The 115343-nt window shown below is 35.9% G+C and carries 106 protein-coding genes, 2 tRNA genes and 1 pseudogene (2 of these 109 cut by a window edge); 48 read left to right on the top strand and 61 right to left on the bottom strand.

The genetic code is table 11. The annotated features are described in order from the left end of the window. A protein-coding gene (locus IW15_RS09515; protein WP_034710814.1) for a DUF1800 domain-containing protein crosses the window boundary here: on the top strand, positions 1 to 720 show its 3' portion. 657 nt of this gene lie to the left of the window's left edge; 720 of the gene's 1377 nt are visible here — the last part of the coding sequence; the start codon falls outside the window, past its left edge; it ends in the stop codon at positions 718 to 720. Positions 721 to 745: 25 nt separating this feature from the next. Next, positions 746 to 1930, top strand: coding sequence for a DUF1501 domain-containing protein (locus IW15_RS09510; protein ID WP_034710813.1), 1185 nt, complete (start codon positions 746 to 748; stop codon positions 1928 to 1930). Between the two features lie 89 nt (positions 1931 to 2019). On the opposite strand, the gene IW15_RS23095 is transcribed toward IW15_RS09510, so the two are convergent. The 4 genes from IW15_RS23095 to IW15_RS09495 all read right to left on the bottom strand — a co-directional run bounded on the left by IW15_RS23095 (position 2020) and on the right by IW15_RS09495 (position 4090). Beyond that, positions 2020 to 2154: a hypothetical protein gene (locus tag IW15_RS23095; protein ID WP_262483661.1), complete on the bottom strand. Its 135-nt coding sequence runs from the start codon at positions 2152 to 2154 to the stop codon at positions 2020 to 2022. 93 nt (positions 2155 to 2247) lie between these two features. Then, positions 2248 to 3267, bottom strand: a complete 1020-nt coding sequence (locus tag IW15_RS09505) for a helix-turn-helix transcriptional regulator (RefSeq protein WP_034711084.1) — start codon at positions 3265 to 3267, stop codon at positions 2248 to 2250. Between the two features lie 112 nt (positions 3268 to 3379). After that, the gene (locus IW15_RS09500; protein WP_034710812.1) at positions 3380 to 3715 is read right to left on the bottom strand and encodes a hypothetical protein; all 336 of its coding nucleotides are present in this window, start codon (positions 3713 to 3715) and stop codon (positions 3380 to 3382) included. Positions 3716 to 3757: 42 nt separating this feature from the next. Further along, complete coding sequence (locus IW15_RS09495; protein ID WP_034710811.1) at positions 3758 to 4090, bottom strand: HopJ type III effector protein; 333 nt, start codon at positions 4088 to 4090, stop codon at positions 3758 to 3760. 86 nt (positions 4091 to 4176) lie between these two features. Here IW15_RS09495 and IW15_RS09490 point away from each other — a divergent pair, with 86 nt between their 5' ends. From IW15_RS09490 to IW15_RS09485, 3 genes are all read left to right on the top strand, one after another. Next, entirely contained in the window at positions 4177 to 5571 is a 1395-nt protein-coding gene (locus IW15_RS09490; protein ID WP_394331241.1) for an RtcB family protein, read from the top strand. 265 nt (positions 5572 to 5836) lie between these two features. Next, positions 5837 to 5944 (top strand) — tRNA-OTHER (locus IW15_RS22755). A gap of 243 nt (positions 5945 to 6187) precedes the next feature. Further along, positions 6188 to 7939, top strand: a complete 1752-nt coding sequence (locus tag IW15_RS09485) for a hypothetical protein (protein WP_034710807.1) — start codon at positions 6188 to 6190, stop codon at positions 7937 to 7939. A 235-nt stretch (positions 7940 to 8174) separates the two neighbouring features. Here IW15_RS09485 and cobC read toward each other — a convergent pair whose 3' ends face one another. From cobC to cobT, 3 genes are read right to left on the bottom strand one after another with little or no spacing between them, the layout of a single operon-like run. Next, positions 8175 to 8729, bottom strand: coding sequence for an alpha-ribazole phosphatase family protein (gene cobC, locus IW15_RS09480; RefSeq protein ID WP_034710805.1), 555 nt, complete (start codon positions 8727 to 8729; stop codon positions 8175 to 8177). Continuing rightward, positions 8714 to 9496: an adenosylcobinamide-GDP ribazoletransferase gene (locus IW15_RS09475; protein WP_034710804.1), complete on the bottom strand. Its 783-nt coding sequence runs from the start codon at positions 9494 to 9496 to the stop codon at positions 8714 to 8716. The genes cobC and IW15_RS09475 overlap by 16 nt, the downstream gene beginning before the upstream one ends. Beyond that, positions 9497 to 10501, bottom strand: coding sequence for a nicotinate-nucleotide--dimethylbenzimidazole phosphoribosyltransferase (gene cobT, locus IW15_RS09470; protein ID WP_034710803.1), 1005 nt, complete (start codon positions 10499 to 10501; stop codon positions 9497 to 9499). A 799-nt stretch (positions 10502 to 11300) separates the two neighbouring features. Here cobT and IW15_RS09465 point away from each other — a divergent pair. The 4 genes from IW15_RS09465 (at position 11301) to IW15_RS09450 (ending at position 15489) form a co-directional block, all read left to right on the top strand. Next, complete coding sequence (locus IW15_RS09465; protein WP_034710802.1) at positions 11301 to 12047, top strand: nucleotidyltransferase domain-containing protein; 747 nt, start codon at positions 11301 to 11303, stop codon at positions 12045 to 12047. A 64-nt stretch (positions 12048 to 12111) separates the two neighbouring features. After that, positions 12112 to 13206 (top strand): nucleotidyltransferase domain-containing protein, encoded by a 1095-nt coding sequence (locus IW15_RS09460; protein WP_034710801.1) that lies wholly within the window; start codon positions 12112 to 12114, stop codon positions 13204 to 13206. A gap of 220 nt (positions 13207 to 13426) precedes the next feature. Further along, a complete protein-coding gene (locus tag IW15_RS09455; RefSeq protein WP_034710800.1) occupies positions 13427 to 14230 on the top strand; it encodes a helix-turn-helix domain-containing protein in 804 nt (267 codons plus the stop codon). A 59-nt stretch (positions 14231 to 14289) separates the two neighbouring features. Further along, complete coding sequence (locus tag IW15_RS09450; RefSeq protein WP_131368534.1) at positions 14290 to 15489, top strand: hypothetical protein; 1200 nt, start codon at positions 14290 to 14292, stop codon at positions 15487 to 15489. A gap of 14 nt (positions 15490 to 15503) precedes the next feature. Here IW15_RS09450 and IW15_RS09445 read toward each other — a convergent pair whose 3' ends face one another. From IW15_RS09445 to IW15_RS09435, 3 genes are all read right to left on the bottom strand, one after another. Continuing rightward, entirely contained in the window at positions 15504 to 16769 is a 1266-nt protein-coding gene (locus tag IW15_RS09445) for a PQQ-binding-like beta-propeller repeat protein (protein WP_131368533.1), read from the bottom strand. A 7-nt stretch (positions 16770 to 16776) separates the two neighbouring features. Beyond that, positions 16777 to 17508 (bottom strand): WG repeat-containing protein, encoded by a 732-nt coding sequence (locus tag IW15_RS09440; RefSeq protein ID WP_034710796.1) that lies wholly within the window; start codon positions 17506 to 17508, stop codon positions 16777 to 16779. 122 nt (positions 17509 to 17630) lie between these two features. Next, positions 17631 to 19928, bottom strand: a complete 2298-nt coding sequence (locus IW15_RS09435) for a polyribonucleotide nucleotidyltransferase (protein WP_034710795.1) — start codon at positions 19926 to 19928, stop codon at positions 17631 to 17633. Between the two features lie 217 nt (positions 19929 to 20145). Here IW15_RS09435 and IW15_RS09430 point away from each other — a divergent pair, with 217 nt between their 5' ends. Further along, complete coding sequence (locus IW15_RS09430; protein WP_034710794.1) at positions 20146 to 21366, top strand: hypothetical protein; 1221 nt, start codon at positions 20146 to 20148, stop codon at positions 21364 to 21366. 285 nt (positions 21367 to 21651) lie between these two features. Beyond that, entirely contained in the window at positions 21652 to 23076 is a 1425-nt protein-coding gene (locus IW15_RS09420) for a sugar MFS transporter (RefSeq protein ID WP_034710792.1), read from the top strand. Between the two features lie 547 nt (positions 23077 to 23623). On the opposite strand, the gene rpsO is transcribed toward IW15_RS09420, so the two are convergent. Beyond that, positions 23624 to 23893, bottom strand: a complete 270-nt coding sequence (gene rpsO, locus IW15_RS09415) for a 30S ribosomal protein S15 (RefSeq protein WP_034710791.1) — start codon at positions 23891 to 23893, stop codon at positions 23624 to 23626. A gap of 174 nt (positions 23894 to 24067) precedes the next feature. On the opposite strand from rpsO, the gene IW15_RS09410 reads away from it, so the two are divergent. From IW15_RS09410 to IW15_RS09400, 6 genes are all read left to right on the top strand, one after another. Next, positions 24068 to 24616 carry a hypothetical protein gene (locus IW15_RS09410; protein WP_034710789.1) on the top strand — a complete coding sequence of 183 codons (549 nt, stop codon included), beginning with the start codon at positions 24068 to 24070 and terminating at the stop codon, positions 24614 to 24616. Between the two features lie 169 nt (positions 24617 to 24785). Beyond that, entirely contained in the window at positions 24786 to 24935 is a 150-nt protein-coding gene (locus IW15_RS22750) for a bacteriocin-like protein (protein ID WP_165585175.1), read from the top strand. Between the two features lie 171 nt (positions 24936 to 25106). Then, positions 25107 to 25262, top strand: coding sequence for a hypothetical protein (locus IW15_RS22745; protein WP_165585174.1), 156 nt, complete (start codon positions 25107 to 25109; stop codon positions 25260 to 25262). A gap of 24 nt (positions 25263 to 25286) precedes the next feature. Continuing rightward, complete coding sequence (locus IW15_RS22740) at positions 25287 to 25457, top strand: bacteriocin-like protein (protein ID WP_165585173.1); 171 nt, start codon at positions 25287 to 25289, stop codon at positions 25455 to 25457. 153 nt (positions 25458 to 25610) lie between these two features. Beyond that, entirely contained in the window at positions 25611 to 26957 is a 1347-nt protein-coding gene (gene mgtE / locus IW15_RS09405) for a magnesium transporter (RefSeq protein ID WP_084681394.1), read from the top strand. A 22-nt stretch (positions 26958 to 26979) separates the two neighbouring features. Next, positions 26980 to 27717 (top strand): ABC transporter substrate-binding protein, encoded by a 738-nt coding sequence (locus tag IW15_RS09400; RefSeq protein WP_034710787.1) that lies wholly within the window; start codon positions 26980 to 26982, stop codon positions 27715 to 27717. Positions 27718 to 27849: 132 nt separating this feature from the next. On the opposite strand, the gene IW15_RS09395 is transcribed toward IW15_RS09400, so the two are convergent. After that, entirely contained in the window at positions 27850 to 28299 is a 450-nt protein-coding gene (locus tag IW15_RS09395) for a GAF domain-containing protein (RefSeq protein WP_034710786.1), read from the bottom strand. A gap of 15 nt (positions 28300 to 28314) precedes the next feature. After that, the gene (locus IW15_RS09390; RefSeq protein WP_034710785.1) at positions 28315 to 29742 is read right to left on the bottom strand and encodes a nicotinate-nucleotide adenylyltransferase; all 1428 of its coding nucleotides are present in this window, start codon (positions 29740 to 29742) and stop codon (positions 28315 to 28317) included. Between the two features lie 54 nt (positions 29743 to 29796). On the opposite strand from IW15_RS09390, the gene IW15_RS09385 reads away from it, so the two are divergent. Both IW15_RS09385 and IW15_RS09380 read left to right on the top strand, forming a co-directional pair. Next, on the top strand, positions 29797 to 30564 hold the full coding sequence (locus IW15_RS09385) for an MBL fold metallo-hydrolase (RefSeq protein WP_034710784.1): 768 nt from the start codon (positions 29797 to 29799) through the stop codon (positions 30562 to 30564). A gap of 67 nt (positions 30565 to 30631) precedes the next feature. Next, a tRNA-Leu gene (locus tag IW15_RS09380) sits at positions 30632 to 30713 on the top strand. A gap of 207 nt (positions 30714 to 30920) precedes the next feature. On the opposite strand, the gene IW15_RS23090 is transcribed toward IW15_RS09380, so the two are convergent. The 4 genes from IW15_RS23090 to IW15_RS09365 all read right to left on the bottom strand — a co-directional run bounded on the left by IW15_RS23090 (position 30921) and on the right by IW15_RS09365 (position 33265). After that, a complete protein-coding gene (locus IW15_RS23090; protein ID WP_262483660.1) occupies positions 30921 to 31046 on the bottom strand; it encodes a hypothetical protein in 126 nt (41 codons plus the stop codon). Between the two features lie 68 nt (positions 31047 to 31114). Continuing rightward, positions 31115 to 31582 (bottom strand): hypothetical protein, encoded by a 468-nt coding sequence (locus tag IW15_RS09375; protein ID WP_034710782.1) that lies wholly within the window; start codon positions 31580 to 31582, stop codon positions 31115 to 31117. A gap of 2 nt (positions 31583 to 31584) precedes the next feature. Further along, positions 31585 to 32922 (bottom strand): C1 family peptidase, encoded by a 1338-nt coding sequence (locus tag IW15_RS09370; RefSeq protein ID WP_034710780.1) that lies wholly within the window; start codon positions 32920 to 32922, stop codon positions 31585 to 31587. Next, a complete protein-coding gene (locus tag IW15_RS09365) occupies positions 32867 to 33265 on the bottom strand; it encodes a hypothetical protein (protein ID WP_131368532.1) in 399 nt (132 codons plus the stop codon). Before IW15_RS09365 ends, IW15_RS09370 begins: the two co-directional genes overlap by 56 nt. 568 nt (positions 33266 to 33833) lie before the next feature. Here IW15_RS09365 and IW15_RS09360 point away from each other — a divergent pair. Both IW15_RS09360 and IW15_RS09355 read left to right on the top strand, forming a co-directional pair. Beyond that, positions 33834 to 34271 carry a hypothetical protein gene (locus IW15_RS09360; protein ID WP_034710778.1) on the top strand — a complete coding sequence of 146 codons (438 nt, stop codon included), beginning with the start codon at positions 33834 to 33836 and terminating at the stop codon, positions 34269 to 34271. Next, positions 34247 to 34582 carry a hypothetical protein gene (locus IW15_RS09355; protein WP_034710776.1) on the top strand — a complete coding sequence of 112 codons (336 nt, stop codon included), beginning with the start codon at positions 34247 to 34249 and terminating at the stop codon, positions 34580 to 34582. Before IW15_RS09360 ends, IW15_RS09355 begins: the two co-directional genes overlap by 25 nt. Positions 34583 to 35008: 426 nt before the next feature. Here the strand turns inward: IW15_RS09355 and IW15_RS09350 are convergent, their stop codons facing one another. Continuing rightward, positions 35009 to 36511 carry a tetratricopeptide repeat protein gene (locus IW15_RS09350; RefSeq protein ID WP_034710775.1) on the bottom strand — a complete coding sequence of 501 codons (1503 nt, stop codon included), beginning with the start codon at positions 36509 to 36511 and terminating at the stop codon, positions 35009 to 35011. A 518-nt stretch (positions 36512 to 37029) separates the two neighbouring features. Further along, positions 37030 to 39147, bottom strand: a complete 2118-nt coding sequence (locus tag IW15_RS09345) for a fibrinogen-like YCDxxxxGGGW domain-containing protein (RefSeq protein WP_034710774.1) — start codon at positions 39145 to 39147, stop codon at positions 37030 to 37032. A gap of 771 nt (positions 39148 to 39918) precedes the next feature. Here IW15_RS09345 and IW15_RS23250 point away from each other — a divergent pair. Beyond that, positions 39919 to 40083 carry a bacteriocin-like protein gene (locus IW15_RS23250; protein ID WP_117584559.1) on the top strand — a complete coding sequence of 55 codons (165 nt, stop codon included), beginning with the start codon at positions 39919 to 39921 and terminating at the stop codon, positions 40081 to 40083. A gap of 201 nt (positions 40084 to 40284) precedes the next feature. On the opposite strand, the gene tssD is transcribed toward IW15_RS23250, so the two are convergent. From tssD to msrB, 6 genes are all read right to left on the bottom strand, one after another. Next, entirely contained in the window at positions 40285 to 40692 is a 408-nt protein-coding gene (gene tssD, locus IW15_RS09340; protein WP_034710773.1) for a type VI secretion system tube protein TssD, read from the bottom strand. A 155-nt stretch (positions 40693 to 40847) separates the two neighbouring features. After that, positions 40848 to 41603: an SDR family oxidoreductase gene (locus IW15_RS09335; protein WP_034710771.1), complete on the bottom strand. Its 756-nt coding sequence runs from the start codon at positions 41601 to 41603 to the stop codon at positions 40848 to 40850. A 424-nt stretch (positions 41604 to 42027) separates the two neighbouring features. Then, complete coding sequence (locus IW15_RS09330) at positions 42028 to 42840, bottom strand: ferritin-like domain-containing protein (RefSeq protein WP_034710770.1); 813 nt, start codon at positions 42838 to 42840, stop codon at positions 42028 to 42030. Between the two features lie 29 nt (positions 42841 to 42869). Then, positions 42870 to 43577, bottom strand: coding sequence for a ferritin-like domain-containing protein (locus IW15_RS09325; protein ID WP_034710769.1), 708 nt, complete (start codon positions 43575 to 43577; stop codon positions 42870 to 42872). Between the two features lie 136 nt (positions 43578 to 43713). After that, positions 43714 to 44283, bottom strand: coding sequence for a fasciclin domain-containing protein (locus IW15_RS09320; protein ID WP_034710767.1), 570 nt, complete (start codon positions 44281 to 44283; stop codon positions 43714 to 43716). 118 nt (positions 44284 to 44401) lie between these two features. Then, positions 44402 to 44923, bottom strand: a complete 522-nt coding sequence (gene msrB / locus IW15_RS09315; protein ID WP_034710766.1) for a peptide-methionine (R)-S-oxide reductase MsrB — start codon at positions 44921 to 44923, stop codon at positions 44402 to 44404. A gap of 183 nt (positions 44924 to 45106) precedes the next feature. Here msrB and IW15_RS09310 point away from each other — a divergent pair, with 183 nt between their 5' ends. The 6 genes from IW15_RS09310 to IW15_RS09285 all read left to right on the top strand — a co-directional run bounded on the left by IW15_RS09310 (position 45107) and on the right by IW15_RS09285 (position 50560). After that, on the top strand, positions 45107 to 45583 hold the full coding sequence (locus IW15_RS09310; protein ID WP_084681393.1) for an RNA polymerase sigma factor: 477 nt from the start codon (positions 45107 to 45109) through the stop codon (positions 45581 to 45583). Between the two features lies 1 nt (position 45584). Continuing rightward, complete coding sequence (locus IW15_RS09305; RefSeq protein WP_034710764.1) at positions 45585 to 46409, top strand: anti-sigma factor; 825 nt, start codon at positions 45585 to 45587, stop codon at positions 46407 to 46409. 588 nt (positions 46410 to 46997) lie between these two features. Further along, positions 46998 to 48509, top strand: coding sequence for an acyl-CoA dehydrogenase family protein (locus IW15_RS09300; RefSeq protein WP_034710763.1), 1512 nt, complete (start codon positions 46998 to 47000; stop codon positions 48507 to 48509). Positions 48510 to 49114: 605 nt separating this feature from the next. Next, positions 49115 to 49819: a DEAD/DEAH box helicase gene (locus IW15_RS09295; protein ID WP_084681392.1), complete on the top strand. Its 705-nt coding sequence runs from the start codon at positions 49115 to 49117 to the stop codon at positions 49817 to 49819. A 90-nt stretch (positions 49820 to 49909) separates the two neighbouring features. Continuing rightward, the gene (locus IW15_RS09290; RefSeq protein ID WP_034710761.1) at positions 49910 to 50338 is read left to right on the top strand and encodes a cold shock domain-containing protein; all 429 of its coding nucleotides are present in this window, start codon (positions 49910 to 49912) and stop codon (positions 50336 to 50338) included. Between the two features lie 24 nt (positions 50339 to 50362). Further along, positions 50363 to 50560 (top strand): cold-shock protein, encoded by a 198-nt coding sequence (locus tag IW15_RS09285; RefSeq protein ID WP_034710760.1) that lies wholly within the window; start codon positions 50363 to 50365, stop codon positions 50558 to 50560. A gap of 158 nt (positions 50561 to 50718) precedes the next feature. Here the strand turns inward: IW15_RS09285 and IW15_RS09280 are convergent. From IW15_RS09280 to queG, 3 genes and pseudogenes are all read right to left on the bottom strand, one after another. Continuing rightward, positions 50719 to 51365, bottom strand: a pseudogene (locus IW15_RS09280) (murein L,D-transpeptidase catalytic domain-containing protein). A gap of 6 nt (positions 51366 to 51371) precedes the next feature. Continuing rightward, positions 51372 to 52049: a TIGR02117 family protein gene (locus IW15_RS09275; protein ID WP_394331240.1), complete on the bottom strand. Its 678-nt coding sequence runs from the start codon at positions 52047 to 52049 to the stop codon at positions 51372 to 51374. A gap of 358 nt (positions 52050 to 52407) precedes the next feature. Then, positions 52408 to 53352: a tRNA epoxyqueuosine(34) reductase QueG gene (gene queG, locus IW15_RS09270; RefSeq protein WP_034710757.1), complete on the bottom strand. Its 945-nt coding sequence runs from the start codon at positions 53350 to 53352 to the stop codon at positions 52408 to 52410. Between the two features lie 102 nt (positions 53353 to 53454). Here queG and IW15_RS09265 point away from each other — a divergent pair, with 102 nt between their 5' ends. The 3 genes from IW15_RS09265 to IW15_RS09255 all read left to right on the top strand — a co-directional run bounded on the left by IW15_RS09265 (position 53455) and on the right by IW15_RS09255 (position 55686). After that, positions 53455 to 54666, top strand: coding sequence for a porin family protein (locus tag IW15_RS09265; RefSeq protein ID WP_051881877.1), 1212 nt, complete (start codon positions 53455 to 53457; stop codon positions 54664 to 54666). Between the two features lie 79 nt (positions 54667 to 54745). After that, positions 54746 to 55045, top strand: a complete 300-nt coding sequence (locus IW15_RS09260; RefSeq protein ID WP_034710756.1) for a rhodanese-like domain-containing protein — start codon at positions 54746 to 54748, stop codon at positions 55043 to 55045. Positions 55046 to 55068: 23 nt separating this feature from the next. Next, positions 55069 to 55686: an HD domain-containing protein gene (locus IW15_RS09255; protein WP_034710754.1), complete on the top strand. Its 618-nt coding sequence runs from the start codon at positions 55069 to 55071 to the stop codon at positions 55684 to 55686. Positions 55687 to 55861: 175 nt separating this feature from the next. Here the strand turns inward: IW15_RS09255 and IW15_RS09250 are convergent, their stop codons facing one another. The 17 genes from IW15_RS09250 to IW15_RS09170 form a co-directional block, all read right to left on the bottom strand. Further along, complete coding sequence (locus IW15_RS09250; RefSeq protein ID WP_034710753.1) at positions 55862 to 56950, bottom strand: peroxiredoxin family protein; 1089 nt, start codon at positions 56948 to 56950, stop codon at positions 55862 to 55864. Between the two features lie 110 nt (positions 56951 to 57060). After that, a complete protein-coding gene (locus tag IW15_RS09245; RefSeq protein ID WP_034710751.1) occupies positions 57061 to 57870 on the bottom strand; it encodes a GLPGLI family protein in 810 nt (269 codons plus the stop codon). Positions 57871 to 57926: 56 nt separating this feature from the next. Then, complete coding sequence (locus IW15_RS09240) at positions 57927 to 58136, bottom strand: bacteriocin-like protein (protein ID WP_034710750.1); 210 nt, start codon at positions 58134 to 58136, stop codon at positions 57927 to 57929. Positions 58137 to 58590: 454 nt separating this feature from the next. Beyond that, entirely contained in the window at positions 58591 to 59367 is a 777-nt protein-coding gene (locus IW15_RS09235; RefSeq protein WP_034710749.1) for an alpha/beta fold hydrolase, read from the bottom strand. 14 nt (positions 59368 to 59381) lie between these two features. Continuing rightward, positions 59382 to 60371 carry an NAD(P)H-dependent flavin oxidoreductase gene (locus IW15_RS09230; protein WP_228384335.1) on the bottom strand — a complete coding sequence of 330 codons (990 nt, stop codon included), beginning with the start codon at positions 60369 to 60371 and terminating at the stop codon, positions 59382 to 59384. 61 nt (positions 60372 to 60432) lie between these two features. Next, on the bottom strand, positions 60433 to 60933 hold the full coding sequence (locus tag IW15_RS09225) for a hypothetical protein (protein ID WP_034710748.1): 501 nt from the start codon (positions 60931 to 60933) through the stop codon (positions 60433 to 60435). Positions 60934 to 61121: 188 nt separating this feature from the next. Then, positions 61122 to 62489, bottom strand: coding sequence for a peptidylprolyl isomerase (locus IW15_RS09220; protein ID WP_034710747.1), 1368 nt, complete (start codon positions 62487 to 62489; stop codon positions 61122 to 61124). Between the two features lie 87 nt (positions 62490 to 62576). Then, positions 62577 to 63500, bottom strand: coding sequence for a PfkB family carbohydrate kinase (locus IW15_RS09215; RefSeq protein ID WP_034710746.1), 924 nt, complete (start codon positions 63498 to 63500; stop codon positions 62577 to 62579). Positions 63501 to 63528: 28 nt separating this feature from the next. After that, entirely contained in the window at positions 63529 to 64086 is a 558-nt protein-coding gene (gldD, locus tag IW15_RS09210; RefSeq protein WP_034710745.1) for a gliding motility lipoprotein GldD, read from the bottom strand. 44 nt (positions 64087 to 64130) lie between these two features. Beyond that, a complete protein-coding gene (gene mutY, locus IW15_RS09205) occupies positions 64131 to 65165 on the bottom strand; it encodes an A/G-specific adenine glycosylase (RefSeq protein ID WP_034710744.1) in 1035 nt (344 codons plus the stop codon). A gap of 91 nt (positions 65166 to 65256) precedes the next feature. Beyond that, a complete protein-coding gene (locus IW15_RS09200; RefSeq protein WP_084681390.1) occupies positions 65257 to 65730 on the bottom strand; it encodes a hypothetical protein in 474 nt (157 codons plus the stop codon). A gap of 63 nt (positions 65731 to 65793) precedes the next feature. Continuing rightward, entirely contained in the window at positions 65794 to 67155 is a 1362-nt protein-coding gene (locus IW15_RS09195; RefSeq protein ID WP_034710742.1) for a DUF5458 family protein, read from the bottom strand. Positions 67156 to 67177: 22 nt separating this feature from the next. After that, the gene (locus tag IW15_RS09190; protein ID WP_034711079.1) at positions 67178 to 67624 is read right to left on the bottom strand and encodes a type VI secretion system contractile sheath small subunit; all 447 of its coding nucleotides are present in this window, start codon (positions 67622 to 67624) and stop codon (positions 67178 to 67180) included. 269 nt (positions 67625 to 67893) lie between these two features. Beyond that, complete coding sequence (locus IW15_RS09185; RefSeq protein ID WP_034710741.1) at positions 67894 to 69987, bottom strand: M13 family metallopeptidase; 2094 nt, start codon at positions 69985 to 69987, stop codon at positions 67894 to 67896. Between the two features lie 200 nt (positions 69988 to 70187). Further along, positions 70188 to 72245 (bottom strand): M13 family metallopeptidase, encoded by a 2058-nt coding sequence (locus IW15_RS09180; protein ID WP_034710740.1) that lies wholly within the window; start codon positions 72243 to 72245, stop codon positions 70188 to 70190. A 76-nt stretch (positions 72246 to 72321) separates the two neighbouring features. Continuing rightward, positions 72322 to 75720, bottom strand: a complete 3399-nt coding sequence (locus IW15_RS09175) for a glycosyltransferase (RefSeq protein WP_034710739.1) — start codon at positions 75718 to 75720, stop codon at positions 72322 to 72324. Positions 75721 to 75801: 81 nt separating this feature from the next. After that, positions 75802 to 77052 carry a CinA family nicotinamide mononucleotide deamidase-related protein gene (locus IW15_RS09170; RefSeq protein ID WP_034710738.1) on the bottom strand — a complete coding sequence of 417 codons (1251 nt, stop codon included), beginning with the start codon at positions 77050 to 77052 and terminating at the stop codon, positions 75802 to 75804. 121 nt (positions 77053 to 77173) lie between these two features. On the opposite strand from IW15_RS09170, the gene IW15_RS09165 reads away from it, so the two are divergent. Further along, positions 77174 to 77647 carry a DUF7832 domain-containing protein gene (locus tag IW15_RS09165; RefSeq protein ID WP_034710737.1) on the top strand — a complete coding sequence of 158 codons (474 nt, stop codon included), beginning with the start codon at positions 77174 to 77176 and terminating at the stop codon, positions 77645 to 77647. A gap of 57 nt (positions 77648 to 77704) precedes the next feature. On the opposite strand, the gene IW15_RS09160 is transcribed toward IW15_RS09165, so the two are convergent. The 4 genes from IW15_RS09160 to IW15_RS09145 form a co-directional block, all read right to left on the bottom strand. Then, positions 77705 to 78250, bottom strand: coding sequence for a lipocalin family protein (locus IW15_RS09160; RefSeq protein ID WP_034710736.1), 546 nt, complete (start codon positions 78248 to 78250; stop codon positions 77705 to 77707). A gap of 73 nt (positions 78251 to 78323) precedes the next feature. Continuing rightward, positions 78324 to 79058, bottom strand: coding sequence for a LytR/AlgR family response regulator transcription factor (locus tag IW15_RS09155; RefSeq protein ID WP_034710735.1), 735 nt, complete (start codon positions 79056 to 79058; stop codon positions 78324 to 78326). A gap of 36 nt (positions 79059 to 79094) precedes the next feature. Next, entirely contained in the window at positions 79095 to 79817 is a 723-nt protein-coding gene (locus IW15_RS21965; protein ID WP_051881875.1) for a PA3715 family protein, read from the bottom strand. 1 nt (position 79818) lies between these two features. After that, on the bottom strand, positions 79819 to 81612 hold the full coding sequence (locus tag IW15_RS09145) for a tetratricopeptide repeat-containing sensor histidine kinase (protein ID WP_034710734.1): 1794 nt from the start codon (positions 81610 to 81612) through the stop codon (positions 79819 to 79821). 190 nt (positions 81613 to 81802) lie between these two features. Here IW15_RS09145 and IW15_RS09140 point away from each other — a divergent pair, with 190 nt between their 5' ends. From IW15_RS09140 to IW15_RS09125, 4 genes are all read left to right on the top strand, one after another. Further along, complete coding sequence (locus tag IW15_RS09140) at positions 81803 to 83557, top strand: amidohydrolase family protein (RefSeq protein ID WP_034710733.1); 1755 nt, start codon at positions 81803 to 81805, stop codon at positions 83555 to 83557. Positions 83558 to 83745: 188 nt separating this feature from the next. After that, a complete protein-coding gene (locus IW15_RS09135) occupies positions 83746 to 84423 on the top strand; it encodes an SIMPL domain-containing protein (RefSeq protein WP_034710732.1) in 678 nt (225 codons plus the stop codon). A gap of 150 nt (positions 84424 to 84573) precedes the next feature. Next, positions 84574 to 86178, top strand: coding sequence for a DUF4139 domain-containing protein (locus IW15_RS09130; RefSeq protein ID WP_034710731.1), 1605 nt, complete (start codon positions 84574 to 84576; stop codon positions 86176 to 86178). A gap of 17 nt (positions 86179 to 86195) precedes the next feature. Then, the gene (locus IW15_RS09125; RefSeq protein WP_034710730.1) at positions 86196 to 87392 is read left to right on the top strand and encodes a vWA domain-containing protein; all 1197 of its coding nucleotides are present in this window, start codon (positions 86196 to 86198) and stop codon (positions 87390 to 87392) included. Positions 87393 to 87489: 97 nt separating this feature from the next. Here IW15_RS09125 and IW15_RS09120 read toward each other — a convergent pair whose 3' ends face one another. Beyond that, positions 87490 to 88701: an NAD(P)/FAD-dependent oxidoreductase gene (locus IW15_RS09120; RefSeq protein ID WP_228384334.1), complete on the bottom strand. Its 1212-nt coding sequence runs from the start codon at positions 88699 to 88701 to the stop codon at positions 87490 to 87492. A gap of 109 nt (positions 88702 to 88810) precedes the next feature. On the opposite strand from IW15_RS09120, the gene IW15_RS09115 reads away from it, so the two are divergent. After that, on the top strand, positions 88811 to 89191 hold the full coding sequence (locus IW15_RS09115) for a SpoIIAA family protein (RefSeq protein WP_034710729.1): 381 nt from the start codon (positions 88811 to 88813) through the stop codon (positions 89189 to 89191). 31 nt (positions 89192 to 89222) lie between these two features. After that, complete coding sequence (locus tag IW15_RS09110; protein ID WP_034710728.1) at positions 89223 to 89699, top strand: Dps family protein; 477 nt, start codon at positions 89223 to 89225, stop codon at positions 89697 to 89699. A gap of 33 nt (positions 89700 to 89732) precedes the next feature. On the opposite strand, the gene IW15_RS09105 is transcribed toward IW15_RS09110, so the two are convergent. Beyond that, positions 89733 to 90929 carry an MFS transporter gene (locus IW15_RS09105; RefSeq protein ID WP_185097419.1) on the bottom strand — a complete coding sequence of 399 codons (1197 nt, stop codon included), beginning with the start codon at positions 90927 to 90929 and terminating at the stop codon, positions 89733 to 89735. Positions 90930 to 91066: 137 nt separating this feature from the next. Between IW15_RS09105 and IW15_RS09100 the strand changes: the two genes are divergently transcribed. After that, on the top strand, positions 91067 to 91927 hold the full coding sequence (locus tag IW15_RS09100; protein ID WP_034710727.1) for an AraC family transcriptional regulator: 861 nt from the start codon (positions 91067 to 91069) through the stop codon (positions 91925 to 91927). A gap of 284 nt (positions 91928 to 92211) precedes the next feature. Here the strand turns inward: IW15_RS09100 and lipA are convergent, their stop codons facing one another. Beyond that, complete coding sequence (gene lipA, locus IW15_RS09095; RefSeq protein ID WP_034710726.1) at positions 92212 to 93078, bottom strand: lipoyl synthase; 867 nt, start codon at positions 93076 to 93078, stop codon at positions 92212 to 92214. A gap of 114 nt (positions 93079 to 93192) precedes the next feature. Between lipA and IW15_RS09090 the strand changes: the two genes are divergently transcribed. Then, a complete protein-coding gene (locus IW15_RS09090; RefSeq protein WP_034710725.1) occupies positions 93193 to 93831 on the top strand; it encodes a hypothetical protein in 639 nt (212 codons plus the stop codon). Between the two features lie 36 nt (positions 93832 to 93867). Here IW15_RS09090 and IW15_RS09085 read toward each other — a convergent pair whose 3' ends face one another. Then, positions 93868 to 94428: an RNA polymerase sigma factor gene (locus tag IW15_RS09085; protein ID WP_034710724.1), complete on the bottom strand. Its 561-nt coding sequence runs from the start codon at positions 94426 to 94428 to the stop codon at positions 93868 to 93870. 176 nt (positions 94429 to 94604) lie between these two features. On the opposite strand from IW15_RS09085, the gene tyrS reads away from it, so the two are divergent. Then, on the top strand, positions 94605 to 95903 hold the full coding sequence (tyrS, locus tag IW15_RS09080; protein ID WP_034710723.1) for a tyrosine--tRNA ligase: 1299 nt from the start codon (positions 94605 to 94607) through the stop codon (positions 95901 to 95903). A gap of 152 nt (positions 95904 to 96055) precedes the next feature. Here the strand turns inward: tyrS and IW15_RS09075 are convergent, their stop codons facing one another. Further along, positions 96056 to 96478: a hypothetical protein gene (locus tag IW15_RS09075; RefSeq protein WP_034710722.1), complete on the bottom strand. Its 423-nt coding sequence runs from the start codon at positions 96476 to 96478 to the stop codon at positions 96056 to 96058. A gap of 210 nt (positions 96479 to 96688) precedes the next feature. On the opposite strand from IW15_RS09075, the gene IW15_RS09070 reads away from it, so the two are divergent. Then, entirely contained in the window at positions 96689 to 98683 is a 1995-nt protein-coding gene (locus IW15_RS09070; RefSeq protein ID WP_034710721.1) for an ATP-binding protein, read from the top strand. Then, positions 98673 to 99311 carry a response regulator gene (locus IW15_RS09065; protein ID WP_034710720.1) on the top strand — a complete coding sequence of 213 codons (639 nt, stop codon included), beginning with the start codon at positions 98673 to 98675 and terminating at the stop codon, positions 99309 to 99311. Before IW15_RS09070 ends, IW15_RS09065 begins: the two co-directional genes overlap by 11 nt. Positions 99312 to 99362: 51 nt before the next feature. On the opposite strand, the gene IW15_RS09060 is transcribed toward IW15_RS09065, so the two are convergent. Next, positions 99363 to 99782 carry a hypothetical protein gene (locus IW15_RS09060; protein ID WP_228384333.1) on the bottom strand — a complete coding sequence of 140 codons (420 nt, stop codon included), beginning with the start codon at positions 99780 to 99782 and terminating at the stop codon, positions 99363 to 99365. 270 nt (positions 99783 to 100052) lie between these two features. Here IW15_RS09060 and IW15_RS09055 point away from each other — a divergent pair, with 270 nt between their 5' ends. The 3 genes from IW15_RS09055 to IW15_RS09045 all read left to right on the top strand — a co-directional run bounded on the left by IW15_RS09055 (position 100053) and on the right by IW15_RS09045 (position 102675). After that, the gene (locus IW15_RS09055; protein ID WP_034710718.1) at positions 100053 to 100691 is read left to right on the top strand and encodes an alpha/beta hydrolase; all 639 of its coding nucleotides are present in this window, start codon (positions 100053 to 100055) and stop codon (positions 100689 to 100691) included. A gap of 121 nt (positions 100692 to 100812) precedes the next feature. After that, entirely contained in the window at positions 100813 to 102144 is a 1332-nt protein-coding gene (locus IW15_RS09050; RefSeq protein WP_034710717.1) for a PDZ domain-containing protein, read from the top strand. A 3-nt stretch (positions 102145 to 102147) separates the two neighbouring features. Continuing rightward, the gene (locus IW15_RS09045; RefSeq protein ID WP_034710715.1) at positions 102148 to 102675 is read left to right on the top strand and encodes a hypothetical protein; all 528 of its coding nucleotides are present in this window, start codon (positions 102148 to 102150) and stop codon (positions 102673 to 102675) included. Here the strand turns inward: IW15_RS09045 and IW15_RS09040 are convergent. Together IW15_RS09040 and IW15_RS09035 are read right to left on the bottom strand one after the other, a co-directional pair. Then, positions 102668 to 103705, bottom strand: a complete 1038-nt coding sequence (locus tag IW15_RS09040; RefSeq protein ID WP_034710714.1) for a L,D-transpeptidase — start codon at positions 103703 to 103705, stop codon at positions 102668 to 102670. The genes IW15_RS09045 and IW15_RS09040 overlap by 8 nt on opposite strands. Before the next feature lie 192 nt (positions 103706 to 103897). Then, a complete protein-coding gene (locus IW15_RS09035) occupies positions 103898 to 104656 on the bottom strand; it encodes a response regulator transcription factor (protein WP_034710712.1) in 759 nt (252 codons plus the stop codon). A gap of 143 nt (positions 104657 to 104799) precedes the next feature. Here IW15_RS09035 and IW15_RS09030 point away from each other — a divergent pair, with 143 nt between their 5' ends. Then, positions 104800 to 105189, top strand: a complete 390-nt coding sequence (locus IW15_RS09030; RefSeq protein WP_131368530.1) for a hypothetical protein — start codon at positions 104800 to 104802, stop codon at positions 105187 to 105189. Positions 105190 to 105340: 151 nt separating this feature from the next. On the opposite strand, the gene IW15_RS09025 is transcribed toward IW15_RS09030, so the two are convergent. Further along, complete coding sequence (locus tag IW15_RS09025; RefSeq protein WP_051881873.1) at positions 105341 to 105667, bottom strand: winged helix-turn-helix transcriptional regulator; 327 nt, start codon at positions 105665 to 105667, stop codon at positions 105341 to 105343. 232 nt (positions 105668 to 105899) lie between these two features. Here IW15_RS09025 and IW15_RS09020 point away from each other — a divergent pair, with 232 nt between their 5' ends. Beyond that, the gene (locus IW15_RS09020) at positions 105900 to 110552 is read left to right on the top strand and encodes a T9SS type A sorting domain-containing protein (protein WP_165585172.1); all 4653 of its coding nucleotides are present in this window, start codon (positions 105900 to 105902) and stop codon (positions 110550 to 110552) included. 85 nt (positions 110553 to 110637) lie between these two features. Here IW15_RS09020 and IW15_RS21960 read toward each other — a convergent pair whose 3' ends face one another. From IW15_RS21960 to IW15_RS09005, 3 genes are all read right to left on the bottom strand, one after another. Beyond that, on the bottom strand, positions 110638 to 111480 hold the full coding sequence (locus IW15_RS21960) for an XAC2610-related protein (RefSeq protein ID WP_051881871.1): 843 nt from the start codon (positions 111478 to 111480) through the stop codon (positions 110638 to 110640). Between the two features lie 159 nt (positions 111481 to 111639). Continuing rightward, complete coding sequence (locus IW15_RS09010) at positions 111640 to 113361, bottom strand: helix-turn-helix domain-containing protein (protein ID WP_034710708.1); 1722 nt, start codon at positions 113359 to 113361, stop codon at positions 111640 to 111642. 198 nt (positions 113362 to 113559) lie between these two features. After that, on the bottom strand, positions 113560 to 115343 hold the 3' end of the coding sequence (locus tag IW15_RS09005; protein ID WP_084681389.1) for a PKD domain-containing protein. 3046 nt of this gene lie beyond the right edge of the window; 1784 of the gene's 4830 nt are visible here — the last part of the coding sequence; its start codon lies off the right edge, out of view; it ends in the stop codon at positions 113560 to 113562.

Genomic DNA, 115343 nt, shown 5'->3' with positions numbered 1-115343 from the left:
CTCGGAAAAACCGGAAATTTCACCGGAACAGATGCTTTAGATATCATTCTCGAACAAAAAGCCACAGCACGATTCATCACCACTAAAATCTATAAGTTTTTTGTAAATGAAAATATTGATCAGAACATTATCAATACGTTAAGCGAGAACTTTTATCACTCCAATTATGACATTAAAAAACTGATGACTGATATATTTTCAAGTACCTGGTTTTATGACAAAAAAAATATCGGTAACAGGATAAAATCGCCTATTGAATTGATGGCAGGAATGATGAGAACCTTACCCATGACTATTCAAAATCCTGAAAACCTCATCGTATATCAGAAATTACTAGGCCAGATGCTCCTCTACCCGCCTAATGTTTCCGGGTGGCCGAACGGGAAATCCTGGATCGACAGTTCTACCCTGATGGTTAGGCTTCAAATCCCTCAGATATGGTCCGGATTGAGGCCATTGGAATACAGTCCGCGTCAGGATGATGATATTGATATGGGAAACAAATCCCGTGAAACCACCGTTAACAAGAGCTTTAAAAATCCGAACATCACTATCGACTGGTCTCGTGTTGAAAAAGTATTTGCCGGTAAAAACTGTGCAGAGTATATCATCCAGAATACAAATACATTGGATCTGGATACCGTGAAAAATTTCTCGGATAACAGCGTGAAAATGAACATTATTAATCTCATGTCAACGCCTGAATATCAACTGATGTAATGGTTTTATTTAAAAAATTTACAGTATGTTAATTAAAAGAAGAGAATTCCTAAAAATAAGTTCACTGGCAGCGACTTCGCTCATGATGCCCAGCTTCCTGAAATCAATGACTTTGGACAATGCCCTGGAACCCGGGCAAAAGATTCTGGTTGTTCTTCAGTTTACAGGCGGAAATGACGGACTAAACACGATTATACCGACGAAAAATGATATTTATTTCAGGGAGAGAAATAATATTGCAGTAAAAGATTCTTTAGCTTTAAATGATGAAGCGGGAATTAATCCGGCACTCTCCTATTTCAAAGAGCTTTTTGACAGTGGAGAACTTTCAGTTCTGAATAATGTCGGCTATCCTAACCCAGACAAATCCCATTTCAGAAGTATGGATATCTGGCAATCTGCAAGTAAAAGCGATGAATACCTGGAAACCGGTTGGCTTGGAAGATTCCTGGATGAAGAATGCTACCGATGCGAACATCCTACTCAGGCTCTTGAAGTAGATGATATGCTGAGTTTAGCTTTAAAAGGGCAGAACAACAAAGCTTTTGCCTTTAAAGACCCTAAAAGACTGTATCAAACCAGTCAGGAAAAATATTTCAAGTCGCTTTATGACCATCATCACGATGATGAAACGGTTTCTTACCTGTACCAAACGCTGGGCTCTACCATTAATAATGCAGGGTATATTTTTGATAAAAGCAAAGCAAAACAGACTGATCAGACTTATCCGAATTCACAGCTGGGAAAAGATTTCAAAACTGTATCTTCTTTGATAAAATCTGATATTAATACTCAGGTGTATTACCTTTCGATCGGCAGTTTTGACACTCACGTGAATCAAAATGACAGACAGCAAAAGCTTTTCAGTGACATTAATGAAGCTGTGAAATCTTTTGTGGCTGATATGAAAAGTAACGGATTATTCGACAATATTCTTCTGATGACCTTTTCAGAATTCGGACGCAGGGTAGCTCAAAACGCCAGCAACGGAACCGATCATGGAACAGCCAACCAAATGTTTTTTATCAGTGGCGGATTAAAGAAAAAGGGACTATTGAACAGTCTTCCCGATCTTCAGAACTTAAACGAGGGAGATTTGATTTACACCGAGGACTTCAGAAAAGTATATGCTACCATCCTTAAAAATTGGCTTAAAGCAGATTCTTCCAAAGTACTGGGCTGGAAAAACGGGGTGTATGATTTTATATAAAATGAATCGAAGGACTTAACGGAATATGATAAAAAGAGAGACGGTCTTTGGACCGTCTCTTCATCATCTTACATTGTACTACTTTATTTTTAAGCAGTAATTTGCTTTTTATCGTCTTGCTTTTCAGACTTTTCAGATAATTTTTCAGCGACCTTTTTCACAACATAATCGATTACTAAAGGGGCTAAAATGGCTACTAATGTTTTTAATATACGTGACTTCATAGTGTAATTTTTTTATAAATAAGCTAATACAATTTCCAAGCCATAAAAATATAATAGCCCGACACAACCCTATGCAAAGGGCTTTCCAGCGTATTATGATTCTTCGGAAACGGATAAATTTTTGTAATTATTGCTTCCGGCATTAAATTTTTCTTCCATTTTCAATCTCAGCTTTCTCGGTTTATGAACGATGAGAGAATCTCCAAATCCCAGCAGCAATCTTTCCAGCTCGTAGTTGATCTGTACACAGATTTTAAACAGTGTTCCTTCTTCTGTTTCACTGATGATTTCCTGACTTTTATGCAGGGGTTTCGTTTTTACATACGGTGCATTCGAAGAGTCGACGAAGAAAATAACTTTTTTGGGCATCATAGTTGGCGAAACGGTAACACCTACGATATCTTTGAAATACTCATCGCCATCAAGATTCTGATCAATATACTGGATATTGTCTATAGTTTCAATACTTTCCATCCTGTCTAAAGCCAGATTATACATTGTCCCTTTATGAAGGCAGATGAGAAACCATCTGTTATTAAATTCTTTCAACAGCTGCGGATGAACGATATAATGATCCGGTTCTCTTGCTTTAAAGCTTTTATAAAGAATTTTCAATACTTTTTTATTTAGAACCCCTTCATACAGAACATCGATATGCTCCAACCCTTTCAGCTGCTCATTTTTGTCCAGATGAATAATGGATTTCTGGTTGGTCGCATGAATAGAATCCTCCAGTTTCTGAATGACTCCATTCATCTCTTTAAACATCGAAAAATCTTTGAACTGCTTCAGGATCTGAACTGCATTATTCATGGCTTTCAGGTCACTTTCATTCACTGAAATATTATGAATGCTGTACTCCGGATCACTGTAACGGTAATATTTTCTTTCGTACACCTCAATAGGAGCCTCGTAACCGAATTTTTCACTGCGCATATTCTGCAGATCCAGTTGTACAGTACGCTTACTGACAAATGATTCTTTCCCTTCAAATTCAAACAAAGCTTCAGAACATTCATCAATTAAATCTTCTAAAGTATACTGCTTATATTTATTTTTAAGGCATTTATCTAAAGTTTTGTAGCGGATAAGAGCGTTTTTGTTGGATGACATCTTGTTGATTTTTAAATTAATAAGATAAAGGCTGAAATACACTTAAAGTTAAGTTTACACTTCACCAGCCGGAAAAAATAGTTTATATCAGTATATTTTTTTATAAAAACAATTACTTCCACTCTTGTCCTGTAATAGTTTTAAAAAAATTGTCTGTTGAATAAATTTTGTCTTCATATACAAAGCTTTTCAAAAATGGATTTATTTCGACTGCATAATGTTGTAAACCATTTGGATAAATTCTAAACTTTATTTTCAAAACTTCTTCATTAACCTCTTTGATGTCATCAAGATTAAAACTTGAAATTACTGGAATAATTTCCTCACCTGTCAATGTATTTTCCAGTCCAAAACCATTAATCCATAATGCCATTCTGAATTCATTTAATTCTGTAATGAGTTTGAATTTCCCTTTACAAAACATTTTTTCTTGTCTGTATTCTATCATTATAGTTTTAGTTTTCTATTTGAAAATTAAGCAAATCTCAATCTATTTTCTTTTCAAAGCTTTTCCTTCAAAAGAAATCCCATCCCAACCGAACTCCATAAAGTTTCTTATATTCTGATGATCCGTCCCTTCAGGATTTTGTAAAACGTCTTCTCTATAAAACTCTCCAAAAAGATTCAATGTTTCCTCTTTTGATAAATCATTCAGCTTCGCAAAACTGAAAACTTTGCAAGAACCGTTATTTTGGTTGGCTTCATTTTCTGTGTTTCCGTTAGTAAATTTTGTCGGAGTAAAATCATAATGTTCATCAATAAATGCAATAACATCTTTAAACTGAATTTCCTCCGCTGATTTTTCTAATTGTTCAAATAACATTTTATTAAATTTTATCAAAAATAATTAAAATATTTTTATCTACGCAAAAACATTGCACACTTGTGTTATTATTTTGCATCAACAAAATGAGAGAACACATGGAATTTAATGGAAACCATATTATAGAATTAGGATATAGATCAGCGAAATGGTTTAAAGAAGCGATTGCGCATATCAACGAAAATCAATTAGACGAGATTCAAATCAAAGAATATCTGGAACAATTCAGACAACCGGATCTGATTCCGCTTCATGAACATCCAAAAGATTTCATCATCAATATCAGAGCGGAACACGAAAGTGAAAATGATAACGTGGAAAAAGTAATCAATACCATGAAAGTTTTGATGAAAACTCCGACTTTGATCGATGGTGCAATTATGCCGGATGCCTGTCCTACAGGTCCGGAAGGTCAGATTCCTGTTGGCGGAGTCGTGGTCGCCAAAAATGCGATTCATCCTGGATTCCATAGTGCGGATATCTGTTGTTCGGTGATGCTTACGGATTTTGGAAAAGCTGATCCTAAAGAAGTGTTAGATGCAGCCCATTCTATCACGCATTTCGGATATGGAGGAAGACCAAGAGGAGAGCAAATGGAAATGTCTCAGGAATTGATGGATGCTTTCAGAGAAAATGATTTCCTGAATGATGAAAAATTAATCAGTATTTCACGTTCACATATGGGAACTCAAGGCGATGGAAACCATTTCCTGTTTGTCGGAATTTCTAAAAACACAGGAAATACAATGCTCGTAACGCATCACGGATCGAGAGCTCCGGGAGCCGCTTTGTATGATAAAGGAATGAAGGTCGCCAATAGATTCAGAGTGGAAATTTCTCCTGAAACATTGAGAGAAAATGCCTGGATTCCTTATGAAACTGAGGAGGGAAAATCTTATTGGGAAGCCCTGCAATTAATAAGAACATGGACCAAGGAAAACCATACTTCTATTCACGACGCTGTTTTAATCAAAATGGAAATCGAAAAAGAAAACAGATATTGGAACGAACATAATTTCGTATTCAAAGACGGTGACTTGTTTTACCACGCAAAAGGAGCTACTCCGCTGGATGATAAATTTATGCCGGATATTACAGGACCAAGATTGATCCCTTTGAATATGGCTGAGCCAGTTTTGATCGTTCAGGGAAAAACCAATGAAAGAAATTTAGGGTTTGCACCGCATGGAGCAGGAAGAAATTTCAGCAGAACTCAGCATAAAAAATCATTGGCTCATAAAACCATTGAAGAAGTTTTTGAAGAAGAAACCAAAGGATTGGATATCCGTTTCTTCTCGAATGAAATTGATATTTCTGAACTTCCGACTGCTTATAAAAGTGCCAAAAATGTAAGAGCTCAGATTGAAGAATATGGACTTTGTGAAGTTCTGGATGAAGTGATGCCTTACGGATGTATTATGGCAGGAGATGTTCAGAAGAATGCGCCCTGGAAAAGAAAGAAGAAATATAGAAAAGCATAACTATTGGTAATCGCAAAAGGCGCAAATTCTTCTGACAATTATACTTTTTAAGGTGCAAGGATTTTATATTCAATAAAATTTTGTAAATCGAATTTGCTGAAAATCTTTGATTTTCTTGCGCCTTAAAAACATAACTAATTTAAAATCTTTGCGCCTTTGCGTTTAACCAATTAGTAATAACCATGAAATTTCATAACAACTAATAACCAAACCTTATAGGTATAAAAGCCTGTAAGATTTATGAAAACTTTTAATCATAAAGGTAGGAGCAGTAGCTCAGATGGTAGAGCAACAAGAGTACTTTTCGCTGCTGGCACATAAAGTTCCTATGAATTCCAGTTGTGGGTCGCAGGTTCGAGTCCTGCCTGCTCCTCAAAAGAATGAAAATAATTATATTTACGATTAATTATTTTCATTGGTTCAAAAAATTAAGGCAAAGAAAGTTCCTATTTGATTTCCCATATTTTACTTTCCGCCTTTTTACAAATTACGAGGCAAAGGGAGTTCCTATATTTGGATAATTACTCCCCGCCTTTTATAAAACTATAGGTAAAAGGAGTTCCTATATACTCATTTAAAAGAATTACTCCTCACTTATTTTTTAAAATTAAAAACAATGAAAACACTACAATTATTTAATGCTGTATTAGCCAGAAAATCTGATGAAAAGCCATTTATTTCAAATGATGGTTTTATCATTGAGTCTGATGCACTTTGGGCAAAAAAAGAAATTATTTCTTATTATGCAAAGGAGAAACTGAATGGAAATGACCTCAACAAAACCTTTCATAAATCGTGGCAGAAAATCAAAGAAAGTTCAAGAATTGAACTGTTAATGGAACAAATCAACCACTATATTTCAACGTATGGAAGTGATTTTCAGAATGAGATTTATATTCCTAACGAAGTCTTAAATGTTCCGGATTCGAAGTTAATTTTTAAAGTAATTAAAGCGTATACCCAAGAGGAAATGCAGGAAAAATGCCTTTCTCTTTTGAAATCAGGTATTGCTTTGAAGGAAGAAACTATTAATGATCTGCTTTATATTTTACATACTGAACTGGAATATGATTTTACTGGAAAAGAAAACATCAGAAATAAGGAAGCCATTATAAAAATTGCAGATTTATATGATATTTACCCTGAAAATCCGGTTGAATTTTTCCGGTATGTGATTTATAAAACGACTACCACGACGCTTTTAATTAAGAATGATGAATTGATTGGTTTAATTAAAGAAAGCAGATTCGATCCAACGTATTTGTTTGAAAAGTTCGGATTGGAAAAAATGGCAGAGATTTTTAACCGATTTAAGCCTTTATTTTTAGCGTATAAAAAAACAGCCCCAAAAACGATTAATAAAATTTCAAAGCTGTCTAAGGTGTATCATCAACCGTTAATTTCAAATCCATTAAATAATGCTACGAATACATTACTGGAAAACAGTGATTTACACTGGCTGGAAAATGCGACTCCATTTGCGTTGTTTAAAGCTTTATCAGCTTGTTATTCAAGAATATATGGTCAGGATACTTTTGTGTACAGGATCAGAAACGGAAAATCCTGGACTAAGAAAGGGGCTTCTACTTCTGTGAATGAATTAAATTATGATTTTATCTTAACCTTTTTACAGTCAAAATATAACCTTTCCGGAAAAAAATTCTATTTCCCTAACGATATAGAATTCGGTTTACCCACCTCTGAGAAAATGTTTGTGGGAAATATTCCGACCGGAACGAGATTCTATGGAGAAAGGCTGGCTATCGGAATTTATTGGGAAAATGCATGGGGAGATTATGACCTAGACCTTTCCGGATTGAATATCGCAGGAAAAATTGGGTGGAATGCAGCGTATAATCAGGATAACGGACAATTGATGTATTCGGGAGATATGACTTCAGCCCCTAAAGGTGCGGTAGAATATCTTTACGCTAACAAATATTTAAGTACCCCAACGCTTGTGATGAACAGTGTATTCTCCGGAGATGCCCATTGTGGGTATAAAATCGTCATTGGAAAAGGAGATGATATTTCCTATGATTATATGATGAACCCTAATAATCTCTTTGCTGAAGCTAAGTGTAACTCTGTTCAGAAGCAGACGATTTTAGGAATGCTCCTTCCAAAAGACGGAAAACAATGTTTTGTTATCTTGAATTTTGGAGCGGGAAATTCACATGTTTCTGGAACTTCTGAGGTTTCAACGATGGCAACCAATGCGCTGTACCAGCAATGGTACGAACCGATTTCTTTTAATCATCTTGTGAAAGAATTGGGAGCAGAGATCACTTCAGAAAAAGAAAATGTAGATTTTGATTTCTCATTGGAAACCTTGGAAAAAGATAGTTTTACCAAGATTTTCAAATAATATTTCAGCTGTCATTTTGAGTGAAAATCTCGGAATGGCGGCTTTTGTTTTTAACGCAAAGATTTATTTGTTACTGAATATGATAAGGAGCAAAGAGTGAAATCAATTTCATTGATTTTTATTAAGCTGGCTTCATAGGATCGCTTTTTTATTTTCTCTCGCAGATAAAGCGGATTTTGCAGATCATAGTGCCATTCAATCTGCTTAATTTGCTCAATCTGCGAGAAATTTTAAACTAAATATTTACACTTTTAACCGAGATCAAACCATTCCTCACTTCAACAACCGTTTTCTTCCCGTAATCAATCTGAATGGTAAACATATTTTCCAAAGGAAACTGTAAAATAGATTGTAGGATTAATCGAATCACTCCAGCATGAGTAACTATTAAAACTTTGTTGGTATGTTCTTTAGAAATCAATTCATTCCAAAATTCAGAAACGCGGCTTTGCATTTCTAACAAGTTTTCTCCGTTGGTTGCTTTTACCCTGATAAAATCCTTATGCCAGGGGTTGATTTCTTCTTCGGGAATATCAGTCCATTTTTTCAGTTCCCAGTCACCGAAATTCATTTCTTTAATCCGTTCATCGGTTGTAAAATCCTGTTGAAAATGCTCTGCCAATACCTGACATCGCTGTGACGGACTGGAAATGACAAGATCAAAATCTTTATCTATTGAAATTAACTTAAAATCTTCTAGATAATCTTTTCTTAAAGGCATTTCTGCAAATCCATAACATAAATGATCGGGATTTTCTACAGCAGTATGGCGGATCAGATGAATTTCCATACGATAATTGTTCCTAAATAAAACAATACTTCACACACTTGCTGCACGGTTCCCAGACAGTCTCCGGTGTATCCGCCAATGTGTTTTTTAAAATACCAGCCTAAATAGATTTTGCCTATATAAGCGAATCCCAACGCCGGAATCAGCCTCCAGTCTTGTATGATAATCAGTGGAATGATGACGCTTAAAAATCCTACCATCAAAGATGTTCTGTCCAATGGTTTATTGGCTAGCGGTTTTGATTTGCTCGCGTCAATATCCGTTACATACTGATGGGTATAGATCATAGTTCCTGAAATAAAGCGACTGGATGAATGAGCCAGAACAATTACTGATAAGGTTTCCAGTAAGTTTATATGCCCCAGCACCTGAATGCTGAAAAATTTCAACGCCAGCAGCAATACAATTCCTATCGCTCCGTAAGCACCTACCCGGCTGTCTTTCATAATAGTAAGGATCTTTTCTTTTCCGTATCCGCCGCCAAAACTGTCACAGACATCGGTGAAACCGTCTTCATGAAATGCTCCGGTGAGTAAAACACTGGAAGCCATCATCAACACTATGGCTATTTCCAATCCGAAAAGCTGAAAAGAAAGGTAGAGAATTACTGCATTGATCACTCCCACCACCAGTCCGACCCATGAAAAATACTTCTGCGAGCGGTTCATAATGTCACTGGAATATGGAATCTTAAATGGAACCGGAATCCGTGTAAAAAACATTAAAGCGGTTGCAAAATAAACCAGCTCATTTTTTAGCGCTTTCATTTAGTCTTTATTTGAGATATTGGCATCTTCGAAACTCGACATTTCATTCAGAAAGTTAACTGCACTCTGAATCATCGGATACGCCAATGCGCAGCCTGTTCCCTCTCCTACCCGAAGACCAAGATTCAGCAATGCTTTCTGTCCCATTGCCTCCAACATTTTTAAATGCGCAGTTTCATCGCTTACATGACAGAAAATACAACTGTTGAGAATCTCAGGATTTTTTTTCCATACAACCGCAATTGCAGTCGTGGCAATAAATCCATCCACTAAAATCAACATTTTTTGACGATAAGCTTCCTCCATTGCGCCAATCATCTGAGCAATTTCCAATCCTCCAAACGTTTGTGCAATTTCATCCGGAGTATCAATTTGTCCATGTTTTTCGGCCGTCTGAGTTAATATGTCGATCTTCTGCTGTAATTGTATATCATTAAGTCCCGTTCCCCTTCCTACACAATCTGCTACAGGTATTGCAAACAGTCTGCTCATCATCAGCGATGAAGCGGAAGTGTTTCCGATGCCCATTTCTCCGAAACCTATTACATTGCATCCGGTTGCCGCAATGTCTTCCACCACAGCCTTTCCATTTTTTAACGCCTGCTGATATTCTTCTGTTGTCATAGCGGCTTCTTCGAGTATATTTCGGCTTGATTTTCTTACCTTTTTATCAATAAGTTCCAGATCTGGTGGAAAATCAAAATTGACCCCGGCATCCACAATCTTGATTTTCATCCCATTCTGTCTGCAAAATACATTAATCGCTGCACCGCCACCTAAGAAATTCATCACCATCTGATAGGTCACTTCCTGCGGATAGGCACTCACTCCAGCCTTTGCAATTCCGTGGTCGGCAGCAAATACCACCATATGAGGATTGATTAATTGTGGTGAAGCGGTCTGCTGAAGCATTCCGATTTTGTGAGCAAGTTGTTCCAGAGAACCCAATGCGCCTAAAGGTTTTGTTTTGAAATCAATTTTGTGTTGTAAGTCGTGTGATAACATGGACGTAGTATATATTTAAGAATAAAGCCTTTCATTATTATGTTAAATGAGGGCGGTGCAATATTAATGATTTTAAAATAATTTACTTTTGTCTTGATGCAAAAGAAATAAGAATCGAGACCGGAAAATTGGGCTAAAAATAAAATTTAAAGTAATTTCTTTTGTCTTAACACAAAAGAACAAAAAGTCAAGACTTGGAAACTTCCGCTAAAAATAGTCCATATTCTCTAAAAATTCTAAAACTTGCGCGAAATATATAGTCGTTCTTCGATTCGAAATTCGTCTCGCGCTTCAGACAGTAGAATTTTCTTAACGTTCACATAGACTATTTTATTAACGCTCCATTTTCCTATGTCGATCAGCTCCGGTGAATCAAGTAAGTTCCAAAATATCCAATAATTTGCAATCATCAAACACTAAGAATTGGGCTTAAATATAATTGTCCTCTAAAAATATAATTTAAATAATTTCTTTTGTTTTGATACAAAAGAAAGAAAAAATCAAGACCTGGAAACTTCCACTAAAAATTAAAATTTAATCCTAAAATCCCCAAAACTTGCGCGAATTCAAGATTTGTTTTTCAACTCTAAATTACCTCGCGCTTCGAACAGTGGGAATTTTTTAACGGATTAAACTTTAATTTTCTTAACGCTCCATTTTCCTATGTCGAAATTCAGTACCATTAATTATGTAAAATCTAAATATTAATATTCTACAACTCTTAAACTCTCCCACTCAAATACATTACGCAAAAAGATTGCGCGGATTACCTTTTATTTTGCATGATAAATTAAAAGTAATGACACCTAAAATAATAGAAAAATTAAAAGAAATAGAGGCAAAAAGGAATATAGAAATACTTCTTGCCGTAGAATCCGGAAGCAGGGCCTGGGGTTTTGCCTCACCCGACAGCGATTACGACATCCGTTTTATCTACCGGCATGAAAAAGACTGGTATCTTTCTCCCTGGGATAAGGATGAAACGATAGAATTTATGACCGAAGATGATCTTGATGGTTCCGGCTGGGACTTACGGAAGACGTTTCACTTGCTGCTGAAGTCCAATGCTGCCTTATTGAGTTGGTTCTATTCGCCGATTGTGTATATAAAAAATGAGAAGTTTGTTGAATTGTTCAACCCGATAGCCGATGCCTGCTTCTCTCCGATAGCAGTTTCTTACCACTATTTGAGCATGAGCAAAAAGTATCTGGAAGCCTGCAGAGCCGATGAAGTAAAACTGAAAAGTTATTTTTACTGTCTTCGAACGGCATTGACAGGAAAATGGATCATAGAAAAAGGAACAGTTTCACCTGTTTTGTTCAGTGAATTGCTAATTTTAGTTGATGATGTTACCAGAACCAAAATAGAAAATCTTGTCACTTTAAAAGCCACAAAAGGAGAATCCTATTACCATCCGAATGATTGGGAACTGTTTGATTTTCTTGAAAAAACAGTCGCCGAAAATGAGGAAAAATCGAAGAGTTTATCAGGAGGAAAGGCAGATAAATGTGAGATGGAGAGGGTTTTTAGGGAGGTATTAAAATAAACATCTTTATAAATTGTAAAATTATATATAAAATTAGCTACATCAAAAATATAAACTTGTAATCATGACAATTGAAGATCTAAAAGCCAGCAACCTCATCCTCTTCGAAGCCATCTCCGGAAGCCGTTCTTTTGGGCTGGCAACGGAAAATTCGGATACTGATATAAAAGGAGTGTATTATTTACCGAAAGAAGATTTTTTCGGACTCAACTATATTCCGCAGATTTCTAATGAGACGAATGATATTACGTACTATGAAATCGGGAGATTTGTAGAATTATTGCAGAAAAATAATCCGAATATTCTGGAAATGCTAGCCAGTCCGGAAGACTGTATCCTTCAGAAACATCCCTTAATGGATCTTTTGAAAGCTGAAGATTTTCTCTCTAAATTATGTAAAGATACGTTTGCAGGCTACGCTGTTTCACAGATTAAAAAAGCGAAAGGACTCAACAAAAAGATTCTTAATCCTGTAGAAAAGGAAAGAAAATCGATTCTTGATTTCTGTTATATTCTTCATCATCAAGGTTCAATTCCGCTAAAAAAATGGCTAAAAGAATTCCCCTCCTCCGGAGGGGTGTCCGCAGGACGGGGTGGTCTGTCTCAGGAGCATTGCGGATTGGCAAGCATTGATAATACAAAAGGAATATATGCCCTTTTCTACGATGAATCCGGAATTTTACGTTATAAAGGAATTATGCAGGATGCAGAAGCCAACCAGGTTTCCGTTTCCTCTATTCCCAAAGGTGAAGATTGCTTGGCGTATCTGTTTTGTAATTTAGATGCCTACTCTACGTACTGCAAAGACTATCGGGAGTACTGGAAATGGGTTTCCGAACGCAACGAAGACCGCTATAATGTCAACCGGAAACACGGGCAAAACTATGACAGCAAAAACATGATGCACACCATCAGACTGTTGCAGTCCTGTGAACATATCTTCAAAACGGGATCCATGCAGATCCGGGTAGACAACCGTGAAGAATTACTGGATATCAAAGCCGGAAATAACCCGTATGAATCAGTAATGCAGAAAGCAGAAGATCTACTGGAATCTATTGAACAGTATTATTCAGTTTCTCCACTTCCCGAAAATCCTGATCTGGAAAAAACAACAAAGATTTTAGTAGAAATCAGAGAACAATTGTATGGATCGTAGTTTTCTGCTTGCTTCATAATTATACACCTCATGAGCCTAAGAACCATGAGGTTTTTTCATCTTACATGCTGATCTAGATAAGTGAGTTCTGTCTTTAAATTTAACCATGATTTCCTTATAAAAAAGCAGTACATTAGCGGACTGCCGGATCTGAAAGACTTCACCTAATAATTGTTTACTTTCCCGCTCTGACAGCATAAATATCAGTAAAAATCATTCAATGGAATTGCAGTTTTATACTCCCCAAAACGATACCTTAAAAAAGTATATGGAAGGTTATTATTTTTTCACGGAAAATGAAACTGAAGAACCACTGCATTACTGGACTTTCCCGAATAATTACTGCATTGTCAGCATCAACCAAAATTCCAGGACGCTGCAAACCACCCAAAAAATATCCATTTTCCCATCTTCTGAAAAAAATATCAGCGCCAACCTGGTGTTTCGCTATATTGCTCCCATCGAGATTTATTATGAAAAAATGGTTAATGAGATTACTATTTATTTTAAACCTTTGGGACTGCTCCATTTTGCAGATGATAAGCAACCGCTTTTTTTGGAAAACGGCATGGAATACAATCCTTTTCCCGATTTTAAAAGAGAAATGCAGAAGATATTCGACCTTCCCACCAGACAGCAGCAGATTGAGAATCTGGAAAAATACTGGCTTTGTAAACTGCTGGTAAAAGACCTTCATCTGATGAATCAGATCATCCTGGATGTAGAACATGATCTGAAAATTGAAGATATTGCAGAAAAGCATCAGGTTTCAAGACAGCACATCAATAAAATGTTCCTGAAAAACATTGGGAAATCTCCTTCTGAATACCGGAAAATATTTCGTTTCAGGAATTCTGTTTCCCGCAAAAAAGAGAGTAAAAGTTTAACGGAACTGTCTTATGATACCCTATTCTATGATCAGTCCCATTTTAATAAAGATTTCAAAGAGTTAACAACCGTCAGCCCAAAGGCCTTTTTCAAAAATGTTGATATTGAAAAGGGAAATCTATGGCTTTTTATATAGCCGATTACATTTTTACAATTTTCGCACCGGGCAGCCGCCTACATTTGCAAAAAAAGTAAATGAAAATAATACATTTCTTAACTGTATTTTTATGTAGCGGAATTATGCTGGCGCAGGATTCTTTAGTCACGAAAATTGCATCGCAGCATTTTCAAGTGATCAATTTCGAAAACAGACAGTTCTCCGGTGACGCCATTGTGAATCTCACGAAAACTATCGCCCAGCACAGATATGTCTTGATTGGTGAGGATCATCTTAATAATGAAGTTTTAGATTTCACCACTTATCTTACTCAGAACGTTAGCTTTGATAATTATATTACAGAAGACGATCAGCTGAGTATTGATATTCTTAAAAAAGGCTATCAGAAAAATAAAGACTATCAGTCTATTGTGGCTAATTCCAATGATAAATTCTCACTTTTTTCTTTTAACAGAGACCGTGATCTTCTCTATTATTTTTTTAAAAACAATACAACCGTGATTGGTCTTGATAACGTTTATTTCAATGCTGATATCCCTGTTTTTCAGGAACTGATTAATAAGACCACCAATAAGGAAGCTCAAGTAAAATATGCAGCTATGATGCAGGAATCGAATGCCAGATGGGATAAGTTCAAAACTGATACGGATCAAAAACCTCTTGCAGACGGATCAAACCAACCCTATTTATTCTTTGAAGACTTTGGTAAAAGGCTGAAAGAGATTCAAAAGTTGAAATTATCTCAATACGAATACTCCGTTTTAAATGAATTGGCAAAAAGCAATACCATATACAGTATGGGCAATGAGGGAAAAGGCCTTGAATCTCATTTTTTACGGATCTCTTCCATGAAAGAAAAATTACTGGAACATCTTAATACACTAAAGGGAAAAAGAAATTTAGTGAAGTTTGGAGCCAATCATGTGGGAAAAGATAAAAGCTTATTTCAGAACAGTTTCGATATTGGAAATTTAATTTATAATCTGGCAGATGCCGAGCAGGAAAAATCTTTACATATTGCTGTTATTCAAAAATCAGGAAGAGCCGGCTCTTTCTCTTCAGAAAGTATTGATGCCGGCGATGTTGATTTTCTAAAACCTTTTTACCAGCTTGTGGGTAAAGACAATGAATGGCTGTTATTTGACCTCACCAAAATCAATGAAGATATCAAAAAACAAAAGGCCGTGATTAAATTGATAGGGCTTAAAAATTTATTAAGCGGTTACGATTATTTAATTATCATTCCTAAAGTCACTGCGCAGAAAAAGGTTGTATAGTATATGCCTGACTTTTACTTGCTGAAATATTTAATTTGATTTAAAGGAATAGAACTTGGGTAGAAGGTATGGTTAATTAACAGTTCAGCTTTTTTGGAAGTTCTGTCAATGGATACAATTCCTTTTCCTGTCATATAGAGCAATTGTTTTTTTGCATTCAATTCAATATTAGAAACCGGATATAAAGAGGTATCAATAGGGATTTCCAGGGTTGTTTTCCCTTTGAGATCCACTACAAAAATCTTGCTTTTAGTGTATCCTACCACTTCGTTTTGATTCACTACCTGCCAGTTTTTGATGATATCCTGAGGCTCAAACAACCATTTTTCTTTCCCTGATTGGGCATCAAGGGCAATTAAAGCCATTTTACTTTCATCTTCCGATTTTTTGCAAACAATAAACAAATCGTTCGTTAAAGAAGTTTGGTCATCTCCTAAGCCTGGATATTTTTCAGACTGATAGGTCCATTCAAAAATATCTTTCCTATCTATAAAATTGTTCTTGGGATTGGTAATATCTCCGCCTTTTGCCAATCCTTTTTTATCCACAGCTAATGCATGGAAAACTCCATAATCATCCCCTACAAACAAATATTTTTTTGAGGTCTGCATCTGGGTATAAAGAGGGTTTTCAAAGGCCGCACCTTCATACATCCCGTTACTGGCAAAAGTTCCTTCTTTATAATGTAAATCGAGGTAAACGGCAGAATTAAGATAGATATTATCCGAGTTTTCAACCGGCTGATAATAGTTATAGTTAGTGGAATTTTCGGAAGTAGAACTGCTGCTTCCATTCTTGGCATTAATTACATAAAATTGGGACGTAAATACCCCCGGCCGGCCTGCAGAAGCAATATACACATTGTTGTTATACAGTAAAGGTTTAGACATGAAAATAGGCCCAAAATCACTTCCGGAATTCTCCGTAACTATTGAACCATCTTCTGCAACGGTTGCTGCAACAGCCTGATCGGGAGCATCTTTATAATTATGGTTCCAATTAATTTTTCCTGAAACAATTTGAGCTGAAATGAATCTCCCGCTTTCAAAAGGCAGATAAATTGATTTTTCATCATAGCTAAACCTGTTGCGGTTCATCAGGGTATCTTCTTTTGAAACATACTCCCATGTTAACTGTTTGGTTTCCAGATTAAAATTAAATAATTTCCCTTTTGATGAGACAATCAGGGTTTCATTAGGAACTTTCACTTCTCCTTCTGTTTTTTCAGAATTACAGCTCATCAAACCTGCTACAATACTTATGGTTATTATTTTTTTCATCATTATCTTATTTTTTAACTACGTTACCATTAGCATACACCACATAATCCTGACCATCCTTTTTTTGCACCACTGTTTTTCCATTTACAAACTCTCCCGTATTGGTAAATTCCGGCTGAACAACCACTTCTTCTTTAAAGTTTTTCACTCCCCATTGCGCCGGAGCTTTCATAAAAAAGAATAGTCCTTCACCCGCATAGGATACGGATTCGTAAGTAGGTGGAACCAGGATTTTCCCTATTTTATCAGCAAAACCATATTTATTATCTTTTGAAATTCTGAATATACCATCCTTCTCAGCCTGAATATCGCTGTAAACAGGCGGCAAAATCTCTTTTCCTTTATCATCTACGATGCCCCAGTTATGATCTAAACCTACCTGACAAAAACCATTGGTAAAGCCTATTGAAATCCCGTCATACTTGGTAGCAACTACTATTTTGCCCTGTTTATCAATCAATCCCATATTGGGTTCATCTTCATTGTCCACCAAACGGCGAACGCTTTCAAAATCAGAACCATTAAAATACACACTGTCATAAAAGGGATCTTCACTGATCCAGGCATCTTCTTTTTTATCGTAATGACCTTTTACCTGTTTCCCGTAATCATTTACCTCTTTCTGTGCAGGTTTGGCAGCTTGTGTAGCCGCGGGCTTGGTTGTATTTCCTTCTTCTTTATTTTTGGATTGACATGACAATACTACAATGGTCATGCAGCTTAATAGGAATATTTTCATTTTTATCTGTTTAGATAAAGATAAACAAAATAGGCTAAGGTTACCTTTGGCCGTCCTTATTTAACATTTATGACAAAAAAAATCCCTCAAATTGAGGGATTCTATATGAATAAGAAATAATCTTAAGCTTCAGTTGAAGGGTTTTCATTTTCATTTGGTGCCTGATCAGCTGGCCTTCTCTCTCCTTCCGGTCTTCTGTCTCCTTGTGGCCTTCTGTCTCCTTCTGGTCTTCTGTCACCTTGTGGTCTTCTATCACCTTGTGGTCTGTCTTGACCTTCCGGTCTTGGCTTGGACTCAGTTCTTTCAGGTCTTGGCAACAAAACTTTTCTTGAAAGTTTCATTTTCTTACGATCATCGTAACCCATGAACTTCACCTCTACTTCGTCACCTTCGTTATAAGGTACTTTATCAAGACGAGCCCATTCGATTTCAGAAATGTGAAGTAATCCTTCCGTTCCTTTTGCAATAGCTACAAAAGCTCCGAAATCCATTACTTTTACCACTTTTCCTTGATACACTTCACCTACTACAGGTACAAATGTAATCTCGTTGATTCTTGCAATCGCTGCATTGATTTTCTCTCTGCTTACACCAGAAATTTCGATTCTTCCGATTTCTCCTACTTCTTCAATAGCAATAACAGTATCGGTATCTTTTTGAAGCTGCTGAATGATTTTTCCACCAGGTCCGATAACAGCACCGATGAAATCTTTAGAGATTTCAAGCATTACCATTTTCGGAGCGTGAGGTTTCACGTCTTCTCTTGGTGCAGAAATCGTTTCATTTAATTTATCTAAGATATGAAGTCTTCCATTTCTTGCTTGTAGAAGAGCTTTCTCCATGATGTCCATAGATAATCCCTGGATTTTGATATCCATCTGACAAGCAGTAATACCGTCTGCAGTTCCTGTTACTTTAAAGTCCATATCTCCCAAGTGATCTTCATCTCCTAAGATATCAGAAAGAACGGTGAATTTTCCGGTTTTAACATCTGTTACCAATCCCATTGCAATTCCGGAAACCGGTTTTGTAATCTGAATACCTGCATCCATCAATGCTAAAGTTCCTGCACAAACAGTTGCCATAGAAGATGAACCGTTTGATTCTAAAATATCAGAAACAATACGGATCGTGTAAGGGTTTTCTTCAGGAATCATATTTGCCAAAGCTCTTTGAGCTAAGTTTCCATGTCCTACTTCTCTTCTTGAAGTTCCTCTTAAAGGTCTTGCTTCACCTGTTGAGAATGGCGGGAAGTTATAATGTAAGAAAAATCTTTCGTCATAATTTACCATAACGCTGTCTACCATGTTCGCATCTTTCACTGAACCTAACGTTACCGCTGTTAAAGACTGAGTTTCACCTCTTGTGAAGATTGCTGAACCGTGAGCTCCCGGTAAATAATCAATTTCGCTCCAGATTGGACGGATGGTTTCAGGATCACGACCATCAAGACGGATTTTATCATTTAAAATCATCTGACGCATCGCTTCTTTCTCTACATCATGATAATATACTTTTACAAATGGAGTTACTCTTTCCAATTCTTCAGCATCTTCAGCATATTGTGCTAAAAATTCTTCACGAACTGCTTTGAATTTTTCTCCTCTCTCATCTTTACCAGATGGAGTTTTTGCTACTTCATATACTTTATCATATGTTTCTTTCCACACTTTCTCACGAATAGCTTCGTCGTGATTTTCGTGGCTGTATTCTCTTTTTGGAAGTGACTTACCTACTTTTTCAGCTAATCTTTCCTGAGCTTCAACTTGTTTTTTGATTTCTACATGAGCGAACTGGATCGCTTCAAGCATTTCCTGCTCAGAAATTTCTTTCATCTCACCTTCTACCATTACGATAGAATCTTTAGTTGCTCCCACCATGATGTCAAGGTCAGCAATCTTAAGATCTTCAAATTTAGGGTTGATAGAAAGTTCACCGTTGATTCTTACTACTCTTACTTCAGACATTGGTCCGTTGAAAGGAATATCTGTAATAGCAATGGCTGCAGATGCTGCAAGACCTGCTAAATCATCAGGAATTGACTGCCCGTCATAAGAAATCAATGAAATCATTACCTGAACTTCAGCGTGGAAATCTTCAGGGAATAATGGTCTAAGAACTCTGTCTACCAAACGCATGGTCAGGATCTCCTGATCTGATGGTCTGGCTTCTCTTCTGAAAAAGTTTCCAGGAATCTTACCTCCTGCGTAGAATTTCTCTCTGTAATCTACTGTTAAGGGTAGGAAATCTACTCCTTCTTTTGCTTCTTTGCTGGCTACAACGGTTGCTAAAAGCATCGTTCCACCCATTTTTACGACTACAGAACCATCAGCTTGTTTTGCTAATTTTCCTGTTTCAATTGTAATTTCTCTGCCGTCTGCTAGAGTAATCGTTTCTGTAATTGCTTGAGGTATACTCATAAATTGTTTTGTGTTGCACTCCGTATTGAGTGCTTTAATTATTGATAGTTCGTCTAAATTTTCGTCTGCAAATATAGCGTATAATAATGATATATTAAATTTTCAAATGAATAAATAATACGTCATGTTTTGGCGCCATGAATAAATATTTTTGCCTATAACATAAAATTCTTATACGAATTTTAAATTTTATTCATTAATCATCAAAAACAAAATTATGACTTTTACAGATGCTTTTTTTTCAGCAACTAATTTTGACACCAATGATAGCTTGGTACACTTAGTTGACACCTACACCAATGAAAATGTTAATTTCAAAAAAATAAGTACTTGGATTGACGGAACCACAATAGATGACACAAAGGTGGACGGAATTGTCTACAGAAAAAAAATGGATTCTGCCGGTAATCCTTTTTATTATGTAAGAACCGATGTGTTGAACGGAGATCTTGATGTAAGAATCTTTGGAGTACAGGCTAACGATATTCACGATGATACGACTGCTCTACAATCAGCTTTCAACAACGCATGTAGGTTAGGACTTAATATTGTACTTCCTGCAGGAACAATGAAAATAACTCAAGGACTCCTTTTAGACTTCTCATGGCAGGAAACCGTTAAAAACCGTATCCAGATCATTGGAAAAGGATTAGGAAACTCGGTCATTAAAAATTACGGGCCTACGTCTGTTGCATTATTTATCAAAGGTCCTGCAGATCCTTCCAGGCCACCTCATTTTTCTATCAGTAACCTTACAATCACTAAACCAGAAGGAGAAAGCCTTTATGGAGTTGGGTTACTGATTCAGGATTTTGTGGGTGCAAATGTTAATAATATTGATATTTCATTGTATGACATCGGGTTCCAATTAGTTAATGTCTGCAATGCCCAGGTTTCTTTTTTGGTTTCTAAATTTTGTAATTATGGTATGTACAATGAGAAAACAGCAATACCTAAAGGATTTACTCATCCCAATCTGCTTAATTTCCGTAATTGCACTTTCTTAATTAATAATAAGTTTGGAGCTGTCATTATTGCAGGACATGCTGTGAAATTTGATTCGTGCAGTTTTGAAGGTAATTTCGGAGTAGGCCTGCAATTTACATTTATTGGAGCTAATGGCCGTGAAGCCCTAAGTTTAATTAATAATTATTTTGAAGGAAATGCCAACCACGATATCTATTTTGAGACTTCTTCAATGACCGCTTTATCTTTAATTTCCAATACGTTTAATAAAAATATTCTTGGGAGGGTCAATGATGTATTCATAAATAATTTATCTAATAATAATGTACACATGAGTTCATTAAGCAATTCTTTCGGTTATTATGACCCATATATTCCATCAGCATCTTCCAAAAATATTTTCTATATGGGTGATTCTTCAAAGTTCCATTTATTACAAAATGACATGCATCAATCAGTCTTAGAAAGCTAATTAATTCTATTTTTTTTAATAATTTAAACAACCTCTTTTTGAGGTTGTTTTTGTATAAAAATAATGTGGGTTCAATATTATTGTCTCAAAAAAAGCAAATAATAGCTTTAAAGCCAAAAACTATAGAAAAAACACTTAAAAAAGTTGCAGAAAAAAAAGTTGTTCCCCTATATTTGCCCTGCTTCTCAAAATATAAATGCAGCAGGCAAAAAAGTTTGAGGATTTCATTTGAAAACCAACTGAAAGAGTCTAATCAATCTCTTTCCTTTTAATAAATAAATGTTTATGAATAATAAAGAAGTAAAACCGCAGAGCAGGAATTATACCATTCCGCTGATTACCATCACTCTTCTATTTTTTATGTGGGGATTCATTACGTGTATGAATGATATTTTAATCCCTTACCTGAAACAACTTTTTAAACTCACATTCTTTGAATCGATGCTGGTACAGTTCTGTTTCTTCGGAGCATACTTTATTGGTTCACTAATTTATTTTTTCATTTCTATTTCCAAAGGAGATCCTATTAATAAGGTAGGATACAAAAAAGGAATTTTATTCGGCATTTTTCTGGCGGCTTTTGGATGTATTCTCTTCTATCCGGCAGCTACTTTTTCTTATTATCCACTGTTCTTAGGCGCTTTGTTTATTCTAGGACTCGGCTTTACCGTTCTGCAGATTACGGCCAATGCCTATGTTTCTTTATTAGGAAGCGAAGAATCTGCTTCCAGCCGTCTGAATATGACCCAGGCATTCAATGCATTCGGAACAACGATTGCTCCGGTACTTGGAGGACATTTGATTTTTGAATTTTTCTCTGCTCCGGACGGATCTTTCAGTGCGGTAGCGACAAGGATTCCTTATCTTATTTTTGCAGGAATACTTTTATTGGTCGCTTTACTGATCTCCAGAGTAAAACTTCCTTCCTTCCAGACTTCAGAGGAAGAAGAAATTGTAAAAGGTTGGGGAGCATTACAGTTCAGCCATCTGAAATTCGGTGTTTTTGCCATGTTCTGTTATGTGGGCGGAGAAGTAGCCGTAGGGAGTTTTATCATCAGCTTTCTGGAGCAGCCTCAGGTCATGTGCTTTAATGAAATCATCAGTAAAAATTATCTTGCCTTATATTGGGGCGGTGCCATGATTGGCCGTTTCCTGGGGGCTATATCTTTAAACCAGTCTTTAAGCCAAGGGAAAAAAGCATTATATATGCTGGGTGCAGCAAGTGTTGTGTTTCTTGTTATTTTCAGTATTGTAGATCTTACTTTCGCACAGATCAGCTTTTTCCTTGTATTCATTGTTCTTAATTTTGTGGCTTTCTTTATTGGAAAAGCAGCTCCTGCAAGAACCCTGTCTATTTTCGCAGCAGTGAACGTTGTGCTACTCATCTCTGCCATGCTTAATCATGGAGAACTGGCTATGTACAGTATTTTAGGAATAGGGATTTTCAACTCTATTATGTTCTCTAACATTTATACGCTGGCGATTTCAGGATTAGGTAAATACACCAGCCAAGGATCTTCTTTAGTCGTAATGGCTATTTTAGGAGGTGCTATCGTCCCTATTTTCCAGGGATACCTTGCGGATCAGTTTGGAGTACAGCATTCCTTTATCATCCCGGTATTTTGCTATTTGGTTATTCTGATCTTCGGAGCGTACTGCACGAAGTATCTTGCCCATGTAAAGACTACTGAAGCTAAATCAGGACATTAAGATTTTTAATATTCAACTATATAATGAATGAGATACTTACACAGTATCTCATTTTTTTATTTTTTATTATCCTAGAATTAAGAACTTTTTGCTTGATCTCTCTCGCAGATTAAGCGAATTGAGCAGATTAATAATATAAGTATATAACAACAACGCACAATCAAATCCATCTTACAAAAACCTTTGATTTTTTTACTAATGTGAACTTCTTTATGCAGCATCATTTAAACTTTGAAAAGCTAAAGTATTTAAAAACTTTTATGACTTTTGTGCTTTATTTTTTTGACCACTGATTTCTCAGATTCACACAGATGATTATGCTAAACTCTCGCAGATTGGTCGAATTGAGCATATTTTTTCTCTTATACTCAATAAAATGCTTAATTTTTCAAGTTTGTATGATCTTAACTTAGACAGTATCATCCACACTTAAAAAATAAAATGTTTAAAACTTTTGTAACTTTTGTGGTTTAATTCTTCATCAACCTATTCCACAAAAAAAAGCAGTCTCTTTCGAAACTGCTTCTTATTTGAAAATCTTTGTAGATTATTTTCTTAAACCTAGTTCAGCAATAATTGCTCTATATCTTGCGATATCTTTATTTTTAAGGTAATCTAATAAACTTTTTCTTTTACCTACTAATTTTACCAAAGATCTTTCCGTTGCGAAATCGTGACGGTTAGCCTTTAAGTGTTGAGATAGGTGGTTGATTCTGAAAGTGAAAAGAGCTACTTGTCCTTCAGCACTTCCTGTGTCTGTTGCAGATTTTCCATGTTGTCCGAAAATTTCCTGCTTTTTTTCTTTTGTTAAGTACATTCCAATATTGTTTAATGATTATTATGTAACGGGTGCAAAATTACAACTATTTTCTAACCCGGCAAAACATTATTGATTCCATGTATCAAAATTGATAGAAAAAAATGTTAAAAATTTCTTAATAAATTTTATGTCATCCCATTAAAAGACAGTAATTTTGCATACGAATTACAAATGAGAAGAATACTATTTTTTACAGCATTCAGCACTTTTTTATTGATTGGCGCAACTTCGGTAAAAGCTCAGAAAAATGTCGACAACAAAATAAAAAAAGTCCTATACTTCAATCCTGAGGTAGAACCCGATATTGAAGAAATAAAAGAACCTACCAACCACGCATTCTTCAGCGCTGTTTCTGATAATGTAAGCGGAAGAAAAAACAAAATGCTTAAAACGGAAACCCAGATTTCGTTTGACAGCATAGACAAGCAAACCATTTCCGACTATTGTATTAATAATGACGCAGACTTTGCTATCGTTCCTAAAGTCCGATATTTCAAAGTAGGAATCGGAAAATATGTTTTTTCCAATCAGGTAGTGGTAAGCATGAAACTTTTCGACGCAGCAGGAAACTTCATTACGGAATCCGATTATGATACCTACCGTAAAAATATGCGTCTTTTGGGATCTGCTGAAAACTCCATTAAGATTGGGACAAACGGTGCTATAAAAGGTATTCTGAAAAAATTAAAGAAAATAAGACCTTCTGAAACAGAACTTTAATTTCTGTATTCTTTTGGACGATGAATCTACGTCTACTCTATTATTATATCGTTAAATATTATTCATCACATCAATTAAAATCACGTTTAAAAGTAATAAATATTCATTATACGGTGAATAATTTAAATATTTTCAGTAATTTAGTGAATACCATTAAAACAGTATTGCTATGAAAAATTCAAACCTGAAAAAACTCACCAGAAATGAACAGAAATCAGTAAACGGTGGAGCCATCAAAAGATGTACAAACCACTCCCAATGCTTTGGCGGATGGTGTTGTGATAGGGTATGCGTAATTTATGCATGCATGGAACTTTAATATTGGGTGGTAAATTTAGCATCCATTTTTAATCTTGTTACCCGCTTTGTGCGGGTATTTTTATATAAAAACGTGATTTTTTATCAAAAAAAAAAAGACCCTTTAAAATCACTATGAAATGAATTATTCAAATATTTTTATTAATTTAGACTTCACTAAAATCCAAATACTATGAAAAATTCAAATCTCAAAAAAATGAGCCGAATCCTGCTTAAAGAAATTCATGGCGGCAGTTTAGGAATTAAAAAATGTAATTATCATTTTGAATGCCCGGGCGGTGCATGCTGCCAAAATGTATGCATGTACAATCCTTGTGTTGAAGTTTAACACCAATTCCTAAAACTAAATATCATGAAAAATTCTAATTTCAAAAAAATAAGCAGAAACGAACAAAAACAAATCAACGGTGGCGGCCCGATCAGAAAGTGTAACGTACAGACGCAGTGCTGGCCAGGCGAATGCTGTGATGGCGGAATGTGCATCCTATCACCGATCATTGAATGCAGACCCAGTATTGAATAAAATATACTTGGATTTATCCTATTTTAAATTTAATTTTTAGGCATCCGCTTTTGCGGATGTTTTTTGTTCCAGGATATTGCAAAAGGAATAAAAACTTTAATTAATCCTTAATTTTTCCAGTTTACTACCCAGTCTTAAAAATTTGAATTATTTTTGCATAGCCAAAAATTTCATGCTTTGAATTCTAGAGACGAACTTATCTTCAACCCTGCCGATATTGCCGAAACCCTCAGCGAACTTCACGCTGATGAACGGCTTCTGGCATTTTTGAAAGTTCCGAAAGAGTATAAAGCAGAAGTTTTCTCGCATCTCGATCCTGACTTTCAGGAAGAAACCATCAGAAGTATCGGAAGCGACGAGGTTTCTGAAATTCTGAATGCAATGACTCCGGATGACAGGACTGCCCTCTTTGAGGACTTTCCGGATGAACTTATCAAATACTCGATTAACCATCTTAATCCGCAGGAAAGAAGGATTGCCCTGAAGCTTTTAGGCTATAATTCTGATTCTATTGCCCGTCTGATGACTCCTTATTATATCCAGATCCGTAAGGAATGGACGGTAAAAAAATGTCTTCAGCAGATCAAAAAGGTGGGAAAAAGAGTGGAAACTATGAACCACCTATATGTAGTGGATGAAAGAAACCGCCTGGTGGATGATATTGCGCTAGGAAGCCTTCTGCTGGCTGAAGAGGACACGCTGATCTCTGAAATTACCGACAATCATTTTGTGGCTATTACTACGATGACCTCAAAAGAAGATGCGGTTACCTATTTCGAAAAATACGACAGAACTGCTCTTCCTATTATTACGGAAGCCGGAGTTTTGGTTGGAATTGTAACGATTGATGATATCCTAGACCAGATAGAGCAACAAAATACCGAAGATATCCAGAAATTTGGTGGATTGGAAGCATTAGACCTTCCTTATACCCAAACTTCTCTTATGGAAATGGTAAAAAAGAGAGGAATGTGGCTGGTCATATTATTTTTCTCTGAAATGCTTACCGCTTCTGCGATGGGCTTCTTTGAAGATGAAATTCAGAAAGCTGTAGTTCTGGCTTTATTTGTACCTCTTATTATTTCCAGTGGTGGAAATTCTGGATCCCAGGCCGCAACGCTGATCATTCGTGCGATGGCTCTGCAGGAAATAGGATTGAAAGACTGGTGGTATGTAATGAAGAAAGAAATATTTACCGGATTATCTCTTGGAAGTATTCTTGGGGTCATCGGCTTCTTAAGAATCATGATCTGGCACAAAATCGGTCTCTTCAATTACGGGATTCACTGGGTATATGTAGGCTTAAGTGTTGCTGTTTCCTTAGTGTTAATCGTCCTTTGGGGAACTCTTTCCGGTTCTATGGTTCCATTTATACTGAAAAAATTAAAACTCGATCCTGCGACATCTTCTGCTCCGTTTGTAGCGACTTTGGTAGACGTTACCGGGCTTATCATTTATTTTTCCATTGCCGGACTTTTCCTTACGGGAAAACTTTTGTAATTTAGGCTGACAAAGTCTGCATATGAAAGTTATTTCTCTGGTACCCTCAATTACTGAGGCCTTATTCGATTTGGGTTTAACCGAAAATGAAGTGATTGGAAGAACAAAATTCTGTATTCATCCCAAAGAAAAGGTAAAAAATGTTCCTATTATCGGCGGAACAAAAAATATCAATATTGAAAAGATTAAAAGCCTGAAACCTGATCTTATTCTTGCCAACAAGGAAGAAAATATTAAAGAACAGGTAGAAGCGCTAATGGACGATTGTAAAGTGATTGTTACCAATGTAGAAACCATTGAAGACAATTACTATCTCCTGAAACAGTTAGGTCATCTTTTTCATAAAGAAGAAAAAGCCCAGATATTCAATCTTAAAACATACGAGGTATTAAATCAAGCTAAAATTGATTCTTCTATAAAAGTAGCCTACCTGATCTGGAACAATCCTTATATGACCGTAGGTTCAGATACTTTTATCCACCGTATCCTTTCAGAAATCGGTTTTGAAAATATTTTCAACCATACAACCCGTTATCCCGAAATTAAAGCTGAAGATCTTGCGGAGGCAGATGTTATTATGCTCTCTTCCGAACCTTTTCCATTTAAAGAAAAGCATATTGCAGAACTAAAAGGAGTGTATACTGATAAAAAGATCATGATTGTGGATGGTGAGGCCTTTTCATGGTATGGAACCCATATCGCCAAGTGTGAAAATTACTTTAAGGAATTGCTCTCAGAAATGCATTCACTTCAAAAGTAGTAAAATCTGTAAGTCACCAACAAAAAAGTGTCGGATCAAAATTCCCCTCCTCTGGAGGGGTGGCAAATCTCAGATTTGACGGAGTGGTTCAAAAAAAACTCCGATCTTTCGATCGGAGTCAATATTTTCAAATTATATAATCTTAGAAACCTCTTTACAAAGCCATTCTAATAATTCCCTGTCTTCGTCTGTGAATGGATCCACTTTATGAGAATCGATATCAATCTGACCAACGTTTTTTCCGTCTTTAAAGATCGGAACTACAATCTCAGCCTTTGTATCAATGGAACAGCTCAGGTAATTACTTTCCTGGTTAACATCAGGAACCACAAACGTCTCATTAGAAACAGCAACCTGACCGCAAATTCCTTTTCCATAAGGAATGATGGTATGATCTGTAGGAGCTCCTACATAAGGGCCTAAAATCAACTCATCCTTATCTCCGTTTTTAAAGTAGAAACCGGTCCAGTTGAAATAGGAAATCTCCTGATCCAATAGATGACAAACTTTTTCAAGTTTTTCTTCTGTATTATGTTTTGGGCTTTCAAGAATAGAAGAAAGCCTTTTCTTTAATTCTGACATTGTATATTGTTTTATTTAAGAAAATTGTTTTAACGAAAGTTCTTCTTTAAATCCGAACATTCCGCGCTCTTTTATCATTTCTGCGACACCATCCGGAACCTGGTTTTCCCACCCCTTGATATTGCACGCGATTTTTCTTAATATTTCTCTGGAATAAATTTCCAAAAACTCCGGGTTATAACTGGTAATATCTACAATACGGTTGTTGTGTTTGAAATATTTATACAGTTCTTTAAGGTTTTCTTCTACTTTAAGGTTTGAAGAATCCAGTAATTCATGGGTTTCCGGATCTTTATAAGGATACAGATACACTCTCATTCCGTTACGGAAGAATTTACCAAATGCCTCCAAAATTCCTCCAGATAAGTTGGTATAATATTTCTCATCAAATACCATGAGCATATTATTCACGCCCATAGCAACTCCAATATTTCCAGATGTATAGGATGCAAAGTAATCAATCAATCGGTAATATTCTGAGAAGTTGGATACGATAACGGTGTATCCCAGCTTACCGAGAACATCTACCCTGTCAAGAAAATCCCTTTCATCAATATCCCCGTCTGCCCTAAGGTTTGAAATGGTGATTTCAATTAAAATCTCCGTTTCTTCATGGGTACAGATGGCATCCTTCATAAACATATCTATACCGTTTTGAAGCATATCAATATTTACTTTGGTAACCGGTCTGAAACTTCCCCTTACAGCAAAAATATTTTTTTTGTATAAAATATCAGCCGGGAGCATGTTGTTCCCCTGAGAATTGAAAATAACCGCATCGGTCATATTATTTTTAACCAGCTGCAATGACATCAGCCTGTTGTCTACATAGGCAAAAGCCGGTCCGCTGAAATCGATCATATCAATTTCAAGGTTATCGGTCGCTACGTCATCATATAAAGATTCGATCAATCGTCTTGGATTGTCATAATACGTAAAAGCTCCAAAAATAAGATTAACCCCTAAATATCCCAGCGTTTCCTGCTGTAGGGTTGCATCATTTTCTTTAAATTTTACGTGAATTACAATTTCGTTATAATCTTCATTTTCTTTTACCTGAAAACGGATTCCTACCCAGCCGTGGCCTTTTACTGTTTTGTCGAAATTAATGGTGGTAACGGTATTGGCATAAGAGAAAAACTTTCTGTTGGGATTGTTTTCTCTGGAAATCCTCTCTTCAATTAATGCCACTTCGTATCGAAGCATTTTGCGGAGTCTGTTTTGGGTAACATATCTGTTTTTTACCTCTTTTCCGTAGATGGCATCACTAAAATCTTTGTCGTAAGCAGACATCGCTTTGGCAATTGTACCGGAAGCACCTCCTGCTCTAAAAAAATGTCGAACAGTCTCCTGCCCTGCTCCAATTTCTGCGAAAGTACCATAAATAGTAGGATCTAGATTAATTGTTAATGCTTTTTGTTTAGGAGTTAGTTTCTGATACATTATGACATTAAATTTTTCGTAAATTTACCAAAATTAAACCAACCTCAAAAGAAAATGAAGTTGAAATTTTTAGGAACGGGAACTTCCCAGGGTGTACCCGTTATAGGCTGCACATGTGAGGTATGTACTTCGAAAAATCCAAAGGACAGTCGGCTTCGGTCTTCTGTGATGGTTACAACTGAAGAAAACAGAAAAATATTGATCGACTGCGGCCCTGATTTTAGGCAGCAGATGCTGGCACATCACGAAAATACGGTAGATGTAGCCCTAATTACGCATGAGCACAACGATCACGTGATCGGTCTTGATGATATGCGCCCGCTTATTTTTAAAAGTGGAAAAAATATGCCGATTTATTGTTACCAAAGAGTTGGCCATGAAATAAAAAGCCGTTTTCCGTATGCTTTTGCTGATGTACGGTATCCGGGAGCTCCGGCTTTCGACTTGCATGAAATAGAAAATAAACCTTTTTCTGTTTTGGATACAGAAATTACTCCTGTAGAAGTTATTCATTATCAGATTACCGTTTTTGGATATAAATTTAAAAACCTGGCCTACATTACGGATGCCGGCTTTATTTCTAAAACCGAAAAGGAAAAACTTAAGAATCTGGATGTGCTTATTTTAAACTGCATCAGAAAATTTGATCCGCATCCTGCCCATTTTATCCTTCCGGATGTAATCAGGCTGTTTGAAGAGCTGAAACCTAAAAAATTATTTCTCACTCATATCAGTCATCATTTGGGAATGCATGATATTGAAGATAAGCTTCTTCCCGCCGGAATGCACCTTGCCTACGACGGTTTGGAGATAGAATTTTAAAAAAATTAAGGCAAAAACTTTTGAATAATAAAAAAAGTTCCTATATTTGCACACCAATTTAAAACAAGCCCAGTTGGCGGAATTGGTAGACGCGCTAGACTCAAACTCTAGTATCGAAAGATGTACCAGTTCGATTCTGGTACTGGGTACAATTTAAAAGACTTAACACGTTGTTTTTGAAACGGTTAAGTCTTTTTTGTTTTGTATTTTGCCGACATTTTGCCGATTTTTATAAAATTTTTGATTATTTCTAAAAAAAACCTCACCAATTATTTATTGATGAGGTAATAATATCTACATTTCTTTATGTAACACTATTTATTGAGATTTGTATTTCTTATAATTTTGAAATGATTTCAATTTTCTCTTTTCTTTTTATAGTTACGATAAATTTTTATAGATAGCAAAACCAATAATCCCACAAGAATTATCATTCCTATTTGCCAAGCTATTAAACCTTTTCCTACTTCTACTTTTTCCATATCTTTTCTTTTATCTATTCTGATTTTTCTGTAAAACTAACTGCATTGCCATTAAAATATAAGTGTTTTTATCTTATACTATCAATAACAGCAATTTTACCAGATTCTTTACTACCATAAACTTTAAAATAAACCTTGATAATATCATCAATGTGTCCATCTTTAGTATTTTCATATTTTTTTCCGAACACTGAAAAATTTTCTGAATCCGTTAATGGAAAAGAATATATGGTATCTTTTTTAAGATTACTAAATGAGAAAATTGTAGTTATTTCTTTGAAATTATTTTTCTTATATAAATCTAATATTTTACTGTCTTTTTCATCAAAAGGAATCACATATCTTGATTGATAAAAATCATAACCTTGTATACAATATGTAGTATTTATATTTGAATGATTCTTAAAAAAAATAGCCTTATCTATATTTTTATAATCAATCTGAACAGTATGAGTATTAGTTGCATCTTTTAATTGTAATTTTTGATTACAATTAGTTATTGCAAGAAGTACTAAAGCAAAAAAGCCGTTTTTCATAATTATTTACTTTTTCTAATCATTGTCATGATATAATCATATCCCGTATCAGCTCTATATCCAACACATTGAGTTTGTCCTGTAAAAATTCTTTGGGGATATTTTATATACAATTTATTTTCAGGATGTGTTCCTTGGCTAGCATCACCAGAAGCATTATCATAAAATCTAAAATAGCGCCCTTTAGAATCTGTTCCCATGCCAACGATTACAACAAAATGGTCGGTAGAATTATCTAAGTTCCCAGGGTGCCCAGTTTTGTCATCAATTCCTACAATAACAGGAATTCCATTTGATAAAGCATATTTTAAATAGCTTACTCCTTTATATAAGTCATTTAAATTAACGCCCCCTTGTTCTGTATATATTTGAAAAGTTTGTTTATTACCTTGATAATCAACGTCATAGTAGTTTGAAACTTTATATCCTTTCTTAGCAATCTGTGCTCTTGCATAATCCATACAATTTCTTCTGACACCCGTTGCTCCCCAACCTACAAATTCAGAAATAGGAATAACAGCGTTTATTGTTGGCCATTGGGTTTGTTGGTTTTCAAAGTCAAAATTAGCATAAATATTTTCATCATAATTTCCTGCTACATTATTTTCTATATCAATGCTTGAATTAGGTTCATTTGAATGTTTATTATACAAAAATTCTTCCCAAGTTGTATCAGGATTGTTTGTAAAAAACTGCTGAGCAAAATTTATTGTTGGTAAAGACTGATTCCATGCATTATTTGGATTTAAAATTGTTTGATTTTTAAAATAGGTAATGCTCCAATGTAATAATTGCTCATTGTATGTTGTCATATTGTTATAAAAATATGTGAGTAACTGCCCACCAATATACTGATTGTTTTGGATATAGGTATATTCCTCTGTTGTAAGTTCAGAAAATCCACCTTCACTTAACATATAATTAAAGCTATCCTGAATAGACATTTCATTGGATGTGCCAGTGCCTCCACCATCACCTCCGCCGTCATAAAATCCCATGTTAGGAAATCCTTTTGGTGGCTGTCCTCCACTTGGACAGACCTCAGTGATTTCTACAATATAATAAGGTTTTTGGTCTGCTTTACATATTCCATACTCAGAAACAGAATGGTGATCTTTATTGCAACTTACCTCTATAAGTTTAATACCATATGAACATCCACCTTTATTTGCTGTTATTTTTTGACCGTTAGCATTAGGAGTTAAAGGCACTCCATTTACAAGTTCCCTTGTCCCCATTGGTCTGCCGTCAATAGCTGTATACTCAACTGTCCCTGTGAAATTGTCAATATGATAGTTTTTTGTTAAGTCCGGCAGGTTTGTATTGTGCTGTGAATCCAATGCTTTTATTCTCGTTATCAACACTGTAAACCAAAACATCTGATGACCTATCTAAATGTTTGATTACTGTACTATAAGAGGTAACATTATGTTGGCTAATTACTGTAACTATAGCTTCATCGGATAATGAAGAGAAAATGTCTTCATTTTTACTGTAAGTGTGTGAAGGATTGTTTTTAATCTCTTTAAGATAATTTTTGAAAGCTGAAGCATCTTTTAGCTTAATGATTTTTCTGAAATCCGATTGAGTAAGATTAGTTTCAGCATCATTGGTAAGTTCAGTTCTACAACCAAACATAAAGAGAGTTAATGCAAATAGCATTAACGTTTTAAAATTTTTCATCATAATTGTGTTTATTAAAGTTGCAAATTTATACTATAAATTAGTTCCCCACAATGGGGGGGAACCGCCATTTTTACATGGGTGTTTAATGATCCCAACACTAGGTACTAAAGCCCCTAAAATCATTTGATTTTCAGAGGCTTTAATATTATTTTTCGCCAACATCCTCCCATTTCCCATTCTTAAAAAATTAAATAATTTCTAAAAAAAACTCACCAATTATTTATTGATGAGATACTCTATTTACATTTCATTACAATTAAAGAGATACTATGAAAGCTGTGATTAAAAGTTAAAATATGGCATGTGAATACATAAAATATCGTTTTGAAATAATTTAGCATATTTTGTCATAAAATGCTAATTGCATATCTCTTCATTATAGAATCTATTATAATAATTTTATCAACTGGAAAAGCACATGTGATTATGGTAAAATGAAAATAGATTTCATACATTTTAAAACAACTTATTCCTTTCATAATTGCCCTAATCTATCACGTAGAAAGTTGCTATAATAAAATTTGAATTCCAAAATCATAAATAAATATAAAAAGTAAAACTGGAAATGAAAACTTTTGATTTAAAGCATATTCATATAGGTTCAATAATAAAAAAAAGAATTACTGAAACAGGAATAGAAGCACCCCGTATTTGCAATTTCTTAAAGTGCACGGAAGAAGAAATAGAAAATATGTATAATGCAAAAAGCCTAGATTCAGAAGTTATTTTAAAGTGGAGTAAATTACTGAAATATGATTTATTTAGAATATATACTCAGCACTTAATATTATTTGCACCGCAAGCAAATACAAATTACAAGGATACTTCAAATATCCAACAATCTCTCCGAACTCCTTTTCGCAAAAATATTTATACTAAAGAATTAATAGATTTCATTTTAGATATAATTGAAAAAGGTGAGAAAACAAAACTACAAATTATTGAAGATTATAGAATTCCTAAAACAACCTTATACAAATGGTTAAGCAAATACAAGAAATAAAATTACAACCGGATTATGTTCGTATTTATAATGATATTATAAAAAAACATCCACATAAAAAAAAAGCTTGTCAATCTTTATTGAATAAAAATGAGCTTACTACTATGGAAGTGATCAAACTTAACCAGCTCATCTTTGATCAAATTAATAAAAATGCAGAAATCGTCAATCAAAGACATCGAAGTTATAATATACACGATATTAAACAAATTTTAGAGTATCAAAAAATAAATAAACTTAATAACACTCAACTTGCTACTCATTATAAACTTAGCAGAACCACAGTTGCAAAATGGAAAAAACTATTTTAGTTTAAAAATAATGAAATTAAAAAAAATCACTACACAAGAACCATAATGAACATCCTAATAAACGTAATATTATTTGGGCTTTTAAGCCTGAATGTTTTTTTCATTTTTGTGTTTATAGGGCCTGCTGAGAAACAGGCCCTTTTATACTGATGATCAATCATAAGACACCATTTATCTAAATTGATTTTAGCTTATTTATTATTTATTCTGAATAGTGAAAGGATCTGCCATTGAAAATTCATTTTTACCACTAAAGCTTTTCTGCATATCTAAATTTTCAACCTATAACATCATTTTAAAATCGGCTGCTGTAATTTCTTCATGGATACTTTACTATTCCAATACAAGAGAAATAAGACATCTCTTGATCTACAGAGTGGCATATCTTACCTTCAGAATGTTTCAACAAAGGGTCATGACTTATTTTTATATTTTAGTCATCCAAGTATAGATATTTTCAGAATTATTGATATTGAGCTTTTTTCTTATTCTATATTTTCTGCTTTCTACAGAACTTAGTGATGTCTTTTTGAAAGTAGCAATCTGTTTAGTACCAAAATTAAGTTTTATTAAAGCACAGTACTCTAAATCTGTTGGAGTAAGCTGAGTACTTATATTTAATAGGGATTGATTAAATGTTGGAAATAAATCTAAAAATTTAATGAGAAACGATTGATCATTATTTTGTGCCAGTTCAATAATATCACTTAAATACTTAAAATCAATTTCTTTATTTTTATTTTTTTCTTCTTGTAGAATTGTAGTTTTTACATCAGTAAGAATTAATCCCTCTTGCTTATCATTATGTAGAGCATCATTTTCTTTTTTACCACGGTTTTTTCGAGCCAGTAATAAAATTAATATTCCCAAAATTACCGCAACAGTTATTAGAATATAAAAAATATTATAATTTATATCTTCTTCTTTATTGTTTACAGATGAACCTACCCTCTCTATTATCTTTGTATTACTCTTCGTAAGACTATCTGATAAATTCTTAACCTTAGCTAGATAGGCAGCTTGATTTTTATAATCATGAATGCCTTCGTAAGACTCTGCTATCCCAGAATAGCTTTCTATTAATTTTGATGGCAGTATTTTAAGTTCTTTAGAAAGCAGTATTGATTTATTAAAGTACTCAATCCCTTTGCTATAGTCTTTCTTTTTATTTTCAATCTGGCCTTTCAGTATGAAAAAAGAAATATAGTTAGGATGTCTTATATTATTCTTTGTCAACGATTCAAATTCATTTAGATATTTTTCAGCTTCTGCAATTTTATTTTGAATGAGATATACAGACGCGATATTTTTTGCATTTCTTGAGATATACTCTTTTTTCCCGGGAAATTTATCACTCAATTTGTTTGATTCAACATAAGCCTTCTGATAATAAAGCAGCACAGAATCAATCTTATTTGGCAAAACATTTTCTTTATCCATATTGTATGCAATACGTCTAAAGAGATTCGCTTTTACTAAGTGTTTTTCGTCATTTGTTGATATTTTATCAGTAATAAGTAAGCATTTTGCGAAATTATTTTTTGCTTTTTCAAAATATCCTAATTCCGTATAAACACCACTCTGCAATATGAGTAAGTTCGACCAATTTACATAATTTTCCGACTTTTCAGCCAAAATAAGACCTTCTGAAATCTTATTAAAACATTCTTTATAGTTTCCCTCGTTGCTATAGATTTCAGACATTTTCACTATAGATCTTAGCTCACCGCGTTCATAATGTATACTTTTAGATTGATAGTATATCTCAGTACATAATCTCAGCATTTCTTTACTACCATCTTTATCATACATATTTTTATTTTTAACTAAATTCCACAAACTATCAATAGATTTAGGTGTTGAGACTTGCCCATTTATGAAATTGCAAAAAAGAATAGAAATAAAAAGGAAAATAAATTTATTCATCATAAAAAATTATTAAAACAAAATTAATTAGCTATTTGATTACATAGAAGCATGAAAATACAAAAATTCAAATTGTATTTTATTTTACAAATAAAATAGTCATCATTTAATACATATAATTAAAATATTCAAAATTTTATGTTGAAAATTTTGATTAAGATATTCTCCATCATCATTACAAACATGATAACATATGTAGTTTAATAATATCAGTTGGGTTACCTATTCCAAAAATTAAAGAAAGCAGAATATTTCTATCCCGCTTCCTGCAACTTTCTTGTATATTAGAGAACCTGTATGAATATTTTTTTAAATCAAAATTCATCGTTAATGATTGTATTTTTGTGTTTTTAGAATCTCATTCAAATTAATTAAAAATTTAATTTTCGACTAAAGATTTATTCTACAGTTTTAAAATATGCTGTAATATATTAGCAGTATGCTGTAAAGTTTGTTTGCAAAATTTTCAATAAGGCAGCCATCTCTTACACCAATGGCTGCCATTAATTATTATTTGTTTTTTATTTTACCCAATACTGTACAATTCTACCTTCTCCGTTATTAAAATTATGAGGTCTCCAGTTGTTCCACCCATTATTACAAGAACTTGCACCTCCATAATCATCAGTACTGTTTGCGCAAGTACCAATGTGGTGGTTTATCTGGTTTTCAGAGTTCATATAGATTCCGAATAAGTCGTTGATATCATACTTGTTAAATGTTGCTGAACTACCATTACTTGAAGTATAAGTCAGGTTATTAGCCACATCATTAGTTGATACATAACCACGTCCTCCATAAAATCCTGTAAAGAAATTAGCCTGGCTGTACATTCCCTGAGGATTTAGTCGGAAGTTTATACCGTTAAACTGATAAGTATTAGAACTGGCAACCGGTTTCCCCCAAGGAAATCCAAATAATTTTCCTTCAGATGTATTGTTATCATTATTATAATTACCTGTTGCTGGGTTTCCATCATTAATAGTAACATTCCAGTAATTGTTCAATGTCCAGCTATCGTTGATTGGGGCGGTTGTAGTACTTTCCACAATTGAAGAAGTAACTGTACCTGTATTCTGATGCCCTTTTTCTTTAATGGTAAATCTGAAGTTTTTAGTAGTACCTGTTGAACTGCCAATATTATTTACTACTGCAGAAGGTACTGAGAATGCATATTCGTTAAAAATTCCAGTTTGTGTAGTGACTACATTTCTTGCCCCTTGAGAGCCTATAGACTCATCCTGAGTTCTTTCTACTACCAAAATCTGCTTTTCAGATAAAGATTTCACTAGGGTCCAGCCGCCATTGCTCATATCACAATACGTTTTATACTTGTTGCTTGATGCATCTCTCACCCAGTAATAACCGTCCGGAGCAGTAGGATTCTGGCTCAGGATTTCTGTACATCTGTTAGCCGGATCTGCAAACGATCCTTTTGACGAGATGATTGTTCTGGAAATATTACCACTACAATTAGGCGTAACATTCTGAAGTGTAAAGTTGACAACCCCAGGAGTACTTCCAATGCTGCCTTGTGCAAACATACGTATGGATGTTGTTGCGCTGGTAACTGCAACAGAACCGGATGAAAACTTAAGCCCGTTCTGAGTATCTGTTTCTAAAGTTATATTTCCGCTTCCTGAAATAGTCAGTGCCACATCAATATAATTCGTACTTGCAGAGAATGAATTTTGTCCGGTTGTGTAAGTTCCGGAACCATAAGTAATACCACTTGTACAATTAATACTAGTAATGGTTGCTCCCGATGACAATACATTAACAGGTGGCAGTGTACAGCTAGGCGTTACAGGAATTCCATTCAGTTCCAAACTTACAACATCATCAGGTATAGCACCTTCATTATGATTAATAGGAGTCCCAGAACCTTCCAGTGCTACTGTATATTGACCTGTCGAATTAAATACACCGGTCTTGTAAAAGGAATATCCGTTCGTAGTAGAAACCTTAATTGTATAATTACCCGGTTCACTTACATTTAAAACTACGTTATATGTTGCCTGCGGGTTGCCGTTTAAACTTGTTCCCTGTCTAAAAGTATAAGCCGTGTTTGGTCCTGACGGTACATCACAGTTAAATATGGTAAAAGTAGCTGGTCCTAGATCACCACAAAGGCTCAGCCATCGTGTCACCTTGGCATCGTAGTAGTTAAAACAGTTAGTCGAAACGTTATAAATAAACAGCCCATTTGCTAAAGAAGCAGGAATTGCATCTCTCTGATCCGTTGTTAATCTTGGAAATAAAACACCTTTAGTAGAAGAAACGATATCTAATTGGGCATTGTTATCTATAGAAGAACTTCCAATTCCGATTTGTCCCTGCTGATAAATATTTTCTGTATTAGAGGCTGCCCCACTATTGGTTGTTTTTGAAAACCAAGGCTCGGAAGCACTTCCGAGAGGTTCCCATTTTTGTTCATCTGCATTATAGGAATAATAACCGGCTTTGCTCACATTAACTGTTTTACTGGAAGAGTTATTCACTGCTTCTGTAACATATATAATAGTACCATTTTGATCGACTCCATAATTAGTGTCTGCAGCCTTAAGGTCATTACCAGTTATTCGAGGAGCAATTACTCCCGCAGGAATTGTAGTCGATGGGGGTGAGACAATATCCAAAGTAGCTTTTGGAGCTTCGGTATTAATCCCAACCTGACAGAAAAGAGAGTTTGCGAAAAGTACAAACCCAATTAAAAATAAGTTTTTTTCATAAAATGTTAATTTAGATTCATAAAGAAAAAATAAATTGATACGATAAATTATTGAAAAGGCATAGCAATTTTATAACAAGCCATTATTTCAGAAGGAAAGATTGTTCCTTAAATTTTAGTATAAACAACTGCTAATTCTATGTACAATAAAATATATATTCTTTTTCGAAGGCAAAACTATTACATTGAGTTATTAACTACAGAAAATGTAACCTTGTATTTTATGTCAAAAAATGACAAAACATTTCAATATTATCAAAACCATTTTAATATTCTGTTTTTCAAATATTTAAAGTTATTTATTTTACTAATCTATAAGATATATCCTTTCAATATGATTGATACTTATCTTTAGTTTAGTGTCATATTTTTCACTCTTGGCAGAATTTATTTTTGTTTTTTTGGAAACATAAATTTATTTAGTATCAAAACCAAACTTTCTCAAAACGCAGTATTCTAAATATGTAGGAGTAAGTGGTAATTGATTAAATATTGGAGAACACTTTTAAAATTTAATAAAAGAGAATTGATGGTTATTTTGTGTTATTCAACCCCTTTATTCTCTTCTTAATTTCTATTTTTCTCTTAAAATGAAGAGTGATATATAATTGGGATTTAGTTTTTCATTGCTTTATTTTTTTCATTACCTTAGTTAGACCAATCAAAAAACAATATTTCTATGAAAAATCTTAAAAAACTTTCTAAACATGATTTAAAATCAATCAGCGGAGGAATCCAACCATGCTATTATCTGGCAGATGGCACTAAAATATGTCCTTGCAACTACCATACTCAGTATGACTGTAACGGTGTCTGCATTCCTAAAGGACAAATTTGTATGTAATTGCATTCTAAAAAATTATTCATTGAAAGTCTCATTTAATGATGAGACTTTTTTGTTAAATAGATTCAATTTAGGAGCTGAGGCTAAAAAGTCAGAAAAAGTCTTCATTTCTTGAAACAAATAAGTAAGACAAAAAAAAGACAGAACGAAATTCTTTCGAATATCCATTCTGTCTATAGTATTTAAATGTAAAAAATCTGCTTATGTTGTCGGCCACATTCCTACATAAGAAGAATTTCCAAGATCAATCTGCTCTGCACTTACGATAAAGCTGATCAGCATACTGTTTTCATCTATCGCATCAAAATCTACTTCATGCTGGATCACATATCCATTGTGCCATTTCAAAGTAGTTAAAGTCCCTTCTTCATGGGATTTATTGAAAGTAACCTCACCGGTAGTCGGCTTATATTTTCCATTCAGAAGGCTCTCGAGAATATCAGATTTTTCTGTAGCTTCTACTGTTATCTTAATAAGCGCATTCGATGGATCAGACGCCACTCGCCCGGATACGTCTGTGGAACGCGATACCGAATAGTTCAGTCTTAGTAATTTTTGTCCTTCACCGCCGTTGAATTTTAAAATTCCTCTTGAATTTTTTTCTGCCATGATTGTAAATTTTAACTGTTAATATTTTGTGATTTGATGGTTTTTATATCACCAAATATAGAAGTAAATATCACGTCAAATTCAGAATCAATGACAAAATTCAAAAAATGTAGTACTTCTACGACTAACAAGTGATAGGATACTATTATTTTATCTTATCTGGTTGTATATCCGCCGTTTGCAAATATAGTCTGACCCGTAATCCACCATCCTTCGGTAACCAAAAATTCTACTAAGGGAGCAATATCTTTAATATCGGTAAGTCCTCCCAATGCAGCTGCCGATTTATGATATGCTACCGCCTCTTCAGATTCCTGTCCGTAAAAGAAAGGAGTATCCATGGGTCCCGGCGCTACAGCTGTCACGGAAATTCCTCTTGAACCAAACTCTTTAGAAGCAGCTCTTGTAAAATGTTCAACAGGGGCTTTTGCACCGGCATATGTAGAATATAATCCAGTATATGCAGCAAGCAATGAGGTTACAATAGTACAGATTTTCCCGTTATCATTCAGTTTTTTGCCCGCTTCCTGCAAAAAGAAATAGGCAGATTTTGAATTCACTCCAAACATAGTATCATATTCATCTTCTGTCGTTTCAGCAAATGGCTTCTTCAGTACCATCCCTACTGTATTTACCGCAATATCGATTCCTCCAAATTTGGCAACGGTTTCATCGAAAAATCTCTTAATATTTCCCACTTGAGTAAGGTCTCCCTGAAACAAAAATGCTTCAGCTCCCAAAGCGTGCACTTCTGCAAGCGTTTTTTCACTTGCAGCCCTGGAGCTTTCGCTGTTATAATGTATAGCGAGTTTGGCTCCTTTTGAAGCAAAATTTCTGCTTAATAATCCTCCTAAATTTTTACCACCGCCGGCGATCAATACTACTTTCCCTTTTACATCTTGTGGTGACATTGTTCTTTTTTTAAATGTTATTGAAACAAAGATCAACAATGAGAATTGATTCAGTATGGTGAAGTTTTCGGAACTTATAATTTATTTAAGTTGAAATTCATATTTCATTTTTTAATAAAATGAAAAATTTAAAAAAAATATAAAATTATGCAATGCATATATAGACGACTAAATTTCAGACAAATAAGACTAAAAATCACACAGACCCCCTGTGTTATAAAGGAAATTTTTCTCACCAAATTGTGGTATGTGCATATTTTAGGCACACCATTTGTTAAGAATACTGCATATTATAGCACACCAATTCATTTTATAATATATTATTTTCTACAATCCCCGGTTCACCGGGGATTTTTTTTATTTCAAAAAAAATCCTTTCCCGAAAGCTCAGAAAAGGATCAACACCTAAATTAAGAAAATCACCTTATACAATGAATAAGGATGCAATCGTCTGAGCATCACTGCCCGATAAAACTTCGTCATAAGCTGCGGAACCAGCAGGTGCTCCAAAAGCAGTCGCTGTATTGTATCCTGCCTGATTGGTATTATCTTCTCCGGCATAAACAGCATTGGTAGCCGCAGGCATATTACCTCCATCTGCCAGCTCTATCCAGCCTTTATTAGCTCTCATTCGTCTTACCTGAGAAGCATGTCTTGCTTCAACCGAGTGGATCTGAAGTGCTGCCTGAAGTACCGCCTTGTTAGACATCACATTTCCAGCCTGTCCTTTATAGGCTCTTACTCCGGTATCTTCAAAGGCCTGAGCAAGAATAAGAAATTGATTATAATTGGTGAAAGGGGTAAAACTTCCATTAGCTGTAAAATCAAACGTTGGTTTAGTACCCGGTGTTGTTCCTAAAGAAGTCAATGTGCTTTTCAGGAAATTAACGTGAGCAGATTCGTGTTTGGCAATCTGCATGAAAACAGTACGGTCTACACTAGGAATTAATCCTGCAGTAGCAAGTCCGATCGTGTAGTATTCACTTTCTAAATATTCTAATACCAATGCGAGTTGCAGTGCATCAGTTAAAGCTGTTTTGTAAGCTGTTCCTGGAACGGTATTCAGCGTTTCTGCTTTTGCGGGTGTTGCCATCAACACGCCCAGTCCAAGGGGAGCAGCAGCTACAGCAGCTTGTTTACCCATGGTAGACATATTGGTGATTGTTTCTAATCTTGAAGCTTCCGTGGTGAAAAATTTATCATTAGAAAGTTTATCTAGTATTTTTAGTAGGTTCATAATTGTAGATTTTTAAAATTAATAATTAATTAAATTCCTCTTTCTTTCCATGTAAAAGGAGTTTTGATAAACCCTCCGGCCACCATTACAATGTCTTTCGGCTCTTTGGCAAGATCCAATCCATTGGCATCTATCACATCATCTCCAGAAAAATCTGCAGATCCCGGATTGATGGTATTTCTGATTGCGGAAGCATGTCTTGCTTCTACAGAAACAATTTTCCCGGCAATAACAAGATAATCAGGATTGGAAATATATTTTCCGGCTCCGTTATATGCTGCTACTCCTGTGTCCTCCAATGCTTTTGCAGTGGCAAGTACGGAACTTCTGCTGTTAAAGTCTACACCAGGATACTGAAATTCAAGTTTTGGGAGAACATTGGAAGTTACCCCACTTATTGCCGCTTTAAAAAAATCACGGTGGATCAACTCATGATGATAAAGATCCGTAAAAAGCTGCTGCTCTATACTTGAAATTCCGGAATAAAAATTATTAACTACTTTAGTATAAAAATCTGCCTCAAGCTGCTCAAGTGCATACGCATAATTAAGTACGCCTACATCGCCAGAGCCCAGATCAAAAACTTTATTATTGATAACCTGGAAATCGTCATTGTCATCACAACCTATAAGGGTAAGACCTGCCATTGCAAGGCCGATACCTCCTAATTTCAAAAAATTTCTTCTGCTTGTATCCAGAGTAGCTCCCTGGTTAGAAACACTGATTGTTTTTTTCATAATATTAATTTTTAGTGTTGGTTATTGAATTGAAAGAATATCAGTTATATTTTCTATATGTGTGTTTTTTTATTAAGCTGACTGATAAAGAGTAAAAACAGCATAATTTCTTATGCTGTTTAAAACTAATAAACCATTACGGCATTAAAACCGTGTCTATAACATGAATAACTCCGTTTGACTGATTTACATCAGCAATCGTAACTTTTGCATTATTTCCTTTAGCATCTTTGATATAAAGATCTTTTCCTTTGGTCCAGAAGGTAACATCTTCGCCTTCTACCGTTTTCATCATGCTTTTTCCGTTTCCAGCTTTTACAGCAGCCCAGATATCTTTTGCACTGTATTTTCCGGCAAGAACATGATACGTTAATATCTTAGTAAGCGTTGCTTTATTTTCAGGCTTAACCAGATTTTCTACTGTTCCTTTAGGAAGTTTAGCAAATGCTTCATCTGTAGGTGCCAGCACTGTGAAAGGTCCTGCTCCCTGAAGTGTTTCAACCAAGCCTGCGGCTTTTACTGCAGCGACAAGTGTTTTGTGGTCTTTCGAGTTCACTGCATTTTCAATAATATTTTTGGAAGGATACATTGGCGCTCCACCTACCATTACTGTTTTTTCTTTCATCATCTGTGCAGTTACATTTCCACTGAAAGCGAATGATAAAGCTACCATGCTTAAAACTGCGATTTTTGATCTTGTATTCATTGTATTGATTTTTTTAAGTTAAAGACTGTTTAATTTTTTGTTCTTACTAGCATTTACGACCCCGGTTTCATTTTAGATTTAAAATATTTATATTTTATTTTAAAACATTGAAAATCAGTTACTTAATTTTAGAAACAGGAACGAAATCCAGACAAACAGAGTTCATACAGAATCTTTTTCCTGTTGGTTTTGGGCCGTCATCGAAGACATGTCCCAAATGAGAATCACATCTTCCGCACAATACTTCACTTCGTACCATATGATAGGAAGTATCTTTTCTGTATTTTACACTGGTTCTGCTCACCGGCTGATAAAACGAAGGCCAGCCGCAGGTGGTGGCAAATTTAGAAGTAGAAAGAAATAAAGGATTTCCACATACAGCGCAGTAATACATCCCTTTTTCGTCCAGTTCATAATATTTCCCCGTAAAAGCAGTCTCTGTGGCTCCTTCCCTCGCAACCTGATACAGCTCCGGTGTAAGTATTTTTTTCCATACAGCATTGCTTACTTTGAGAGGAGTCGTTATGGTACGTGAATAGTATGGATTTTTAGCTTTAAAATTACCTGACTGTGCAAAGCATCTGCTGCCTGCAAGGAGGAGGAAACATACCAGTCCCGCTTTTTTGATTACACTATTCATAATTGTGAAATTTTAAGTTATTATCTAAAATTACATACGATATAAAAGATTCTTGAGATGTTGTTTGTTATATGTTTTATTTTATTACATTTGGAGTGAAAAACATCCATCATTAAAACAAACTATTCGGAAGAGGAACTTATCGTTTTACTACAAGAAAAAAGCGAGACTGGTTTTCATCATTTGTATGACCATTATTCCGGCGCGCTGTATGGTGTGATCCTCCGAATTGTACAATCAAAAGAATATACTGAAGAAGTAATTCAGGATGTCTTTGTTAAAATCTGGAATTCCATCCATCAATATGATTCCAGCAAAGGCAGATTTTATACCTGGATGATTAATATTGCCAGAAATACGGCAATAGATTATTTAAAATCCAAAGGCTTTCAAAACCAGCTTAAAAACCAACCGCTTCCTGATTTCGTATATAACACTGCAGAACTTTCTACGACCAATAAATCATCCGATTTTATTGGATTCAGCAATGTGCTTGAAAGTCTGGAAGTTGATAAGCAGGAACTTATCGACTTGGCTTATTATCAGGGATATACGCAAAACGAAATATCCGAAAAACTGAAGATACCGCTAGGTACAGTAAAAACGAAAATGCGTAATGCATTAATAAAACTAAAGGATTTGTTAAAAGATTATCAATAAATTGAACACTAAGGAATACATATCATCCGGAATCATAGAATCTTATATTCTAGGTCTTGCTTCTCATGAGGAAGCAGGGATTTTGGAGTGTGTGATGAAGAACAATGCTGAAGTAAAAGCAGCTTTTGAGGAGGCACAAAAAACATTGGAAGATCTTGCTACAGCTCAAGCCGTAGCACCTCCGAGCGATCTGAAATCTACTATATGGAATAAAATCCAGCAGGAACAGACCGCTGATGAAACGATACGCTTGGTTCCGGATTCTCAACCGAATCCTATCCTTCAAAAGGAATCAATTGAACCGGTTGTTGCTAACAACCACCACAGCAGCTGGAAAACTTACGCAGTAGCTGCCTCAGTACTATTTTTAGTAAGTGCTGCCGGAAATCTATTCTGGATGAACAGCCAGTCTCAGAATAAAAAAGAGATCGCAAGGCTGAATACAGAGAAACATTCTCAAAACCTGGCGCTTCAGAGAATGGAACAGAAATGGAACATTCTGTCCAGCCCGGATATGCAGATGGTTATGCTGAAAGGCGTGGAAAAGCATCCTGATTCTAAAGCCATGGTTTTCTGGGACAAAAAAACCAAAGAAGTGTATTTAAATGCAGAAAGTCTTCCTAAGGCTCCAGAAGGCATGCAATATCAGCTCTGGGCAATTGCAGATGGAAAACCTGTAAGTGCAGGAATGTATACGGAAGAAAAAGACAGCAAAATAGCCCTATCCAATATTCCTAATGCACAGGCATTTGCCATCACTCTTGAGAAAAAAGGCGGAAGTGAAGCTCCGACTATGGAAAATATGTATGTGATGGGAGCCATTTAATATCAAACAAAGGGTTAATTACTGCTACATCTTAAAGGAATTTTATAGTGTTTTCTTATTTTTTTATGGTCTGTTCTGTTTATGACCCTGAAATTTATCTCTTAAATTATAGAAATATCTGAATTTATTTAAATTATTCTGTATCTATGGTATAAATTAGGGTTTATTACTCTACCTTTAGCCCAGAAATAATGTACTAATAAGAAACACACCACATCCTTTCTATATTTTAAATTTTATCCTTATTATAATTTATTTTTAATCCTCCTTTCGGGAGGATTTTCAGTAGAATATCAGAATAATTTCTGTATATTAGTCTTTGTTATTTTTATTAATTTCATTAAAAATATTAATATATTTTGAATTTTTTATTGAAAAAAAATCAAAAATACCAACCCCTATCAAACCCTCAAAAAGATAAAGTATTCTTAATAAAAATAGCGCAGATCAGTTTTTAAGTCCTATATTTGTTATGAATTTACATGAATGTGGAGTGCTGATTTTATTTTTTTTAAGTTCTGTTGCCATTCGCTTCGCTTTATTTTTGGTTGTATAGATGGCATGCAGCATTTAATCTTTTAATTTCCTATGAATGAATCTGCTTTTGATGAATCCGGAATGGAGTATTCTGATTTTTTAAATCAATTTAAAACCTCAATCCACCGTCTTTTTGAAAAAGAAAACATCAATACGTTAAGCCTTTCAAGGGGACTTCCTCCTCATGTCTGGAAAGAAATAATGAATCTTAAACCACTTTCAGTAGCCATCCCAAAAGAGTTTGGGGGCAGAGATATGAAAGTGAAAGAATGTCTGGGCATTTTATCTGCCGCATCTTACGAATCTCTTCCTTTATCCCTAACATTCGGGATTAATATCGCTCTTTTCCTTGAACCCGTTGCGAAATACGGTCATCAGGACGTTAAAGAAAATATCTTTAAAAATTTTCTGGCTAACGGAGCTATGGGTGGTCTTATGATCACAGAGCCCGACTATGGAAGTGATGCCCTTAACATGAAAACTCAAAACGAGCTGAAGGGAGACCATTACTCAGTACAAGGCACCAAACACTGGCAAGGACTGACAGGAATGGCCGATTACTGGCTTATTACCTCAAGAAATATAAATTCTGAAGGAAGCTTATCAAGAGATGTAGATTTCTTCATTGCCGATACACATGTAAGAGAACAGAATGTTGAAGTACTGGAATACTATGATAATCCAGGACTGTATATGATCCCTTACGGATTGAATAAAATCGATATTAAAGTTCCGCAGCATAACAAGCTAATCCCGGAATCAACCGGGCTGAAAATGATGTTGGATATTCTTCACCGAAGCAGATTTCAGTTTCCGGGAATGGGAATGGGATTCCTGAAAAGGATGCTGGATGAAGCTACAAAACACTGTAAGGAAAGAATGGTGGGCAATTCCAATCTTTTTGCGTTGGACCAGGTGCAGTATCAGATCGCAAGGTTACAGTCATTTTTCACTCTTTGTTCTGCCATGTGCGCCAAAAGCTCTACCATAAGCGGTATTGATCATGATGTTTCTACGAGCGGAGTTCATGCAAACAGTATGAAGGCCCTGGTAACGGATATGATGCAGGAGGCTGCGCAAACTTTGGTTCAGCTTTCAGGAGGAAAAGGATACAGGATTTCTCATATCGGAGGACGAGGAATCATGGACAGCCGTCCTTTCCAGATTTTTGAAGGTTCCAACGAAATGTTATACACCCAAATTTCTGAGGGAATCTTAAAGGATATGAAAAAGAAAAAGATGCCTCATTTTGGAAGCTATCTTGCTCTTAATGATTTATCTAAAGAAGCCGTAAAACTATATAGCCAGGAACTGGATTTCAGCATTGATCAGGCACTTTCACAAAGAAAAATGATTGATCTTGGAAAAATCATTGCTAGAATAGTGATTGTTAATGATCTTATTGAACTTAATAATTTAGGATTTGAACAGGAACTTACCGATATGACGATTGAAATGGTAAGACAGGAGATCGTAAGCCTTCTTGCTTCCATGCATCATCATAAAGCCCTGGTTCCTATAGAAGAAAGTAATGGGAAAAGTGACTGGATGGCATTTTTATAAGTATATGATATCGTAATTTCAAAGCTCCTTAGCTTTAAATCAAGGAGCTTTATGATGGATATTAATTTATTATTTTTATACATTTTGAAACAAGAATAAAACACGCCCCTATTTCCAATAGAAATTCAGCACTGTTTTGTCTAAATGTGAATGTGGAAGGATGATTGATTTCGGATATTATTGTATTGTTATTTCTGCAAAGATCAATCTGACAACGCTCTACAGGATTTAAGCGAAGATAATATATTTTTGATAATCAATCATTTAATATAGTATTTATTCAGTTATTTGTTGTATATTTGCATAATAATTATTAAACAGGCCACTGCCTTTGCTATCTGTTACAGTTTAGAATACCCATTTTTTTCTTTCAGTTTTCGCTTTTTCAGCTGCCACCTTTTTAACCTTTAATTTTATATTAATGAATACATGCGTTGGCAAACTGAATACAGGGACTATAGAGAAACGGCAAGAAAATCTTTTTCACGCCGAAAGCTTATTGTTAAAGCTGCGTAAGGAAATGACGAGTGTCACAATCCTTAATTACACAACTTCAAATTATTAAAAATTTGACAGAAAACACCAAACCCCAGCAAAATACCACAATGAGCTTCAAAAATTTAAACTTAATAAATCCCATCATCCGCGCTGTCACTGAAGCTGGATATTCAAAACCCACAGAAATACAAAGTAGTGCAATTCCACATATCTTAATGGGTAAAGACATTATTGGATGTGCGCAAACGGGTGCAGGAAAAACAGCAGCTTTTGCAATGCCTGTACTTCAATTATTAAAAAAGAATGCTCCTGAGCATAAAGAAATACGAACATTAATATTGGCTCCTACCCAGGAACTTGCGATGCAGATAGAGGAAGATTTCAAGCTATACAGCAAATACCTTCCCTTGTCCCAATTCACGGTTTATGAAGGCGTTTCTAAAGGCAGTCAGTTAGCTGCTCTAAGAAAAACAGTAGATGTTTTAATAGCCACTCCCGGCAGATTGCTGGATCTGGTTGACCAAAGACACATCAATCTTTCCAAAATTGAAATTTTGATTATAGATGAAGGAGATACCTTATTGGAAATGGGGCTTGGCAATGATGTGAAAAAGATTATCAAAATGATTCCTCAAAGAAGACAGACGCTTTTCTTTTCTTCAACAATGTCTGATGAAACGAAAAAATTTGCAGGAAATATCCTTAATAATCCGGTTGATATAGATAATCTGACGTATATGGTAGATCATGAACGTCCGAATACAGACTATCTCCATTTGGGAGGCGTAAAAAACCATTTTATCGCAAGATAAATAGAGTAAGAGAAATAAACTGATAGGCATCATACCTACAGAACACAATAACAAATATTTAATACAAGAAACTAAATACTACAATAATTTATGGCAGATTCTTCTTCTAAAAAAGAAAATTTCAAGAAAAAAATTCAAAAGCAAAAAGAAAAAGCGATCCGACGTGAAGATCGTAAAAGCAATAACAATAAAGGAAAGGGACTGGAAGACATGTTGACCTATGTAGACGAATTCGGAAGATTGACATCTACCCCTCCTGAAGAGAGAATGGAAGTAAATCTTGATGAAATTCAGCTGGGAGCAGCTCCAATTCTTGAAGAAGAGATCCGTAAATCAGGTATCATTACATTTTACAGTGAAAAAGGCTATGGCTTTATTACAGAAAATAAAACCAAAGAAAATGTATTTTTCCACAATAACAACTGTAAAGAGCCTGTAAAAAAAGGGAATAAAGTATCTTTTGAAAAAGAGAAATCTGTAAAAGGATTTTCTGCCGTTAATATTGAACTCGTTAAGTAACAACAATTTTTTAATACCAATACAATGCAACAAGAAGGCACAGTAAAATTTTTTAACGAAGCAAAAGGCTTCGGATTTATTTCTCCAGCAGACGGAGGAAAAGACATTTTTGTACATTCTTCAGGATTGAGCATCAGAACAATCCGTGAGAATGACAAAGTAGTTTTTGAAGTACAAAAAAGCGACAAAGGACTAAACGCTGTCAACGTAAAACTAGCGTAATTACATATATTACAATAGAATTAAAGCCCCGCAAGGGGCTTTTTTCTGTTGTATGAAGTTTCATATTCAATAGTATTTTCTTACCCTTCATAAGTTTCCACAGAAAAACCGCTCTTTTGAAGCGGTTTCATATGGCGTTTAAAAGACCTATTTCTGATTTAGAGGTAAATCCACATTAGAATAGGTTTCGTTGATTTTTGGATAACAGGATCTATTTCCTTCATCGCATTATTGGATATGGTAGGACATCCCCAGCCTTCCGGAGAACCTTTTGGGAAAACTTCTTCATCACTCATCAGATTCCAGGAGTGAAACACAATAAATCTTTTAAAGCATTGTTGTTCGTTTTTTCCAGGCCGTGCATAAGGTATTTCACATTGATTCCCCACTCACTATATCCACGTCCTTCCAGCTTGTATTTCCCAAGGGAAGAAAGATGGCTTCCATCTTCATTGCTGAATTCCGGAGTATCTTTAGAGCCATCCATACTCCAGGGTTGTGAACCACATCCATGCCCGACCAGATATTGTTTGGAAAGAGTATTGCTCTTAAAGTTCCAGACAAAAAATCTCTTGACCCCAGAATGAAGGCTCATATCAATTAAAATACAGAAATCAGTATTTAGTTTGTTTGTCTGACAAAATTTCAGTGCTTCTTCGGCTTTTTTCTTTGTTTTAGCATGATCAGCCTCAGGCTTTTTCTCAACAAAGGGTTTGTGAGTCTCAATTGAAGCCGGCTTTTCTTTCCTGGTTTCTTGCCGGCATGAACAGAAAAGGAAAATGGTAATAATGTGGAAAATTTTCACCGAGTTCTATTTATAATGTTGGAAAATTCCAAAATCAGAAGGAGTCCAAAGGGCTGCTTTTTGACCTGCAGCCTTTAATGCATTATTTGCCCAGGTATTACAGGTGTAAAAAAAGCTGTATGTTCCTTTTGCATCATAGAAAGCGTCATTATCACTATAAACAGCATTGGTAGGGATGAACATAAATTTCCCGTTTTGATCTGTATCAAATTTAGCTTCGACAAAACTCACCAAGCTTTTATATTGCTCCCGGCTTATCATAATCATTTTACAGTCGCTGCCTTCGGTCATTTTTCCATAATAGGTGCAGTGCATCGCCGAATCGCTAAGCCAAAACGCCGCTTTAAAAGCTGTTGAAAATTTCAGGTCTGCCCATGTAGGCGTGTCCAGATAGAAACCTTTATCACCCCACCCTATTCCTACATACTGATAGTCGGTTCTCTTAGATTTTATATTTGAAAAAGGAATTTTCGCTCCCCAATCCTGCAGATCATTTTTTACAGGCATTACGATATCAGTATGTACCCCGTTTGTGTAAATATAGATGGGAATTTCTTTTTTCTGTCCGTCATCTTTAGCGGAAACTTCAATAAAAGGTAGCAAATAACCCAGCACTACATACAGAAGAATTAAACCTACCAATACTCCGAGTATTTTCAAGAGGTACATTGCGATCATTTTCACAGTCATGTTTTAATAAAATTTAATGTGTAATTTTCCGTAAAAGTATTTGTTTTAATCGGAAAAATGACTACATTTAGTTACGAAATATCACACAAATATGCGTAAAAACATCAAATCCCAAAAAAGATTTAAAGTAAGAGTAAAAACAGCTCCAAAAAGAGTACAAAAAAGACGTTGATTTTCTGCGGGAATATATCCCCATGAAAGTCATTTTTTGTTTTCAGGAAAAGGTTTTCACGAATTCTTACCCTATTACATCTTTACCTCCTTATATTCAAAAATTAAGGAATGGCCGTTTATCCGCTTTAGTTTTGGAACATGAAAATTCCAGACAGGGATTTGTCACCTCAAACGAGATCTACAAAGGATCAGAAGAAGATTTCAAAAATTCAATATTACGCTTCAAACCAGCAAATTTCGTTCTCTTTACAGGGGATTTTCTGAAAATTTCAGAGAATAATTCCTGAGTCAACTCCTTCCACTCCCCTTTTTTAAAGTTTTTCAGGTGTTCATTAGGCATAAATCTGCTTTGAATATTAGGCGCAGAAAAACGGTTCCACGGGCAAACATCCTGGCAGATATCACATCCAAACATCCAATCTTCCATTTTACCTTTAAAAGAATCAGGAATTTCACTTTTCAGCTCAATGGTCGCATAGGAAATGCATTTGCTGCCATCTACAATTTTCTCAGAGACGATAGCGTCGGTAGGACACGCATCAATGCATTTTCTGCAGGTTCCGCAATGATCGGTTGTTTCATGGTCTGCAGCGAGTTCCAAATCGCATATTATTTCTGCCAAAAAATAGAAAGAGCCACTTTGTTTTGTAATAAGATTGGCATTTTTTCCCACCCATCCGATTCCTGATTTTCTGGCCCAGCTTCTTTCCAATACGGGAGCAGAGTCTACAAAAACCCTGAAACCGAACTCCCCAATCTCTTCCTGAAGTTCCAGGACCATGTCACGCAGGATTTCTTTAACCACTTCATGGTAATCCTCTGCGTAAGCGTATTTTGAGATTTTATAATTTTCTAATGTCGAAATCTTCTCTTTAGGAAAATAATTATAGGAAAGTGAAATCACTGATCTTGAACCTTCTACCAACAGTCTTGGATCAAGTCTTTTATCGAAATGATTTTCCATATATTTCATTTCGCCATGGAAATTATTCTGAAGCCATTTTTCAAGATTACGGGCATCTTCCTCCAGAAAATCAGCTTTTGAGATGCCACAGCTTTGAAATCCAAAACGGTCTGCTTTGGATTTGATAAGGCGGGCATATTTTTCTGCATTTGAATTCATGATTTCACCTTGCAAAACTAAGATTATTTTATAAATTTGCGCGCTTTACTGCCTGTTTTAACAGACCTACTTATTCTAAAGCAAAATTTGAAAATAATAACCATGAAAAAAATCGGTCTGCTTATTGGACTTTTGGCTGCAGGTATGCAGTACGCACAAATTACATTTGAAAAAGGATATTTTATTAATAATGCCGGTGAAAGAACTGAAGCCTCAATTAAAAACCTGGACTGGAAAAATAATCCCACTGAATTTGAATATAAACTTGATAATTCATCTGATGTAAGAAAGGAAAACATTAAAAACATTCAGGAATTTGGAATTGAAACTCTTGAAAGATATGTCCGAAAAACTATTTTGATTGACCGTTCTTCTGATCATCTGAACAGACTGTCTGAAACCAGAGCACCGGAATTTAAAGAGGAAACATTATTCCTTAAATATCTGGTAGAAGGTAAATCTAACCTTTTCTATTATGAAAGCGGAGATACGAGAAGATTTTTCTACAGTACTGATGATGGCAGCGTTAAACAATTAATTTACAAGTCGTACGCGATCAACGAAAGCCAGATAGGATATAATGAGGAATATAAAAAACAGCTTTCCGAAAGTTTAAAATGTGGTGTAGACAGTAAAATGATCAAAAAAACGGACTACGAGCCAACAGATCTTACAAAAATATTTATCACCAATAATGAATGTTCTACAGGTCACACAGTGCTTTATGGACAGGCAAAAGTGAAAAAAGACTTATTTAATCTGACCATCAGACCAGGAGTTAATTTTTCTAAGGTAGAAAACAATCATCATTACTACAGCGTAAATGATCAAACAAAATTTGATTCAAAAGCAACCTTCAGGATTGGCGCTGAGCTTGAATTTATTCTGCCTTTCAATAAAAACAAATGGGCTCTTTTTGCGGAACCCACCTATCAATATTATAAGAATACTACTGAAGTATCCCTTATGGATGGTTCTTATAATGGAAAAAAATCCAAGAGAAGTGTAGATTATAAATCCTTCGAAATCCCGTTTGGGATCAGGCACTATTTCTTTATTAATAAGCAATCTAAAATATTTGTCAATGCAGCTTATATTCTGGATTTTAATCTTAATTCTGCCATTACCTATGATCAGACTGAATTTAAAATAGCATCGGGTAATAATTTTACGTTCGGAGCCGGCTATAAATACAACGATAAATACAGTCTAGAATTCAGAATGGGAATGTCCAGAGACCTGTTAAGAAATTATTTAAATTTTGCTTCCAACTACAGGACCATATCTGTAATTCTCGGATATACCCTATTCTAAAATAATACGGATAAAGCCGTTTTTTCAGAAAAAAATTGCGTATTTTCGTTATCATTTTAATGTATAAAATCAAACAGCTATGTCTTTATCAGAAGTATTACAATCAGGAAATTATGAATTAATAGATGTTCGTGAACCCATGGAATTGGAAATGGACGGAAATATAGAAGGTGCTAAAAATATCCCACTGGGTGAAGTAGAAGATAGACAGGAAGAAATTTTATCTATTGAAAAGCCAGTTATTATTTTCTGCAGAAGCGGAAACAGAAGCGGAAAAGCTTTAGAGTATCTTAATTCTCAAGGACTGAAAGAAGGTTACAACGGCGGTGGCTGGGCAGACCTGAAAGCAACCATAGAATCAAATCAAGGAACTTTTTAAGTTCCTTTTTTTATGTACTCCTAATGGATCTTAAAGAAAATTTTATACAGTTGTGTGGTTCTTTTAGTGAGGAACAGCAGCTTATCAACGTCCTTTGGCAGGAAATTGATAAGAAATATTCTGAAAAAGGCAGGTATTATCACAACATTCATCATCTTGAGAATATGTTTCTGGAGCTGGAGCATGTTAAAGAGTGTATTTCCAACTTTCCTGCCCTCTCCTTTTCTGTTTTCTATCATGATGTAATCTATGATGCTTCATCCAAACGTAATGAAGAAAAGAGTGCGGAGTTTGCTGCAATAAGGCTTCAAAAATTGAATATCAACACAGCAATCATAGACTCTGTTACCGCTCAGATTAACGCTACGAAAGCTCATCTGCTATCGGATGACCATGATACCAATTATCTTCTGGATGCTGATCTTTCCATATTGGGGAAAGATTCAAAGACGTATATCGATTATATCAAAAACATACGGAAAGAATACTCTATTTACCCGGATTTTCTTTACCGGCCTGGAAGAAAGAAGGTTCTTCAACATTTCCTGGAGCTTAAACATATCTTTAAAACTGATTATTTTAAAGATCAGTATGAAATTCCTGCACGGGAAAATATCAAATTTGAACTGGGTAATCTGTAATCCATCAATCTTAGAAAGTACATAAAAAAAGAGATGCAGTTTTGCTGCATCTCCACAATTAAACATACATTTCCAACACAAACACATGATGGCCTCTTCATTAACTTAGCATATACACATCACACTATATTTAAAATTTAATAACCCTTAATTATTGAGTATGAAAATCGTTATTCTATTGTAAAGCATTTCCTAAAAAAGCATCCAGATCCGCTAATGAAATATCTTTTTTTATAATTTTACCCGACGAGTCTAGCAGAAAATTCGTAGGAAATGTATTAATATTATAATACCTGGATTTTTCTCCATTTTCATCTAGATAATGTATCCATTGTAATTCTTTTTCTTTAATCATCTTCTTCCAGCTTGCTATATCTTTTGTGCGGTCTGTAGAGATATTTATTATTTCAAAACCTTTATCCTTATACTTTGAGTATATCTCTCTGTATTTTGGCATCTGTTCTATGCAAGGTCCACAATGAGAAAACCAGAAATCAATAATGGTGTACGACTTTCCTAAAGAAGACTGTACTTTTTTACCTTTTAAAATCAGCTCGGGAAATAGATTCCCTTCTGCTATTTTGCTTCCTTTTTTAAGTTCTTCACTAAAAATGACTCCAACAGAAGATGTTCTTACTGAAGAATCTAAATTATTGAAAGCCTGAAAATAATTTTGTTTGAATCCGTTGGCCTCAAATTTTTGAACTAATTTCCAGAATAACACATAGGATGCAGGTGTTTTTCTTGACAGATTTAATAATAAATTTTCCTCATAGCTGTCTAATTCCGCATACAGTTTTTGTAAGCTATCTTTTGTTTTCTGTTCAACCTTAAAGTTTTTACGCTTATAAATGTCGCCCTCAATTTGATATAAATGTTTTTTTTGAGAAGAATAGGACTCCATATCCACCTTAAACCTATCTATATCTTTATACAAGATATTTTTTTCACTACCTGTTATTTTACCGTCTTCAGAATTAAAATTGATCTTTTGAGTTCCCTGTGAAATATAAAAAATCTCAGATGTTTTATAGACTTTATGCTTTTCAGTTTCCAGAAGGAAGTAAAATGGTCTGGGAATATCATCTGTAAATCCTGAGATAGTAAAAAAATATTGATTGTTTTTTATCGATGAAGAATCCCCACGAAAATTCAGATAGTATTTTTCACTGCATAAACCTACCAGCCGTAATGTCTTTTGATATTTGTTCTGAAGATCTTCTCCAATGATAACAGCTTCCTTTCCCTGAGAAAAAAGTTTCATAGAAAAGACAAAATATAATAATAAAATATGGAATTTCATAGAACATTGATCTGATGTAATAATATATTAAGAACCTATCGTTAAGCTTCAATTTAACATTATTTTTTATTTCATGGATATTGTACAGCCTTATTTAGTTCTATAACATTATTATTTTCTTTCAACTTTTTTTGGATATTTTTTGTAAGTGTTCTAAGATCCATAGAAATAAGATTCCCATTCACATCTCCTATCTGATATTTTATATTACGAGCCTTAATTTCGGCGTATGGATCATTGTAATAATCTAACTGCATTTTCTGAAATTCTTCCCAGGTAATTTCCTTTCCTGCTCTAAGGGCAAACATATTGTTTTTATCTGATTTTTTAGTTTTTATTAAAGTGAAATCATATTCTGAATTTTCATCTGAGATTTTTACGATCTGGCCTGGCAAACCATTGAATATATAAGGTCCTTCTTGTAAAGGGATGCTTTCCGCAAACCAAGCTGTCCAGTTTCTCCCGCCATACTTTACTACTGCTTTTTGGCATTCTATATTGCCTATTTTCATTTTATCTGGTAAAATTTGCCAGTAAAGAGAATCTGTAATATGTATATAATATTGATCATTCATTAATGGAGTATTTATATTTTTAATAATACTCATTTTAGCTAAATTTTTTTTGATATAAAATTGCACATTAAATACCGGGCTTCGCCCTAAACCTAAACCCGTTTTCTGGACTAAAGAATCGGAATACCTATCTTGCTCAGATCTAAAAACAGACTGTTTACCTAGCACATCAAGATAGTAGACCTTCGTAACAAAATCATCTTCAACAAGATTGGGTTTATACTTAAGTTCATATATAAATGTTATATTTTGTGCTGACAAAATATATAAGAAATTAAGTAAACTGATTAAAAAGAACTTTTTCATATGTTCAGTATAATGATGATAAAAAGAGATGCAGTTTCTGCATCTCTACCCTTACATTACATGCATTTCCAGCACGAACTAGTCACAGTTCCTCCACTACTTAGCATATAAATACCACACTGTAATCCATAGTCTTTACAAGTGTCATTATTCCCAGGAGTACAAGCATCTCCACAATTGCCTACTTCAGCTGACTCTTCAAATGGGTTAGCTCCTCCACTCATTTTTTTCAATTCGTTTCTCGAAAGTTTTTTTAAATTTTTCATTTGATAATTTTTTTGTTTTGTGCCACTGTTGACATTTCAAAACTAAAAATTGATATATCACTTCACGATGATATGTATTGCGTATTTCTTGTAATTTCAAATGTAAATATGTATGATTCAAATCTTTGATAATTTAAAAAAAAGACCATTAATTATTTTAATGGTCTTTTTTGTGATGCTTAAAAATTTTCCGAAACTAATTTTTTTACAAACTTGATTTTAACCAAAAAATAAATGAACCACAATATTTAATCGGGCGTAAAAACATTGCGGAACTAATTTTTGCGTTATTCATTTATCTTTAATTTGTACATTACTGTACACTGTAAAAAGCCTACAGCGATGTGTACATATTTTAACATAAAAATGTACATACGAAAAAGCAGTAAAAAGATGAGTAAACGCTTATTTTTTTGAAAAGCACAAAAAAAGCATCCCTGAAGATGCTTTTATTTTATGAATTGAATTGTCGTTGTAAAAATTCTATTGATCTCTTGAGTACCAGTTCCGGGACTTCTTTATGGGGTGTATGCCCAATCTCCGGGATTATGTATTGTTCTGAAATTCCACTTACCTGAGCGAGTGTCTTTTCAAGTTGGTCTAAAGTTCCGTATTCATCGTTTTCACCCTGTATGAATAGCAAAGGACAGGTTATATCTTTCAAGAGATACTCTATATTCCAGTTTCTAAACTTCTCACTCAGCCAGATTTCCGTCCAGGCTCTGAATAGCATTTCTACTTTATCACCATGGTATTTCTGAAGCCGTTCTCCAAGATTCGTGGTATTGTAAGCTTCCAATGCATCCCGAACTCCTTTTACCGTAATATCTTCCACAAAAATATGTCCTGCTTCACACATGACCGCTTGTATATTTTCCTGATATTTTGATGCGGCAATCAATGCAATTGTACCACCATCACTGTGTCCGAATAATACTGCATCTTGTACATTCAGTGTACATAAGAGGTCGTTAAGCAGATCTGCTTCCAGCTCCATATAATTCACAGCTCTTTCATGGGTTGTCATCACACCAGATTTCCCATATCCCAGACGGTCATAGACCAAGACATTACAGGCTAAGGCTGAACCTAATTTTGCCGGAAAATCTCTCCAAAGCTGGGTACATCCTAATGAATCATGCAAAAAAACGATAGTAGGTTTGTTTTCGAATGCGTTTTCGTACTCTATATAAAGTTTGTTTCCTTTTACATCAATACTCCTTCCTTCCATACCTTCAAAACTTTTTATAAGTGTGGATTTTTAATTTCTTCAAATTCCTGTAAGAGATTTTTAAAAACCGTTTCTACGGGAAGGATTTCATCAATCAATGCTGAGACCTGTCCGATCTCCAGTTCACCATCTTCCATATCTCCTTCAAACATACCGCGTTTAGCTCTGGCACGTCCTAAAGAAGCGATTAAGGCCTCTGCATTTCGTCCCGTCTGGTAGATACCTTCCAGTTCATTGAAAAACTTATTTTTCACCATTCTTACCGGTGCTAATTCTTTTAGCGTAAGATGGGTATCTCCTTCATGAAGTTCTGTAATTTTCTTTTTCCAGTTTTCATGGGCGCTTGCTTCAACTGTTGCGGCAAAGCGTGATCCGATCTGTACCCCATCTGCTCCTAAAATCATAGCAGCTTTCATTTGAGAGCCTAAAGCAATTCCACCAGCAGCAATCAAAGGTTTGGATATATGTTTCTTTACATTAGGAATTAAGCAAAAAGTGGTTGTTTCGTCTCTTCCATTATGTCCTCCGGCTTCGAAACCTTCTGCTACAATAGCATCTACACCGGCCTCTTCACATTTTACTGCAAATTTGGTGGAGGAAACAACATGGGCTACCCTTACTCCTTCTTTCTGAAGGGTTTCGGTATAAGTTTTCGGATTTCCAGCAGACGTAAAAACAATTTTAACGCCTTCTTCCAGTATAATCTGGATAATTTCATCAATATTAGGGTACAGCATAGGGACATTTACGCCAAAAGGTTTGTCTGTAGCCTGTTTGCATTTCTGAATATTCTCCCTTAAAATATCCGGGTACATGCTTCCTGCACCTATTAATCCCAATCCTCCGCAGTTAGAAACCGCTGAAGCCAGCCTCCATCCGGAATGCCAGATCATTCCTGCCTGGATGATTGGATATTGTATATTAAAAAGTTGTGTAATTTTATTGTGCTCTGTCTGCATTTCGTGAAGTTTTTTTGCCGAATTGAAATCTATAAAATTGCTCATGCTGTAAAAATACTAAAAACAACGGTTATCAGACATTTCTATCGATTAAAAAAACTAAATATTACCGGATTTTATACTGATCTAAAGCAGCATCTATGATAGAGCTTATCTCTAAAAAATTTTGGATCAGCCTGCATACTTCCTTTTGAATATCTTCAGTGGTAAGCGGTATCCACCCCTGCATAAGCGTAAGCGGGCCATATTGTATATCTGCATTGGGCCAGTCTTTCTGATGTTTCAAAAACTGAAATCTGAAATTCTGTGCAAAATGTCTGCTGGATATTTTATAGTCCTTCAATTCCCTTAGCTTGAGGGCATGGATATTATAATACATTTTTCCTTCACGGATTGTCTCATCACTCACCCATATTGAAAAAAATATTCTGCTTGCAGCATCTAACGGTGATTGTGGATTTCCGGACCATTCAGGTTTATACATTTTCAGAGCAGCGGATTCCAGAAAGATATCTACAGATACTTTCAGACCTTCCCTATCGTATTGTTCTTTAGAAATTTTTTCTGCTGCCGACCGAAACATTGTAAGATAGAACTCGTAATCCATTTTTCTCAATTTTCGTAAAGGTATTAAAAAGAGATGAGTTTGGATTAAGGAATTATCGAGAGAGCTGGAAGCGGGAGGCTGGAAGGTATTATTTGGCAGTTAATTTAAAACAGTAAACCATATAGATTTCCTCAATGGCCATCTTTAAAGCACAAAAAAAGCCTTCAGAAAATCTGAAGGCTTTTTGTTTATTTTTTGACTGAAGCTTTTTTCCAGTTAGCTTTGAAATTACAAGAATCATAACGTCCGTGTATGGATATGAAGGTTGTCCCTAGTTTGGCGTTGACAAACTTCTCTACCATTTCATTTCGCTTTTTATTAAGCGCCATCTGCTTTATTCTGTTGTAATCCGTTTCCATTGTTATCTGGTGAGCCGGAATCACATCTTCAATTTTAATGATTTTAGCAACTTTTCTTTTGTTTTCATCATCTTCAAAAGCTGTTGTAATATCTCCTTTATTCAATCCTGCCAATTCGTAGCTTATTGTTCCGGGGATACTTTCTCTTTCAAGCTTATCAGAACCGTCAGCGCCTGAAATAATTCCTGCATTGAATTTGGTTCTTTTGTCATCAGAAAATTTAAAAGCAGCATCCTTAAATGTTATTTTCCCGTCAATGATCAAGCCTCTGATACTGTCTAATTTTGTTTTAGCAGCCTTCACTTCATCATCTGTAGGCGTTGCTTTCAGAAGGATGTGTCTTGCATCGTATACTTTACCTGATTTTTTGATCAGCTGGATAATATGGTATCCGAATTCAGATTCGATAGGATCTGATATTTCTCCTTCCTGAAGGTTTAAAGCTGCTGCTTCAAACGGCTTCACCATCTGACCTTTATAGATATTCTTGTAGAGTCCTCCGTTGGCAGCAGAACCTTCATCTTCAGAATAGATTCTTGCCTGGCTTTCAAAGCTTTCTCCTCCCTGAACATCTTTTTTGATCTTATTTAACTTGTTGATCAATTCCTGTTTGTGGGCTTCTGTCAATTTAGGATACACCATAATCTGTCCTAAAGAAATTTCGTCCTTCACTTGTGGAAGCTGCATTTTATACAAATTATAGAAATCCGTTACCTCGTTCGGTGTTACATCGGCTTTATCAGTAATTCTCTGATATTTTGCCTGCCCGTAATAGGTATCGGTATCTATCTTTTCGATAGCATTTTTCATTTCGTACCCATTTCTGAACTTGTAAGCAAGTAACATCGCTTTCTCGTCCGGGAACTGAGAAAGAAGCTGACGGTATTTTGCATTAGCCTGCTCTTTAATAGAAGCAGAACGGTTTTCAATTAATGTATCTTTTTTAGCTTCGTAAACAAGAAATTTATTGTTGATAAGGTTTTCCAGGAACTCACATTTGTCTGTGTTGGTAGCTCCCTGCTGTTTCCCGTAATTCATTTGCTCATCTACATCAGACTCCAAAACAATTTCATCTCCGATAACAGCAGCAATACCATCCACCAAATCTCCTTGTTTTAGCTGGGCATTCATCATGTTTGAAGAGAATATCATTATGAAAATCCCAAGAAGAAAAGTGATTTTTAGTTTATTTGTCATTTTACTATTTTAAACAAGTTGCAAATTTAGAATTCTTAATGAATTTCCCTAAATTTTTTATTATAAATATTTCTTAAAAAGACTTATTTATTGCAGTTCCACATCGAATGTGGTCAATTCTTTAAATTGTCTCAATCTTTCGAACATATCTGATTCGCTAACTTCCTGAATTCTTTCTGTCCCGAATTTCTCAACAGTGAAAGAAGCCATTGCAGATCCTACGATCAAAGCAGACTTCATCGTTTCGAAATCGATCTTTTCTTTTTTAGCAAGATAAGCCGCGAAACCTCCTGCAAAAGTATCTCCGGCACCAGTCGGATCAAAAACCTCTTCCAATGGAAGCGCAGGGATAGCGAATACTTTATTGTCATGGAACAGTAAAGCTCCATGTTCTCCTTTTTTGATGATCACATAATCAGGACCCATCGTATGAATTTTTTTAGCTGCTTTTACTAAAGAATATTCTCCGGAAAGCTGTCTTGCTTCTTCATCATTGATCGTAATTACATCCGTTTTAGCAATCATGTCCATTAAAATATCCCAGGCACTGTCCATCCAGAAATTCATGGTATCAAGGATTACAAGTTTAGGACGAACATTCATTTTTTCAAGAACAGACAACTGAACACCCGGGTGTAGGTTCCCCAATAATAAAATCTCTGAATCCTGCATAGAATCTGGAATTTTCGGGTCGAAGTTTTCCAAAACATTCACTTCAGTAGCCAGCGTATCTCTTGTATTCAGATCATTATGGTATTTTCCGGACCAGAAGAACGTTTTGCCTTCTTTTACGATTTCAATTCCTTCAATATTTACCTCTCTGTCGGTAAACATATCAAGATGTTCTTGCGGAAAATCTCCTCCTACTACAGAAACGATACCGGATTTAACACCCAAAATAGATGACGTGATACCAATATATGTGGCAGCACCTCCCAAAATTTTATCTGTTTTACCAAATGGCGTCTCGATTGCGTCAAATGCAACACTTCCTACAACTAAAAGTTTCATATATTTTTCAATGTATTTTAAAAGTAATTTATTTTTTCCATTCGAAAGTATCCAGCATGTGTTTCATATCATTTTTGATATAGTCTATTGCCGGGGCCAAAGAATCGGGTTTTGGCCTTGTATTAAAGTATAAATAAGCAGTTACGAAATGTTTCGTACTGTCTGTAACGTAAAATTGAAGATTGGAGGCGCTCTGTCCTTTGAGTTCATAGAAGTTCCCGTATACCTTTTTTTCAGGGTATTCAAAGGATTTTGTGTCTATGGAACTAGCTTTTACAGTGTGCTCGTACACCATTTTTTCTGCTTCTCTGATATGATCGGCAAAGTCATTCTGTATAGGATAATACGTAACGAAGACTTTTGCTTTCATCTTAGGATAGTTCATATAGTACCAACAAGGCTTTTTAGCATTGGTAATAAGCGCAAAGTTAGAATACTCAAAACTGTATCCACAATTAGATTCGAACTTTTGATATTTGGGGGTCGGATATTCCAGACGAAGCTCCCCATAAGGCTTGGGAGCAGGGTCTTTCCCGCATGAAATTAAAAGCAGTGATACGAAAATAAAAATGACGTTTTTAATCATTTTGCAAAAGTACAAATTAGATTTCAGATTTCGGAAGACAAATTTCAGTCTTTCAACGAGTTTTGGACATAGTTTTCCAAAGGTTTGGGAAAAGATTTATGATGGAAGCCTTCTAGGTCGGTAATGAGGTATTCATTTTGAGCTGTAAAATCATTCCAGACCGTCTCCGAATCTACCTCAACATCATAAATTTCAATGTTCACATTCTTATGGGTAAGTTTATGACTGATTGTTTTTGAGCTTTTGATAAAGGGTTCCAGTTCCGCAGAAATGGCAGGTAAAAATTCAAATAATTTTTTCCAGATGAAGTCGTCTTTTCTTTGCTGTATCAGAAACTGACCGTTCCGATGGACAAAATAATAGGTCAAATCAAGATTTTCAGTCTTCACCTTCTTTGTTTTTACCGGAAATTCCGAGATCTTATTTAAAGAAAATGCCAAACAGTCTTTGTTAAGCGGACATACTCCACACAGAGGATTTTTCGGCTTACAAATTTCAGAACCCAGATCCATCATCGCCTGGTTAAAATCCCCAACATTTTCGGGCATCACGAGATTCGCCAGTTCAGAGAAATAAACAAATGCCCTGGAATTCGAGATATCAAAATCATCTGCAAAAACACGGCTTAATACTCTGTAAAAGTTTCCGTCCACTGCCGGCATTCTTCCTCCAAAACAGATACTTGAGACAGCTGCAGCCGTATATTTACCAACGCCTTTTAGCTTTAGGATTTCATCATACTCAGAGGGGAAAGTACCTTGATACTCATTCATAATCTGGCGGGCCGCTTTATGGATGTTGATAGCCCGGGAATAATACCCCAGCCCTTTCCAATACAGCAAAACCTCATCTTCTTCAGCTGCTGCCAAAGTTTGTACGTCCGGAAATCTCTTGATGAAATTATTGTAATGATTCAATCCCTGATTAATTCTCGTCTGCTGAAATACAATTTCGCATATCCAGATCTTATAAGGATCTTTCGTCTGTCTGAAAGGCAGATCTCTCGCATTTTTCTTATACCAATCCAGAAGCTTGTTCCCTACTTGAAGAAAAGCTGCATCTCTATTATTTTTTTCCAAAAACCTTAGCCTGTTTTAAATATTTAAAAGAATTTCCTCAGGTAGTTATTTCTGAAATACTCCAGAGTTATTCTATGATGCAAAGATAAGCTTATTTATCTTTTTGCACAGAATACACAGGCGCAGTCTTCAGCCACTGATAATTAATATTTCTCTCTTTAGCAATAAATCGATAGCCATCAAGCTTTTTCAGATAGACATATATGGGACCTTCTTTTAATTTTAACCGTTGATTGGAAAGAAACTGAAACGGATAATTCAATACGGTATCCCGTACGGTTTTCATCGTCTCTCCGGAGCTTACTTTATAGATGTAAAATGGTCTCCCACGACCACTTGAGCTATCGGCAAGCTTTACTGTGGAACTTGTAATGACCATTTCGCTGCCATCAAAGCATTCTTCTTCATTCATGATGTAGGCTTTTCCTTCCTTGCGATCCTTCTCAAACAGGTCTACTTCATAATGATCGGGTCTTTCGTATTCCTTTTTACAGCCTGTCATTAGAAAAAGTAAAAGTATGGGTACAGCACAGGCAAGTCTTTTTTTAATCACATTAGTTTTCATATAATTTGGTAGAAAAAAACCGATGTATGATGCATCGGTTTTTATTTTTAAATTAGGGGTGTATTAATCCTGAATGTACTCTGCATCCCATTCGTTACCATCATCTCCTTTGTGTCCGTCAAGTTTAATAACGAAACTTTTTGTAGGGAAATAAGGGGTTAAACGGATATCCAGCCATACTCTGTCTTTGTTTACTTTATCCTGTTCAAAACGAACGATCTTAAATTTTTCGATCAGTTTGTCTGCTCCTTTGATACCATCCAGGAATGTTACAATCTGTCTTCTTAAATCGTCTTCATTTTTTGCATTCCAGTTTTCGAAAGCTCTTCTGTTTAGGAAATCCAGTAAAACTTTTGTCACATAGTCAAATACTCTAACTACAGAATAGGTCTGAAGACCGATGTTGTCTCCTGTAAATAATGTTTTGGCTGAGAATGCCATAATTTTACCATATTCATTAACCATCGGTACAAGTCCCATTTTTTCCAACTGAGAAATTTCACTTTTCTTCAATTCGAATTTTACGGCATCTACTTCATTGATGTTTCCATGCTTTTTACCAGCAGCTACCTGAGACATCAATGTTTTGTGGATTTTTCCTGCTAATGAAGTGGAAGGCGGAAGCTCTACATTCTCCTCTTCTCCTACTTCTTCAGCTCTTCCGCGGCCTACCAGCCAGTTACACGTCATGATCACGTTACTTCTGTGAAGTTCTCCGCCTGTAAGGTTTGCAGAATGGAATAAATCTACAACATCATCCGGTTTGTCCAGATTCGCGAAATCCGTCACCATCATGACTTTGTTTTCATTACAGATCTTCGCCCATTTTTCAATGACTTTATTGGAGCCTAAGTATCCGGGAATGGCAAGGATTGAATAGTTGTCTCTAAGGTCTAAACGGTCGTAATAGCTTTTGAATTCTTCTGCGATCGCATCGATAAAGATAGGATTATCCAAATCTGAAACCTGTTCCAGACTTGCGTTTACAATGCTTACATTGTCTACTTTATCCAATTCTGTATTTTTGTAGAACTGAGCTACGGTTCTGTAGCTTGTTTCCAGCTGGCGAACTGAATCCAGCGTATTTTTTAAATTCGTCTTTAAATTCTGGTCAGCCTGCTGTGCTTTATTTTTGCAGGTATCGGCCATTTTATCTGCAGATTCACCACCTTCTAAAAGATTCATCCAAAGATTGATCTTTTGAAGAAGTTCTTTTCTTTCATCTGTTTTATTGCTGTCGGTAAGGAATATTTCTTTCCTTGCCTTTCTTGTAGGGTTCATATTGGCGATGCCATCTACAACAGATTCAACAAATCCGAAACCTCCAATTTTATTGAGTTCGGCAAGAGGATTCCCTTTCGGTTGTCCTGAATGTTGCTGTTGTCCTTGTTGCTGGCTTTCAGCCGCCTGTAATTTGCTATCCATGATTTAGTGTAATGTCTTTAAATTATTTTTCAAGTTCTTGGGCCACATCTTTCAATACTTCGATAAAAGCAGCTCTTGTCTGCTCATTCTCCAGCATATTACGCAGAATTTTATTCGTTTTCAGCTGGCGTACAATCTTGTTATATTGTTCCTGTTCTACGCTGAGTTGCTGTAAATAATTTGATTTCTGAGTAAGATTTTTTGGAGTGAAATCCGCAAGATTTTGAAAACGGAATTCTTCTTCCACTACACTGCCGTCTTCCGTTTCGTGCTGTACTGCAACAGAAGGCTGGAAATGTTTGAAGACGTCGTCCACAGTCTTTAATCCTGTTACAATTTCAGGGTTATAGGTTTCGTCGGTAGTAAGCTGGCTCACTATCAGCGACTTATTCTCCTGTATTTCCTGAATAGCTTCATTAGCGTCTACTTTTACCTCGTTGCCGCCAACACCATAATTAAACATTGCCATATTATTATTATTTTGAGATTTTTGATTTTGGTTAATATCTGTACCTGAGTAATTTGCAGATGAATCAAACAAATTACCAATCCAGTGTTTAAATTTAAAAAAAAACTGTAACATACAAAATTTTGTCAAGATTTTTCTTGTACTATTTAATTTTCCTTACAAAAAACAGGTTTACATTACTATTTTATGATATCACTAAACTATGAAAAATAAATAACAAAAACGCATCATTTCTGATGCGTTTTCTTTTCTAACAATTTTTGGTTATGTTACCAAATTTTTATTCTGTCCTGAGGCGCTTTATACATTTTGTCCCCAGGTTTTATATCAAATGCTTTGATGAAAGAATCCTGGTTTACCAAAGGGCCGAACGCTCTAAAGTATCCCGGAGAGTGAGGATCTGTCTTCACCTGATTCACCATATACTGGTCTGTTGCTTTTGTTCTCCAGACAGTTGCCCAGCTCATGAAGAACCGCTGATCTTGTGTAAATCCGCTGATCATTCCCGGATTTCCGTGATCTTTAAGATACATCTGAAGGGCATCATATGCTACGGCTACCCCTCCAAGGTCACCAATATTTTCTCCACTGGTAAATTTCCCGTTGACGAAACTTCCTTTTACAGGTTCGTAAGCATTATACTGAGCCGCCAGCTGTCCCACTTTTGCGTCAAAGTTCTTACGGTCTGCATCTGTCCACCAGTTGTTCAGATTTCCGTCACCATCGAAACGGGAACCACTGTCATCGAAACCGTGAGAAATTTCATGCCCGATTACGGCTCCAATTCCTCCAAAATTAACTGCTGCATCTGCTAATGGATTATAGAAAGGCGGCTGAAGGATGGCTGCAGGAAATACAATTTCATTATTGGATCCGCTGTAATACGCATTAACTGTTTGTGGAGTCATTCCCCATTCTGATTTATCAACAGGTTTCCCCACTTTATCTAAGCTTCTCTGATACTGCCATGCGGCTACATTCTGCAGGTTGGAGTATAAAGTAGCACCTTTGGCAGGGGCGTCCACTTTCAGTTGTGAGTAGTCTTTCCACTGATCAGGATAAGCGATTTTTACTGTGAATTTAGACAGTTTTTCCTGTGCTTTTACTTTGGTTGCAGCAGACATCCAGTCCATGTCATTGATATGGGTTTTGAATGATTTCAAGATATAATCAATATAGGTTTCCATCTGCTGTTTTGCTTCCGGAGTGAAGTACTTTTCTACGTATAATTTACCAAAGGCTTCCCCAAGAACACTGTTAACAAGAGTTAAACCTCTCTTATCCATCGGACGCTGTTCTTTCTGACCCTGAAGATATTTTGAATAGAAATCAAAACGGATCTGCTCCAGATTTGCATCCAGGTTGCTGGCATTCCCGTTGATGATATGATATTTTAAGTAATCTTTTAATAACGGCAGGTTCTTTTGGTTAAGAAACTGATCCATATTCTGATAGTACTTCAGTTCACCGATGATCACTTTATCCGTTTTCACACCGGCGTCTGAAAGATAGCCTGCAAGGTTTACATTCTTAACTAAACCGGATAGTTCTGATACATTTTTAGGATTGTATCTCAGATTAGCATCTCTGTTTTGTTCAAGGGTTAAAAGATAGTTGGCCAGCTGTTTTTCAAAAGCCACTACATTTTGTGCAGCTTCTGTAGAGTTTTTATATCCTAAAACACCAAATAGCTTACCTACATACAGCTGATATTCAGCTAATGTTTTTGTATTAGCCTCGCTTACTTTTTGATAGTAGTCTCTTCCCAGCCCAAGATCCGGACCGCCAAGGTATACGGCATTCATTTTGGAATCTTTCATATCGGCGCTTACTCTCCATCCGTAGAAAGAATTATCTCCAAGTCTTGTGGCATCCAGCAGGTATTTCTGAAGGTCATTAAGGTTTTTAATAGCATCTACTTTAGCCAGATCTCCTTTGATCGGAGCCAGACCATCGGCGTTTCTTTTGTTTACATCCATAAAAGATGCATACAGGTTCTGAATTTTCTGTCCTTCGGAGCCGTCGGTATATTTTTCAGATAAAATTTTGTTTAAGATATCCAGAGAGGCATCATCCACATTTTCTCTCAATGCATTGAAAGATCCCCAGCTTGCTTTATCGGAAGGAATCTGAGTGGTTTTCACCCAATTCCCGTTCACGTAACTAAAAAAATCATCTTGCGGACGAATGGTTTTATCCATGTAAGATATATTGATTCCTTCTTCTTTCACTTGTTTTGCAGAGGATTTATCTACCATAATTTCAGGTTTTTTTTCAGTAGTTGCAGTATTTTTTGCACTGCCGCATGATTGTAAAAACACGATCCCCGAAAGGGCGAGTATCCCGATAGTCAGCTTTTTCATTAAGATAATTTTTTTGATTGTACACAAACTTATCAAATATACGAATTTCGGGAATATAGAATGGGAAGAGCAGGAGAATTTGAGAATAAAGCAATTTTTAACAGATATGACTGAGCATAATAGATTATAAATCCGATGGTGTATTTCTAACTTTCAGCAATAAAAAAACCGCTCATTTCTGAGCGGTCTGTATTTATATTTTACCAGATTTTAATTCTTTCTTCCGGTTTTTTGTATAATTTATCTCCGGCTTTCACATCGAATGCTTTGTAGAATGCATCAACATTAATAAGCGGTCCGAAACTTCTGAAATATCCAGGAGAATGCGGATCTGTTTTCACCTGGTTTACCATGTATTTCTCACTTGATAACGTTCTCCAAACGGTTGCCCAGCTTAAGAAGAATCTTTGATCCTGAGTAAATCCACTGATTTTTCCAGGATTTCCTTTGTCTTTCAGATACATTTGAAGGGCATCGTAAGCGATGTTTACTCCACCTAAATCTGCAATATTTTCTCCGTTTGTGAAAGTTCCGTTAACGAAAGTTCCTTTTACAGGCTCATATTTGTCATATTGTGAAGCAAGCGCTTTTGTTGCTTTTTCGAAGTTTGCTTTATCTTCAGGAGTCCACCAGTCTACCAGGTTTCCATCAGCATCAAACTGAGCACCTGAATCATCAAATCCGTGGCTCATTTCGTGTCCGATTACAGCACCAATTCCACCAAAATTAACCGCAGCATCAGCATTCGGGTTAAAGAATGGCGGCTGAAGGATAGCAGCAGGGAATACGATTTCGTTGTTTACCGGGTTATAGTAAGCATTTACCGTTTGAGGAGTCATTCCCCATTCTGATTTGTCAACAGGTTTTCCGATTTTAGCAAGGTCTTTATTGTACTGCCATTGACTAATATCCTGAAGGTTTTTATACAATGTTCCTCCCTTAGATTCAGGAACGATATCTAATTTAGAATAATCCTTCCATTTGTCCGGATAAGCAACTTTTACGGTAAACTTGTTCAGTTTGTTCATTGCTTTTTCCTTCGTTGTAGAAGACATCCAAGCTAAGTTATTGATGTGAACCGCAAAGCTTTTCTTTAAGTAGTCGATTAGTTCCACCATTTGAGCTTTTGCTTCAGCCGGGAAATATTTTTCAACATATAATTTACCGAAAGCTTCACCCAAAGTACTATTGATTACTTCAAATCCTCTTTTGTTAAGTGCTCTCTGCTCTTGCTGACCTCTCAGGTATTTGCCATAGAAAGCAAATTTCATATCACCTAATTTTTCGCTCAGGTAAGAAGCACTTCCGTGAATCATGTGAAATTTCAGATAATCTTTAATTACAGGAAGATTCTGAGCGCTTACCAACTTATCAAAGTTTTTGTAGTATCCAAGTTCCCCAATAATTACTTTATCTGTGCTTACGCCTACTTTTTTCAAATATGCAGGAATATCAACTCCTTTTACCAAAGCAGAAAGTTCTGTCATAGTTTTTGGGTTGTACTGAAGGGTATTATCACGGCTCTGCTCGTTCGTCAGATAGGTCTGAGCAATGCTTTTTTCGTAATTAACGATATTTTTTGCTGCTTCATCAGCATTTTTATATCCTATTTCTTTCAACATAGAAGCTACATATTTCTGATATTCAGCAAGAGCTTCTGTGTTTTTTTCGTTTACTTTCTGGTAGTAGTCTCTTCCTAACCCCAATGAAGCATTTCCTAAGTAAACGGCATTCATTTTAGAGTCTTTAAGATCTGCATCTACACCCCATCCATATAAAATATTTTCTCCGTCTTTCGTTACTGAAGTAAGATAGTTCTGAAGGTCAGCAAGATTTTTGATGGCATCAATTTTATTCAGGTTGTCCTGAATAGGTTTAATTCCGTCTGCATTTCTCTTCTGCATATTCATATAGTTCGCATACAGATCCTGAATCTTTTTCCCTTCGCTTCCGTCAGCAAATTTATCTTTCAGAAGAGAGTTCAGGATTGTCATTGAATGGTTGTCTGTATCATCAGCCAATTTATTGAAACTTCCCCAAGTAGGCTTATCGGAAGGAATTTTGGCAGTTTTCATCCATGTTCCACTCACGTAATTATAAAAATCATCCTGTGGGCGAACAGAGGTATCCATCAGGCTAAGGTCTAAACCTTTATCTGAGGCATTTACTGCTGTTTTAGTTACTTTAGCCTGAGCACTCACTGTATTTAGTGAGCAAACTCCAGCTAGTAAAAACAAAGAAAGCGTTAGTTTTTTCATTATGATAACAATTTATACAATATGTATAGTCTTTTAATTATTTGTTACTTTTTAACGAAAACAAATTTACATAAAATTAAGAAACCACCGTCTCTTTTACATTTCCAGTTCTTTTTAAGAATCCCCAAGCCTGCATTTCTCCCTTCAAAGCCTTTCTTAAACTTCTGAACAGCACGATATACATCAGCCATCTATACCCAAATCTTTGGGGAAGAATGTAGAAAAGGTTGCCTAATTTCTCTTTCTGCATGATGAAAGCAGCGAAAGCCAGAGAGGCATCTACAAAAAGAAACAGGAGATAATACGTAAATATTTTCGATCCGTTTCCTGATAAAATCCCAAAGAACATCAGCACATCCGCCAACGGTGAAAAAAATGGAATAATATATTGAAACAATAAAATATTCGGCATGGCCCAAAGTCCCAATCCTTTGTATTCGGGGGTAAGAAATGTCTGTTTTTGTTTCCAGAACATCTGCATAATTCCATAAGTCCAACGGAAACGCTGTTTCAAAAACTGCTGTACGGATTCCGGAGCCTCAGTGATCGCAACCGCTCTGTTTTCATTGGCAACAGTATATCCTTTTCTTAGAATTTTCACTGTAATATCACAATCTTCCGCCAGGGTATCGGATGAATATCCGCCTACTTCTCCAATAACTGATCTTTTGAATGCACCAATAGCCCCCGGTATTACGGTAATGGCATTAATATATGCGTAAGCAAGCCTATCAAAGTTCTGGCTGGTGGTATATTCAATCGCCTGCCATTTGGTGAGCCAGTTGACTTTATTTCCAACTTTCACATTTCCTGCTACAGCTGCTATTTTTTCTTCAGGATCAGCATTCAGGAATCTGCCAATCAGATATTGTACGGCATCCTGCTGCAGTTTGGTATCGGCATCGATACATACTACATATTCTGCATCGGTATGGGAAATTCCAAAATTTAAAGCGGTGGCTTTTCCGCCGTTTGGTTTGGTGAAAATCTTTAATTTAGGATGATCCGGAAATGCTGCTTTAGCTTTTTCATAGGTTGAATCTTTACTTCCGTCATCCACCATGATGATATCAAAATTAGGATACGCCTGTTTTAAGAGGCTGTTTAATGAGGATACAATATTGACTTCTTCATTATAAGCCGGTACGATGATAGAGACTTTCGGATAAGAAGCCAATACCGGAAAACCACCCAATTTATTTTCTTTTCTTTTTTCTTTAAATGCCCAATAGCCCATTAAAACCAACCGGATCAATCCCAAGGCAATAAAAATGGTAAAAAGAGCAACCAGAAAATGGCTTATCCCGTAGATGGCTGTTGCCAGCACAAGATTAAGCTGCATAACATAATATGACTTTGTTTTAGGAATTTCGGGCATCAATTCTGCTTTCGATTTATGTAAAATAGTCGCCAGATTAGTGAATTGATAGCCTTGTTTCTGCAGCATCGGAATAAGAATTTTAAGTGCTTTTACCGTTTCTGCTCTTGTATCACCTCCGGCATCGTGCAGCAGGATAATATTTCCTCTCTCCTGCTTGATTCCTGCCAGTACACGTCTTACAATTTCATCTGATTTAATCCCAGGCTGCCAGTCTTCAGGGTCTATGCTTTCCCCGATATCCAGATAGTTCTGCTGTCTTGCCAATGCCACAGGAATAATCTCTTCTGAAGTCGTAGGCTCAGAATCCGCATTATAGGGCGCTCTGAACAAAATCGTGCTGTGCCCGGTAATACATTCAATAAGAAGTCTTGTCAGTTTCAACTCAAGTATGGCTCTTTCAGGACTTACTTTAGCCACATTTTCATGGGTAAAAGTGTGATTTCCGATCTCATGTCCTTCCCGGTAGATTCTTTTAACAAGCGGAAGATTTTGTTCTGCATTCAGACCGACAAGAAAGAAAGCGCCAGGCACATGGTATTTTGATAATACATCCAGGATTTGAGGTGTATATGTTTCATCCGGTCCGTCATCAAAAGTCAGTACCAATTGTTTTTGAGGCGCTGAACCATATTTTTTCACTTCATAAGAGCTGGGATAAGTCACATAATTTTCATCCGTGATAATCTTTTCTTTGGCATCCGTTTCCAATGCTATTTTCCCGTCATGAGGCGTATTCAATACATCCAGAACTTCTCCGTCACCAATATAATCCACCATTGTCTGGCCTTTGACATTCTCTAAACTTTTAAAACTAAAGTTGGAAAGTCCGGCAGAGCTAAGGTCTTTATCATAGAAATTCCAAACCCGGCTGTCTTCACTTCCGAGTCTCCAAAGTGCCGTTCCGGCCAGCGGATATTCTGAAGAAAAACGCATGGTATTGAAAATAGAAGCTGCATCATTGAAAAATACATTGTGTAGTTTATTATTAGAATCCGTATAGGAATAATCCAAATTAAAAGTATCATCATTGAAATTGATAACCGCTTTGCTTGCATGAGCTTTAGTAATAGCCTGCATGTAGGTTACTGAGGTATTTTCATCTTTATTGACACTCCAGTCATATCCATAGGCACCTAATCCCAAAATAATTTTATTTGGGGTTGTTTTCTTTAAAATTTTGGACGTTTGAGATTCAATCCATTTCTGGGATGAAATAGGACCTGCATCACTGTCAGCAGAATATTCGTCATAGGCCATCAATACGAAATAATCAACGTACGGATTAAGCTTTTCAATATTATAATCGTCATTATCGGTCATGATATCCATAGAAACCAGGAGCTGATTCTGCTTGAAAGTTTCTGAAAGCTCTTTCATAAAGGCAATGAGATTTTCATCAGAATCAAGATTCATGTTTTCAAAGTCGATATTGATTCCTTTGAAATTAAATTTTTTACACTGCTGGGTAATTTTCTGGATAAGCTGCGTTCTTTTTTTCGGATCCTGCAGTACGCGGGCCAATCCTTCTGCACGGAATTCTCTGTCGGAGTTGTTACTCAATATCGGCATGGCAGCAATTCCGGTTCTTTTGATAATCTTGTAGCCTTCGGGGTCTACATTCGTTTTTAAATCTCCTGTTTTAGGATCTAAGAAAAACCATTCCGGAAAAACGAGGTTAATGTGTTTGATATTTCTCTTCAAAGACATTAAAGACTGCGGGTCCCATGCCACATAAAATGCAGAGCGGATACCGCCCGGAAACTGATTCCAGTTTTTGTTTTGATTTTTAAGTCTGGCTGCTCTGGCTATTTCAATTTTAGAGAGGTTGGTATGGATCGTTTTTTCAGAAATAAAATTTCTGAACCCTTTATATTCTTTAGAAATTTTATTCTCCTGCAGATAAGGCTTACTCGCCGTGATTACGGCTTTATAGTCTTCTTTGAACGGGATTTTCGGACTTCTGTCCAATTTCATCATTAAACCTAATGCCAAAAAAAGCAATACAGCGACGAAGATAAAAATACGGCTGCCCCACTGTACATTTCTCCAGCGTTTTTTATTATTGGTTTGAAAAATCTGTTTTGAATTTTCCACTTTTTATATTTTTTCGAAGGGTGTTCAAAAAGCATGAAAACCCGTGTAATATTTAATTAAAATAAAATTAAAATAAAAAACTTAATCTTTTATAAGTATGCCTACCAAATCCTGAATTATTTTTTGCGAAACAAAACCTACAAAGTCATTTCTTTCTAAATGAGGCATATACAGCTTATAATTATAAACTTCTTTATTGATTTTGATAGTGTAAAATACCGTTCCTACTTCATTCCCGTCCTCTCCTTTCCCCGGGCCGGCAACTCCTGTTGTGGATAAAGAAATATGAGTTCCAAACAACTGCTGGCATCCTGCTGCCATTTCCTGAGCCACCTGCTCGCTTACCACGGTATACTCATCGATGGTCTTTTTGGAAACATTCAGGATCTGGATTTTCTTTTCTGCCGCATAAGGTACAATACCCCCCACAAAATATTTTGAACTTCCGGAGTTTGAAGTGATCAGTTTTGCCAGTTCTCCTCCGGTACAGCTTTCTGCAGTGGAAATCGTTAATTTTCTTTCTGTTAATAATTCACCCAGGATTTTTTCAATCTTATCTTCAACGGTTGCAATGATATGATTTCCGATTAATGGAAATAACTTTTGAATCTCCTCTTCAAGCTGCTGCTGCAACACCTGATCGTCTTCTCCTGTGGCGGTAAGCCTTAGTTTTACACGCGTCCCGATCGGAAGGTAAGATAGTGCTATATGCTTAGGAAGAGCAAGCTCCCATTCTTCAATAGTATCTGATAATATACTTTCGGGAATGCCTACTACAGAAATTATTCTTGTCGTAATATAATTAAGATTGAATTTATTTTTTAAATAAGGTACAATTTGATCCTTAATCAGGGGTTTTACTTCATAAGGTACGCCTGGAAGACTGAAACATAGTTTCCCGTCCTGCTCCATCATCATGCAGGGCGCCGTGCCGTACTGATTTTGGAAAACGGTAGATTTGGTAGGCACAAAAGCCTGCTCGCGGTTTCTCTCCAGGATTTCAATACGTCCTCTTCGTTCCATATAGCCTTTAAGATGATTAAAAGTGACCTCATCCAAAGCAAGTTCATCATTGAAAAACTCGGCTAGTGCTTTTTTTGTTTTGTCGTCTTTGGTAGGCCCTAGACCGCCTGTAGTAATGATCAGGCTTCCCATTTCAAAGGCTTTCCTCAGGGTGTTTTTAATGGTTTCTATTTCATCAGAAATTGTAAAGATCTGGGTGACTTTTACACCAATATTTTTAAGTTCGGTTGCAATAAAATTAGAGTTGGTATCTATTGTATTTCCGGAAAGGATTTCATCACCAATCGTAATAAGAACAGCATTTTCCATAAGTAGTTTTTGAAAAAAAATCTTTTTACAAATGACGGAAAAATCTATGGTTACAGCAACATAAAACGATTTTTTATATCTTTGGAGTATACTGTTTAAAACTATCATTAAAAATTCTAAAATGGCGAAATACGATGATGCCTCATGGCATTACGGTGGAGAATATCCTGAAAATCTCTCTGAAGAAAATGCATCTACTCATATCGGAATGTTTCTTACCTGGTGCATTAACAATAATTTTTTATCTGAGGAACTGAACGAAGATGCCACTGATGAAATTGAAAGGGTAAAAAGAAAAGAAATGACCGGAGCAGAATTTCTGATTGATTTGTGTGATGAAAAATTTTCGGAGCATGATCTTAATGAATCGGGAAACCATTTTGCCCGCGACTATTATACGGATGACACCAGTTTCGCGAAAAAATACAATTCTTTTGGGGATGACTATTCAGCTGTTTTTGATAAAAAAGCAGAGGAACATAATTTCGAGTATGAAAGTTTTTATCACGTTGAAGATACTTTCGAAAACTATGAACTGATCAAACCTGTCATCGACCAGCGTTTTGAAGAATGGAAAGAATATAAGAAAATGTAAAAACGAAAGGGCAAATCTGTTGAATCCAAATTTGCCCTTTCGTCTTTTTGCATATCATTATTTATCATGTTTCACCCAGATTAATTCATCTGTGCTATATCCGATCTTTTTTGCTTTTTCCAAAAAACGCTGTTTAATACTTTCAGGAATGGTATTGGTACGGGATAGAATCCAAAGATACTTTAGACTGCTTCCGGCTACCAAAGCATATTGATAATCTTCATCGATATCTATGACATTGTATCCTGCCCAAATAGGTTTAAAAAAAGAAACTTTTAACTTTGCTTCAGTTTTATCTTTTACAAATCTAGCTTCTCCTATGGATTCTTTCCATTCTTTTTTAACGTAGTCGTATCCTTTATTATCTACCCGGATGGTTCCATCCGGATTTTGGGTATAGGTGGCGGTAACATTGTCCATATTTTTCTCGAATCTGTAGTCGAAACGGGCAATTTCATACCATCTTCCCAAATATTTTTCAGCATTGAAATTCGTAACGGCCGTTGCCCCTTTCGTAATGCCTCCTGAAGAACATGAATTGAAGATCACAAGACCTAAAATACCTAACGAGACGGGAATAGCAATTTTGTGAAGATTTTTCATAATAATACAAGTTTTTGTGGTTATTATAAATCTTCAAAAACAATGCCTTTATGATGTTAAAGAAAGATAAATTCTAGGAAAAAACTTTTAAAAACTGGTCTTTAAAGCTGCCTGAAACTTCAATTTCGGTTTGGTCGGAAAGCATTGCCGTTCCGCTTTTATGATAGGACCTCACGAAATTGGTATTGATGATATGAGATCGATGTACTCTTACAAAGGGAACTTCAAGCAGGTCATCGAAATATTTCAGGAAACGGCATACCATTTTCTTTGAACCGTCGGTAAGATACACCTGGGTAAAGTTTCCATCTGCCTGCAATCTTACAATATCCTCTATTTTCACGACATCAAAACCCTGTAATGTAGGCAGAATCAGCTGCTGCTTTTCTGGTTTTAATTTCAGATTTTCAAGTAAAATTTTGTTTCGGTTAAGCTCTTCTTTCTTTTCAATGCTTTCTGCCACTTTATTAACGGCCAAAATAAGCTCCTGAATATCAATGGGCTTTAAAATATAATAGCTTGCAGATTTATTAAGTGCCTGCAGAGAATATTGAGAAAAGGCTGTAATGAATATGGTTTCATAGGAGAATTCACTGGTTGCTTCTAAGACATCAAAGGCATTTCCATAAGGCATTTCCACATCCAGAAAAACGAGCTGCGGCTGTATTTCTGCAATGAGGGTAACAGCCTCTTTACTGTTTTCTGCTTCGCCAAGGATCTCAATCTGAGGACAGTATTTGGTAAGATAATTCCTTAACACTTCTCTTGCAATGACCTCATCGTCTACGATTACTGCTTTTATCTTCATTTTCAGGGTATTTGAGAGTATATAGCGGATGATATTTTATTGATAATTCCCATTTTTAAATCGTAAAACCCTGTAACCGGTTTTTGAGGTTTGAGAGTCTTTACAGTCACCATTCACTACTTTATTTTTTGTGGTGGTAGATATCGTTTTAATTTTAAGATCTGTAAAACTGTTCGTTTTTGCTTTATCTACAATAATCACAGAACGACTGTCATCAAATTCACCGGCACAATTGGTATCCCATTCTCCGCCGCTTGAATATAAGCTGAACTTATTAAGAACTTTTTTAAGACTTTTCCCATCAGGATAATACATTGAAATTTCTTCTGAAGAATACGGATTGGGTCTGCTGCTGCCTTCAAAATTGGTTTTCACCCCAAAAGCACGGATTCCGTTACTAATGCTGTATAATCCTGTATCTATGGTAATCCCACGCAACATAATAGCATCAGAAATGATTTCTTCAGGATCGAAATATTTATTTTTAATAGCTCCATTTTCATCTGTAATCAAAATAAAATTCTGTACAGTAAACATATCCTCCTCTTCCTTTCCCTGTAAAACAGGAATAACGATGATATAAGAATCTTCTGCATTGGGCATTTTCTTTTCTGTACAAAACTCTTCTTTAATTTTTGTTTTGTCAAGTTTTAAATTTTCCAGCACTTTTTCCAGGCGTGCAGCATTGATTTCCTGGCCGGAAACAATACCTGCTAATGAGGATAATAATAAGATGAATGTTAGTATACTTTTCTTCACGTTAGTGTTTATTTGATGTTAAATTAATAGTGATGGTCACTAAAACCCCGCTATTATGATCTTTATCTTTAATCACGCAGGTAATATTATTTTTATACAGATCGTTAAGCAGCTGAATCCTTTCCAATGTATTTTTCATTCCTCTGCCTTCTCTGGCTTTTTGATGCTGCGTTTTCTGTTTTTTACTTTCTTCAATTCCTATTCCATTATCTTCAACGGTAATTTTTAAATCACTTGTACCTTTTTCAAAACTCAGTTTTAAAAATCCCTTTTCAGTTCTGTAGCGGAGTCCGTGCCAGATGGCATTTTCCAGAAACGGCTGTACCAGCATGCCTGGAACCAAAAGACTCTGCATATTCAGATGTTCATCGACCACAATTTCATAATCGAATTTATCGGCAAAACGTGTTTTTTCCAGCGCGAGATAATTTTCAAGCAAATCCAGTTCCTGCTGGAAAGGAATGAAATCCTGGGTTGAATTTTCCATCACTCCACGCATCAGCTTCGAGAATTTTGTTAAATACTGGTTGGCTTCCAGTTCGTTATTGGTGGCTATGAAATGATTGACACTATTTAAGCTGTTAAAAATAAAATGAGGATTCATTTCCCTGCGAAGCGACTGCAAGGCAATTTTTTTATTTTTGATCTGAACCTTTTTGAGTGTCCTGAAAATAAAAATAATCAATCCTGTCAACAGGATCAGGACTCCAATTAAGCTATAATTGAAGACATTTTTCTTCCGGATAAGCTCGTCTTTTAATCCTTTTTCTTTTTCCAGCTGTGAAATTCGCTGTTCGGTATCTTCCAGAATTTTGTTATCGATCAGACTTCTGTCTTTGGAAACAATATCCGGCAATTTTCCAAGAAAATCACGGTATAACTTCATCGAAGCATCGGTATTTCCGGAAACATTGTATAAACTGTCGAGTCGTTTTACACTTTTCTGGGCTTCCAGTGTATGCCCTTTCTCCAGAGCGATGTCATAAGCATTTTTCAACAAAACAATCGCTTCTCCTGCATCATCTTTTTTAATATAAATATCTGCCAGTTCCTGAATCTGATTCACTTTTTCCTGAGAATTATCTTTAACAAAATCTTCTTTCAGGACTTTCTTTTTTGCTTCAATCGCTTTGTCGAAGTTCTTGTTCGTCACATAAAAATTAGTCAGCTTCTGATTGATTTCCAGTGCCTGCTGCGGTGCCTCTTCTTTTGAGATCTTGTAGGCATTATTGAGATTTTCTTCAACTTTAGGCGTATTTTTCTCCTGAATATTAATATCCGCCATCTGGCTGTAGCTTGCCGCCAGGTCCGCTTTTTTATTATCTTTCAGGCTAATGTCTATATTACTTTGAATGGCTTCCGCCTTTTGTTCCTGTGTAGGAGAAGAAAGTCTTGTGGCATCATTGATGTTAACTGCCCTGCTTTTTTCTGAGTGATTCATGTCCGCAGCCATATTGTAATTAATGATGGCTGGTGTTATTTTATTCTGCTTTTCCTGTGACTGAGCCAATTTCCGGGTTACCATTTCAAGATTTTTCTTATCATTTAAACGCTGGTAGATATTTTTGGCTTTTACCAGAAATTCTTCGCTTTTTGCATAATTTCCCTGGTTGTAATAATCATTGGCAATGCCTACATATGTATCAGCAACTCCTTTATTATCATTATTATCAACGGCTTTTTTAAGTCTTGAAGCAGATTTAAGTACTTTATCCACCTGCGTAGAATCCTGCGCAAAAGAAAAATTTCCAGCCGCAAGGAGCACAATGAATAGTATGTTGAAAAGTGATTTCACAGAATTTCAGATCTTTACTGCAAAGTAACTAAAACTTTGGATATAGTGTCCCATTCTTTACCAAGTGAAAGCTTCCCTTCACCAAGTTTCAGATTCAAAATATTTGTACAATATTGCCTTACAATATAGTCATGTTGCAAGTTGGCTCTTTTATTATCTTTGTAAGATAACCAAAAACTCGACCGAAACCATGAATAAGAAACTACAACTCCTGCTGATTGCATTTCTCTGTATCAATCTGACCGATGCACAAACGTATATTCAAAATGTCAATATCGTGGATGTAGTCCATCAGAAAATCATTCCTGCCCAAACTGTAATGATCAGTAACAGCATTATTACATCCATCAAACCGGGAAAAAAAATGAAAATTCCGCAGGGGGCAAATATTATTAATGGAGAAGGCAAATTTCTGCTTCCCGGCATGACGGATTCTCATGTTCACTTTTTTCAGAGTGGCGGTCTCTATACACGACCTGATGCGTTGGATCTTAGAAAACAGGTTCCTTATGACAAAGAGATTACCTGGACACAATCTCACATGGAAGATATGCTCCAGCGTTACCTTAAATCCGGAATTACTACTGTGATTGATCCGGGCGCCACTTACCATTTTCTCTCACTTAGGGATTCATTTAAAAATAAAAAAAATCTGCCTACTGTATATATGTCTGGCCCTCTGATTACCACTTATGAGCCAGAAGTATTTAAAAACCTTGGTAACAATGAACCTTTTAAACTGGTATCAACGGTAGAAGATGCTAAAAAACTGGTTCAGGAACAGCTTCCTTATCACCCTGACTGCATTAAAATATGGTATATCGTATTTGGAGAAGGCAAAAAAAAGGAAGAGCAGGCTAAAAAACTGGAACCGGTGATCAAAGCAGTTATTGATGAAGCTCATAAAAACAATCTAAAAGTAGCCGTACATGCCACTGAACGCTTTACAGCACAAATTGCTGTACAAAATGGTGCTAATTTTCTGGTTCATGATATAGAAGATGAAGTGGTTTCTGATGATTTTGTAAAACTTTTGAAATCCAGAAACGTTATTGTAAGCCCTACCCTTACGGTAATGGATAATTACTACAGTACTTTTGGACAGCATAAAAACTATACGACCTACGAACTGGAAAACTCCAACCCGAAGACCATCGGCTCTATTGATGACCTGAAATATCTGTCGCATTCTGATGATTCAGTGATGATCCGAAGGCTAAAAGCACAGGTGACTTCCCCTAAAGTAATTGATCATGTAAATACAACCAATGAGATAAGAAGAATTAATCTAAAAAAATTAATGGATGGCGGTGTTACGATTGCAGCAGGTACCGATGCCGGAAATATTGGCACCCAGCATGCCACTTCATTGATCGAAGAATTGAAAGCCATGAAAGCAAGCGGTCTCACCAACTGGCAGGTTTTACAGTCTGCAACGATTAACCCAACAAAGATTTTTAATACAGAAAACAGTTTGGGAAGCATCACTGAAGGTAAAACAGCTGACCTTGTCTTGCTGCGCTCTAACCCGGTTGAAAATCTGGATCATCTTACTGATATTGATATGGTCTTTAAAAATGGACAGGCAATGCCCGCTGACAACATTCTAAAAGTAACGGCAGAAATGCTCGTACAGCAGCAGGTAAACGGTTATAACGCAAGAAATATTGACGCTTTCCTGGAACCTTATGGAGAAGATGTAGAATTATACACTTTCCCTGACACTTTGCTGAGTAAAGGAAAAGAAACTATGCGCAAAACCTACACCAATATGTTCAGTACATTGACTGATCTTCACTGTGAGATCAAAGAAAGGATCATCAACGGAAATTTTGTGATTGATAAGGAAATAGTTTCAGGATTAGACCGCCCCGGAAAAATGGAAGCCACAGCCATCTATGAAATAAAAAATGATAAAATTTCGAAGGTTTATTTTCTGCCTTGATGGTTGGGTGGTGGTTGATGGTGTTTGGTTTTTAGTTTTTAGATCTTGATTCTTTACTCTTTCTCTCTACCATCGTCACTTGCCCGCCCGTTCATTCCTCCACCAAGTGAAAACTCTGTTTCACCAAGTCTCCCGGTTTCCGGTTCTGAATCTGCCTAATTTTACAGTAGAATTTAAAACCAGAAATTATGAAATTGAGACATTTTTTATTGATCGGATTATTAACTGCAGGAAGTTTTATCAACGCGCAGGAAATAAAGAAAAACGCAATTGAAGTAACAGGCGTTGCCGAAATGGAAGTAGAACCGGATGAAATCATCTTCAGCATCGGAATAAAAGCAGACAACAAAAACCAGCTGGCCGATAATGAAAAGCTGTTATTTGAAACACTCAAAAATAATGGAGTGAAAAATGAAGACATCAAATTCAAGTCGATGTACCAGAATGTATATGCCAAAACAGGCAAGTTTACAAAGAGTTTTCAGTTTAAAGCAAGTGCAAAAACCAATATCAGTAAGCTTTTTGAAGAACTGAATCAGAAATGGGTAAGCAACCTGAATATTGCTGAAATAAAAAACACCAAAATTGCAGACTTTAAGAAAGCAGTTAAAATCAACGCTTTAAAAGCCGCGAAAGAAAAAGCAGATTACCTGTTGGAAAGCATCGGCAAAAAAACAGGAACTCCTCTGGAAATTGTAGAAATTGAAGACTACACCAGTGATACCATTATGCCGGTTGCTTACAGAAAAGGAGCCATGGCCAATGTACAGTTGGAAGCTGCGGATACGGCAGCAGACTATTCTTTCGATAATATAGAAAACATCAAGCTGAAATACAGCATCAAGACAAGATATGAAATTCTTTAAATCATAACATGATAAGAGGCAGTTCGAAAGAGCTGCCTCTTTTTTTTGTTTTTTACAAGCTTCACCAAGCCAAAATACCCTTTCACCAAGTCTCCAAAAAGTCAGTCTTTAATTCAGATAATTTTACCATAGAATTTAAAACAATATACTATGAAACGCTATATTTTACTATTCGTAATCGGCTCAGTTTCTCTCTTCAGAGCTCAAGCTCAGGAAATCAAAAAGGAAATTGACATCAAGCAGGCCACCGTATTCCTGCAGGGTGCAAAAGTGTTCGGCACAACGAATGTGAGTCTTCAAAAAGGAAGAAATAAGGTGAAAATCGTCAATCTACCTAATGATCTTGATGAAAACACTTATAAAATCAATCTTGAAAAAAGTACTACCCTTCTTTCCATTACTCCTCAGAATAATATTTTGAAAAATGATGAATTGACGGATACAGAAAAGAACCTGGATAATGAAAGGAAAAAGCTGCAGCGGCAGATTAATATTCTGGATATCCAAATCAATACTTTATCCGGGGAACAGAAAATCATTAATGACAATCTGAAAATTTCCACTAACGACAGGTCTACTCCTCAGGAACAGCTGATCAAGCTGACTGATTTTTATAGGAAAAGAATGCTGGAGATCGACAACCAGACCTTTCTGCTTAATGAACAAAAAAGTATTTTAGATGAGAGCGTCGCCAGAATCAACAAAGATTTTACAGAAGAGCAGAAACATAAAAATCCCAACACAAAAGAGCTTGTCCTTGAAATTCTTGCAGATCGTGAAACCAATCTGACGTTAGGTATAAGCTATATTGTCGCCAATGCAGGATGGGTTCCTTCTTATGACCTTCGCGCAGAATCTGTGAAAAAGCCGCTGGAAATGGTTTATAAAGGCAAAATTTATCAGAAAACGGGTCAGGACTGGAACAATATCAAGCTGTTCGTTTCTACCTACAGGCCTTCCTACAACCAGAACAGACCTGTTTTATCACCATTGTATGTTGCTGAATACACTGGATATAATTCACAATCAGAAGTTGCTGATTACAAAATGAAAAAAGTATCTGCCGAAGTCAATTCTTACCAGATGAGAGCAGATGTTGTACAACCCAGCCAGGTGCCTGTCGCTGTAGTTTCCGATAACCAGATGAATATGATGTACGAACTGAATTACAGCCAAACGATTGTAAGCCAGGAAAAAGAACAGTACGTGATTCTTGATAAAAAGCAGATTGATGCAACGTATAAATACCATACCGTTCCGAAGCTGAATAATCAGGTATTCCTAATGGCGTTTGTGAAAAACTGGCAGACCCTAAACCTGATTTCCGGGGAAGCCAATATTTATTTTGAAGATAACTATATCGGAAAAACCAATATTACCAGCAATTATGTAAAAGATGAATTCCCGATTTCCCTGGGTGTTGATGAAAGAATTGTTGTCAAAAGAATAAAGCTGGAAGACAAAACCTCTCAGAAAACCATGAACACCAATAAATGGGAGACGGAATCTTATCAAATCAGTATCAGAAATAACACGAAAGAAAGTATCGAACTGGAAATCCTGGATCAGCTTCCGATCAGTGAAAATTCCAAGATCCTGGTAAAAGCATTAGCTATCGGCGACGGAATCCTTGATGAAAAAACAGGAAGCATCCTTTGGAACAGAAAACTCAATACCGGAACCATAGACACCATTACCTTCTCTTATGAAGTGAAATACCCAAAAGAAATGCATATACAATATTACAGCAGATAACCTTAAAGAATAAAATTATGACAACTTTAAAAATCCTTACCCTGGCTGCAGGTACTGCTTTTTTAAGCGCCGGCAACCTTTCAGATGTACGATGTTCTTCCAAAAGCACTATTGCACATCAAAAAGCACCCATACAGAATGCGTTTTTAGCTCCTATTCCTGCGGCAGCAAAAGAGAATAAGATCCAGGTTGCTCTTTTACTGGACACCTCAAACAGTATGGACGGACTGATTGATCAGGCAAAATCCAGACTCTGGAACATCGTTAATACATTAACCACCTTAAAGTACAATGGCCAGGCTCCGCAGATTGAAATCGCTCTTTACGAATATGGAAATGACGGCATCCGCGATGAAAACTACATCCGGCAGGTGACTCCCCTTACCCAGGATCTGGATCTGGTATCCGAAAAGCTTTTTGCATTAAGAACCAATGGCGGAAGCGAATATTGTGGCGCCGTGATTCGAGATGCTGCCATGAATCTAAACTGGGACAGCAATGAGAAAAGTATGAAGCTGATCTATATTGCCGGAAATGAATCGTTTGACCAGGGAAGAGTCAATTATAAAGAAGTGATCGAAAAAGCAAGAAGCAAGAATATTTATACTAATACCATTTTCTGTGGAGACAAACAGGAAGGAATCCAAACGTTCTGGCAGAACGGAGCAACCCTGGGAAGCGGAAAGTATTTTAATATCGACAGCAACAGAAAAGTGTTCTTTGTTGAAACTCCTTATGATGTCCTGATCTCTAATACGAATGCAAAACTGAACAGCACTTATCTGTATTATGGAAGCCATGGCTCCGAATACAAAAACAAACAGATGCAGCAGGACAAAAATGCGGAAGTGCAGTCTGCAGCCACTTTTGTGGAGAGAACCGTAGCGAAATCTAAGAAAAATGCCTACAACAATGAACACTGGGATTTGGTGGACAAGGCAGAACAGGATAAAGATTTCATGGCTTCTGTTAAAGAAAGTGAACTTCCTGCAGAACTGAAAGGAAAAAGTAAGGAAGAAATACAGAAAGCTGTTGCCCTAAAATCTTCTGAACGCGGAAAAATTCAAAAAGAGATTGAAGTATTGTCTAGAAAACGTCAGGAATATATCGATCTTGAAATGAAAAAGCGGGGAAATTCAGATTCAGACGATCTGGGAAAAGCGATTGAAAGATCTATTCTGGAACTGGCAAAAAAGAATGGATACAGCTCATAATGATAACAAGAATTTTCCATAATCTCAATTACCCAGCAATTGAAACTCTTATTTAAACCTAAAACAGGTGGCCTCGAGTATCTCAGCCACCTGTTTTTTATCTTCCGAATTTAAAATATTTCGTTAATGGATGCTTTTTATTCTGCATAAACAGGGAAACCATTTCCATTCCGGCCACAGAAAAAGTAATGCCGTTTCCGCCAAATCCCAATACAAAATAAGAGTTTTTAAATTTTTTATGTTCCCCGATGTATGGCAAACCGTCTTTTGTTTCTCCAAAAGTTCCTGCCCATACAAAGTCTGTATAGAATTCATAATCGGGTTTTATCTTCTTCAAAGATTTTAAAATCGATTTTTCTTTTGTATTCAGAAGGCTGTCCCGTTTTTCAGCATCATAAAAATCTTCATCTCCGCCTCCGATCAGCAGTCTTCTGTCGTCTGTTGTACGCATATAGATGTAAGGATCATCCGTGTTCCAGACCAGTGTACCCGTAATATTTTTGAATTTATCATGATCAATTTCAGATACTACTGCATAGGTACTTTTTAACATTACAAAATGTTCTTTGATCATATTTTTGCTTTCATAGCCAACACAGTAGATGATTTTCTTCGCTTTAATCGTTGGTCCGTTGACTGTAGAAACCAGATTATAATCTCTGCCAGATTTGACAGACTTCATTTCTGTTTTATCAAAAACCTGCAACCCTTTTTTGACATTATATTCCAATAATTCATGGGCAAATTTAAAAGCGTCAATACTTGCTCCTTGTTTCGAAACAATCCCGCCGTACGTCTTTTCAAAACCAAATTTCTCAAATATCTCATCCGGTTCGAGCCATTTCACCTCAAAACCTGCCAATTTTCTCGCGACAAACTCTTTTTTCAGCCAGTCAACATCTTTCTTTTTAGCCGCAAAATACAGTGATTTTTTTCTTTTAAATCCTGCATCAGACTTGATTTTTTTTGCAAGTTCGTCAATTGTATCAATTGCTTTTGAACAGGCTTTATAACTTTCAACAGCTCCTTTTTCTCCTATTTGTTCTATTAATTCAAAAAGCGGAACATCAATCTCATATTGCAGCATAGAAGTCGTTGCAGAGGTACTGCCGTTGCAAACTTCACGTTTGTCAATAAGAATGGTACTATATCCGTCTTCTAGCATCTGATGGGCAATAAGGCTTCCCGTAATTCCGCCGCCAATGATTAAAACATCGCATTCTCCATCTGCTTTTAACGAGGGATAAGACTCAATAAGTCCATTTTTCAACAACCAAAATGGCTCATTCGATTTAAGATCCATATTCATATTTTACACTAAAGTAGGAATATTTATGAATATTTTAACGATCCCTCACCTATTCATGGTGCACTTCTTGTTGGTTAACATAATATAAATCACATTAAAATATAGTACTATGATAACGATTATACCAGACGCTCCGGAAAATGTTGCCGCTTTTAATGCAACGGGAGAAATAACGAAAGAAGATTTTGAAAAAGTTGTTATTCCATGGGTGAAGGAAAAAGTAGAACAGTTTGATGAACTGAATTACGTATTGTATTTGGATACGGATCTGGATAATTTTACCATGGGAGCATGGCTTCAGGATGTCTTCTTAGGATTAAAAAACTTAACCAAGTGGAACAGAACTGCTATTGTCACCGATAAAGAAGGCGTGCAGAATTTCACTGATATTTTCAGTGTGTTAATGCCCGGAGAGTTTAAATCTTTCCCGAAAGAAAATTTATACAATGCGCTGTACTGGTGCAAAAACGGCAATGAAGTAGAAGCATAAATTTATTACATCAACACTTAAAAATAACAATATGAAACCTAACTTAGGAATTACAGATAAAAACTTAAAAGCCGTCCATACCATTCTAAATACTGTTCTGGCAGATGGAAATATTCTTTATATCAAACTGAGAAAATTCCACTGGAATTTATCCGGAGATAATTTTATGGAACTCCATCTTCTTTTTGAAGAACAGTATACTGCGGTTGCAGAAAGTATTGATGAGGTCGCAGAAAGAATAAGCACCTTGGGAGGAACCGCTATCGGAACTACTTCAGAATTTGCCAGTGGTTCCCAGTTAAAAGAAAATCCGGGAAAAATACCTACCAATCAGGAAATGCTGAAGGAACTGGTAGGAGATCATGAAGCGATCGTAAGAGCATTGAGAAAATTTGTAGATGACACGGAGGAAAAATATGGGGATGCAGGAACTTCAGATTTCCTTACAGAACTAATGCAGAAGCATGAAAAGATGGCCTGGAAGCTTAGAAAATATTTCAAAGATTAATATAAAAAAAGAGAAGCTATTGCTTCTCTTTTTTTATTTGTCACATGGAACACATTCCACTTCTATTTCATTTACTTTAGATGATTTGTACAGGTACATATATCGCAGACTGATCAGCAGTCCTATAAACGTCATTCCCACTCCTACTAACGAAGGGTAATTGTAAGATAATCCATGTTCCAGAGGAATTCCTCCGAAAAATGCTCCCATTGCATTGGCAATATTAAAAGCGGCCTGCATAAACGCAGCTGCCATCATTTCACTTTTTGGAGCGGCTTTCATCATCATGATATTAATCGGTGCAGCAACAGACATGGATAAAGCACCGCAGATAAACGTAAGTCCTAAAGATATACTCTGATATTCCGAAAGGAAAAATACTCCCCCTAAAGAAATCATCATCAGGAAAAGCAATAATGAACAGGTTTTTTCAGGTCCCAGTTTATCCGATAAAAATCCACCGGCTAAATTTCCTACCACCATACCCGCTCCTGCAAGGATCATTACATAAGCCATCTGACTGGTTTTTATCCCGGCTACTACCGTCATTAAAGGGGTAATATAACTGAACCAGGTAAAAAGACCTCCAAATCCTATCGCTGTAATCATAAGTACCAGCCAGGATTGTTTCCCTTTCAGGAATTTTAACTCTTCCAGAAAATGACTGTCTTCATTTCTTTCCAACGGAGGAAGCCAGAGTTTTAAAAATAAGAGGGCAAATAATCCGATCACCGCTACAATGGCAAAATACCACCGCCAGTGAAAAGTATGCCCGATATACGTTACTAACGGAACCATCGCCAGATTGGCAACGGTAAGCCCGGTAAACATGAGTGATATATAAAATGCTTCTTTTCCTTTTCCAGCCATTCTTGCAGCCACTACCGTTCCTACTCCAAAAAATGCTCCATGAGGAAGTCCGGACATAAACCTGATAATCAGCATTGTGGTGTAATCTGGAGCTATAGCAGACAATGCATTGAATATGGTAAAAATAACCATCAATGCAATTAATACTTTTTTAGGCGGGAATTTTACAGAATATCCTATCAACAGCGGTGCACCAATTACTACTCCCAAGGCATATGCAGAGATCAGGTGTCCCGTTTCCGGAATGGTGATCTGTAATGTTTTGGCAATATCAGGCAGCAGCCCCATTACGGTAAATTCCGTTGTTCCAATCCCCAACCCTCCTATGGCGAGCGGGATTATTCTTCTATCAATCTTCATATTATTTAACCTTTCATTTGAATGTGCAAAATTCGATAGAAAAATTCAATTTTGCTGCTCCTCAAATGATAAAAATTTGCTCCATATTAACCTTTTTTTGTAATTTTAAATCTATAAACAATCAAATCAGAACCTAAATGAAAATTCAGAAAGAAATTATAGCTTTTGAAAAAGACACTTCCTTTAAGCTGTTTTCTCCGTCTTTGAAAAACTGTTTTTTCTGGCATTATCATCCTGAAATAGAATTGGTCTATGTAGAGGCCTTAAATGGAATACGCCATGTAGGAAGGGACATTTCAGGTTTTACAGAAAGTGATTTACTGCTGATCGGTTCCAATGTTCCGCATCTTAATTTTGATTATGGCATCCAGACCGAATGCAGACAGATGGTGGTTCAGATGAGAGAAAACTTTCTCCAGGACATTATTCTTCCCGTTCCTGAATTCGAAAATATTAAGAATCTCCTGGAACGATCTTATCTGGGGTTATCATTTTCGGGAGAAACGAAAAAAATCGTCGTAGAAAAACTTCATATGATCAAGGATAAAAGTCCTTTCAATTCTTTAATGGGACTGATTGAAATTCTACACATTCTCGCAGAATCCAACGAAGTGAAAGAACTCAACAAAGAGGATACGAGAATAAAATGGTTTCTCAATGACAAGATCAGAATGGGAACCATCTATGATTATATCCACGAAAATTACGATAAAAAGACCAACGTCAATGAAATTGCAAAGGTTGTAAGCTTAAGTACTCCTGCATTCTGCCGGTATTTTAAAAAGCAGACTAATATGACCTTTACCGATTTTGTGAATAATTATAGAATTAATCAGGCTAAAATATTCCTGCTGAAGGATTATTCTGTGACAGAAGTCTGTTTTCAGGTGGGTTTTGAAAGCCTTTCTTATTTTAATAAACTTTTTAAGCGTCATACTGGTGAAACTCCATCGGAATTCAGGAAAAAATATCTGAGAAATACGGAGGTGAGGAACTAGACTTTCTTTCCCATGGATCTTTCTTCTTATTATTTAACCACCCCGTCAAAAATTCTTTGAATTTTCGCCACCCCTCCGCCGGAGGGGAATTTTGATTCCCAAATTATTCCGTGAAGAAAGTCTGTTAATACATTTGCGCAATCGGGAAAATCTGCGAGAGATACTATTTAAATGAGATGCTTCTTCGCTTTGCGACTCGCAATGACAATCCACTGAATTTTGTTTATATAATTCAGATGCTTAACAAAAAACGCTCCCGTTGGGAGCGTTTATATATTTGTATATTAATGAATATGTTTTTCTGCGTGATAAGAACTTCTCACAAGCGGTGAACTTTCAACATGTCTGAAACCTAAACTTCTTGCGAAATCTCCGAATTCATCAAACTCTTCCGGTGTAATGAATTTTTTCACAGGAAGATGTTTTTTGGTAGGCTGCAGATACTGGCCCATCGTAATGACATCTACATTCGCATTTCTGATGTCTTCAATGGTTTGGAAAACCTCATCTCTGTTTTCTCCCAATCCCAGCATTACTCCTGTTTTTGTTCTTCTTTGTCCGGCTTCTTTCAGATACCTTAATACATCAAGGCTTCTTTCGTATTTTGCCTGAATTCTTACTTCTCTTGTCAGTCTTTTCACCGTTTCCATGTTGTGAGAGATCACTTCAGGAGCTACTTCAACCAATCGGTCAAGATGTTTTGTAAGGCCCTGGAAATCCGGAATCAGAGTTTCCATCGTGGTTCCCGGAGAAATTCTTCTCACGGCATTCACGGTTTCTCCCCAAAGAATCGATCCCATGTCTTTCAAATCATCACGGTCTACAGAGGTAAGAACGGCATGTTTGATTTTCATCAGCTTGATAGAACGAGCTACTTTTTCAGGTTCATCCCAGTTAACATCCATTGGTTTTCCGGTTTTTACTCCGCAAAATCCACAACTTCTTGTACAGATATTTCCTAAGATCATGAACGTTGCGGTTCCTTCGCCCCAACATTCACCCATGTTCGGACAGCTTCCACTCTGACAGATCGTATTTAACTTATATTTATCTACCAAAGTTCTCAGTTCTCGGTAATTTTTCCCGGTAGGAAGTTTTACACGAATCCACTTTGGTTTTTGAACGGTAGTGTCTTGAACTAAATTTTCCATTTCTAAAATTGAAGTTCAAAGTTAAGGAATTTTTAATGGAAACCATCTAACGGATACATTGATGGAACGTATAATTAAAATAATAACCGTAAATTAGATGTATAATTTTTCTCAATGAACAAACTATTTTTCTTATTATCGGTCGCTATCAGTACATTTTGTTTTGCTCAAAAAGAATTTCAGCCTGCAGGTTCTGAAATCATTGAAACTGTAGACGGAGATCTGGACGGCGATAAAATCCCTGAAAAAGTAATTATCTACAATACAAAAGATACTACCGATATGGGAAATATCCGTGAAATTCAAATCTTAAAAAAGGTCAGTGGAAAGTGGACGATGCTGGAAAAATCGAGAAATGCAATACTGGAAAGCAATGGTGGCGGAATGATGGGTGATCCTTATCAGGGAATCATTATAAAAAATAATATTTTAGAAATCACCCAGGCAGGCGGAAGCAGCTGGAAATGGGGATATTCGGATAAATACAGATTCCAGAACGGACATTTTGAACTGATTGGCTATTCTTCCACCTATGGAAAGCCAGAAGAATACTTTACAGATGTAGATTTTAATCTTTCTACAGGACAGCTCGTGTATAATAAAGAGGTGGAAAGTACAGGCAGCTCCGACAATGGAAAGTCTGAAAAAGAAGTATACATTAAAAAAGGGCTGAAAATTAACCTGCAAAACAGAAATCAAAAGGAACAACGAAAAATAATCCTTCCAAAAACGAAAGCTACGGTATATATATAATCATGGGTACTTGATCAATAAAAGTAAAAGAACCTGCTAATTATCCTCGTATTCGTTATTTTTGAGTAATTCAGCTAATACTTTTTTAGCACGCATTACCCGTACTTTGGTATTGGCAACGGAGATTCCCAGTTCTTCTGCAATTTCTTTGATACTTTTTTCTTCAAAAAACCTCAGCTTAATAATATCCTGATAGTTTGCGTCTAACGATTCTATGGTTTTAATGATTTTCTTCTGTTCTTCGGCAGAAATCATCAGTTCTTCCGGAGATTTGGCAAATTGATTCTTTACTTCATCAAGAGTTTCCGTTGGATCCTGATTTTCACGGCTTTTCTTTCTCCAAAAATCAATGATGGTATTTTGAGCGATCGTTAAAATCCAGGTTTTAAACTGAAAATGAGGATCATACATGTCCAGTTTGGACAGAACTTTTGAAAACACATTCACGGTAATTTCATCTGCATCATTTTCATCGCCTACTTTTTTCATCACAAAGGAGAAAACATCCACCCAAAAAACATTAATGAGTTTAGTCTGTGCTTTCTGGTCTTTTTCCTTTGCTTTTTGGATGAGCAGGAATAATTGTTCGTCTTTCATTACTAACAAATATAATTTATTTTAGGGAAAAGGCAAGAAGCTGTCATCACTAAAAAGTAAATTTGTCGAATACTCCCTTAACAGCAAATTTTCAAATACGCTAATCTTCCCTTTTTACCATTCGCTATTTCTGAATTTATTATCTTTGCACCGTTAAATTCTAAAGATAAAATATAATGAATTCCTTTATTGAAGAACTAAAATGGCGTGGTCTGTTTGCCGATATGATGCCCGGAACCGATGAACAACTGAATAAAGAGGTAACCACTGCGTATATTGGCTTTGATCCAACTGCTGATTCTTTGCATATTGGAAGTCTTATTCAAATAAAAATTCTAGCTCACTTCCAGCAACACGGTCATAAACCGATCGCTTTGGTAGGAGGTGCAACCGGGATGATTGGTGATCCTTCAGGAAAATCTGCGGAAAGAAACCTGTTAGACGAAGCTACGCTACTCCATTATGTTGAATGCCTGCAAAATCAACTTTCAAGATTCTTAAATTTTGACGGTAATGAGCCTAATAAAGCTGAGCAGGTGAACAACTATGACTGGATGAAGAACATCTCTTTCCTTGATTTTGCTAAAAATGTTGGAAAGAACATTACGGTAAATTATATGATGGCGAAAGATTCTGTAAAGAAAAGATTCTCCGGAGAATCCGGTGCCGATGGTATGAGCTTTACGGAATTTACGTATCAGCTTATTCAAGGATATGATTTCCTTCATTTATATCAGCATAATAATGTGAAACTTCAGATGGGAGGTTCTGACCAGTGGGGAAATATCACTACAGGAACAGAATTAATCCGTAGAAAGGCTCAGGGAGAAGCTTTTGCCTTAACGGTTCCCTTGATTACTAAAGCGGATGGTTCTAAATTCGGAAAATCTGAAAGCGGAGAAAACTATTGGTTGGATAAAAAGAAAACTTCTGCCTATAAATTCTACCAATTCTGGCTGAATGCAACCGATGCAGATGCAGAAAGATTTATTAAGTTCTATACCTTCTTAAGTAAAGAAGAAATTGAAGGTCTTGTGGAAGAACATACTGCAGCTCCTCATGAGAGAAAACTTCAAAAGAAACTGGCTGAAGAGGTAACCGTTTGGGTGCATGGAAGAGAAGAATATGAAAAAGCGCTGAAAGCATCTGAAATTCTATTCGGACGTTCTACTGCTGAGGATCTTGTAAGCCTTGATGAGGAAATTTTCCTTGAAGTTTTTGACGGAGTTCCACAGAAGGAACTTGCAAAAGCTGATGTATTGGAAGTATCTATTATTGATCTTCTTTCTGAGAAATCAGGTTTTCTGAAATCTAAAAGTGAAGCCCAAAGGGAAATGAAAGGAAATGCTATTTCCGTGAACAAACAAAAAGTAAATGATACTTTTACCGCCCAGGAAAGCGACCTTATTGACGGTAAATTCTTACTGCTGCAAAAAGGTAAGAAAAGCTACTTTATTGTAAAAGTACTATCATAAAAATAATCCGGCGGCTTCTTCGAAGCCGCCGGATTTGATATAAAGAAAGACTCAAAATTGTGTTTTTAGTTATTTTGCTTCCTATATTCCGGAGAATAGCAAAGCAATAAAAAAACCGCCACTGCGGTTTTTAATAAGCATATAAGAATAAGCTAGAAAGTATGATTAGCCGATGCCGACAAGTATTGTCCGCTTGAGGTTCCTTCTTTTTTCAATACACCATCTACGTAGATCTGTACTTTTAATGTAGAAGAGGCATTAACCCCTGTTGCATTAACAGCTGCGTTTAAAGTAAGAGCTCCAGCCGGAACTGTAATCTCCGGACTTGACCATGAAGTTCCGCTAAGGCTTGTGGCAGTAGTTGCATTCGCATCATACCCATACACTGCTATACTGATATTACTTCCGGAAGATGCTTCCGCTTTAAAAACTACTTTGTGTGTTCCATTAGATCCTACGACATTGTTGTCATCGTCATCATCTTTGCTGCATGAGAACGCTATTCCCAATAACATAGCCATTGCAAACACATAAAAAGTCCCTTTTAATAGTTGGCTTAATTGCATTTTTTTCATAATCTTTTTTGTTAAAATTTTACTGATATTAATTAATTCTATGATTCAATAGATTTGGTAACTGCAAAGCTATTATTGTAAGCAAATAGTATCAATCCTGAAAAATGAGTATTTATTTTTACCTAATTTCAGGTATTGTTTAGTGTTAAAATTTTTAATTAAATTGGACGTTTTAATTAAAATCACCAATCACCTTCTGAACTGATCACCATGAAGCCATTACTTATTGTAGTAAGTATTTTACTGTCATTAATTTTACGATCCCAACAAATTATTCCGCTTAATGAAAAACCTTATTTAGACAGCCTTAAGAATGTTGCTAACGGCAAAACGGGGAATGAGCCCAGAGCCAACGCCTATTATCTTTTATCAAATTATTATCGGAATACCGATTCTATTGTAAGCAAAAAGTATTTGATGGCTGGAAAAATATTAGGCAAAAACAATTCTTTTCTTACTGCCAAATACTCTTATTATGAAGGACAATATTATTTGGATAAAAATAAAGAAAAAGCCGGTTCATCTTACCAGCAGAGCATTAAAGCCTTATCAAAATTCAATACTGAAGAATCGCATTTTTTACAGTCTTTAGCCTGGTACAATTATGGTGTCAGTCAAAAAAACAAACAGGGATATCCTTTTTTAGTTAAAATAATACTCGAGAAAAGCATTCCGTTAGTAAAAAAATATGAAAACAGTAGGAATTTAGGCTTTCTGTATACTCAATTCGGAATCATCCTTACTTATAATGCTGAATTTGAAAAAGCACAGCAGTACAATGAAAAAGCGATTGCTATCCTTGAGAAAAATGCAACTAATTCTTCCGAACTGTTTTTTGCTTACTTTAATATGGCCAGTAATTTCTGTTATCAGAAAAAAGGTGATGAAGCCAAAAAATTGATGGATAAGGCTGAAAAACTAATTAAACCTTATCCGGAATCTTCTGCTAATGCATTCTATTATTACGGTAGAACATTATATTTTATTACTAAGCAGATGAATGTAGAAGCACTGCCAATGATTGAAAAAGGATTGGTTTATGCTAATGCATCCAGACAAAACCTCCTGGCTCAAATGTTTTATTTAAATAAATATGACATTCTGAGAAAACTGAAAAAATATCCTGAAGCTAAAAGCATACTGGAAAATATTCTGGTAGAAAAAACACTGATTATTGATGCCAACAACAGAAAGGCAATTTATAAGCAGCTTGCCAGCCTTAATGAAGAAATGGGGAATCCATCACAGGCTTTGAACTGGGAACGAAAATATTCAGCGCTTAATGACAGTTTGCAGACTGAAAATGTGAAGCTTGAAATCAATCAACTGGAAACCAAATTCAATACACTGGAAAAGGAAAGAAAAATAATTGCCCTGAATGCCGAAAAAAAACAAAAAGAATTTGAAGTCAGCAAAAAGAACTCGTATTTATGGGGATTGAGCCTGATTTTATTATTGATTGTAAGTCTTTTAATTTTCCTGATGTTGATCTACCGAAAAAATAGAAAGCTTTCTGAACAAAAGGAAATTAACTTTCAACAGAAGATAAAAGACAGCAAGCAAAGAGAAGAACTGACCCTTACAAAAGCTATCCTGGAAAGTGAAGAACGGGAAAGGGAACGTATTGCAAGAGATCTGCACGACGGTTTAGGCGGTATGCTGGCAGGCGTAAAAATTAATTTTTCAGTCTGGTCTTCCAACCATGTGGATGCTTCAAAAGATAAGGATTTTAATAAAATTTTAGGACAGCTGGACCGTTCTGTCAGCGAACTCCGGCATGTAGCAAGGAATCTGATGCCTGAATCACTTCTTACATTTGGTTTGGAAACTGCTTTGAATGATTTGTGTGAATTTTACATCAGAAAAGATCTGGATATTAATTTCCAGCTTCTTAATATTGAGAAAAACATTCCTCTGGCTGTACAGCTTAATATTTACAGAATTATACAGGAATTAATGGCTAATGCGGTAAAACATGCCCAAGCTACCAATATCCTGCTGCAGTGCTCGCAATCTGGAGATCAATTCTTCATTACGATTGAAGATAATGGAAAAGGGTTTGAAAAAGATGTTGAAAATTCTACAAAAAGTATGGGACTTCGCAATCTTAAAAACCGGGTTCAGTATTTAAAAGGAAAAATGGAAATCAGCTCAGACAGCCAGGGAACAACTATTAATATAGAACTTACTATTCATGGAGAATGATATCATCAACATTGTGATTGTAGACGACCACCCTATCGTGATCGAAGGATTGAAAATGATGCTGCAGAACCAGCCTTTTCTAAGGGTTTCCGGAAGTTTCACATCAGGTTCAGCAATCATGGAATATCTCCGTTCTCATGAAGCCAATATTGTTCTTCTGGATATTACATTGCCTGATACCAGCGGAATAGAGATCTGTAAAGAGATTAAAAAAATGTCGGCGGATACCTCTGTCATCATGTTCAGTAACCGTTCTGAACGCAGTATCATCATGCAGTGTATTCAAAACGGTGCCAGCGGATATCTTCTTAAAAATACATCCATTGATGAATTGACAGAATGTATAAAAGGCGCACTTTCAGGAAATATTGTATTCTGCAACGAAACCAAACAGATGATCAGTAAACCCTCTCAAAACCACCTGACGATTCCAAGGCTTACGAAAAGAGAAAAACAGATTCTACAGCTCGTTGCCCAGGGAAAAACCAGCATGATGATTGCGGATGAATTATTCCTCAGTCCTCTGACGGTAGACACTCATAGGAAAAACCTTATTCAGAAATTTCAGGCAAAAAACTCTACAGAGCTTATTCATCTGGCAGTTCAGTACCATATGATTGAAGTATAAACACAAAAAGACCGCTTTAAAAGCGGTCTTTTTTTATGTAGTGAATGTACCTTATAATTCTAAGAAGCTATAATCAATTGAAGCTACCATTGGGCCCGCCCCTTTCTTCTTATCAGTTTTTGCAATTTCTCCGTCTATATAAAGGTTAATTACCAATTCTGAATCTGCACTTGGAAGTACTGCATTGGCATCCAGGTTCAATTGTGCCTGACTGGAGTTCACAAAAAACTCATCGCTTGTCCACGTAGTTCCTACCGGATCAAATATGGTATTCTGAGAAGTTCCCACTTGCGTTACTACTGTTTTAATAACCCCTCCTGTCGTTGTTTTTACTTCAAACTTAACCACATGGTCTTTGAATTCTTCATCGTCATCTTTTTTACAAGAATTAACAACAGAAATCACAGAAAATAGTAAGGCGAATAAAAAAGAAAGTCTAAGTAAACTTTTTGATTTGTAAAATTGCTTCATTTCTCCAAATAGATTTTTTAATGTTCCAAATATAGGTTTTTTATTAATATAAAAATAACTTTTATGAAAAATTTCCAACAAAAATTTACAAACAATATCAAATCAATAAAAAACACAAATCCGGTTTTTATTCCTGCATATTGACGTTAAATAGCCCAAATCCGGTTTGTTATTCGGCAGAAAAAAAACAGGTGCTAAAATGGTATTTTCAACATGCATTATTAGGAGCACAGGATTTCAACATGAGCTTTTATTATTTATATTTGCTGTATGAATTTAGATTATATAGTAAGAGAACCGGAGAATATCAGTTCCACTACCCCTATACTTTTTATGCTTCATGGTTATGGAAGCAACGAGCAGGATCTTTTCAGCTTTAGAGAAACCCTTCCTGCCGACTGGATTATTGTAAGTTTCAGAGCACCCAGAGCGACACAATTTGAAGGATATTCATGGTTTGATATCGATTTCAACAATCCTGAAAATTTCATCGATGTCAGCCAGGCAAAGGAATCGCTGAACAGCGTTCTTGAAAACATCTTAAAAATCATCAACCATTACGGACTTACGGACAGCAAAACCCACTTATGCGGTTTCAGCCAGGGAGGAATGTTATGCTATGCCCTTGCACTTAAGCACCCTGAATTGTTCAGTTATGTAGCGTGTTTAAGCAGTTATCCTGAGGAAAAACTTCTGGATGGTATTGTAAAGGATAAAAAGAAACTGGAAAAATTACGTTTTTTTGTATCTCACGGTACAGATGATGCTGTAATTCCTATGGAATGGGGAAGAAAAGCTGCAGATCTGCTATATGATTTAAGCTGCTATTTCACGTTCAGGGAATACATGAGCGGACATGGCGTGAATCAGAAAAATTATATGGATCTGATGGAGTTTTTCTCAAAATAAATCGAAACATATTTTACGAAAATCATGATATTTAATTTGATTTCCGGTATTATGTATACGGATTCGTGTATTTGGTAATGTTTTTCATGGAATATGCGAAATAAATCGCTATATTCAGTAGATGAAATTCAAGATTTTTTTACTGGCATTTTTGATAAGCATTGTAATGAATGCTCAGAATATTTTTGAGATCAAAGATGCCAAAAAAGTAATCATTCCTTTTAAGCTTATTAATAATCTGATTTTCATTCCTATCACCATCAATGGTGCTGAACTGACTTTTCTTCTGGATACCGGAGCTTCGGAAACATTGCTTTTCAGCTTAGACAATAAAGAAATCAAACTCGGAAATATTGAAAAAATAAAATTTTCCGGATTGGGAGGAGACGTAAGTTTTGACGGTTATAAATCGGTAAGAAATGTAGCCCGGATCGGTGATCACATGATCAATACTTCTCTTTCTGCCTATATTATCCTGGATCAGGAATTCAATATCTCTTCACATGTAGGAATTCCTGTAAACGGAGTTATCGGATATCATTTTTTCAAAAATCATCCTGTCCTCATCGATTATACGGCAAAAAAAATAACAGTGTATGAGGATTTTGAACTGTTTAAAAAAAAGGTTAAAAGATTTGAAGAAATTCCTTTAACGATTGAAAAAAGCAAACCCTATCTTTACGCCGGAATAGAGATGACCAATGAAAAGAAAAGTTCAAAATTATTGGTTGATCTTGGAAACAGCGACCCAATCTGGCTTTTTCCTGCTTTAATTAAAGATTTCGTATATAACCGTCCCAATATTGATGATTTTCTAGGCCGTGGATTCAACGGAGATATTTACGGGAAAAGAAGCAGGATTCACTATTTTTATCTGGGCAGCTTTAAGTTTGAAAAACCGCTTACCGCAATGCCTGATGAATTTTCTATCCAGCATGTGAATCTGGTGGAAGACAGAAAAGGTTCTGTAGGAGGGGAAATTATAAGACGTTTCACAACAGTTTTTGATTATACTCACGAAAAGCTTTATCTGAGAAAGAATAAAAACTTCAATGATCCGTTTCATTTTAATATGAGTGGACTGGACTTCCAGCAGGATGGCCTGCAGTGGGAACAGGATGTCGTAAGAGTGGAAACAAGCCAGATTCCCGGAACCTCCAATGATCTGATGAACAGCAACAACAAAAACAGTCTTCAGTATAAATTTGTCCTTAAACCTGTGTTTTCTATTTCCGGAGTAAGAAAAGATTCCCCCGCAGATAAATCCGGTTTTAAAAAGGGTGATCAGATCATAACCATCAATGGAAATAAAACTTCTGATATGACGTTGGAAAAAATCATTGAACTGATGAAGTCTGATGAAGGAAGAAATATCACGATGCTTATTCAAAGAAAGGATGAAAAACTGACGTTAAGCTTTGCATTAGAAGATCCCATTCCCTATCAAGAATAAATTATGAAAACAGAAGAAACCACTTTAGACAAGATAAGGACCCGTCCAAGATTCAAAATGCTGACGCATCTGACTAAGGAAGAGTATGCCGAAAATTTAAAGAAATACCTTGCTGCACATAAGGATGAATTTGCAGGCAACATCAATAAAGAGATCGCTACGATCTGGGTAGAAACGCCTTATGACAATTATTCGAAACCCAGACTGTCTTTACGCATAGAAATTGAGGATGAACATACAACGATACGGGGTGTATTTGGTCCCAGTTCTGCCGTATGGACGTTTTTTATGTTCCTGTATTTTTCTTTTTCTATTTTCTGGATGGTTTTTTTCACCATGTACTACGTGGAAAAACAAATAAAAAGCGCCGAGTTCCCGTGGGCCCTCAACGCTTCTTTTGTGATGTTATTTTGTATTCTCCTTACGTATATCGCCGCAAGATTCGGGCAACATAAAGGAAAAGAGGAAATGCTTAAATTAAGGAGATTCGCTGAGGAATCTACCCTGCAATTTGAAAAGAAAATTAATTAGCAGGAAGTTCTTCTGGCTTTTCATTCTGCACAGGAGCAGCACTTGCTTTTGCTGCTTTAATGGAATCCGCTACTTTTTCTCTGTTATCCTGTTCTTTGATCATTTTATCGATATTCGGTTGCAGAAGTTTAGTCATTTCTTCCACAGAAATATTATTGGAATTGGGATCATCCAACAGTTTTTTCCATGGCTTTCTTCCACCCCATTTATAATCTCCAAAGACCATGACCGGGGTTCCTTTTGCTTTTGTGGTAGCTCCTCCGGGATTCAGAATCCAGGTATCTGCATAAGAATACAGCCATTGCGCATCTTTCATCAGCAATCTTAAACAGGAGTGTGAAGCCGGATAACCGGGCAGATCATACTGGTGCCAGCCAATCCCTCCGATATTATGGATATTAAAGTTATAAGGAAGTTTCCATTCAGTACTTACAGTAGAGATAGACAATTTCTTTTTCCAGTTGGCGAATGTAAGACCTCTAGTTGTCTGAGCTGCTTTTTTACCCATACTGGTAGGCCCCCATTTCACAAGACTTCCGTTAGAATATACTCCGTACGCCTGAATTGGGTAGGAAAAAATTACAAACTTTTTCACGCCACTCAATATATCAAGCTGCATCGGAAAAGGGGAATATTCCATCAATGTGGTATCTATTTTAGCGGGAACCACTAATGTATCGGCATTCCATTTATTTTTTGAATCCAATCTGTTTAAAGCCAGAATAGCATAACGCTCGCGTTCATTATATTTTTTACTGAATTCCGCATATACAGAATCCCGCATTTTTTTATCTTTCGGTAAGACAAATGCATTATAGAAGCCATTTTCCTGCATGGCCGGCGGAACAGACTCTTTTTGTACTACCGGTTCTTTTTTCACTGAATCTTTTTCAGCAACCGGCGCTTCTGATGAAGAAGCAGTATCTTTAAATGTATCGCTTACTTTTTCAATTTCTTTTTTACATGAAACCATGAATAATGCAAGCAGGCAGGTATACAAAAATGATTTTTTAACAACTATGTTTTTCATAAATAGAATAGGCCGTTTAGTTTCGCTATCCACTACAAATATCAGACCTAAAATTGAATCATGAAAACTATTGGTACAAATACCGTAAAAACCCGGATACTCCCACCCCAAGGCTATCGTACGCTTTTTTCATGATTTTTATAAAAAAGTAGAGATATGAATAACAAAAATGTAAGATTTGGCGGTATATTTTTATAATAATTTGTTGGTTTTTGCATAGGAAAGTGCCTCCGCAATATTGTTGGCCCCAATTCTTTCAAAGAGTTTTTTCCGGTGGAACTTTACCGTATCTGAAGTGATAAACAATTTTTCGGCAATCTCACTGATCGTTAATCCGCTGGCATAAAGGCTCAGGATTTCATATTCTCTTTGTGAAAGCTTTATTTTTTCCTCCTGCTCCCATTTCTGGACAGCAAGATCATATCTCCAGATCTCATCAGAACCGTCCTTGCTTATCAATATATTACCTGCTGTGCTGCTGTTAGACAACGAAACAATGCACATGGCCATCCAAATTTTTCCGTCTTTGGTAAGGAATACCGGAGTAAGCTTATGATTGATCAATACAGCATTCTTTTTCTCATTAATGATGTGAAAATCATATGAAATGCTATACTGTTTTCTTTCTTCAACGGGCAGTTTTTCATAAAATTCAAAACCTACTTCGTTAATTCTGATCAGCATTTCCAGGTCTTCCGGTTTCACAAACTGGAAGTAAAATCCATAGCCCAGTTCCTTTACCTCTTCAGCTGATTTTCCACAAAGAAATAAAGGATTATCGGATACGTATTCAAAGGATTTTTTCTGATAATCTATAATGTATATACTCTGATAGGTTATTCTTGAAAATGCTTTGACGATTTCCAAATAATCATTGGTTTGTCCAAAATCAATTTCTGCATTGCTGCTGACTTCATTTTTATCGTTAAAGAATCTTTTTATTTCTTCCATAGATCTATCAAAAAAGAGACTACCCTAAAGTGTAGTTTTAAATTGCTGCACGACAAATCTACACAAAAGTGTAGCGCTTTCCAATAGGGACAATTATACCTTTACAAAAAAATAAACAACATTAATATACATTACTTATAACCATGAAAACTCCTTATTTCTATCCCTTAACTCTCTTCTTCGGAATACTGATCATTATTTTATCCTCCTTTTCATTAGAAAGAGGAAGACATATGTACCGTAATCAATGGATGATCCCAGCTCAAAAGAATTTGACCGTAAAAAATTCATCCAAGGAAAATCTGAACGTAGTCCTTTACAATCCTTCCACGACAGATGCTTTACAGTACTTATCCCTTAACAATGAAATAAAAGAGATTCCTAAGAATGATTCAGTGGTGACCAAGATCAATTTTAAAAATAAATTGCAGGTTGTTAACAATTCTAATCATGAAACTATTTTCAAATTGAAAATTTTAAATAACAGCGGCAGAATTAAAGCAGCAGTAAGTAATCCCACCGTTCAAAAATAGAATTCCAGAACAAAAAAGCACAAATCGAAACGCCATATCAGTACTTTGATTATCGTTATTACTATCCGCCAGGATAGTAATTTTTTTTATCCCATTTCTCAGTTTCTTCTTTTGAGCAAATTCAGAAAAAAATTTTCAGAAAGTTCTTTCTTTACAGCAAACCCTCCAGCTGTTGGAAAACAGGAATCAATGATTTTCCTTTTTCAGTAAGATAATATTCTATATGCAGGGGTTTTTGCTTAATAACAACCTTCTCTAATAAATCGGTTTCCTGCATTTCTTTTAATGCAATTGATAAGGATTGTTTATTAGAACCTTTTATATCCCGTAACAAGCTGCTGAATCGTAGGCTAGATTTAGCTGCAAGGCAGAATATTTCAGGTTTCAATTTTCCGGAGAGTAATCTTAAAAGCTTTTGGGCAGGGCAAATTTCCGTAGTATTGGATACGGTTTTAGCAGTCACATTTTTCTGACTCATTGTGTGTGTTTTTTTAACCTTGTATTTTTGCAAAAATAACCATTAATAATAAATATACTCTCACGCTATATTTATTAAAAAAACACAAAAAAACTTAATAACCATCCTCTATAAAAAAACACCTTTTATTGTATTTTCTAATTTACACTGATTGCAAGCCTGCAATACTGTGAGATTTGATTATCAATTATTCTTAAACATACATACATACTAACTAACAAAAAACATGCGTATGAAAAAAAAAACTTTATTATCGACTTTGATGGTAATATGCTCTATTACCTCAGTCTATGCTTCATCACGAGGTGATACGAGCCTGCGGCTCTATCATGATCATCCTATATTGGAAAGCGTTATTCCGGTAACGACTTACACCTTTGATCTGGATCCCCTTATCGTGATTTCACAAAATGTGAATGAAAAAGGAGCGGTTGTAATGAGTGGCCAGCTCGTAAAACCTGTCACAGACAGTGACATTCTCATTTCTGTAAAATATCAGAATGCCCAGGGAGAATGGATCACCGCCTGGTGCAAAACTTTATACTCTTCCAATCAGTATAATGAAAATCTTAATGCTACTTTTGAACTTCCGGCCTCGCTTCAGAGTCCATACAATCTCAAAGTACAACTAAGTTCGGATTCAAATAACTTCTCCAATGTCACATGGAATAAAACTGTAACGCATTATAAATTTGGTGATTATTCGACAGGCAACTGTGAACTGGATGAGAATGAGTATACTATTTTATTTACGCCTAAAAAAAGCGGTACCGTTTTATATAATACCGACGGAAGTGTTTCAGGAGTAAGAGACAGGGTAAAATCACAGCATCTGTATAAGAAACTGGATGATATTGTTTTATCAGTGAATGCAAACGGTACGTTAGATAACACGAATGCCAATGCACCTGTGATCAACATTGAAAATCCTAATAATCTCGGTACGATTGTCAGCTCACAGAAATATATCTATCAGGGCAGCGATACGAGCCCTTTTGAATTTTCTTATCATGATCCTGTGTATGTATTTGCGGGTAAGTTTTCAAGCTCAGGTTTCTTTATTAACTTCAGTAACTGGTTTTTACCTCCTGAAGAGGGCGGAGAACCTTGGGGCAGAGGATATTTGGATTTTACCAATCCTAATGCTTTAGTTAACAGGTATTACAATCTTTACAATTACATCAACGAGAAACTGACCGATATCATTGCGGATCAGGAACCTGTAGTGATTGTTGTAAGCAAAATAACAGGCTTCAGGGTATACAAATCCTCCGGACAATATATCACGGTCAATGCATTAAGCAATTATAATACAGTAAATGATTTCGGCTACCCCCCTTTGTATCAAAAACAGAGAGGACCGGGATCAGAAAATTTTTCATTGAGCAATACTTCCAAAGCTTCATTGTATGGAATAGGAGCCATCAGAAACAGAAAGGTACTGGCCGACTGGAACGGTCCGATGAGACCCCTTCCGGAAGTGGAAGCTGAGATCAAAAAATTTATAAAATATGTAGGTGTTTTTGGAAATTCAACAGCTTATGATTCAACAGACTGTTCGAACGGCTGCGTTGCGATTAATGCAGGAGCACAGCCTGATGATACCGTAAAAGACTGGACTAAAGCTCCAAACAGCTATATTTTCACAGGAAAAGATAAAAACGGCAATACTGTAGACGGATTATATATTCCCGTAAAAAAAGCCTATGAAATGTGGAAAAACGGAAGTTATATGAAAGGTCAGGATCTGCCTGCCGGAACCATAACAGCCGATGTATTATGGGAAGATAATATGGGACTGATAAAATCTAAAGAAAATTATACTTTAGATATCATTGGTAGTGATGCCAATGCAGAAATAAAAGTGCCTGTAAATAAAGTAAAAGAAGGAAATGCCGTCATAGCTTATAAAGTAAATGGAGTGATTTTCTGGTCTTGGCATGTATGGGTGACTGATGATCCGACAAACGGTTCTACGTATAAAAGTTATGATGACGTAAAAAGAGAATTAAGCAACGGTACTGTAGAAACTATTCCAAATTCTGAATGGGGATGGATGGATAGAAATCTTGGTGCTTTGGGGAGTTCCCTTAACGGCGATGGCTGGAACAGAAGCGGCGGACTTGTGTATCAGTGGGGAAGAAAAGATCCTTTTCCTTCATTAACAAATAATGATGCCAGCTTTTATCAGATAACCGGTAGTATGGGTAAAATCGTGTATGAAGATGCTGCAGGAAGACTGAAATATACCAACAGTCCTTTTAATGATTACAAAAACTTTAATGATTTAAGACTTTTCACCAATAAATCTACCGCCAATATAACAGACAACATCAGAACATCGGTAAAAAATCCTTTGAGTTTACTCTATGTAAATGATGATAACACTACAACACCTTCTGTATATGGGACTACAGCTGATGGTATTCCGTACTATTACAACTGGTTTGGGCAGGTACCAGGATTACAGACCAGTGAATTGAGTAAAGTTAATTTATGGTCAGATAATTCCAAGGGAATACCAACACCAACATCTGATATTACAATTCCACAACCGTATAGAAATAAATCTTCTTATGACCCATGTCCTAACGGATGGAGATTGCCTTCGGTTTTAGTGGCATCGTCAACAAAAAATGTAAGGATGGATTTTACCCCTTTCGGGCCTAAAGTTAATAGTCCGCTTTCAGCTTTGAACGGCGTTCAGTCTAATATTCCTCCTGGATTAAATAATCTGAAACCTTATCTTGCCGGTATAAAAGTATATCCTCAATATGGTTTTGATATGACTAATGTAGGAGGTAACAACATCGGTATATTTCCGGGGACAGGCTGGATAGGAAGAGGAAAAAGCGGTGATGGAAGATATCATACTAAAGCAACATTCACAGACCAGCTTGAAACGTACTTATGGACTGCTACAATGACCAGCTATAGCGGGTATTCATCAATAGCCAGTGCGTTAAGATTAACTCCGTCTTCAGATCAGATCGTCAACGGATATCAGCCGGACGCTGCCAATTATCCTAATGTGTATGGTTTGTATAGTTATAAACCAGCAGACGATTATCCAACGAATAATGCCCATGCATGCAGATGTATCAAAGATCCGTTATTTACCAAAAATAATTACGATTTCGAAACTAAATATTTTACTGAAACAGAAACTTACACAGTAGGATTAGATAACCCAAACAGCTACATGATTACAAAATCTACCGCAGATCAAGTAATCTCAATCCCTGTGAGCAAAGCTTTTTCTGTACAAAGTAATTATTTAGGGAATACCCAGATTTTAAATGCTGCAAGTTTTACTGATTTAAAGGCGAATGTACTCTGGACTGACAATAATGGTTTAATCACTCAGTTAACCATAGATAATCCGTCTTCTAAAGATGCTAATATCAACGTAAAAGTAAATGCTAACAAAGCAGGAAATGCCATCGTTACATTGCATAATGGCTCCATAAGCAATCCTGTGTATTGGAGTTGGCATATTTGGGTAACCAATACACCCGCAAGTTCTCTTACCTACGCAAATGACACCCCTATTACTACAGATAATTATATGAATTATACGCAACAGGGAACGATCATGAAAACAACAATCCTGGATAGGAATTTGGGAGCTATTGATGCTATGCCCACATCATATGCTCAGTCGGCAGCCGAAGTAACCCAACTGAATAATTCACAAGGATTACATTACCAGTGGGGCAGAAAAGATCCTCTTCCTACCTTTACGAATATAGCTCCAAATAATACTAAATTCAATGTATTCTTGGGAACTACTACTAATGGTACTGTAACGTATTCGGCTTTAACAGAAGCCACATATAATTCAAGTAATGTGGTGAATTATAACACCTATAAAAGCAGCATTAATGCAACTGACAAAATAGATGTAAGAATAGAAAAACTACTTGGATATTCTGTAGCAAACCCGTTAAAATTCATGATGCCGACCGTTACATATCCTACACGTCCTGACGTAACGTACGTTCTAGGTTCAGACTGGCTGTTTGATACCAATTATCATGGTTTATATGCTGAAAGATGGGGACTAGGCAGTAAAAAATCAGTATTTGATCCATGTCCGGGTGGATGGAGAATCCCGGAGACCGGTACAAGCCCTATAAAATCTTCTCCCTGGAGTTTAAAAAACAATCCTGAATTTTTTACCAGTGGCGGAAGTGATGGTAAAGCTGTTGATGGTACTGAAGCAGGATATTACGGATCGGTTATTACTCATTACCCTGCCGGAGTTACCAGCCCGTATGGCAGAACGGTAGGATTTAGATTTGATAACAGTTTATATAATGTAGGAGGTTATCCTAAAGGCTATATGAGAGGTAAAAGATCTGTGATGTATACAGGTGCATTAAACAGCACAATTGATGCAGCTTCAGCCGGCGGAATCTGGTATGCTAATTTACACCAGAACCTTACAGGCAGAGGCACCTTTATGAGTTTTGACAGATTCAACAGGATTTTGGTGAAATATACAGATGCAGACCCTTATGCAGCCATGAACTGCAGATGTGTAAAACAGGAAGATAATGGTGCACCAAGAGGTCCATTGCCAGGTATTCCTGTAACACAAAATACAGGGGTGCAAGCCAAACAAGCTTTTAGCAAAGCAGTGATAGAAGAAAAAGTAAAAGATGATAAACTAGTTTTATATCCTAATCCTGTAAAAGATATCCTGCATATCGATGCAAAAGATGACAAGGAGTATTACTATCAGATCTATAATATGTCTGGCCAGCTTGTGAAAGAAGGTAAGTTCACAGATAAGCAGACAGATATCTCTTCCTTATTGATTGGAACTTATCTGATAAGAATTAACAATTCTGAAACGATAGTAAAAATTAATAAACAATAGATTTAAAAAATCAACAAAATGATTGGCCCCCAGAAAGTATCTGACTTTTTGGGGGCTTTTTTATGGAGAAATAATCTTTTTGATACTATTTCTCCGTTTCTTCTTTTGAGTGAATCCATTTCAGTGTTCCATTTTTACCGAAACGATAAGTATCCTGCCACCATCTTGCCCCACCTCTGCATCCGGTATTCAGCAGTTTTTTACTTTTATCTATTGACACATCACACAGACACGAACATTGAGATTGGGAATAATCCGGTTCTTTAAGTTCTTCAAACCGTTTGTTCACAGGATTATACAGCCATATGGTAAACGTCCTGTACACTCCCATTCCGGCATCGGGAATTGAAAACGCAACATCATCATAGCCGTCAAAATTATAATCGTCTATGATACTTTGTCTTGCTGCATCAGCGTTATCAATTGAAGGTAAAACAGTTTTAAAATAAGTTCCGTCTGCATATTTAAAGCTGAGATCATCGCTGTAGAAATGATTGAAAGAAATCATCACCCCATTCAGGAAATATTTATTGATGCCGTCATAGGTGTCCTTTTTATTTTCGGTCATGGCCAGTTTAAACTTTCTGCCGTCTTTTTTTCGTTCATAGCTCACATCCGAAATCTGACGAAGTCCTTCCGTCAGACGGTACGTTCCATTCACTTTTCCATCTGCTATTTCATCCCAGACATAAGAAGTAAAATCGGGTTGTCCATCACTCCGCCCAGTGCTGTCAGTTGTCACGCTTTTTATTTGTAAAGGAATGATCCCTTTCTCTCCTTTATATTGTACAAATGCTCCCCTTCCTACCCTTCCATAATATATTTGCAGGCTGAATTCCTTTGGCTCCCCGACCGAGTGTAAGGTAAATGGTTGCGCTTTAATAAAAACGGACATGATAACAATACAGATCAGCAATAATTTTTTCATGATCGATAGATTATTAATCAAATTAATTTCAAGAAATGTTATACTACAATATTAAAATTAAAATTAGAATAATCACTAAAAAATAGCATAGCTTCAAATATTATATGCTTCGAAAATGACTTTGTGAGTCTTAAGATATCTTCTCTTTCCGAATGTCTGTTAATTATTTAAATTCTTAATATATTCTGATGGTGTCATGTTGATTCTATCTTTAAATGCTTTAATAAAGGTCGTTGTACTTTTATAGCCAATTTCTTCAGATATTGCCTGAATCGTATATTTACGGAAGGTTGGATTGTGTTGTAATTCTACCAACAAATAATTTATCCGAAGATCATTTACATATTCTGAAAAAGACATTCCCTTACGCTCATTGATTATTTTAGATAAATAAGCGGTATTCGTATCGAGCTGTTTGGCAATACCTGCAAGTTTAAAATTGTTTGATAAAAATTTTTTCTTTGATTCAAGCATGTCCAGATTTTTAAGAATGCGATCAACTACCCTATCCTCAATAACTACTGTTAAATTTTCATGCATTTCGAGGGCAGTCGGTTGAATAGGAACATTACTTTTTTCCTCTATTTTTTTCTGAAATTCTACAAAAATTCCATTTTTGCTTTTATTATAATCATATCTTATATAAAAAACAGCAGAGATAAAGAGGAGTGTTATGAAGAATATCAATAAAAATGTATTTTTCCTGTTCTTCTTTATCGTTTCTTCAGAGGCATATTTAATCTCTGACTTTTCATAGACCCCAAGAAAATTATTTCCGGAATGAGCCTGAATATTTTTTTTATTTATTTCAGCGAGGCTTAGTTTGGCAAATTTGTATGCATTCTTATTATCATTACTATTTTCGTAGTTTATACTTAATAAATGGTAACTTTTTAATTTATTCTCATATGTGCATTTAGGAGATAATTTTTCATTAAAGATTTTGTTAATATAATAAAAAGCGGAATCAGTTTTTTTAAGGAAAGTATATATTTCAGCCTTTCCCATCCAAACGGCTTCCCGGGAGAAATTTTTATCCATTAGTACTGAATCTTTTTCACATGCATTATAGAGTAGTAATGAATTCTTGTATTGCTTTTTCAATAATTCGATATTAGCCCGTCGACACATAAATAATGCTTTTGAGTATACACAAAAATCCGGAAGGCTTTTCATTATTCTGTAGGCATTTTCATAATGATGATGGGCAGAATCTAATAGTTTTTCATTACCCGTGTCTTTATACCATTTAATAAACGTGTCTCCAATAGTATTATAGGTTGATGCAATTTCTTCATTTTTAAGAAAGCTTCTGTATAAGAAATTTTTTGAATCTAAATGAATATCTTTTAAATGCCTATTGAGCAGTTCAACACTTTTTTTATAATTCCCTAATTCTGCATGCGCAACAGCATAAAAAATGATTTGCTTTTTCTTATAAACTGCACCCATCCCTTGTGAGAATATATTTAGATATTTCAATCCCTGTGAAATGTTACCTAATCTCTTTTCAATATAAAATAATCTTGTTATCCCAATATGTTTTAATCCCTCATATTGTAATACACTTAAATTACTTTTATTAATCTCTACCTGATCTAAAGATAACAATACTGCATTTTTCGCTTCCAGATATTTTCCTTGTTTATAAAGTACGGAAGCTGAGTCCAGCTTAATCAATAAATGATATTGTAAGGGATACATTGATATTCTTTTAAATTTTAAATTTTCATTAAGAAGTTTTAAATGCACTAAGTCCCATTGATTTTTTTTGATCAGGCTGTCTATTTTTACGGATTCTTTTTCAGAAAATGAGTTTTGAGGAAATATCTTTATATATAAAAATAGGAAGATAACTATTATCTTTTTTGTTGAAATCATTTGTGTTTTGTGTTTAATTAGTTTTGTACAAATCTAATATAAATTTATGTGCTGAATGCATGTAAATACAAGTGTTATTTACTCTGTAAATGTATCTTCAATCTAATAACTTTTATCATCATACATCTCATAAAATAACCCCTGCAATTTGCAGAGGTTATTTTTTAAAATGTAAATTGAGTTGTAATTACCTTTAGGCTATTCTTTAATCATTTTTACAACCGCTTCAGAATCATTAATTCTAATCAGGTAAGCTCCGGAAATTAAAGAAGAAACATTTGTCTGCTTATTCTCGAACTTACCGGTCTTCACAAGCTGTCCGGACATATTATAAATCTGGTAATAGTACTCTTTATCGTCTCTGGCATCGATATACAGGATATCTTTTACTGGTATAGGATAAAGTACCAGCTTATCTGTAATTACTTTTTGTTCAATTTCTTTTTTCATAAAAGTATTCACAGCCTGTTTTCCTGTGTTTTGTGTTACAGGAAGAGCCTGGATAGCCCCCTGTTCTTCATTACCTTCATATCTTACTTTTACACAACGGCAATTCATTCCAAAATAGGGATCTGCCCAGTCATTATGAGGAATTAAAACATTATCAGCTTTGCTGATCAGCATATTATTAGCCCGCCCATAATAGTTTGAATTTAAAGAAGCCGTCCAGATACCTGCCAATGCTGATTGGAGTTTGGTGTAATCCGGAGTTCCTCCTTCATTCGCATTTTTAAGGATATCTCTATACCCTCTGATTCCGATAAAAGGATAGTTTCCAATTTTATAAGAGCTATCATTAAACTGGTAGCCCAGCCCGTTTCCAACACGAACTCCTCCATACACACTAATATTTTGAGCCTCCATTTCATTCACATCTTTTTTGGCCCATGGGAAATTACTGAATTGCGCACTAGATGATACAGAAGCTACATCAGGGATTCTCCATCCAGCCGGACATGGATCGAACGGTGACTTTTTATCTCCTCTACCCCATCGGTCCGCACCTATATTGGTTTCGTTAGATAACCAGTCTGACCCGTTAGTGTAGTTTTTATTATTATTAAAGATCGGGGCAAAATTACTCGGGACCATAAATACTAAAGGATTTTTAACGGAGTAAGAAAGCACCTTACTTACTTTTGTACTGATCTTGTCTGTTGCTGCTACGTTAGCATTGGATGTATTCGTATACGTATTATAAGGGATGATATAATTTCCACTCGCATTGTTATAAATCCCGCTGTTAAGAACAGAATAACTTATAGTACCGTCTGCATTCACGTTTCCTAAATAGATCTCATATGCCGTTCCATCAGGATTTACAAACGGAGGAATAGGATCTTTTCTTCCCCACTGATACTGCATTCCACCTGATAATTTAATTTTCTTTAATTCTTCAGTATCTGGTGAAGAAGGAGTAACAACTGTCGGGAAAGCTTCTTCTGCTCCCAGGTTACGGTCCATAAACTCTGTCTGTAGTACAGTTCCTTTTTTGACATAGTTCACATAATTAACAGCAGCTGCTATAGGTTGTTCGGTAGCATAAGGGTCAATAGTAGCTATAGGCGACTTCGTCACCCAAATATGCCAGCTCCAATATACAGGGTTCGTAATACTGCCGTTATGTAAGGTCACCACTGCATTTCCAGATTCGTTTGGCTTAATTTTTACGATAAGATTTGTACCGGAAATATCTGCTAACGAAGCTACGTTGCCACTCATTGCAACACTTTGGATCAGATTGGTATTAGTCGTCCATAAAACATTCGCTTTTAAATTATTGAAGCTTTCAGTTTTTAAAATATCAGGATTGCCCAGTAGCTGACTTTGAGCAGAAAAAGCTTTGCTTACAGGTATCTGCTGCTCCTGTACTCCACTGCTCATCACAATCTGATAAGTATTCGGATTATATAATCCTTCACTATATTTTGGAGCATCCTCAATAAAATAATCTGATGGTGTTATTGGAAAATCATATTCAT

It is taken from the genome of Chryseobacterium soli (assembly GCF_000737705.1).
GTDB lineage: Bacteria > Bacteroidota > Bacteroidia > Flavobacteriales > Weeksellaceae > Chryseobacterium > Chryseobacterium soli.
The sequence above is the reverse complement of the archived record's forward strand: the minus strand, read 5'-3'. Positions and strand labels throughout refer to the sequence as shown.

What these genes read in the sequence shown, in the direction of transcription:
- IW15_RS09245 (WP_034710751.1), bottom strand. Translation starts at nt 57,870, where the DNA reads ATGAAAAAGTTCTTTTTAATCAGTTTACTTAATTTCTTATATATTTTG.
- IW15_RS09045 (WP_034710715.1), top strand. Translation starts at nt 102,148, where the DNA reads ATGAAAACAGAAGAAACCACTTTAGACAAGATAAGGACCCGTCCAAGA.
- IW15_RS09450 (WP_131368534.1), top strand. Translation starts at nt 14,290, where the DNA reads ATGAAAATAATACATTTCTTAACTGTATTTTTATGTAGCGGAATTATG.
- IW15_RS09230 (WP_228384335.1), bottom strand. Translation starts at nt 60,371, where the DNA reads ATGAGCAATTTTATAGATTTCAATTCGGCAAAAAAACTTCACGAAATG.
- IW15_RS09120 (WP_228384334.1), bottom strand. Translation starts at nt 88,701, where the DNA reads ATGAATATGGATCTTAAATCGAATGAGCCATTTTGGTTGTTGAAAAAT.
- IW15_RS09220 (WP_034710747.1), bottom strand. Translation starts at nt 62,489, where the DNA reads ATGACAAATAAACTAAAAATCACTTTTCTTCTTGGGATTTTCATAATG.
- IW15_RS09180 (WP_034710740.1), bottom strand. Translation starts at nt 72,245, where the DNA reads ATGAAAAAACTAACGCTTTCTTTGTTTTTACTAGCTGGAGTTTGCTCA.
- IW15_RS09060 (WP_228384333.1), bottom strand. Translation starts at nt 99,782, where the DNA reads ATGAAGCAATTTTACAAATCAAAAAGTTTACTTAGACTTTCTTTTTTA.
- IW15_RS09440 (WP_034710796.1), bottom strand. Translation starts at nt 17,508, where the DNA reads ATGAAAATATTCCTATTAAGCTGCATGACCATTGTAGTATTGTCATGT.
- IW15_RS09135 (WP_034710732.1), top strand. Translation starts at nt 83,746, where the DNA reads ATGAAATTGAGACATTTTTTATTGATCGGATTATTAACTGCAGGAAGT.
- IW15_RS09330 (WP_034710770.1), bottom strand. Translation starts at nt 42,840, where the DNA reads ATGAACCTACTAAAAATACTAGATAAACTTTCTAATGATAAATTTTTC.
- IW15_RS09235 (WP_034710749.1), bottom strand. Translation starts at nt 59,367, where the DNA reads ATGGAAGGAAGGAGTATTGATGTAAAAGGAAACAAACTTTATATAGAG.
- IW15_RS09025 (WP_051881873.1), bottom strand. Translation starts at nt 105,667, where the DNA reads ATGAGTCAGAAAAATGTGACTGCTAAAACCGTATCCAATACTACGGAA.
- IW15_RS09250 (WP_034710753.1), bottom strand. Translation starts at nt 56,950, where the DNA reads ATGAAACTTTTTTCTCAGGGAAAGGAAGCTGTTATCATTGGAGAAGAT.
- IW15_RS09300 (WP_034710763.1), top strand. Translation starts at nt 46,998, where the DNA reads ATGAATGAATCTGCTTTTGATGAATCCGGAATGGAGTATTCTGATTTT.
- IW15_RS09190 (WP_034711079.1), bottom strand. Translation starts at nt 67,624, where the DNA reads ATGGCAATGTTTAATTATGGTGTTGGCGGCAACGAGGTAAAAGTAGAC.
- IW15_RS09265 (WP_051881877.1), top strand. Translation starts at nt 53,455, where the DNA reads ATGAAAAAAATCGGTCTGCTTATTGGACTTTTGGCTGCAGGTATGCAG.
- queG (WP_034710757.1), bottom strand. Translation starts at nt 53,352, where the DNA reads ATGAATTCAAATGCAGAAAAATATGCCCGCCTTATCAAATCCAAAGCA.
- IW15_RS09490 (WP_394331241.1), top strand. Translation starts at nt 4,177, where the DNA reads ATGAGAGAACACATGGAATTTAATGGAAACCATATTATAGAATTAGGA.
- IW15_RS09320 (WP_034710767.1), bottom strand. Translation starts at nt 44,283, where the DNA reads ATGAATACAAGATCAAAAATCGCAGTTTTAAGCATGGTAGCTTTATCA.
- IW15_RS09400 (WP_034710787.1), top strand. Translation starts at nt 26,980, where the DNA reads ATGAAAGTTATTTCTCTGGTACCCTCAATTACTGAGGCCTTATTCGAT.
- tyrS (WP_034710723.1), top strand. Translation starts at nt 94,605, where the DNA reads ATGAATTCCTTTATTGAAGAACTAAAATGGCGTGGTCTGTTTGCCGAT.
- IW15_RS09165 (WP_034710737.1), top strand. Translation starts at nt 77,174, where the DNA reads ATGGCGAAATACGATGATGCCTCATGGCATTACGGTGGAGAATATCCT.
- IW15_RS09395 (WP_034710786.1), bottom strand. Translation starts at nt 28,299, where the DNA reads ATGTCAGAATTAAAGAAAAGGCTTTCTTCTATTCTTGAAAGCCCAAAA.
- IW15_RS09185 (WP_034710741.1), bottom strand. Translation starts at nt 69,987, where the DNA reads ATGAAAAAGCTGACTATCGGGATACTCGCCCTTTCGGGGATCGTGTTT.
- IW15_RS09465 (WP_034710802.1), top strand. Translation starts at nt 11,301, where the DNA reads ATGACACCTAAAATAATAGAAAAATTAAAAGAAATAGAGGCAAAAAGG.
- IW15_RS09385 (WP_034710784.1), top strand. Translation starts at nt 29,797, where the DNA reads ATGAAGTTGAAATTTTTAGGAACGGGAACTTCCCAGGGTGTACCCGTT.
- IW15_RS23250 (WP_117584559.1), top strand. Translation starts at nt 39,919, where the DNA reads ATGAAAAATCTTAAAAAACTTTCTAAACATGATTTAAAATCAATCAGC.
- IW15_RS21960 (WP_051881871.1), bottom strand. Translation starts at nt 111,480, where the DNA reads ATGAAAAAATTATTGCTGATCTGTATTGTTATCATGTCCGTTTTTATT.
- IW15_RS22740 (WP_165585173.1), top strand. Translation starts at nt 25,287, where the DNA reads ATGAAAAATTCTAATTTCAAAAAAATAAGCAGAAACGAACAAAAACAA.
- IW15_RS09255 (WP_034710754.1), top strand. Translation starts at nt 55,069, where the DNA reads ATGGATCTTAAAGAAAATTTTATACAGTTGTGTGGTTCTTTTAGTGAG.
- IW15_RS09030 (WP_131368530.1), top strand. Translation starts at nt 104,800, where the DNA reads ATGAAAACTCCTTATTTCTATCCCTTAACTCTCTTCTTCGGAATACTG.
- IW15_RS09445 (WP_131368533.1), bottom strand. Translation starts at nt 16,769, where the DNA reads ATGAAAAAAATAATAACCATAAGTATTGTAGCAGGTTTGATGAGCTGT.
- IW15_RS09285 (WP_034710760.1), top strand. Translation starts at nt 50,363, where the DNA reads ATGCAACAAGAAGGCACAGTAAAATTTTTTAACGAAGCAAAAGGCTTC.
- IW15_RS09130 (WP_034710731.1), top strand. Translation starts at nt 84,574, where the DNA reads ATGAAACGCTATATTTTACTATTCGTAATCGGCTCAGTTTCTCTCTTC.
- IW15_RS09390 (WP_034710785.1), bottom strand. Translation starts at nt 29,742, where the DNA reads ATGTATCAGAAACTAACTCCTAAACAAAAAGCATTAACAATTAATCTA.
- tssD (WP_034710773.1), bottom strand. Translation starts at nt 40,692, where the DNA reads ATGGCAGAAAAAAATTCAAGAGGAATTTTAAAATTCAACGGCGGTGAA.
- IW15_RS09155 (WP_034710735.1), bottom strand. Translation starts at nt 79,058, where the DNA reads ATGAAGATAAAAGCAGTAATCGTAGACGATGAGGTCATTGCAAGAGAA.
- IW15_RS09435 (WP_034710795.1), bottom strand. Translation starts at nt 19,928, where the DNA reads ATGAGTATACCTCAAGCAATTACAGAAACGATTACTCTAGCAGACGGC.
- cobC (WP_034710805.1), bottom strand. Translation starts at nt 8,729, where the DNA reads ATGGAAATTCATCTGATCCGCCATACTGCTGTAGAAAATCCCGATCAT.
- IW15_RS23090 (WP_262483660.1), bottom strand. Translation starts at nt 31,046, where the DNA reads ATGGAAAAAGTAGAAGTAGGAAAAGGTTTAATAGCTTGGCAAATAGGA.
- IW15_RS09115 (WP_034710729.1), top strand. Translation starts at nt 88,811, where the DNA reads ATGATAACGATTATACCAGACGCTCCGGAAAATGTTGCCGCTTTTAAT.
- lipA (WP_034710726.1), bottom strand. Translation starts at nt 93,078, where the DNA reads ATGGAAAATTTAGTTCAAGACACTACCGTTCAAAAACCAAAGTGGATT.
- IW15_RS09335 (WP_034710771.1), bottom strand. Translation starts at nt 41,603, where the DNA reads ATGTCACCACAAGATGTAAAAGGGAAAGTAGTATTGATCGCCGGCGGT.
- IW15_RS09035 (WP_034710712.1), bottom strand. Translation starts at nt 104,656, where the DNA reads ATGGAAGAAATAAAAAGATTCTTTAACGATAAAAATGAAGTCAGCAGC.
- rpsO (WP_034710791.1), bottom strand. Translation starts at nt 23,893, where the DNA reads ATGTACTTAACAAAAGAAAAAAAGCAGGAAATTTTCGGACAACATGGA.
- IW15_RS09200 (WP_084681390.1), bottom strand. Translation starts at nt 65,730, where the DNA reads ATGAAAACTAATGTGATTAAAAAAAGACTTGCCTGTGCTGTACCCATA.
- IW15_RS22745 (WP_165585174.1), top strand. Translation starts at nt 25,107, where the DNA reads ATGAAAAATTCAAATCTCAAAAAAATGAGCCGAATCCTGCTTAAAGAA.
- IW15_RS09505 (WP_034711084.1), bottom strand. Translation starts at nt 3,267, where the DNA reads ATGTCATCCAACAAAAACGCTCTTATCCGCTACAAAACTTTAGATAAA.
- IW15_RS09170 (WP_034710738.1), bottom strand. Translation starts at nt 77,052, where the DNA reads ATGGAAAATGCTGTTCTTATTACGATTGGTGATGAAATCCTTTCCGGA.
- IW15_RS23095 (WP_262483661.1), bottom strand. Translation starts at nt 2,154, where the DNA reads ATGAAGTCACGTATATTAAAAACATTAGTAGCCATTTTAGCCCCTTTA.
- IW15_RS09070 (WP_034710721.1), top strand. Translation starts at nt 96,689, where the DNA reads ATGAAGCCATTACTTATTGTAGTAAGTATTTTACTGTCATTAATTTTA.
- IW15_RS09050 (WP_034710717.1), top strand. Translation starts at nt 100,813, where the DNA reads ATGAAATTCAAGATTTTTTTACTGGCATTTTTGATAAGCATTGTAATG.
- IW15_RS09410 (WP_034710789.1), top strand. Translation starts at nt 24,068, where the DNA reads ATGAGAAGAATACTATTTTTTACAGCATTCAGCACTTTTTTATTGATT.
- cobT (WP_034710803.1), bottom strand. Translation starts at nt 10,501, where the DNA reads ATGTTATCACACGACTTACAACACAAAATTGATTTCAAAACAAAACCT.
- IW15_RS09195 (WP_034710742.1), bottom strand. Translation starts at nt 67,155, where the DNA reads ATGGATAGCAAATTACAGGCGGCTGAAAGCCAGCAACAAGGACAACAG.
- IW15_RS09350 (WP_034710775.1), bottom strand. Translation starts at nt 36,511, where the DNA reads ATGATGAATAAATTTATTTTCCTTTTTATTTCTATTCTTTTTTGCAAT.
- IW15_RS09510 (WP_034710813.1), top strand. Translation starts at nt 746, where the DNA reads ATGTTAATTAAAAGAAGAGAATTCCTAAAAATAAGTTCACTGGCAGCG.
- IW15_RS09105 (WP_185097419.1), bottom strand. Translation starts at nt 90,929, where the DNA reads ATGAAGATTGATAGAAGAATAATCCCGCTCGCCATAGGAGGGTTGGGG.
- IW15_RS09010 (WP_034710708.1), bottom strand. Translation starts at nt 113,361, where the DNA reads ATGATTTCAACAAAAAAGATAATAGTTATCTTCCTATTTTTATATATA.
- IW15_RS09125 (WP_034710730.1), top strand. Translation starts at nt 86,196, where the DNA reads ATGACAACTTTAAAAATCCTTACCCTGGCTGCAGGTACTGCTTTTTTA.
- IW15_RS09160 (WP_034710736.1), bottom strand. Translation starts at nt 78,250, where the DNA reads ATGAAAAATCTTCACAAAATTGCTATTCCCGTCTCGTTAGGTATTTTA.
- IW15_RS09485 (WP_034710807.1), top strand. Translation starts at nt 6,188, where the DNA reads ATGAAAACACTACAATTATTTAATGCTGTATTAGCCAGAAAATCTGAT.
- IW15_RS09110 (WP_034710728.1), top strand. Translation starts at nt 89,223, where the DNA reads ATGAAACCTAACTTAGGAATTACAGATAAAAACTTAAAAGCCGTCCAT.
- IW15_RS09075 (WP_034710722.1), bottom strand. Translation starts at nt 96,478, where the DNA reads ATGAAAAAAATGCAATTAAGCCAACTATTAAAAGGGACTTTTTATGTG.
- IW15_RS09240 (WP_034710750.1), bottom strand. Translation starts at nt 58,136, where the DNA reads ATGAAAAATTTAAAAAAACTTTCGAGAAACGAATTGAAAAAAATGAGT.
- IW15_RS09325 (WP_034710769.1), bottom strand. Translation starts at nt 43,577, where the DNA reads ATGAAAAAAACAATCAGTGTTTCTAACCAGGGAGCTACTCTGGATACA.
- IW15_RS09455 (WP_034710800.1), top strand. Translation starts at nt 13,427, where the DNA reads ATGGAATTGCAGTTTTATACTCCCCAAAACGATACCTTAAAAAAGTAT.
- IW15_RS09420 (WP_034710792.1), top strand. Translation starts at nt 21,652, where the DNA reads ATGAATAATAAAGAAGTAAAACCGCAGAGCAGGAATTATACCATTCCG.
- IW15_RS09225 (WP_034710748.1), bottom strand. Translation starts at nt 60,933, where the DNA reads ATGGATTACGAGTTCTATCTTACAATGTTTCGGTCGGCAGCAGAAAAA.
- IW15_RS09100 (WP_034710727.1), top strand. Translation starts at nt 91,067, where the DNA reads ATGAAAATTCAGAAAGAAATTATAGCTTTTGAAAAAGACACTTCCTTT.
- IW15_RS09375 (WP_034710782.1), bottom strand. Translation starts at nt 31,582, where the DNA reads ATGAAAAACGGCTTTTTTGCTTTAGTACTTCTTGCAATAACTAATTGT.
- IW15_RS09460 (WP_034710801.1), top strand. Translation starts at nt 12,112, where the DNA reads ATGACAATTGAAGATCTAAAAGCCAGCAACCTCATCCTCTTCGAAGCC.
- IW15_RS09065 (WP_034710720.1), top strand. Translation starts at nt 98,673, where the DNA reads ATGGAGAATGATATCATCAACATTGTGATTGTAGACGACCACCCTATC.
- IW15_RS09040 (WP_034710714.1), bottom strand. Translation starts at nt 103,705, where the DNA reads ATGAAAAACATAGTTGTTAAAAAATCATTTTTGTATACCTGCCTGCTT.
- IW15_RS09055 (WP_034710718.1), top strand. Translation starts at nt 100,053, where the DNA reads ATGAATTTAGATTATATAGTAAGAGAACCGGAGAATATCAGTTCCACT.
- IW15_RS09495 (WP_034710811.1), bottom strand. Translation starts at nt 4,090, where the DNA reads ATGTTATTTGAACAATTAGAAAAATCAGCGGAGGAAATTCAGTTTAAA.
- IW15_RS09360 (WP_034710778.1), top strand. Translation starts at nt 33,834, where the DNA reads ATGAAAACTTTTGATTTAAAGCATATTCATATAGGTTCAATAATAAAA.
- IW15_RS09430 (WP_034710794.1), top strand. Translation starts at nt 20,146, where the DNA reads ATGACTTTTACAGATGCTTTTTTTTCAGCAACTAATTTTGACACCAAT.
- IW15_RS09355 (WP_034710776.1), top strand. Translation starts at nt 34,247, where the DNA reads ATGGTTAAGCAAATACAAGAAATAAAATTACAACCGGATTATGTTCGT.
- IW15_RS09085 (WP_034710724.1), bottom strand. Translation starts at nt 94,428, where the DNA reads ATGAAAGACGAACAATTATTCCTGCTCATCCAAAAAGCAAAGGAAAAA.
- IW15_RS09090 (WP_034710725.1), top strand. Translation starts at nt 93,193, where the DNA reads ATGAACAAACTATTTTTCTTATTATCGGTCGCTATCAGTACATTTTGT.
- msrB (WP_034710766.1), bottom strand. Translation starts at nt 44,923, where the DNA reads ATGAATAGTGTAATCAAAAAAGCGGGACTGGTATGTTTCCTCCTCCTT.
- IW15_RS09295 (WP_084681392.1), top strand. Translation starts at nt 49,115, where the DNA reads ATGAGCTTCAAAAATTTAAACTTAATAAATCCCATCATCCGCGCTGTC.
- IW15_RS09475 (WP_034710804.1), bottom strand. Translation starts at nt 9,496, where the DNA reads ATGAAAGCGCTAAAAAATGAGCTGGTTTATTTTGCAACCGCTTTAATG.
- IW15_RS09140 (WP_034710733.1), top strand. Translation starts at nt 81,803, where the DNA reads ATGAATAAGAAACTACAACTCCTGCTGATTGCATTTCTCTGTATCAAT.
- IW15_RS09290 (WP_034710761.1), top strand. Translation starts at nt 49,910, where the DNA reads ATGGCAGATTCTTCTTCTAAAAAAGAAAATTTCAAGAAAAAAATTCAA.
- IW15_RS09500 (WP_034710812.1), bottom strand. Translation starts at nt 3,715, where the DNA reads ATGATAGAATACAGACAAGAAAAAATGTTTTGTAAAGGGAAATTCAAA.
- gldD (WP_034710745.1), bottom strand. Translation starts at nt 64,086, where the DNA reads ATGATTAAAAACGTCATTTTTATTTTCGTATCACTGCTTTTAATTTCA.
- IW15_RS09260 (WP_034710756.1), top strand. Translation starts at nt 54,746, where the DNA reads ATGTCTTTATCAGAAGTATTACAATCAGGAAATTATGAATTAATAGAT.
- IW15_RS22750 (WP_165585175.1), top strand. Translation starts at nt 24,786, where the DNA reads ATGAAAAATTCAAACCTGAAAAAACTCACCAGAAATGAACAGAAATCA.
- IW15_RS09365 (WP_131368532.1), bottom strand. Translation starts at nt 33,265, where the DNA reads ATGAAAAATTTTAAAACGTTAATGCTATTTGCATTAACTCTCTTTATG.
- IW15_RS09215 (WP_034710746.1), bottom strand. Translation starts at nt 63,500, where the DNA reads ATGAAACTTTTAGTTGTAGGAAGTGTTGCATTTGACGCAATCGAGACG.
- IW15_RS09020 (WP_165585172.1), top strand. Translation starts at nt 105,900, where the DNA reads ATGAAAAAAAAAACTTTATTATCGACTTTGATGGTAATATGCTCTATT.